The sequence below is a fragment of the Fodinicola feengrottensis genome, assembly GCF_010993775.1.
Lineage (GTDB): Bacteria > Actinomycetota > Actinomycetes > Mycobacteriales > HKI-0501 > Fodinicola > Fodinicola feengrottensis.
Genome location: NZ_WOTO01000002.1, coordinates 1 through 109,226, shown reverse-complemented (window position 1 = coordinate 109,226; position 109,226 = coordinate 1). Strand labels below are relative to the sequence as shown.

General features: G+C 66.9%; 121 protein-coding genes, 20 pseudogenes and 3 riboswitches (1 of these 144 running past the window's edge). Of the genes and pseudogenes, 72 read left to right on the top strand and 69 right to left on the bottom strand.

Annotation, left to right across the window (positions count from 1 at the left end):
• The 11 genes and pseudogenes from GNX96_RS67010 to GNX96_RS48005 form a co-directional block, all read left to right on the top strand.
• On the top strand, positions 1 to 314 hold the 3' portion of the coding sequence (locus GNX96_RS67010) for an LLM class flavin-dependent oxidoreductase (protein ID WP_452124459.1). 196 nt of this gene lie to the left of the window's left edge; 314 of the gene's 510 nt are visible here — the last part of the coding sequence; its start codon lies off the left edge, out of view; the stop codon is at positions 312 to 314.
• Positions 236 to 661, top strand: coding sequence for a hypothetical protein (locus GNX96_RS67005; protein WP_452124458.1), 426 nt, complete (start codon positions 236 to 238; stop codon positions 659 to 661). The genes GNX96_RS67010 and GNX96_RS67005 overlap by 79 nt, the downstream gene beginning before the upstream one ends.
• A 79-nt stretch (positions 662 to 740) precedes the next feature.
• A complete protein-coding gene (locus GNX96_RS02030) occupies positions 741 to 1,259 on the top strand; it encodes a class I SAM-dependent methyltransferase (RefSeq protein ID WP_313885566.1) in 519 nt (172 codons plus the stop codon).
• A 147-nt stretch (positions 1,260 to 1,406) separates the two neighbouring features.
• On the top strand, positions 1,407 to 1,667 hold the full coding sequence (locus tag GNX96_RS02025) for a hypothetical protein (RefSeq protein WP_163566793.1): 261 nt from the start codon (positions 1,407 to 1,409) through the stop codon (positions 1,665 to 1,667).
• A 108-nt stretch (positions 1,668 to 1,775) separates the two neighbouring features.
• Positions 1,776 to 2,465 carry a sensor histidine kinase gene (locus GNX96_RS02020; RefSeq protein ID WP_163566792.1) on the top strand — a complete coding sequence of 230 codons (690 nt, stop codon included), beginning with the start codon at positions 1,776 to 1,778 and terminating at the stop codon, positions 2,463 to 2,465.
• Complete coding sequence (locus GNX96_RS02015; protein ID WP_279579100.1) at positions 2,455 to 3,102, top strand: response regulator transcription factor; 648 nt, start codon at positions 2,455 to 2,457, stop codon at positions 3,100 to 3,102. Before GNX96_RS02020 ends, GNX96_RS02015 begins: the two co-directional genes overlap by 11 nt.
• Positions 3,005 to 3,496 (top strand): annotated as a pseudogene (locus GNX96_RS48020) (SDR family oxidoreductase); the annotation flags it as partial. The gene GNX96_RS02015 and the pseudogene GNX96_RS48020, both read left to right, overlap by 98 nt.
• On the top strand, positions 3,483 to 3,875 hold the full coding sequence (locus GNX96_RS48015; RefSeq protein ID WP_313885565.1) for an SDR family NAD(P)-dependent oxidoreductase: 393 nt from the start codon (positions 3,483 to 3,485) through the stop codon (positions 3,873 to 3,875). The pseudogene GNX96_RS48020 and the gene GNX96_RS48015, both read left to right, overlap by 14 nt.
• On the top strand, positions 3,872 to 4,414 hold the full coding sequence (locus GNX96_RS48010; protein WP_279579098.1) for an S-adenosylmethionine:tRNA ribosyltransferase-isomerase: 543 nt from the start codon (positions 3,872 to 3,874) through the stop codon (positions 4,412 to 4,414). Before GNX96_RS48015 ends, GNX96_RS48010 begins: the two co-directional genes overlap by 4 nt.
• Positions 4,305 to 4,634: pseudogene (locus tag GNX96_RS62175) on the top strand (S-adenosylmethionine:tRNA ribosyltransferase-isomerase); the annotation flags it as partial. The gene GNX96_RS48010 and the pseudogene GNX96_RS62175, both read left to right, overlap by 110 nt.
• Entirely contained in the window at positions 4,624 to 4,968 is a 345-nt protein-coding gene (locus tag GNX96_RS48005) for an S-adenosylmethionine:tRNA ribosyltransferase-isomerase (RefSeq protein ID WP_279579097.1), read from the top strand. The pseudogene GNX96_RS62175 and the gene GNX96_RS48005, both read left to right, overlap by 11 nt.
• On the opposite strand, the pseudogene metE reads toward GNX96_RS48005, so the two are convergent.
• A pseudogene (metE, locus tag GNX96_RS02000) lies at positions 4,965 to 7,237 on the bottom strand (5-methyltetrahydropteroyltriglutamate--homocysteine S-methyltransferase). The gene GNX96_RS48005 and the pseudogene metE overlap by 4 nt on opposite strands.
• Positions 7,238 to 7,354: 117 nt before the next feature.
• Positions 7,355 to 7,571: riboswitch (cobalamin riboswitch) on the bottom strand.
• Positions 7,572 to 7,772: 201 nt separating this feature from the next.
• Here metE and GNX96_RS01995 point away from each other — a divergent pair.
• Entirely contained in the window at positions 7,773 to 9,935 is a 2,163-nt protein-coding gene (locus GNX96_RS01995; RefSeq protein WP_279579096.1) for a PHP domain-containing protein, read from the top strand.
• A 3-nt stretch (positions 9,936 to 9,938) separates the two neighbouring features.
• Here the strand turns inward: GNX96_RS01995 and GNX96_RS01985 are convergent, their stop codons facing one another.
• Both GNX96_RS01985 and GNX96_RS01980 read right to left on the bottom strand, forming a co-directional pair.
• A complete protein-coding gene (locus tag GNX96_RS01985; RefSeq protein WP_279579095.1) occupies positions 9,939 to 12,341 on the bottom strand; it encodes a glycoside hydrolase family 2 protein in 2,403 nt (800 codons plus the stop codon).
• 42 nt (positions 12,342 to 12,383) lie between these two features.
• Positions 12,384 to 13,016 (bottom strand): LysE family translocator, encoded by a 633-nt coding sequence (locus GNX96_RS01980; RefSeq protein WP_163566789.1) that lies wholly within the window; start codon positions 13,014 to 13,016, stop codon positions 12,384 to 12,386.
• Between the two features lie 273 nt (positions 13,017 to 13,289).
• Here GNX96_RS01980 and GNX96_RS01975 point away from each other — a divergent pair, with 273 nt between their 5' ends.
• The gene (locus GNX96_RS01975; protein ID WP_163566788.1) at positions 13,290 to 13,772 is read left to right on the top strand and encodes an ATP-binding protein; all 483 of its coding nucleotides are present in this window, start codon (positions 13,290 to 13,292) and stop codon (positions 13,770 to 13,772) included.
• Positions 13,773 to 13,795: 23 nt separating this feature from the next.
• Here the strand turns inward: GNX96_RS01975 and GNX96_RS01970 are convergent, their stop codons facing one another.
• The 5 genes from GNX96_RS01970 to GNX96_RS01960 all read right to left on the bottom strand — a co-directional run bounded on the left by GNX96_RS01970 (position 13,796) and on the right by GNX96_RS01960 (position 18,637).
• A complete protein-coding gene (locus GNX96_RS01970) occupies positions 13,796 to 14,869 on the bottom strand; it encodes a ribonucleotide-diphosphate reductase subunit beta (protein ID WP_279579094.1) in 1,074 nt (357 codons plus the stop codon).
• A 15-nt stretch (positions 14,870 to 14,884) separates the two neighbouring features.
• Entirely contained in the window at positions 14,885 to 15,508 is a 624-nt protein-coding gene (locus GNX96_RS48000) for a ribonucleoside-diphosphate reductase subunit alpha (RefSeq protein WP_279579183.1), read from the bottom strand.
• A 28-nt stretch (positions 15,509 to 15,536) separates the two neighbouring features.
• Entirely contained in the window at positions 15,537 to 16,223 is a 687-nt protein-coding gene (locus tag GNX96_RS47995; RefSeq protein WP_279579093.1) for a ribonucleoside-diphosphate reductase subunit alpha, read from the bottom strand.
• Positions 16,207 to 17,685: a ribonucleotide reductase N-terminal alpha domain-containing protein gene (locus tag GNX96_RS47990; protein WP_279579092.1), complete on the bottom strand. Its 1,479-nt coding sequence runs from the start codon at positions 17,683 to 17,685 to the stop codon at positions 16,207 to 16,209. The genes GNX96_RS47995 and GNX96_RS47990 overlap by 17 nt, the downstream gene beginning before the upstream one ends.
• Before the next feature lie 231 nt (positions 17,686 to 17,916).
• A riboswitch (cobalamin riboswitch) is annotated at positions 17,917 to 18,137 on the bottom strand.
• A gap of 83 nt (positions 18,138 to 18,220) precedes the next feature.
• Positions 18,221 to 18,637 (bottom strand): winged helix-turn-helix transcriptional regulator, encoded by a 417-nt coding sequence (locus tag GNX96_RS01960; RefSeq protein WP_163566891.1) that lies wholly within the window; start codon positions 18,635 to 18,637, stop codon positions 18,221 to 18,223.
• A 115-nt stretch (positions 18,638 to 18,752) separates the two neighbouring features.
• Between GNX96_RS01960 and GNX96_RS01955 the strand changes: the two genes are divergently transcribed.
• Complete coding sequence (locus tag GNX96_RS01955) at positions 18,753 to 19,451, top strand: SDR family oxidoreductase (RefSeq protein WP_163566787.1); 699 nt, start codon at positions 18,753 to 18,755, stop codon at positions 19,449 to 19,451.
• A 148-nt stretch (positions 19,452 to 19,599) separates the two neighbouring features.
• Here the strand turns inward: GNX96_RS01955 and cobN are convergent.
• A pseudogene (gene cobN / locus GNX96_RS01950) lies at positions 19,600 to 23,210 on the bottom strand (cobaltochelatase subunit CobN).
• Between the two features lie 31 nt (positions 23,211 to 23,241).
• Positions 23,242 to 23,361, bottom strand: a riboswitch (cobalamin riboswitch).
• A gap of 85 nt (positions 23,362 to 23,446) precedes the next feature.
• Between cobN and GNX96_RS62170 the strand changes: the two are divergent.
• The 5 genes and pseudogenes from GNX96_RS62170 (at position 23,447) to GNX96_RS01935 (ending at position 26,734) form a co-directional block, all read left to right on the top strand.
• Positions 23,447 to 23,674 (top strand): hypothetical protein, encoded by a 228-nt coding sequence (locus tag GNX96_RS62170; RefSeq protein ID WP_390623885.1) that lies wholly within the window; start codon positions 23,447 to 23,449, stop codon positions 23,672 to 23,674.
• Between the two features lie 106 nt (positions 23,675 to 23,780).
• Positions 23,781 to 24,245 (top strand): hypothetical protein, encoded by a 465-nt coding sequence (locus tag GNX96_RS62165; protein WP_390623884.1) that lies wholly within the window; start codon positions 23,781 to 23,783, stop codon positions 24,243 to 24,245.
• A 110-nt stretch (positions 24,246 to 24,355) separates the two neighbouring features.
• The gene (locus tag GNX96_RS62160) at positions 24,356 to 24,610 is read left to right on the top strand and encodes a hypothetical protein (RefSeq protein ID WP_390623883.1); all 255 of its coding nucleotides are present in this window, start codon (positions 24,356 to 24,358) and stop codon (positions 24,608 to 24,610) included.
• On the top strand, positions 24,607 to 25,236 hold the full coding sequence (locus GNX96_RS01940) for a precorrin-8X methylmutase (protein WP_163566786.1): 630 nt from the start codon (positions 24,607 to 24,609) through the stop codon (positions 25,234 to 25,236). Before GNX96_RS62160 ends, GNX96_RS01940 begins: the two co-directional genes overlap by 4 nt.
• A 9-nt stretch (positions 25,237 to 25,245) precedes the next feature.
• A pseudogene (locus GNX96_RS01935) lies at positions 25,246 to 26,734 on the top strand (precorrin-2 C(20)-methyltransferase).
• Here GNX96_RS01935 and GNX96_RS01930 read toward each other — a convergent pair.
• Complete coding sequence (locus GNX96_RS01930; RefSeq protein ID WP_279579091.1) at positions 26,709 to 27,452, bottom strand: cobalt-precorrin-6A reductase; 744 nt, start codon at positions 27,450 to 27,452, stop codon at positions 26,709 to 26,711. The pseudogene GNX96_RS01935 and the gene GNX96_RS01930 overlap by 26 nt on opposite strands.
• 31 nt (positions 27,453 to 27,483) lie before the next feature.
• On the opposite strand from GNX96_RS01930, the gene GNX96_RS47985 reads away from it, so the two are divergent.
• Genes GNX96_RS47985 through GNX96_RS47975 form a run of 3 tightly spaced genes read left to right on the top strand, consistent with a single transcriptional unit; the run spans position 27,484 to position 28,554 of the window.
• Positions 27,484 to 27,921: a cobalt-precorrin-5B (C(1))-methyltransferase gene (locus GNX96_RS47985; protein ID WP_279579090.1), complete on the top strand. Its 438-nt coding sequence runs from the start codon at positions 27,484 to 27,486 to the stop codon at positions 27,919 to 27,921.
• Complete coding sequence (locus GNX96_RS47980) at positions 27,885 to 28,319, top strand: cobalt-precorrin-5B (C(1))-methyltransferase (RefSeq protein ID WP_313885569.1); 435 nt, start codon at positions 27,885 to 27,887, stop codon at positions 28,317 to 28,319. The genes GNX96_RS47985 and GNX96_RS47980 overlap by 37 nt, the downstream gene beginning before the upstream one ends.
• A complete protein-coding gene (locus GNX96_RS47975; RefSeq protein ID WP_279579089.1) occupies positions 28,309 to 28,554 on the top strand; it encodes a hypothetical protein in 246 nt (81 codons plus the stop codon). The genes GNX96_RS47980 and GNX96_RS47975 overlap by 11 nt, the downstream gene beginning before the upstream one ends.
• Before the next feature lie 188 nt (positions 28,555 to 28,742).
• Here GNX96_RS47975 and cobM read toward each other — a convergent pair.
• The 3 genes and pseudogenes from cobM to GNX96_RS01910 all read right to left on the bottom strand — a co-directional run.
• A pseudogene (gene cobM, locus GNX96_RS01920) lies at positions 28,743 to 29,474 on the bottom strand (precorrin-4 C(11)-methyltransferase); the annotation flags it as partial.
• Positions 29,471 to 30,738 (bottom strand): annotated as a pseudogene (gene cbiE / locus GNX96_RS01915) (precorrin-6y C5,15-methyltransferase (decarboxylating) subunit CbiE). The pseudogenes cobM and cbiE, both read right to left, overlap by 4 nt.
• Entirely contained in the window at positions 30,692 to 31,180 is a 489-nt protein-coding gene (locus tag GNX96_RS01910; protein ID WP_163566783.1) for a DUF427 domain-containing protein, read from the bottom strand. Before GNX96_RS01910 ends, cbiE begins: the two are co-directional and overlap by 47 nt.
• A 32-nt stretch (positions 31,181 to 31,212) precedes the next feature.
• Between GNX96_RS01910 and GNX96_RS01905 the strand changes: the two genes are divergently transcribed.
• Positions 31,213 to 31,848 (top strand): nitroreductase family protein, encoded by a 636-nt coding sequence (locus GNX96_RS01905; RefSeq protein WP_163566782.1) that lies wholly within the window; start codon positions 31,213 to 31,215, stop codon positions 31,846 to 31,848.
• On the opposite strand, the gene GNX96_RS01900 is transcribed toward GNX96_RS01905, so the two are convergent.
• From GNX96_RS01900 to GNX96_RS01890, 3 genes are read right to left on the bottom strand one after another with little or no spacing between them, the layout of a single operon-like run.
• Positions 31,835 to 32,608, bottom strand: a complete 774-nt coding sequence (locus tag GNX96_RS01900) for a sugar phosphate isomerase/epimerase family protein (RefSeq protein WP_163566781.1) — start codon at positions 32,606 to 32,608, stop codon at positions 31,835 to 31,837. The genes GNX96_RS01905 and GNX96_RS01900 overlap by 14 nt on opposite strands.
• Entirely contained in the window at positions 32,605 to 33,675 is a 1,071-nt protein-coding gene (locus GNX96_RS01895) for a Gfo/Idh/MocA family protein (protein ID WP_279579088.1), read from the bottom strand. The genes GNX96_RS01900 and GNX96_RS01895 overlap by 4 nt, the downstream gene beginning before the upstream one ends.
• Complete coding sequence (locus tag GNX96_RS01890) at positions 33,587 to 34,777, bottom strand: Gfo/Idh/MocA family protein (RefSeq protein ID WP_163566779.1); 1,191 nt, start codon at positions 34,775 to 34,777, stop codon at positions 33,587 to 33,589. Before GNX96_RS01890 ends, GNX96_RS01895 begins: the two co-directional genes overlap by 89 nt.
• 140 nt (positions 34,778 to 34,917) lie before the next feature.
• Here GNX96_RS01890 and GNX96_RS01885 point away from each other — a divergent pair, with 140 nt between their 5' ends.
• From GNX96_RS01885 to GNX96_RS01860, 5 genes and pseudogenes are all read left to right on the top strand, one after another.
• A complete protein-coding gene (locus GNX96_RS01885) occupies positions 34,918 to 35,643 on the top strand; it encodes a helix-turn-helix domain-containing protein (RefSeq protein WP_163566778.1) in 726 nt (241 codons plus the stop codon).
• A pseudogene (locus GNX96_RS01880) lies at positions 35,534 to 36,079 on the top strand (ROK family protein); the annotation flags it as partial. The gene GNX96_RS01885 and the pseudogene GNX96_RS01880, both read left to right, overlap by 110 nt.
• A gap of 81 nt (positions 36,080 to 36,160) precedes the next feature.
• Positions 36,161 to 37,078, top strand: coding sequence for an N-acetylglucosamine kinase (locus tag GNX96_RS01875; protein WP_163566777.1), 918 nt, complete (start codon positions 36,161 to 36,163; stop codon positions 37,076 to 37,078).
• A gap of 213 nt (positions 37,079 to 37,291) precedes the next feature.
• Positions 37,292 to 38,095 carry a hypothetical protein gene (locus GNX96_RS01865; RefSeq protein WP_163566775.1) on the top strand — a complete coding sequence of 268 codons (804 nt, stop codon included), beginning with the start codon at positions 37,292 to 37,294 and terminating at the stop codon, positions 38,093 to 38,095.
• 147 nt (positions 38,096 to 38,242) lie between these two features.
• On the top strand, positions 38,243 to 38,629 hold the full coding sequence (locus tag GNX96_RS01860) for a VOC family protein (protein WP_163566774.1): 387 nt from the start codon (positions 38,243 to 38,245) through the stop codon (positions 38,627 to 38,629).
• A 31-nt stretch (positions 38,630 to 38,660) separates the two neighbouring features.
• Here GNX96_RS01860 and GNX96_RS01855 read toward each other — a convergent pair whose 3' ends face one another.
• The 3 genes from GNX96_RS01855 to GNX96_RS62155 all read right to left on the bottom strand — a co-directional run bounded on the left by GNX96_RS01855 (position 38,661) and on the right by GNX96_RS62155 (position 39,764).
• Positions 38,661 to 39,137 (bottom strand): MgtC/SapB family protein, encoded by a 477-nt coding sequence (locus GNX96_RS01855; protein ID WP_163566773.1) that lies wholly within the window; start codon positions 39,135 to 39,137, stop codon positions 38,661 to 38,663.
• Between the two features lie 91 nt (positions 39,138 to 39,228).
• Positions 39,229 to 39,507 carry a CGNR zinc finger domain-containing protein gene (locus GNX96_RS47970; protein WP_279579087.1) on the bottom strand — a complete coding sequence of 93 codons (279 nt, stop codon included), beginning with the start codon at positions 39,505 to 39,507 and terminating at the stop codon, positions 39,229 to 39,231.
• Positions 39,426 to 39,764 (bottom strand): ABATE domain-containing protein, encoded by a 339-nt coding sequence (locus GNX96_RS62155; RefSeq protein WP_390623882.1) that lies wholly within the window; start codon positions 39,762 to 39,764, stop codon positions 39,426 to 39,428. The genes GNX96_RS47970 and GNX96_RS62155 overlap by 82 nt, the downstream gene beginning before the upstream one ends.
• 83 nt (positions 39,765 to 39,847) lie before the next feature.
• Here GNX96_RS62155 and GNX96_RS01845 point away from each other — a divergent pair, with 83 nt between their 5' ends.
• From GNX96_RS01845 to GNX96_RS62150, 9 genes and pseudogenes are all read left to right on the top strand, one after another.
• Positions 39,848 to 40,873, top strand: a complete 1,026-nt coding sequence (locus GNX96_RS01845; RefSeq protein WP_279579085.1) for an MFS transporter — start codon at positions 39,848 to 39,850, stop codon at positions 40,871 to 40,873.
• On the top strand, positions 40,804 to 41,031 hold the full coding sequence (locus tag GNX96_RS47960) for a hypothetical protein (RefSeq protein WP_279579084.1): 228 nt from the start codon (positions 40,804 to 40,806) through the stop codon (positions 41,029 to 41,031). Before GNX96_RS01845 ends, GNX96_RS47960 begins: the two co-directional genes overlap by 70 nt.
• 392 nt (positions 41,032 to 41,423) lie before the next feature.
• Positions 41,424 to 42,005 carry a DUF222 domain-containing protein gene (locus tag GNX96_RS01840; RefSeq protein ID WP_163566772.1) on the top strand — a complete coding sequence of 194 codons (582 nt, stop codon included), beginning with the start codon at positions 41,424 to 41,426 and terminating at the stop codon, positions 42,003 to 42,005.
• Positions 42,006 to 42,315: 310 nt separating this feature from the next.
• Entirely contained in the window at positions 42,316 to 43,050 is a 735-nt protein-coding gene (locus GNX96_RS01835) for a class I SAM-dependent methyltransferase (protein ID WP_163566771.1), read from the top strand.
• A 12-nt stretch (positions 43,051 to 43,062) separates the two neighbouring features.
• Positions 43,063 to 43,350: an arginase family protein gene (locus GNX96_RS47955; protein ID WP_279579083.1), complete on the top strand. Its 288-nt coding sequence runs from the start codon at positions 43,063 to 43,065 to the stop codon at positions 43,348 to 43,350.
• On the top strand, positions 43,328 to 44,095 hold the full coding sequence (locus tag GNX96_RS01830) for an agmatinase family protein (protein WP_279579082.1): 768 nt from the start codon (positions 43,328 to 43,330) through the stop codon (positions 44,093 to 44,095). Before GNX96_RS47955 ends, GNX96_RS01830 begins: the two co-directional genes overlap by 23 nt.
• Before the next feature lie 338 nt (positions 44,096 to 44,433).
• Positions 44,434 to 45,138: a class I SAM-dependent methyltransferase gene (locus GNX96_RS01825; protein ID WP_163566770.1), complete on the top strand. Its 705-nt coding sequence runs from the start codon at positions 44,434 to 44,436 to the stop codon at positions 45,136 to 45,138.
• A gap of 142 nt (positions 45,139 to 45,280) precedes the next feature.
• Positions 45,281 to 45,772 (top strand): annotated as a pseudogene (locus GNX96_RS47950) (LuxR C-terminal-related transcriptional regulator); the annotation flags it as partial.
• A gap of 28 nt (positions 45,773 to 45,800) precedes the next feature.
• Positions 45,801 to 45,887: a hypothetical protein gene (locus tag GNX96_RS62150; protein WP_390623889.1), complete on the top strand. Its 87-nt coding sequence runs from the start codon at positions 45,801 to 45,803 to the stop codon at positions 45,885 to 45,887.
• Here GNX96_RS62150 and GNX96_RS01815 read toward each other — a convergent pair.
• The 9 genes and pseudogenes from GNX96_RS01815 to GNX96_RS62145 all read right to left on the bottom strand — a co-directional run.
• Positions 45,884 to 46,657: pseudogene (locus tag GNX96_RS01815) on the bottom strand (SDR family oxidoreductase). The gene GNX96_RS62150 and the pseudogene GNX96_RS01815 overlap by 4 nt on opposite strands.
• A 15-nt stretch (positions 46,658 to 46,672) precedes the next feature.
• Entirely contained in the window at positions 46,673 to 47,059 is a 387-nt protein-coding gene (locus GNX96_RS01810) for a DUF4180 domain-containing protein (protein WP_163566769.1), read from the bottom strand.
• Entirely contained in the window at positions 47,056 to 47,493 is a 438-nt protein-coding gene (locus GNX96_RS01805; protein WP_163566768.1) for a helix-turn-helix domain-containing protein, read from the bottom strand. Before GNX96_RS01805 ends, GNX96_RS01810 begins: the two co-directional genes overlap by 4 nt.
• Positions 47,494 to 47,540: 47 nt before the next feature.
• Positions 47,541 to 48,405, bottom strand: a pseudogene (locus GNX96_RS01800) (aldo/keto reductase).
• Between the two features lie 74 nt (positions 48,406 to 48,479).
• Positions 48,480 to 49,199: an EamA family transporter gene (locus GNX96_RS01795; RefSeq protein ID WP_163566767.1), complete on the bottom strand. Its 720-nt coding sequence runs from the start codon at positions 49,197 to 49,199 to the stop codon at positions 48,480 to 48,482.
• Complete coding sequence (locus tag GNX96_RS01790) at positions 49,196 to 49,387, bottom strand: hypothetical protein (protein WP_163566766.1); 192 nt, start codon at positions 49,385 to 49,387, stop codon at positions 49,196 to 49,198. Before GNX96_RS01790 ends, GNX96_RS01795 begins: the two co-directional genes overlap by 4 nt.
• Before the next feature lie 72 nt (positions 49,388 to 49,459).
• Positions 49,460 to 49,597, bottom strand: coding sequence for a hypothetical protein (locus tag GNX96_RS47945; RefSeq protein ID WP_279579080.1), 138 nt, complete (start codon positions 49,595 to 49,597; stop codon positions 49,460 to 49,462).
• An 18-nt stretch (positions 49,598 to 49,615) separates the two neighbouring features.
• Positions 49,616 to 50,604 (bottom strand): annotated as a pseudogene (locus GNX96_RS47940) (NAD(P)/FAD-dependent oxidoreductase); the annotation flags it as partial.
• A gap of 139 nt (positions 50,605 to 50,743) precedes the next feature.
• Positions 50,744 to 51,235 (bottom strand): annotated as a pseudogene (locus GNX96_RS62145) (FadR/GntR family transcriptional regulator); the annotation flags it as partial.
• Positions 51,236 to 51,350: 115 nt separating this feature from the next.
• On the opposite strand from GNX96_RS62145, the gene GNX96_RS01770 reads away from it, so the two are divergent.
• From GNX96_RS01770 to GNX96_RS01750, 5 genes are all read left to right on the top strand, one after another.
• Positions 51,351 to 52,010: a DUF885 domain-containing protein gene (locus GNX96_RS01770; RefSeq protein WP_163566721.1), complete on the top strand. Its 660-nt coding sequence runs from the start codon at positions 51,351 to 51,353 to the stop codon at positions 52,008 to 52,010.
• A gap of 729 nt (positions 52,011 to 52,739) precedes the next feature.
• A complete protein-coding gene (locus GNX96_RS62140) occupies positions 52,740 to 53,012 on the top strand; it encodes a DUF885 family protein (RefSeq protein WP_163566765.1) in 273 nt (90 codons plus the stop codon).
• A complete protein-coding gene (locus GNX96_RS01760) occupies positions 53,009 to 53,302 on the top strand; it encodes a hypothetical protein (protein WP_163566764.1) in 294 nt (97 codons plus the stop codon). The genes GNX96_RS62140 and GNX96_RS01760 overlap by 4 nt, the downstream gene beginning before the upstream one ends.
• Positions 53,223 to 54,326: a DPP IV N-terminal domain-containing protein gene (locus GNX96_RS01755; protein WP_163566763.1), complete on the top strand. Its 1,104-nt coding sequence runs from the start codon at positions 53,223 to 53,225 to the stop codon at positions 54,324 to 54,326. Before GNX96_RS01760 ends, GNX96_RS01755 begins: the two co-directional genes overlap by 80 nt.
• 12 nt (positions 54,327 to 54,338) lie before the next feature.
• Positions 54,339 to 55,100: a prolyl oligopeptidase family serine peptidase gene (locus GNX96_RS01750; RefSeq protein WP_313885568.1), complete on the top strand. Its 762-nt coding sequence runs from the start codon at positions 54,339 to 54,341 to the stop codon at positions 55,098 to 55,100.
• Here the strand turns inward: GNX96_RS01750 and GNX96_RS62135 are convergent.
• A pseudogene (locus GNX96_RS62135) lies at positions 55,080 to 55,226 on the bottom strand (GNAT family N-acetyltransferase); the annotation flags it as partial. The gene GNX96_RS01750 and the pseudogene GNX96_RS62135 sit on opposite strands and share 21 nt — an antisense overlap.
• Before the next feature lie 197 nt (positions 55,227 to 55,423).
• Here GNX96_RS62135 and GNX96_RS47925 point away from each other — a divergent pair.
• The gene (locus tag GNX96_RS47925; RefSeq protein WP_279579076.1) at positions 55,424 to 55,729 is read left to right on the top strand and encodes a hypothetical protein; all 306 of its coding nucleotides are present in this window, start codon (positions 55,424 to 55,426) and stop codon (positions 55,727 to 55,729) included.
• Positions 55,730 to 55,821: 92 nt separating this feature from the next.
• Here the strand turns inward: GNX96_RS47925 and GNX96_RS01740 are convergent, their stop codons facing one another.
• Positions 55,822 to 56,223, bottom strand: a complete 402-nt coding sequence (locus tag GNX96_RS01740) for a hypothetical protein (protein ID WP_279579075.1) — start codon at positions 56,221 to 56,223, stop codon at positions 55,822 to 55,824.
• Complete coding sequence (locus GNX96_RS47920) at positions 56,174 to 56,386, bottom strand: TetR/AcrR family transcriptional regulator (RefSeq protein ID WP_279579074.1); 213 nt, start codon at positions 56,384 to 56,386, stop codon at positions 56,174 to 56,176. Before GNX96_RS47920 ends, GNX96_RS01740 begins: the two co-directional genes overlap by 50 nt.
• An 81-nt stretch (positions 56,387 to 56,467) precedes the next feature.
• On the opposite strand from GNX96_RS47920, the gene GNX96_RS01735 reads away from it, so the two are divergent.
• On the top strand, positions 56,468 to 57,301 hold the full coding sequence (locus GNX96_RS01735; protein ID WP_163566762.1) for an SDR family NAD(P)-dependent oxidoreductase: 834 nt from the start codon (positions 56,468 to 56,470) through the stop codon (positions 57,299 to 57,301).
• A 3-nt stretch (positions 57,302 to 57,304) separates the two neighbouring features.
• Here GNX96_RS01735 and GNX96_RS01730 read toward each other — a convergent pair whose 3' ends face one another.
• Positions 57,305 to 57,976 (bottom strand): nucleoside hydrolase, encoded by a 672-nt coding sequence (locus GNX96_RS01730; protein ID WP_163566761.1) that lies wholly within the window; start codon positions 57,974 to 57,976, stop codon positions 57,305 to 57,307.
• 645 nt (positions 57,977 to 58,621) lie between these two features.
• Here GNX96_RS01730 and GNX96_RS01725 point away from each other — a divergent pair.
• From GNX96_RS01725 to GNX96_RS01700, 6 genes are all read left to right on the top strand, one after another.
• Positions 58,622 to 59,107: an Asp23/Gls24 family envelope stress response protein gene (locus tag GNX96_RS01725; RefSeq protein ID WP_163566760.1), complete on the top strand. Its 486-nt coding sequence runs from the start codon at positions 58,622 to 58,624 to the stop codon at positions 59,105 to 59,107.
• A gap of 138 nt (positions 59,108 to 59,245) precedes the next feature.
• Positions 59,246 to 59,431 carry a hypothetical protein gene (locus GNX96_RS01720; protein ID WP_163566759.1) on the top strand — a complete coding sequence of 62 codons (186 nt, stop codon included), beginning with the start codon at positions 59,246 to 59,248 and terminating at the stop codon, positions 59,429 to 59,431.
• Positions 59,428 to 59,772: an Asp23/Gls24 family envelope stress response protein gene (locus tag GNX96_RS01715; protein ID WP_163566758.1), complete on the top strand. Its 345-nt coding sequence runs from the start codon at positions 59,428 to 59,430 to the stop codon at positions 59,770 to 59,772. The genes GNX96_RS01720 and GNX96_RS01715 overlap by 4 nt, the downstream gene beginning before the upstream one ends.
• A 4-nt stretch (positions 59,773 to 59,776) precedes the next feature.
• Complete coding sequence (locus tag GNX96_RS01710; RefSeq protein ID WP_163566757.1) at positions 59,777 to 60,100, top strand: hypothetical protein; 324 nt, start codon at positions 59,777 to 59,779, stop codon at positions 60,098 to 60,100.
• A 396-nt stretch (positions 60,101 to 60,496) separates the two neighbouring features.
• A complete protein-coding gene (locus tag GNX96_RS01705) occupies positions 60,497 to 60,652 on the top strand; it encodes a hypothetical protein (RefSeq protein ID WP_163566756.1) in 156 nt (51 codons plus the stop codon).
• 87 nt (positions 60,653 to 60,739) lie between these two features.
• Positions 60,740 to 60,946, top strand: coding sequence for a CsbD family protein (locus GNX96_RS01700; protein WP_279579073.1), 207 nt, complete (start codon positions 60,740 to 60,742; stop codon positions 60,944 to 60,946).
• A gap of 2 nt (positions 60,947 to 60,948) precedes the next feature.
• Here GNX96_RS01700 and GNX96_RS01695 read toward each other — a convergent pair.
• Positions 60,949 to 63,280: pseudogene (locus tag GNX96_RS01695) on the bottom strand (transketolase-like TK C-terminal-containing protein).
• Positions 63,281 to 63,421: 141 nt separating this feature from the next.
• On the opposite strand from GNX96_RS01695, the gene GNX96_RS01690 reads away from it, so the two are divergent.
• Positions 63,422 to 63,904 carry an Lrp/AsnC family transcriptional regulator gene (locus GNX96_RS01690; protein WP_163566755.1) on the top strand — a complete coding sequence of 161 codons (483 nt, stop codon included), beginning with the start codon at positions 63,422 to 63,424 and terminating at the stop codon, positions 63,902 to 63,904.
• On the opposite strand, the pseudogene GNX96_RS01685 reads toward GNX96_RS01690, so the two are convergent.
• Positions 63,867 to 64,943 (bottom strand): annotated as a pseudogene (locus tag GNX96_RS01685) (LLM class F420-dependent oxidoreductase). The gene GNX96_RS01690 and the pseudogene GNX96_RS01685 sit on opposite strands and share 38 nt — an antisense overlap.
• A complete protein-coding gene (locus tag GNX96_RS01680; protein WP_163566754.1) occupies positions 64,943 to 65,443 on the bottom strand; it encodes an SRPBCC family protein in 501 nt (166 codons plus the stop codon). The pseudogene GNX96_RS01685 and the gene GNX96_RS01680 overlap by 1 nt, the downstream one beginning before the upstream one ends.
• A 109-nt stretch (positions 65,444 to 65,552) precedes the next feature.
• On the opposite strand from GNX96_RS01680, the gene GNX96_RS01675 reads away from it, so the two are divergent.
• A complete protein-coding gene (locus GNX96_RS01675; RefSeq protein ID WP_163566753.1) occupies positions 65,553 to 66,062 on the top strand; it encodes a winged helix-turn-helix transcriptional regulator in 510 nt (169 codons plus the stop codon).
• 162 nt (positions 66,063 to 66,224) lie between these two features.
• On the opposite strand, the gene GNX96_RS01670 is transcribed toward GNX96_RS01675, so the two are convergent.
• Positions 66,225 to 67,250: an LLM class F420-dependent oxidoreductase gene (locus GNX96_RS01670; RefSeq protein WP_163566752.1), complete on the bottom strand. Its 1,026-nt coding sequence runs from the start codon at positions 67,248 to 67,250 to the stop codon at positions 66,225 to 66,227.
• Between the two features lie 174 nt (positions 67,251 to 67,424).
• Here GNX96_RS01670 and GNX96_RS01665 point away from each other — a divergent pair, with 174 nt between their 5' ends.
• The gene (locus GNX96_RS01665) at positions 67,425 to 67,781 is read left to right on the top strand and encodes a YciI family protein (RefSeq protein WP_163566751.1); all 357 of its coding nucleotides are present in this window, start codon (positions 67,425 to 67,427) and stop codon (positions 67,779 to 67,781) included.
• A 90-nt stretch (positions 67,782 to 67,871) separates the two neighbouring features.
• A complete protein-coding gene (gene recQ, locus GNX96_RS01660; RefSeq protein WP_279579072.1) occupies positions 67,872 to 69,701 on the top strand; it encodes a DNA helicase RecQ in 1,830 nt (609 codons plus the stop codon).
• Between the two features lie 107 nt (positions 69,702 to 69,808).
• Here recQ and GNX96_RS67000 read toward each other — a convergent pair.
• A pseudogene (locus GNX96_RS67000) lies at positions 69,809 to 70,270 on the bottom strand (Rv1733c family protein); the annotation flags it as partial.
• Between the two features lie 286 nt (positions 70,271 to 70,556).
• On the opposite strand from GNX96_RS67000, the gene GNX96_RS01650 reads away from it, so the two are divergent.
• On the top strand, positions 70,557 to 71,627 hold the full coding sequence (locus GNX96_RS01650; RefSeq protein WP_163566748.1) for a fatty acid desaturase family protein: 1,071 nt from the start codon (positions 70,557 to 70,559) through the stop codon (positions 71,625 to 71,627).
• Here the strand turns inward: GNX96_RS01650 and GNX96_RS01645 are convergent.
• Positions 71,624 to 72,004: a winged helix-turn-helix transcriptional regulator gene (locus tag GNX96_RS01645; protein ID WP_163566747.1), complete on the bottom strand. Its 381-nt coding sequence runs from the start codon at positions 72,002 to 72,004 to the stop codon at positions 71,624 to 71,626. The two genes, GNX96_RS01650 and GNX96_RS01645, sit on opposite strands and share 4 nt — an antisense overlap.
• 93 nt (positions 72,005 to 72,097) lie before the next feature.
• On the opposite strand from GNX96_RS01645, the gene GNX96_RS01640 reads away from it, so the two are divergent.
• Both GNX96_RS01640 and GNX96_RS01635 read left to right on the top strand, forming a co-directional pair.
• On the top strand, positions 72,098 to 72,949 hold the full coding sequence (locus tag GNX96_RS01640; protein WP_163566746.1) for an SDR family oxidoreductase: 852 nt from the start codon (positions 72,098 to 72,100) through the stop codon (positions 72,947 to 72,949).
• Positions 72,950 to 73,057: 108 nt separating this feature from the next.
• Positions 73,058 to 73,609, top strand: a complete 552-nt coding sequence (locus GNX96_RS01635; protein ID WP_163566745.1) for a DUF5134 domain-containing protein — start codon at positions 73,058 to 73,060, stop codon at positions 73,607 to 73,609.
• Here GNX96_RS01635 and GNX96_RS47915 read toward each other — a convergent pair.
• The 5 genes from GNX96_RS47915 to GNX96_RS47910 all read right to left on the bottom strand — a co-directional run bounded on the left by GNX96_RS47915 (position 73,570) and on the right by GNX96_RS47910 (position 77,216).
• On the bottom strand, positions 73,570 to 74,472 hold the full coding sequence (locus GNX96_RS47915) for a hypothetical protein (RefSeq protein WP_279579071.1): 903 nt from the start codon (positions 74,470 to 74,472) through the stop codon (positions 73,570 to 73,572). The genes GNX96_RS01635 and GNX96_RS47915 overlap by 40 nt on opposite strands.
• 146 nt (positions 74,473 to 74,618) lie before the next feature.
• The gene (locus GNX96_RS01625; protein WP_163566744.1) at positions 74,619 to 74,906 is read right to left on the bottom strand and encodes a porin family protein; all 288 of its coding nucleotides are present in this window, start codon (positions 74,904 to 74,906) and stop codon (positions 74,619 to 74,621) included.
• A 44-nt stretch (positions 74,907 to 74,950) separates the two neighbouring features.
• Positions 74,951 to 75,511 carry a LamG domain-containing protein gene (locus GNX96_RS01620; protein ID WP_163566743.1) on the bottom strand — a complete coding sequence of 187 codons (561 nt, stop codon included), beginning with the start codon at positions 75,509 to 75,511 and terminating at the stop codon, positions 74,951 to 74,953.
• Between the two features lie 144 nt (positions 75,512 to 75,655).
• A complete protein-coding gene (locus GNX96_RS01615; protein ID WP_163566742.1) occupies positions 75,656 to 76,294 on the bottom strand; it encodes a hypothetical protein in 639 nt (212 codons plus the stop codon).
• Positions 76,287 to 77,216 (bottom strand): DUF2334 domain-containing protein, encoded by a 930-nt coding sequence (locus GNX96_RS47910; RefSeq protein WP_279579070.1) that lies wholly within the window; start codon positions 77,214 to 77,216, stop codon positions 76,287 to 76,289. Before GNX96_RS47910 ends, GNX96_RS01615 begins: the two co-directional genes overlap by 8 nt.
• A 164-nt stretch (positions 77,217 to 77,380) precedes the next feature.
• Here GNX96_RS47910 and GNX96_RS47905 point away from each other — a divergent pair, with 164 nt between their 5' ends.
• On the top strand, positions 77,381 to 77,689 hold the full coding sequence (locus GNX96_RS47905; RefSeq protein WP_279579069.1) for a hypothetical protein: 309 nt from the start codon (positions 77,381 to 77,383) through the stop codon (positions 77,687 to 77,689).
• Between the two features lie 549 nt (positions 77,690 to 78,238).
• Here GNX96_RS47905 and GNX96_RS47900 read toward each other — a convergent pair.
• Positions 78,239 to 78,451 (bottom strand): hypothetical protein, encoded by a 213-nt coding sequence (locus GNX96_RS47900; protein WP_279579068.1) that lies wholly within the window; start codon positions 78,449 to 78,451, stop codon positions 78,239 to 78,241.
• A complete protein-coding gene (wecB, locus tag GNX96_RS01605) occupies positions 78,441 to 79,223 on the bottom strand; it encodes a non-hydrolyzing UDP-N-acetylglucosamine 2-epimerase (RefSeq protein WP_279579067.1) in 783 nt (260 codons plus the stop codon). The genes GNX96_RS47900 and wecB overlap by 11 nt, the downstream gene beginning before the upstream one ends.
• Before the next feature lie 144 nt (positions 79,224 to 79,367).
• On the opposite strand from wecB, the gene GNX96_RS47895 reads away from it, so the two are divergent.
• The 6 genes from GNX96_RS47895 to GNX96_RS47885 all read left to right on the top strand — a co-directional run bounded on the left by GNX96_RS47895 (position 79,368) and on the right by GNX96_RS47885 (position 83,178).
• Complete coding sequence (locus GNX96_RS47895; RefSeq protein WP_279579066.1) at positions 79,368 to 79,496, top strand: hypothetical protein; 129 nt, start codon at positions 79,368 to 79,370, stop codon at positions 79,494 to 79,496.
• Positions 79,497 to 79,869: 373 nt separating this feature from the next.
• Complete coding sequence (locus GNX96_RS01600; protein WP_163566741.1) at positions 79,870 to 80,052, top strand: hypothetical protein; 183 nt, start codon at positions 79,870 to 79,872, stop codon at positions 80,050 to 80,052.
• Positions 80,045 to 81,382, top strand: coding sequence for a glycosyltransferase family 2 protein (locus GNX96_RS01595; RefSeq protein WP_279579065.1), 1,338 nt, complete (start codon positions 80,045 to 80,047; stop codon positions 81,380 to 81,382). The genes GNX96_RS01600 and GNX96_RS01595 overlap by 8 nt, the downstream gene beginning before the upstream one ends.
• Positions 81,358 to 81,732, top strand: a complete 375-nt coding sequence (locus GNX96_RS47890) for a hypothetical protein (RefSeq protein ID WP_279579064.1) — start codon at positions 81,358 to 81,360, stop codon at positions 81,730 to 81,732. Before GNX96_RS01595 ends, GNX96_RS47890 begins: the two co-directional genes overlap by 25 nt.
• Positions 81,638 to 82,915, top strand: a complete 1,278-nt coding sequence (gene glmS, locus GNX96_RS01590; RefSeq protein ID WP_279579180.1) for a glutamine--fructose-6-phosphate transaminase (isomerizing) — start codon at positions 81,638 to 81,640, stop codon at positions 82,913 to 82,915. Before GNX96_RS47890 ends, glmS begins: the two co-directional genes overlap by 95 nt.
• A complete protein-coding gene (locus tag GNX96_RS47885) occupies positions 82,897 to 83,178 on the top strand; it encodes a hypothetical protein (protein WP_279579063.1) in 282 nt (93 codons plus the stop codon). The genes glmS and GNX96_RS47885 overlap by 19 nt, the downstream gene beginning before the upstream one ends.
• A 5-nt stretch (positions 83,179 to 83,183) precedes the next feature.
• Here GNX96_RS47885 and GNX96_RS01585 read toward each other — a convergent pair.
• From GNX96_RS01585 to GNX96_RS01560, 7 genes and pseudogenes are all read right to left on the bottom strand, one after another.
• Positions 83,184 to 83,846: pseudogene (locus GNX96_RS01585) on the bottom strand (response regulator).
• Positions 83,843 to 84,175: a sensor histidine kinase gene (locus GNX96_RS47880; RefSeq protein ID WP_279579062.1), complete on the bottom strand. Its 333-nt coding sequence runs from the start codon at positions 84,173 to 84,175 to the stop codon at positions 83,843 to 83,845. Before GNX96_RS47880 ends, GNX96_RS01585 begins: the two are co-directional and overlap by 4 nt.
• The gene (locus tag GNX96_RS01580) at positions 84,121 to 85,470 is read right to left on the bottom strand and encodes a GAF domain-containing protein (RefSeq protein WP_279579061.1); all 1,350 of its coding nucleotides are present in this window, start codon (positions 85,468 to 85,470) and stop codon (positions 84,121 to 84,123) included. Before GNX96_RS01580 ends, GNX96_RS47880 begins: the two co-directional genes overlap by 55 nt.
• A 113-nt stretch (positions 85,471 to 85,583) precedes the next feature.
• A complete protein-coding gene (locus tag GNX96_RS01575) occupies positions 85,584 to 85,763 on the bottom strand; it encodes a hypothetical protein (protein WP_163566740.1) in 180 nt (59 codons plus the stop codon).
• Positions 85,764 to 85,772: 9 nt separating this feature from the next.
• The gene (locus GNX96_RS01570; RefSeq protein WP_163566739.1) at positions 85,773 to 86,621 is read right to left on the bottom strand and encodes a universal stress protein; all 849 of its coding nucleotides are present in this window, start codon (positions 86,619 to 86,621) and stop codon (positions 85,773 to 85,775) included.
• A gap of 129 nt (positions 86,622 to 86,750) precedes the next feature.
• Positions 86,751 to 87,713 (bottom strand): MFS transporter, encoded by a 963-nt coding sequence (locus GNX96_RS01565; protein WP_163566738.1) that lies wholly within the window; start codon positions 87,711 to 87,713, stop codon positions 86,751 to 86,753.
• Positions 87,707 to 88,402 (bottom strand): MFS transporter, encoded by a 696-nt coding sequence (locus GNX96_RS01560; RefSeq protein ID WP_163566737.1) that lies wholly within the window; start codon positions 88,400 to 88,402, stop codon positions 87,707 to 87,709. The genes GNX96_RS01565 and GNX96_RS01560 overlap by 7 nt, the downstream gene beginning before the upstream one ends.
• Positions 88,403 to 88,496: 94 nt before the next feature.
• On the opposite strand from GNX96_RS01560, the gene GNX96_RS01555 reads away from it, so the two are divergent.
• Both GNX96_RS01555 and GNX96_RS01550 read left to right on the top strand, forming a co-directional pair.
• Positions 88,497 to 88,997 (top strand): Lrp/AsnC family transcriptional regulator, encoded by a 501-nt coding sequence (locus tag GNX96_RS01555; RefSeq protein WP_163566736.1) that lies wholly within the window; start codon positions 88,497 to 88,499, stop codon positions 88,995 to 88,997.
• A gap of 112 nt (positions 88,998 to 89,109) precedes the next feature.
• On the top strand, positions 89,110 to 90,063 hold the full coding sequence (locus GNX96_RS01550; RefSeq protein WP_163566735.1) for a zinc-binding dehydrogenase: 954 nt from the start codon (positions 89,110 to 89,112) through the stop codon (positions 90,061 to 90,063).
• Here the strand turns inward: GNX96_RS01550 and GNX96_RS01545 are convergent.
• On the bottom strand, positions 89,960 to 90,808 hold the full coding sequence (locus GNX96_RS01545) for a FadR/GntR family transcriptional regulator (RefSeq protein ID WP_279579060.1): 849 nt from the start codon (positions 90,806 to 90,808) through the stop codon (positions 89,960 to 89,962). The two genes, GNX96_RS01550 and GNX96_RS01545, sit on opposite strands and share 104 nt — an antisense overlap.
• Before the next feature lie 361 nt (positions 90,809 to 91,169).
• Between GNX96_RS01545 and GNX96_RS01540 the strand changes: the two genes are divergently transcribed.
• Positions 91,170 to 92,129, top strand: coding sequence for a GNAT family N-acetyltransferase (locus GNX96_RS01540; RefSeq protein WP_163566734.1), 960 nt, complete (start codon positions 91,170 to 91,172; stop codon positions 92,127 to 92,129).
• On the opposite strand, the gene GNX96_RS62130 is transcribed toward GNX96_RS01540, so the two are convergent.
• The 5 genes and pseudogenes from GNX96_RS62130 to GNX96_RS01520 form a co-directional block, all read right to left on the bottom strand.
• Positions 92,126 to 92,407, bottom strand: a complete 282-nt coding sequence (locus GNX96_RS62130; protein WP_390623881.1) for an alpha/beta hydrolase family protein — start codon at positions 92,405 to 92,407, stop codon at positions 92,126 to 92,128. The two genes, GNX96_RS01540 and GNX96_RS62130, sit on opposite strands and share 4 nt — an antisense overlap.
• Positions 92,356 to 93,003 (bottom strand): annotated as a pseudogene (locus GNX96_RS01535) (alpha/beta hydrolase); the annotation flags it as partial. The pseudogene GNX96_RS01535 and the gene GNX96_RS62130, both read right to left, overlap by 52 nt.
• Positions 93,004 to 93,047: 44 nt before the next feature.
• Positions 93,048 to 94,066 (bottom strand): annotated as a pseudogene (locus GNX96_RS01530) (glutathione S-transferase family protein).
• Positions 94,067 to 94,088: 22 nt separating this feature from the next.
• Positions 94,089 to 94,610: a LysR substrate-binding domain-containing protein gene (locus GNX96_RS01525; protein WP_279579179.1), complete on the bottom strand. Its 522-nt coding sequence runs from the start codon at positions 94,608 to 94,610 to the stop codon at positions 94,089 to 94,091.
• A gap of 1 nt (position 94,611) precedes the next feature.
• Entirely contained in the window at positions 94,612 to 95,028 is a 417-nt protein-coding gene (locus tag GNX96_RS01520) for a helix-turn-helix domain-containing protein (RefSeq protein WP_163566732.1), read from the bottom strand.
• 70 nt (positions 95,029 to 95,098) lie between these two features.
• On the opposite strand from GNX96_RS01520, the gene GNX96_RS01515 reads away from it, so the two are divergent.
• Positions 95,099 to 96,310: an MFS transporter gene (locus GNX96_RS01515; RefSeq protein ID WP_390623880.1), complete on the top strand. Its 1,212-nt coding sequence runs from the start codon at positions 95,099 to 95,101 to the stop codon at positions 96,308 to 96,310.
• Positions 96,256 to 96,504, top strand: a complete 249-nt coding sequence (locus tag GNX96_RS47875) for a hypothetical protein (RefSeq protein ID WP_279579057.1) — start codon at positions 96,256 to 96,258, stop codon at positions 96,502 to 96,504. Before GNX96_RS01515 ends, GNX96_RS47875 begins: the two co-directional genes overlap by 55 nt.
• Here the strand turns inward: GNX96_RS47875 and GNX96_RS01510 are convergent.
• The 4 genes from GNX96_RS01510 to GNX96_RS47870 all read right to left on the bottom strand — a co-directional run bounded on the left by GNX96_RS01510 (position 96,470) and on the right by GNX96_RS47870 (position 103,141).
• Positions 96,470 to 97,702 (bottom strand): MFS transporter, encoded by a 1,233-nt coding sequence (locus tag GNX96_RS01510; protein ID WP_163566731.1) that lies wholly within the window; start codon positions 97,700 to 97,702, stop codon positions 96,470 to 96,472. The two genes, GNX96_RS47875 and GNX96_RS01510, sit on opposite strands and share 35 nt — an antisense overlap.
• Positions 97,703 to 97,770: 68 nt before the next feature.
• Entirely contained in the window at positions 97,771 to 98,088 is a 318-nt protein-coding gene (locus GNX96_RS01505) for a hypothetical protein (protein ID WP_163566730.1), read from the bottom strand.
• 56 nt (positions 98,089 to 98,144) lie between these two features.
• Positions 98,145 to 100,928 carry a coiled-coil domain-containing protein gene (locus GNX96_RS01500; protein ID WP_163566729.1) on the bottom strand — a complete coding sequence of 928 codons (2,784 nt, stop codon included), beginning with the start codon at positions 100,926 to 100,928 and terminating at the stop codon, positions 98,145 to 98,147.
• A gap of 20 nt (positions 100,929 to 100,948) precedes the next feature.
• Positions 100,949 to 103,141, bottom strand: a complete 2,193-nt coding sequence (locus tag GNX96_RS47870) for a hypothetical protein (protein WP_279579056.1) — start codon at positions 103,139 to 103,141, stop codon at positions 100,949 to 100,951.
• A 259-nt stretch (positions 103,142 to 103,400) separates the two neighbouring features.
• On the opposite strand from GNX96_RS47870, the gene GNX96_RS01490 reads away from it, so the two are divergent.
• Entirely contained in the window at positions 103,401 to 104,279 is an 879-nt protein-coding gene (locus GNX96_RS01490) for a Gfo/Idh/MocA family protein (RefSeq protein ID WP_279579055.1), read from the top strand.
• Between the two features lie 36 nt (positions 104,280 to 104,315).
• Here GNX96_RS01490 and GNX96_RS47865 read toward each other — a convergent pair whose 3' ends face one another.
• Positions 104,316 to 104,519, bottom strand: a complete 204-nt coding sequence (locus GNX96_RS47865) for a hypothetical protein (protein ID WP_279579054.1) — start codon at positions 104,517 to 104,519, stop codon at positions 104,316 to 104,318.
• A gap of 195 nt (positions 104,520 to 104,714) precedes the next feature.
• A complete protein-coding gene (locus GNX96_RS01485; protein ID WP_279579053.1) occupies positions 104,715 to 105,185 on the bottom strand; it encodes a hypothetical protein in 471 nt (156 codons plus the stop codon).
• 69 nt (positions 105,186 to 105,254) lie between these two features.
• Here GNX96_RS01485 and GNX96_RS01480 point away from each other — a divergent pair, with 69 nt between their 5' ends.
• On the top strand, positions 105,255 to 105,893 hold the full coding sequence (locus GNX96_RS01480; protein WP_163566728.1) for a helix-turn-helix transcriptional regulator: 639 nt from the start codon (positions 105,255 to 105,257) through the stop codon (positions 105,891 to 105,893).
• A 51-nt stretch (positions 105,894 to 105,944) separates the two neighbouring features.
• Here GNX96_RS01480 and GNX96_RS01475 read toward each other — a convergent pair whose 3' ends face one another.
• The 5 genes from GNX96_RS01475 to GNX96_RS01455 all read right to left on the bottom strand — a co-directional run bounded on the left by GNX96_RS01475 (position 105,945) and on the right by GNX96_RS01455 (position 108,008).
• Positions 105,945 to 106,175, bottom strand: coding sequence for a hypothetical protein (locus GNX96_RS01475; protein ID WP_163566727.1), 231 nt, complete (start codon positions 106,173 to 106,175; stop codon positions 105,945 to 105,947).
• Positions 106,169 to 106,603, bottom strand: a complete 435-nt coding sequence (locus GNX96_RS01470; protein ID WP_279579052.1) for an O-antigen ligase family protein — start codon at positions 106,601 to 106,603, stop codon at positions 106,169 to 106,171. Before GNX96_RS01470 ends, GNX96_RS01475 begins: the two co-directional genes overlap by 7 nt.
• Before the next feature lie 4 nt (positions 106,604 to 106,607).
• Complete coding sequence (locus GNX96_RS01465; RefSeq protein WP_163566725.1) at positions 106,608 to 107,204, bottom strand: hypothetical protein; 597 nt, start codon at positions 107,202 to 107,204, stop codon at positions 106,608 to 106,610.
• 145 nt (positions 107,205 to 107,349) lie between these two features.
• Positions 107,350 to 107,745 (bottom strand): LppU/SCO3897 family protein, encoded by a 396-nt coding sequence (locus GNX96_RS01460; RefSeq protein WP_163566724.1) that lies wholly within the window; start codon positions 107,743 to 107,745, stop codon positions 107,350 to 107,352.
• Positions 107,715 to 108,008, bottom strand: a complete 294-nt coding sequence (locus GNX96_RS01455) for a hypothetical protein (RefSeq protein ID WP_163566723.1) — start codon at positions 108,006 to 108,008, stop codon at positions 107,715 to 107,717. Before GNX96_RS01455 ends, GNX96_RS01460 begins: the two co-directional genes overlap by 31 nt.
• Positions 108,009 to 108,329: 321 nt before the next feature.
• Here GNX96_RS01455 and GNX96_RS01450 point away from each other — a divergent pair.
• Positions 108,330 to 109,226 (top strand): glycoside hydrolase family 88 protein (locus GNX96_RS01450; protein ID WP_163566722.1); only part of this gene is annotated, 897 nt, incomplete at its 3' end.

Below are 109,226 nucleotides of genomic sequence, written 5' to 3'. Positions count from 1 at the left end.
TCCTCGCCGCGCACACCTCTCGAGTACGGCTGCTAACGCTGGTCACCGCTGCCGTCTACCGCGAGCCCGGGCTGCTGGCCAAGGCCGTGACCACGCTTGACGTGCTGTCCGGCGGCCGGGCCTGGCTGGGCATCGGGGCCGGTTGGAACGAGGAGGAGACGACCGGCCTCGGACTGCCCTTCCCGCCGGTGTCCGAGCGGTTCGAGCGGCTGGAGGCCTGCAGATCTGCCTGCAGATGTGGTCCGACTCCGAGGCCGGCTACGACGGCAAGCACTACCAGCTCGGCCGTACGCTCAACTCCCCGCAGTCCCTGAGCCGTCCACACCCGCCGATCATGATCGGTGGCGGCGGCGAGAAGAAGACGCTGCGGCTGGTGGCGAAGTACGCGCAGGCGTGCAACCTGTTCCCCGGTCCGGAGCTGGCACACAAGCTGCAGGTGCTGCGCGAGCACTGCGAACGCGAAGGCACCGACTTCGACGCGATCGAGAAGACCTCGATGTACACCTTCGACGGCGACGTGAAGGCGACCATCGAGCACCTGGAAAAGCTGCACGGACTCGGCATCCAGACCGCGATCGGCCGGGTCCCGACGAATCTGGATCTGGACAAACTGAAGATCATCGGACGGGAGATCGTCCCCGCCGCCAACGATCTGGTGTAGTGGCGGATTCTCGACATTTATTGTCGGGGCACGGCATTGCGGTCAGTACGCGCACCGCTGCGACGCTGGCCGCATGCCAATGAACCTTCGCCATCAGGAACTCTGCAGTTCGCAGGAATGGGCCGACGCGGTCGGCGAGAGACTGGACGAATGGCTGACCACCACCGGCCGTGACATCGGCAACGACATCGTCGAGATCGGTCCCGGTTTTGGTGCCACCACTCGTGTTTTGGTACGCCACTGCGAGCGGCTGACGGCCATTGAAATCGACCCGGACTTCGCCGCTGGGTTGCGGGCGGAATTCGGCGACCAGGTCACCATCATCAACGCCAGCGGCGCGGACGTGCCGCTGGCGTCGGCGAGCTATTCCGGTGTGGTTTGTTTCACCATGCTGCACCACGTACCGTCAGTCGAGCTCCAGGACCAGATTTTCGCTGAGGCGTACCGACTTCTGCGCCCCGGTGGCGTTGTCGCCGGCGCCGATGGGCAGGACAGCGAAGGCTTCCGGGCTCTGCACGAGGGCGACATCATGGTCGTCGTCGAGCCCGACAGCTCCCGGACCGGCTCCGGGCCGCCGGCTTCACGGACATCGACGTGACCGTCGACCCTGGTGTCATCCTCACCTTCCACGCCCGCAAGCCCGGACCGTAGCAAGATAGGACCGTGGGAGAGACCGAACCAGCGGTGCTGCAGCGGCTGCTCGACGTGGCGTTGGAGCTGCAGGGCGAGCGACGGCCGGGAATCGGTGCTTCGCACGGTCCTGAAGGCGGCGAAGGACCTGGCCGGCGCCCGGTACGCGGCGGTCGGGGTGCCGGACGGCGACGGCGGTTTCGCGCTGTTCCTGGTGGAAGGCGTGGACGCCCGGACCTGGGACGCGATCGGCTACCTCCCGCGTACGCACGGCGTTCTGGGCAGCCTGCTGACCGATCCGAAACCGCTGCGGCTGCACCGGTTGCGGGGGACGATCCACGGTTTCGCGGCTGGCCCCGGGCCCATCCGGCGATGACCTCGTTCCTGGGCATCCCGGTGATCGCGAGCGGCGACATCGTGGCCGCCCCTGTTCCTGGCCAACAAGATCGAGGCGGACGACTTCTCCACCGCGGACGTACGAGTGGTGGAGGCGTTGGCCGCGCATGCCGCGTTGGCGGTGGTCAGCGCCCAACGGCAGTCCCGGCTGCGGGAGCTGTCGATCGCCGCCGAGCGGGCCCGACTGGCCCGTGACCTGCACGATTCGGTGACACAAACGGTGTTCAGCCTGACCCTGTCAGCCGAAACCGCGGCCAGCCTCGCGACCGGCGCGGACCCGCGGCTGGTCGAGCAGGTGGACCGGATCCGGGCGCTGGCCGGCACCGCGACCGAGGAGCTCGGCTCACTACTGGACACCTTGCGCCTCGCCGAGGACCGCCGGGACGACCTCGCGACCCTGCTGCGCAGGCGGGTCGAACTGCTGGGTCGCGTCCACGACGTACCGATCGACCTGCGCATCAGAGGCGCCCAGCAGACCCGGTCCGCGGCCACCGAATACGAGGTCGGCCGGATCGCCACCGAAGCGTTGTCGAACGCCCTCAAACATGCGAACGCCGGTCGCATCGCGGTCACTCTCACTTACACAGAAGGAAAACTGCGGCTCACCGTTGCGGATGACGGCGACGGATTCGACCCGGCGATCACGGCCAGGCAATCACGCCGGATGGGCTTGTCATCGATGGCCGAGCGGGCCGCCGCGCTTGGCGCGGACCTGCACGTGGAGTCCAGCCCGGGGACCGGGACGACGGTGTCGCTGGAGGTCCTCGGTGACTGCTGACCCGCCCGTACGAGTGCTGCTGTGCGACGACCACGAGATGGTGAGAGCCGGGTTGCGCAGCTTTTTCGACGTACAGGAAGGGATCGAGGTGGCTGGCGAGGCCAGCACCGCCGAACAGGCACTGGCCCTGATGGGGACAACCAAACCCGATGTCGTGCTGATGGACCTGATGTTGCCGGGCATGTCCGGCGTCGAGGCGGTCCGCCGGATCAGCGCCGACCATCCGGGCGTCAAGGTGCTGGTGCTGACCAGCTATGCCGGCGATGACACGGTGATCGAAGCCGTCCGAGCCGGCGCCGCCGGCTATCTTTTGAAGGACGTCAACCCAACCGAGCTGGCCGGCGCCGTACGAACCGTGCATGCCGGCGGGGCGCCGCTGCATCCCAGCGTCGCCGCAGCCGTCATGCGGAATGTGTCAGAACCCGATCCCGAGCACCTCACCCCGCGTGAGCGTGAGGTGCTCAGCCTGATCGCCCGCGGGCTCTCGAACCGCCTGATCGCCCGCGAACTGGCCCTGTCCGAGAAGACGGTCAAGGCGCATGTCAGTGCCATCCTGGGAAAACTCGGGGCGGCGGACCGTACACAGGCCGCTTTGTGGGCGGTCCGCCACTTCCCCGACCCAAGCCCCGGGTCCTAGGACAAAGGTCTCGGGTCGCCGGGTCCGTGGCCCGATGCCGCCGGCCCGCGTGCGCGCAAAGTCTTGGCCTATGAGCCAAACAGCCCTCATCACCGGAGCGTCCCAAGGTCTCGGGTACGCGATCGCCGACCGATTGGCCGGCCACGGCACCCGCCTGGTGCTGGACGCGCGTACGCCGGCCGACCTCGACGCCGCCACCACCACCCTCCTCGACCGCACCGACACCGTGGCGATTGCCGGCGACATCACCGACCCCGGCCACCGCGCCGAACTCGCCGCGGCCACCGAAGGCAAGCTGGACCTGCTCGTTCTCAACGCGTCAGCACTCGGCGAGACACCGTTGCCCACACTCGCGACCGCGGATCTGGGAATTTTCCGCGGTGTGTTGGAAACCAACACCGTCGCCAGCCTGGCGCTCATCCAGATTCTGTTGCCGCACGTACGGGGCAGCGGCCGGCACCATCGTGCTGATCAGCAGCGACGCGGCGGTGACCGGCTACCCAGGCTGGGGACTTTATGGCGCCAGCAAGGCCGCCGCCGACCAACTGGCCCGGGTGCTGGCCGAGGAAGAACCGGCGATTCGGGTCTATGCGGTCGATCCTGGCGACATGATGAGTACCGCGATGCACGCGGCCGCGGACCCCGACGCCGACCGACCGGCCGACCTGCTGGACCCGGCCACCGCAGCGGCCCGGCTCGACCCACTTTTGCGCGGTGAGCTGCCATCCGGCCGTTACGCGGCCAGCGAGCTGTCGACAGTGGTGTCGTCATGAGCACCGTCTTCGCCGAGAGTCCGCTCCATCTGTCCACATCGGACATTCCGCTGGCGACCAGCCCGGCCGAATACCGCGGCCTGCGACGGGACGCCGTGCGGATGCTGGTCGCCGAACCCGGTCGGCCGCTGCGGCACGTACGGGCCCGTGACCTGCATCGTGAACTGTCCGCCGGCGATGTCCTGGTTCTCAACACATCGGACACCCTGCCGGCCGCGACGGCCGGCGTGACCGAAGCCGGCGAGCGGGTCGAAGTGCACCTGTCGACTCCGCTGCCGGCCGCTGGACTCGACCCGTCCGCCGCGCTGGGCCAGCCGGAATCGGAGTGGGTAGTGGAAAATCCGCACTCCGCTACCGATCGGCAGCCGACCGTCCACTGTGGACTGGGACGGCACGGTCGTACGGCTGCGCGGCGGCGGCGAGGTCGCGGTGGGTCGCCCGCATCCGACCGGGCAGCAACGCCTCCGTGCGGCCACTGTTCGTACTCCCCTGCCGTTGCTGGCCTGGCTGAACCAACACGGCGAGCCGATCCGCTATGACTACGCGTCCGCTCGCTGGCCGATTTCGGCCTACCGGACCGAACATGGCGACACTCCGGGCAGCGCCGAAATGCCGTCCGCCGGCCGCCCGATCAGCGCCCGGATGCTCCGGCACCTGCGGTCGATCGGCGCACAAATCGCCACTCTCGTCCTGCACTGCGGAGTTTCCTCGCAGGAATCCGGCGAACCTCCTTATCCGGAGTGGTTCAGTGTCTCAGCTTCCACAGTGGACACCATCGAGCAGGCGCACGCCGCCGGCCACCGCGTGCTGGCGGTCGGGGGACCACCGTCGTACGAGCGTTGGAATCGGCCGCACGGACCGGACCGGCCGGCTGACCTCCGCCAACGGTTGGACCGACCACGTCGTCACGCCAGCCACCGGAGTGTCCACTGTGGACGGGATCTTGACTGGCTGGCACGAACCGGCGGCTTCGCACCTGCAGATGTTGGCCGCCATCGCCGGACCCGAACTCCTTTCCCAGTCGTACGAGGAAGCCCTCGCCGCCGGCTATCTCTGGCACGAGTTCGGCGACCTGCACCTGCTCTGGCACTAACCCACGGAACGGGCGGTCGCGGCGGCGCGTACGAGGGCGCGCAGGGCCGGCTCGACCTCGGCATAGCCGCGAGTTTTCAAGCCACAGTCGGGATTCACCCAGAGCCGGTCTGCCGGCACCGCCTTCAGAGCGGCAGCCAGCAAATCCCGCATTTCCTCCACACCGGGACCCGTGGCGAGTGGATGTCGTAAACGCCCGGCCCGACGCCTCGACGGAACCCGATCGCGTGCAGGTCGTCCAAAATCTCCATTCGCGACCTGGCTGCCTCAATGGTGGTCACGTCCGCGTCCAGCGTATCGATCGCGGTGATCACGTCACCGAACTCCGAATAGCACAGGTGCGTGTGGATCTGGGTCGACTCGGCCACCCCCGAAGTGGCGAGCCGGAACGACATCACCGCCCAGTCCAAATAGGACTCGTGTTCTTCCTTGCGCGGCGGCAAAAGCTCACGAAGTGCCGGCTCGTCGACCTGAATGATCCGCAGACCGGCCCGCTCCAGGTCAGCGACCTCGTCCCGCAAAGCGAGCGCGACCTGGGCCGCGGTGTCGGCCAACGGCTGGTCGGCTCGTACGAACGACCACGCGAGAATCGTCACCGGGCCGTCAGCATCGCTTTCACCGGTCGCGAAGTCAGCGACTGCGCGTACTGGCTCCAGCCGACCGTGATCGGCGCGGGCCTGGACACGTCACCATGCAGGATCGGCGGGCGGACACAGCGGGATCCGTACGACTGCACCCAGCCGTAGTCGGTGGCCGGAAACCGTCCAGGTTCTCGGCGAAATACTGCACCATGTCGTTGCGCTCGGGCTCGCCATGGACGAGTACGTCGAGGCCGATTTCCTCCTGCAGGCGGATAACCCGCTCGATTTCGGCCCGCATAGCGGTTTCGTACTGGCCAGCGTCCAGTTCTGCGGTCCGCAAACCGGCCCGCGCCCGCCGGATGTCCGCGGTCTGCGGAAAAGAGCCGATCGTGGTGGTGGCCAGGCGCGGTAGGCCGAGCCGGTCCTGCTGCGCCGCCGCCCGCTGGTGGTAATCGGACCGGACCCGATCTTCGGGCCGCAGGACCTGAATCCGGGCGCGTACGCGATCATCGCGCAGCACCGGCACCACCTCGTCGCCGGCGGCCAACTCGGCGGCCACCGCCTCGGTGCCGTCCCGCAGCGCCCGGCTCAGCACCACCACCTCATCAACTTTCTGACGGGCAAAGCAAAGCCGCCGCCGTACGTCCGGCTCGAGGTTGGTTTCGGCGCGTCCAGGTCGTACGGGACGTGGAGCAGCGGGCACGAGGTCGCCACCGCGAGCGAGCCCACCGAACCCAGCAGGCGGGCAGCGGTGGTCAACGCGAGACGCAGGTCCGTCCGCCAGACGTTGCGGCCGTCGACCAGCCCGGCGACCAGGACTTTGGTGCGGAGCCGGTAGTGCGCGGCCGCCTCGGTCAGCGCCTGCGGGTGCGTGACCAGGTCGATCCCGATCGCCTCGACAGGCGTGCTGGCCAGCACTGGCAGTGCCTCGCCGAGCCGGCCGAAATAGGTGGGCACGAACAGCTTCGGCCGATTCGACTCGGCACCCAGTCGCTCGTACGCGCGACGGACCGCGTCCAGCTCCGCTGGCGTGCGGTCGCCGACCAGCGCCGGCTCGTCCAACTGCACCCATTGCACGCCCGCGTCCGCCAACTCGGCGAGCACTCTCAAGTAAACGTCAAGCAGGTCATCCAGCAGCGACAGCGCCGCGAAACCGGCCGGTGCCTGCGCGGATGCCTTCGCGAGCAACAGAAAAGTCACCGGTCCGACGAGCACGGGTCTGGTGGTGACACCGTGGCCGAGCGCCTCCTGATAGTCCGCGAGCGGCTGGTTGGCCACCAACTGGAAGCGAGTGTCGGGCGCCAGTTCCGGGACCAGATAGTGGTAGTTCGTGTCGAACCACTTGGTCATTTCCAGCGGCGGCACGCCGTCCGTGCCACGGGCCATCGCGAAATACGTGTCCAGCGGCGAAAGCCCGAGATCGCGGAACCGCGACGGCACCGCGTCAACCATGACTGCGGTGTCGAGCACCTGATCGTAGAAAGAGAAGGTGTTGCCCGGAACCGAATCCAAGCCGGCTTCCTGCAACTGGGTCCAGGTCTGCTGGCGCAGTTGTGCCGCCACCGCCCGCAAATCCGCCTCGCCGGCCTGACCGCTCCAGTAATTTTCCAGCGCCTTCTTGAGTTCCCGGTGCGGTCCGATCCGCGGATATCCGAGAACGGTGGCCCCGATCGGGGTCGTGTCTGCCATAGCTCTCTCCTCGCGAGCATGCCGAGGCCCACCACAGCGAAGACAGCAACGAGCACGCCACATTCCGGCGTACGCCCTGCCGACCATCCCACGCGGTCGCGGACCCACGCGCGCCGGTTGGCACGCGTACCGACGGCAGGTCTTCGGACTCGCGGGCACCCGCCGAGAAACCCGGCGGACCTACCGACTGTCGCTTCCCAGGCCGGAACCCAGTGCTTGATGACAGCTTTCGTTCCCACTCACCGCTGCGCGGGCAGTCCCGGATTCGCACCGGGTTCCCTGTTGCCTCGGCCGGCCCTCACGGACCGGTCGAACCATCAGCGCTACCGAGCGTATCCGATGCGGGCGGCCAGCCGTGTTGTGCGCCGCCTCACAACGGTCCGCCGCCCGAAAGATCAGCAAAAGCGCTGGTAAAGCAACATCAAAATCATTCGCGTGTACGCATGTTTCCCCAGACTTGTTCGGCCGTCTGACCGCCGTTTACCCCGCTCCCCGAGATTGGTCCGGACACCCGAGGTCCGGAACGGAGCACCAGATGGGGCACGGCCACCCGCACGACCATCATCACCACGATCACCCAGCGGATCTTCCCGCGGTGCTGGACACCGAGATCCCGGACGACGAACTGTCGCCAGACGAGGTCTCCCGGCGCGGATTCCTGCGCAGTGCGGGCCTGCTCAGCGCCGGCGCGGCGGCGGCGGCCACCGCTGCCGGCGCCTTCGGCCTTCCGGCGGCGGCCGCGGCGACCGCGGGTCGCTCGTGGTCCGGCTCGTCCCAGCGCGGCGGCCTGCACTGGCTGGCCGGCGACCACCACATTCACACGCAGTACAGCCCAGACGCCGTCTACCGGGTCATCGATCATGTGCGGCACGCGAACGCCTACGGCCTGGACTGGATGGTGATCACCGACCACGGCAGCGTCCAGCACGCGAAGATCGGCGTCGAGAAGGTCAACCCGGACATTGTCTCGGCTCGCGCCAAAATCAAGGACACCCTGGTTTTCCAAGGTTTTGAATGGAACATCCCGGCCGCCGAGCACGGCACGGTGTTCGTCCACCCCGGCCGCAACGAGGTGTCGGTGCTCAAGGAGTTTGAGAACTCCTTCGACGGTACGGTGAAAAACGCCGGTCCCTCGACACCAGCGAACGAGGCACTGGCCATCTCTGGCGTCAACTTTCTTGCCTCCGCCGTCAAAAAGCGGCACGTCCAGGACGCCCTGTTCCTCGCGAACCACCCGGCCCGCAAGGGCATCGACTCGCCGCACGAGATCCGCGGCTGGCGGGACGCGCAACCCCGGATCGCGGTGGGATTCGAAGGCGCGCCGGGCCACCAAGCCGCCGGCATTGCCAAGCCGCTCGGCCCCGGCAGTGGCCGCGGCGGCTACGACAACTCGCCGTCGGCCGACTCCTTTGCCGGCTATCCGTTGGAGAGCTACCGCACCTGGGGCGGTTTCGACTGGCTTACCGCCACGGTCGGCGGCTTCTGGGACAGCATGCTGTCCGAAGGCAAACCGTGGTGGATCACCGCGAACTCCGACTCGCACTGGATCTACAACGACAGCACCGATCGCGGCCCCGGCAGCAACTTCGAGACCAACGGCTATTACAACGATCCGGTCTACAGCGGCAAAGTGGGCAGCACCAACACCGACTTCTGGCCCGGCTACTACAGCAAGACGCACGTCGGTTCGACCGAGTTCTCGTACGCGGCGGTGATGGCGGGCCTGCGCGCCGGCCGGGTCTGGGTGGATCACGGCGGCCTGATCAGCGGCCTGGACGTACGGGTGCGGGCCGGTGGCAACTGGGTGACCCTCGGCGACACTTTGGTGGCCAGGAAGGGAAGCCAGGTTCAGCTCGAGGTCACCATCGATCTCGCGAACGGCCCGAACTGGGCCCAGTTCGTCCCGAAACTCGCCCGGGTGGACGTGGTCCGCGGCGCCATCACCGGCCCGGTCTCGGACCGGGACACCCTCAGCGCCCCACACACCGCGGTCGCGAAATCTTTCCAGATCGGCAAATCCACCGGACAGGCCACCTTCACGTACGACCTGGGCCGGCTCGACCAGGGTTTCTATCTGCGGCTTCGGGGCACCGACGGCAACCGGACGGCGCCGGGGCTATCACGGCGCGACGGTCGACCCGGCCGGACCGGCGATGGACGTGGTCGGCGCCGCGGATCCGTGGAACGACCTGTGGTTCTACACCAACCCGATCTGGGTGGTGCCGAGCCGATGACCGTGCTCCGCTGGGATCTTGGCCATCGGAGCGTCCGCGATGCCGAGCAGTGGCTGGCGAGCCTGCCGCCGGTGCCCGGCATGGTCGCTTGTACGCAGCTCGTCCGCGATGACCGGCCGCGGGTCGCCATTACCATTGCCGCACCGGTAAAAACCGAGCTGCCATCGGGTGGCACCTCGGTCGCGGACCATGGCACCGGCCGAGCGGTCATCTACCCGGGCGTCGAGCTGCTGACCGGCACCATGACGGTCGCGGACCTGCTGCTGGCCAAGAGCGCCATCGAGAAGGTGACGGTCATCGGCGGTGCCGCGGCCACCACGCAGACCATGCTGGACACCCGCGCCTTCGTCCGTCCACAGTGGATCGACGGCGTGCTGACCCTGGTGGCAACTCCAGCGCCAGACGGCCACATCGCGCCCTTCGAAGTGCCGAATCCCACTCCCTGCTGCGCCGACCACGACTGACGTCTATCCGCCCGAAACCAGCTGGTTCGCGGTGCGTACGACGGTTGGGCCGGTCAGCAGGGCCGGATCCAGGTCCACGGCCGTACGCACCTCGAACATGACAGTTTCGCCCGGCAGCAACGTGACCAGCATGTCGTCGACCTCGGCGTCGACAGCGACCCGGTCAGCCAACACGGCCACATCGCGCAGCAGCGACCGTGCGGTCACCGAGACCCGGTAGCCGCCGGCCATCGTCGAGCTGCTCACGTCGTACCGGTCGACCGGCAGCGAAAGATCCTTGTCCGGCCGGAAAAACCAGCAGGCCCGGCCCGCGCTGGACTCCACTACCAGGAGTTCCCCGCTCGGGTCGGCCGGTTCGGACAGCCGGTCCGACACTGCCAGCAATGCGGTTTTCCTTTCGCCGACGGAAAGCGTGAGGTCCTGCTCGGCCAGAACCTTGCCCTCAAAGGACATCCGGCGAACCGAGACAGTGTCTTCCCATGCTTGGGCGGTGTCGTTGACGATGACCACCGCAAGGCCGCCATCCCTCGCCTGCACAGTGACCAGCCGATCGGCGTACGCGTGTTTCAGGGCGTACCAAGCGGGTTTGCGGCCGCCGTCGCCGTCGACCACCGCCCACGAGGTGACCGGCCAACAGTCATTCAGCTGCCATACGACGGTGCCCGCGCAGCGCGGCGCCCACGACCGGAAATGCTCGATGCCCAGCGACAGCGCCCGGGCCTGGTTCAGTTGAGCGGCCCAGAACCAGTCGTCCATCGCCGCCGGCACCCCGAAATGCTCGGTCAACGATCGGTCGATCTTGGCCATCCCGTCCTGGGCTTTCTGGTGCGCGACCATCTCCGGCCCGTACGGAGTCAAGGGCCGGTCGTGGACGGCACGGGTCAGGGTCGACCAACGCGGCGGGCCCTGGAAGCCGAACTCGGACGCGAACCGCGGCACATAGTCGAGGTAGCCGGTGTAATCCCGCTGGTTCCACACATCCCAGATGTGCATGCAGCCGTGATCGGGATCGTTCGGGTAGATGTCGGTGGAAAGGGACCACGGACTGCCGGCGCAATACGGCCGGGTGGGATCCAGCTCAGCGACGATTTTCGGCAGAATGTCAAGATAATAGCCGAGGCCCCAGGTGCGGTCGCCAAGCTTTTCCCGCCATCCCCAGTCGTAGTAGCCCCAGATGTTCTCGTTGTTGCCGTTCCACAGCACCAGGCTCGGGTGCGGGCAGAGCCGGGTGACGGCCTCCCTGGCTTCCGCGATCACCTCACCGCGGATCGGCTCTTCCTCCGGATAGGCCGCGCAGGCAAAGAGAAAGTCCTGCCACACGAGAATGCCGGCCCGATCGCAGGTCTGGTAGAAATCATCGCTTTCGAAGATGCCACCGCCCCAGACCCGGACCAGGTTCACGCCAGCGTCGGTGGCCTGTCCCAGCCTTCGCTCGTACCGCTCGCGATCCACCCGGTGCGGAAAGCAGTCATCCGGGATCCAGTTGACACCGCGCGCGAACACCGGAACATCGTTGACAACAAAGGTGAAAGCGGTGCCGATGTCGTCTGGTGTGGTGTCCAGCCGGACGGTACGGAACCCGATCTCGGTCTGGTACGAGTCGTGGCCGGGGATTTCCACTCGCAGCGGGTAAAGCGGCTGCTCACCGTACCCACGCGGCCACCACAACCGCGGGTTTTCCACCACTACCTCGATAACACCTTCGGTGCGTACGGTGGCCTCGACCACCTGATCGGCGACCCGGACTACCACCGGGACGGCCTCGTCGGACTCCACCTCGACGTGCACGGCGACCAGGCCGCGATTGCCCTCGACGGTCACCAGCGGGCGTACGGACGCGAGCCGTGCGGTCGACCATGACTCCAGCGCGATGGGCCGCCAAATGCCGGCGGTGACCAGCTCCGGGCCCCAGTCCCAGCCGAAGTTGCAGGCCATCTTGCGGATGAAGTTGTACGGGAAGCGGTCGCCGCCGGGCCGGGCACCCAGCTTTTCCCGCAGCTGCTCGGCGAAACTGATCGGCGAGCCGAAGGTGATCGCCAGCCGGTTCGCGCCGGGCCGCAGCGTTTGCCTGACGTCAAAGCGATAACCGCGGTGCATGTTGCGGGTCTCCCCCACCACGACACCGTTGACCTCGACGGTCGCCACCGTGTCCAGGCCGTCACACACCAGGTCGACGCGGTCGTCGCCGGCCGGCTGCCACTGGAAAGTCGTCTCGTACCGCCAGTCCGTCCGGCCGATCCAGGCCACCGCGGCCTCGTTCTCGTCCAGATACGGATCCGGGATGAGCCCAGCCGCCAGCAAGTCGGTGTGGACGCAGCCCGGTACGGTCGCCGGCACGACGGCGTCGACCTCGTCCGTACGACTCGCGGCTCGGACAGTCCAACCGGCATGCAGCAGCGTCCTCATTGACATCCTTTCGGTGTTTACGATTGTCAACCAGCAAATACGTCAGCTGACCTGGGTAGCAACCCGGATGCCGAGCAGCACCAGCAGCGTGCCCATGACGCCGTCCATCGCCCGGCGCACCCGACCGGCGCTGAAGAACCGGCGCAGCGAACCAACGACCATCGCGAGCGTGATCCACCAGACCACGCTGGTGAAGGTGGCGATCACCGCCAGCTCGAGCGTCTGCGCCGTGGACGCGGTCGACGGCAGGAACTGCGGCAACAGGGCCAGAAAGAACACCGCGACCTTGGGGTTCAGGAGATTGCACAGCAGGCCCTGCCGGAAGGCGACGGGCAGCGACACGCCGGTGAGCTCAGTCGCTTGCAGGTCGTGATATCCCCCGCGCCGCACCGAAATCCACGCCCGTACGCCGAGGTAGACCAGATATGCCGCGCCGGCGAGTTTCACCACCGTGAACACCACCGCGGATGCGGCCAACAGGCCGGCCACTCCGAGCGCGATCGCGACCACCCACACAAAGACTCCGCAAGCGATCCCCAGCCCGCAGGCAACCCCGGCCTTGCGCCCGCCGGACAGCGAGTTCCGGGTCACCACCACGAAGTCCGGGCCGGGCGACATCGCGCCGAGCAGCACCACCACCACCAGAAACGACACCGCGGTCGCGACAGAGATCACCACCTCACCGTAAAGCGCGTAGTCGGGGCCCGTCCATGGTCCCGGTCACTACCCGAAGCTCAGGCCGGCAAGGAGCAGCGCCATCGCCGCCAAGCCTTCCCACCAGGCGGCGCCGGCGGCTGGTCCGCATCATGGGGGCAGCCTTGCGGACGCGAGCCGGTCACATGTCGTACGAGGACACCCAAGGCGTGCGGCACGCGCGGAAAGGTGATTCTCGTCAGGGGCTCGACGCGACCCGAAACTGCCAGCGGCAAGGTGTGTAAAAAGGTCGACTTGCGGGTACTGCACTCCGCGACCGTTGTCCACGCCGACGGAAGGCCTCTGACGAGTACGTCCATCGACCCACTCACCGACGCCGGGCCCGTCGGTCGGTTGACGACGGGCTGGACAGCGGCTTCCCCAGCCCGGCTCACCCGGATCCGCCGCCGCCTGTTGACCTGGGCCACCGCCACCGATCTTCGGTCCGGCCAGATCGACGCGCTGGTCCTCGCGTCGTACGAGGCGCTCGCCAACGTCGTCGACCACGCGTACGGGACCCTGCCGCCGCTGCGGCCGGACCTGCTCCTTGAGGCCGAAGTGGCCGGCGATCACGTCACCGTCGCGGTCAGCGACCACGGCCGCTGGGAGCAGCCCGCCGCCCGGCCGGGAGCGCGGGGCCACGGGCTGATCCTGATGCGCAAGCTCAGCGACGACCTGTCCATCCGTACGACCGCGACCGCGACCGGCACCGTCGTACGGATGTGCTGGCATCTTTAGTGGGTTTGCGGTGTTGATCCAGGTCAGTCCCACTCCAGTGAGCCGCCGGTTTGGTACTCGATGACCCGGGTCTCGAAGAAGTTTTTCTCCTTCTTCAGATCCATCGCCTCGGACATCCATGGGAACGGGTTCTCGGCCGGCCCGAAAACCGGTTCCAGACCCAGCTGCGCGCACCTGCGGTTGGTGATGAAATGCATGTACTGCTCGCAAAGCTCGGCGTTGATGCCGAGAATCCCGCGCGGCATGGTGTTCCGCCCGTACGCGACCTCCAGGTCACAGGCGTCCTTCAACATCGTCCGCACCTCGGCCTGAAACTCCGCGCTCCACAGGTGCGGGTTCTCGATCTTGATCTGGTTGATCGTGTCGATACCGAAGTTCAGGTGAATCGACTCGTCCCGGAGGATGTACTGATACTGCTCGGCGATGCCGACCATCTTGTTCTGCCGGCCCAATGACAGGATCTGGGCGAAGCCGGTGTAGAACCACATTCCCTCGAAAATCACGTAGAAGGCGACGAGGTCACGCAGGAACGCCTGGTCGCGTTCGGGCGTACCGGTGGAGAACTCCGGGTTCTCCAGGTGCTGGGTGTAGTCCAGTGCCCAGGCCGCCTTGTCGGTGATCGATGGCACCTCGCGGTACATGTTGAAGAGCTCACCCTCGTCGAGGCCGAGACTTTCGCAGACGTACTGGAAAGTGTGCGTGTGAACGGCCTCCTCGAAGGCCTGCCGGAGCAGGTACTGCCGGCATTCGGGGTTGGTCAGGTGCCGGTAGACCGCGAGCACGATGTTGTTCGCGACCAGCGATTCCGAGGTGGCGAAAAAGCCGAGATTGCGCTTGATCATCAGTCGCTCGTCGTCAGTCAGGCCGTTCGGGGACCGCCAGAGCGCGATGTCGGCCTGCATCGAGACCTCGGTCGGCATCCAGTGGTTGCTGCAGCCGGCCAGATACTTTTCCCACGCCCAGTGGTATTTCAGCGCGGCAGTAGCTGGTTCACGTCGGCGCGGCAGTTGATCATCGCCTTGTCGTCGACGCTGACCCGCGCGCCGCCGCGCTCGATCGCGCGCGCCGAGTCCGGTGGCGTCCGTGGTTGTCGTCATCTTGTGGTGCCTTTCTTACTGGCAGGCTTCGCAGTCGGGGTCTTCGATCGAACAGGCCAACGGCTCTTGGACGGTCGGTACGGTCGCGGCCACCGCGTTGAGTTTCCCGTCCGTACCGCGCAAAGTACTCTTCTCCACGTGCGTCGCGCTGGTGGCCCGCAAGTAGTAGGTGGTCTTCAGGCCGCGAATCCACGCGTGCTGATACATCTCGTCGAGCTTGCGGCCGTTCGCCTGCGCGATATAGAGGTTCAGTGACTGCGCCTGGTCGATCCACTTCTGCCGGCGGGCGGCCGCCTCGATCAACCAGCGGCTGTCGATTTCGAAGGCGGTGGCGTACAAGGTCTTCAGGTCAGCCGGCACTCGAGCGATCGGGCCGAGGCTGCCGTCGAAATACTTCAGGTCGCTGATCATCAACTCGTCCCATAAACCGCGCGCTTTCAGGTCGCGTACGAGTGCCGCGTTGACGACGGTGAAGTCACCGGACATGTTGGATTTCACGTACAAGTTGCGGTAAAGCGGTTCGATGGACTGGCCGACGCCACAGATGTTGGCGATGGTGGCGGTCGGCGCGATCGCCATCACGTTCGAGTTGCGCATGCCAACTTTCCGTACGCGGCTGCGCACTGCGTCCCACTGCAGCGTCTGCGCCCGGTCCAGGTCCAGGTCGTCACCGCGCGCGCGCGGCGAGCAGCTCGATCGAGTCGATCGGCAGGATTCCCTGGCTCCACAGCGATCCCTCGTACGACGGGTAGCTTCCCCGCTCCTGGGCGAGGTCGGCAGAGGCGGAAATGGCGTGGTAGCTGATCTCCTCCATGCTGCGGTCCGCGAACTCAACCGCTTCCGGCGAGCTCATCGGAATGCGCAAGGCGAACAGCGCGTCGCTGAATCCCATCAGGCCGAGGCCGATCGGCCGGTGCCGCTGGTTGGACTTGCGAGCCTCCGGGATCGTGTAGAAGTTTACGTCGATGACGTTGTCCAGCATCCGTACGGCCGTCCGCACCGTACGGGCCAGCCGCTCGTGATCCACCCCTTCCGGGCCGACCAGCCGGCCGAGGTTGATCGAGCCAAGATTGCAGACCGCCACCTCGTCCGGGCTGGTGTTGAGGGTGATTTCAGTGCACAGGTTGGAAGAGTGCACCACCCCGATGTGCTGCTGCGGGGACCGCAGGTTGCACGGGTCCTTGAAGGTGATCCACGGGTGGCCGGTCTCGAACAGCATGGTCAGCATCCGCCGCCACAGGTCTTTCGCCTTCACCCGACGGAAGACTCTGATCTCGCCACGGTCCGCAGCCGCCTCGTACTGGCGATAGCGCTCCGCGAACGCCAAACCGACCAGGTCATGCAGCTCGGGCACCTCGTTCGGGGGTGAACAACGTCCAGTCGGCGTCCGCCCGCACCCGCCGGATGAACTCGTCCGGCACCCAGTTCGCGGTGTTCATGTCGTGGGTACGACGGCGGTCGTCGCCAGTGTTTTTGCGCAGGTCGAGGAATTCCTCGATGTCGATGTGCCAGGTCTCCAAATACGCGCAGACCGCGCCCTTGCGCTTGCCGCCCTGGTTGACCGCGACCGCGGTGTCGTTCGCGATCTTGAGGAACGGCACGACACCCTGCGATTCTCCATTGGTGCCGCGAATATGCGCGCCGATGCCGCGGACCGGAGTCCAGTCGTTGCCCAGCCCACCGGCGTATTTGGAGAGCAACGCATTGTTACTGATGCCGTGGAAGATGCTGCTCAGGTCGTCCTCGACGGTGGTGAGGAAGCACGACGAAAGCTGCGGCCGGGTCGTACCAGCGTTGAACAAGGTCGGCGTGGAACACATGAAGTCAAAGGAAGAAAGCAGCCGATAGAACTCGATGGCTCGGTCCTCGCGGTGGTCCTCGCGCAGCGCCAACCCCATCGCGACTCGCATGAAAAATGCCTGCGGCAGCTCGTACCGGTGACCGTCACTGTGCAGCAAATAGCGGTCATACAGCGTCTGCAGCCCGAGGAACTGGAACTCCAGGTCCGCTGAGCCCGCCAAGGCCGCACCGATCTTTTCCAAGTCAAACTTGGCCAACTCCGGGTCCAGCTGGCCGAGGTCGACGCCACGGGCCACGAAATCGCCGAAATAGCTGGCATATCCTTCGGTCATCTGCCGATGGCTCGCGATCCGCGGCTCACCAGCCAGGAACGACAGCGCCTCGGCGCGCAGCTTGTCGAGCAACAGTCGGGCGCTGACAAAGGAATACTGCGGATCGGTCTCGACCAGCGTACGAGCCGCCATCACCGGCGCGACCGCGAGCTCACCAGCGGTGATGCCGTCATACAGGTTTCGCTTGGTCTCGGTCAAAACAGTGTCCGCCGACACCGCATCCAGGCCGGCGCACGCCTCCCGTACGACCAGTGCCAGCCGGTCGGTATCCAGCGGCTCGACGCGGCCGTCCTGATGAGTGACCCCGATGGCCGGTTCCGGTGCCGGTTTTTCCGCCTCAACGCGGGCCAGGGCGTGTTGTTCGCGATACAGCACGTACGCGCGGGCGACCTTGTGGTGCCCACCGCGCATCAGCGCCAGCTCGACCTGATCCTGAATTTGTTCGATATGCAAGGGACGATCCGGGCCGGCGTGCCGGAGCAGGGCCAGCTCGACCTGCGTGGTCAACTCGGGGACCAACTCCCGTACGCGGCTGGACCCGGTCGCGTCGGCGCCTTCCACGGCCAGGAAGGCCTTGCTCAGCGCGACCGAGATTTTGGTCGAGTCAAAGGCGGAAACCTCACCGGTCCGGCGAATCACCGAAATGGTGCCGGCCGTCGGCCGAGTTTCGGACTGAACGGACATGCGCATTCTCCACAGCAGTAAATGGGCACGCTGAAACGCACCCAAGGACGAAGGTGTGACATCAGGAATCCGGCAAGAGCTACGGATCTGGTGAAGGTGGCGCGGAACTGCTGCGGTCGTACATCATGTCGGCTCCCCCTCGTGAGCTCGGCTGCTGCCGGCGCTGTCGCGGGGAACGCAAACGACCGCCCACTGGCGGCTGCTCGCGGGCGCCCTCCACGAGGCACCGGAACGGTGTGCACACCGACGGCAGGTCTTCGGACTCGGGAGCACCCGCCGGTACGCGTACCGGCGGACCTACTGACCGTCGCTTCCCAGACGCCGAAGCGTCCAGTGCTGATGACGGCTGTCGTTCTCCCTTACCGCTGCGGGACAGTCCCGGATTCGCACCGGGTTCCCTGTTGCCTCGCCTCACCTGGATGGTGCGGCGAACCATCGACGGACGGAATACTACATGTGGGGGTAGTGAGAGTCTGGGACCGCAGCATCTCGCGCGTGTCGGCCTAGTACTAGCTGGGGTACGCGGCCGTACGGATCATCGCGTGTCGGCGGGCGCCACCTCGCGGCCGTTCTCGTCCACGAACCCGACCTGGACTGGCCGTCCGGTAGCCCGCACCCGCCGCTGGATGCTCGGCCCGGCCGGCCAGGGCAGATGTAGGTCACCCCACTGTTGCAGGGCGGCCAGCACCAGGATCAACTCCCGGCCGGAGTCGGTGAGGCGGTACGCGTCACGGGGCCGACTGCCGGGTTCCTGATAAGGCTCTCGGGCCATCACGCCGTAGTCGACCAGCGTGTTGAGCCGGGCCGTCAGCACGTCCGGCGCGACGCCCAGCGCCTCGCGGAACTGCGCGAACCTGGTCGTACCAGCCAGCGCCTCGCGCAGGATCAGGAATGTCCATCGCTCCCCGAGCACGCCGAGGGTGCGTTCGATGGAACAGGCCGAGTCCAGCATCTTCGGAGTAACCACAAGACCTACCTTACCCTGACTTGCACTTCCATATCCAGCCTGCTAGCGTCCCTCTTGGCTGAGTAGGAACTACCAACTCAGATATTCTTGGGAGCCCGCCATGGAACTCGCTGGACACACCGCGCTCGTCACCGGAGCCAACCGCGGCCTCGGCCGGCATCTCGCGCAGCAGCTCATCGAACGCGGTGTCACTGTCTATGCCGGCGCCCGCAACCCCGACTTGATCGACCTGCCGGGTGCCATCCCGGTCCGCCTCGACATCACCGACCCGGAGTCGGTCGCCGCCGCCGCGAAGACGGCCACCGGTGTCTCCATCCTGGTCAACAACGCCGGTTCGGCCACCGGATCCGGCATGCTCGACGGTTCACTCGACGACATCCGCCTGGAAATGGACACCCATTACTTCGGTACGCTCGCGATGATCCGCGCTTTCGCCCCAGAGCTGGCAAAACACGACCACAGTGCGATACTCAACGTGTTGTCCGTGCTGTCGTGGGTCAACATCCCCGAGTTCTCCGCCTACGCAGCCGCCAAGTCCGCCGAATGGTCTTTGACCAACGCTGTACGTACTGCTCTCGCGAAGCAGAACACCCAGGTCAGCGCGTTGCACGTTGGCTATATGGACACCGATATGGCCAGCGAGGTCGACGCCCCGAAGCATGATCCCGCATCGATCGCGAAGATCGCGTTGGACGGCCTCGCCTCCGGTGAGCCGGAAATCATCGCCGACGAGCTGAGCCAGCACGTACAGGCCGGTTTGGCCGGCGGGGTGGCGGCGCTCTATCCGCAGTCCGCCTGATCACTGTCCTGGCTACGAAACTGGCGTGGTGTGGGTTGGTGAGTGCGGGATAGTGTCCCGCACTCGACGTCGAGTGCGGGACATTGTCCCACGGTCAACGTGATTCACTAGTAAAGATCAACAGCGCCGAGTCTCGAGCCACCACCGATCAGCTCGACGGGCCGCCGTCCTCGAGGTTGCCTTCGGTGTCCAGGAAAATCTGTTGCAGGGCCTGCAGAGTCGCCGGATCGGGCTCGCGCCACATCTGCCGGTTTGCCGCTTCCAACAGCCGCTCGGTAATTCCGTGCAACGCCCACGGATTGGATTCGTTCAGGAATTTCTGGTTCTCCGGGTCCAGCGCGTACGTGGCCGCCAACTGCTCGTACATCCAGTCTGGCACCACGTCCGCGGTCGCGTCATAGCCGAACAAGTAGTCGACGGTCGCAGCCAGCTCAAACGCACCTTTGTAGCCATGCCGTCGCATCGCCGCGATCCAGCGCGGATTCACCACCCGGGCGCGGAAAATCCGGGCCGTTTCCTCGACCAGGGACCGGGTACGGACCGACTCCGGGCGAGTGCTGTCACCGATGTACGCGGCCGGCGCCTTGCCGGTGAGAGCCTGGACGGTGGCGATCATGCCACCGTGATACTGGAAATAGTCGTCGGAGTCAGCGATATCGTGCTCACGGGTGTCGGTGTTCTTCGCCGCCACCGCGATCCGTTTGTACGCCGTGCGCATCGCCTCGCGCGCGGGCGCGCCCATCCACGCCGCGCCCGTACGCATATCCGCCCCAAGTTTCGTAGACGTCGGCGAGATCGGTGTTATCACGCCAATTGCGGCTGTCGATCAAAGGCAGCAGGCCGGCGCCATAGGTGCCTGGCTTGGAACCGAAAACCCGCAGCGTGGCCCGCCGGGAATCGCCGTGCTCGGCCTCATCGGCGCGTACGTGCGCACGGACGAAATTGTCCTCGTCGGACTCTTGCAGGCCAGCGACCAAAGTGACGGCGTCGTCCACCATTGCCACCACGTGCGGGAACGCATCCCGAAAGAAGCCACTGATCCGCACGGTCACGTCGATTCGCGGCCGGCCAAGCTCAGCCAGGTCGAGGGGGGCCAACCCGGTGACTCGCCGGGAAGCATCGTCCCAGACCGGCCTGACGCCCAACAGAGCGAAAACCTCGGCGATGTCGTCGCCGGACGTACGCATCGCGCTGGTGCCCCACACACGACAGACCCACCGAGCGAGGCCATTCTCCAGTGTCCGCGCGATAGCGGGCCACCAGCGAGTCGGCCAGCGCTTGGCCGGTCTCCCAAGCAAGTCGGCTGGGCACCGCTTTCGGGTCCACCGAATAGAAGTTGCGTCCGGTGGGCAGCACATTGACCAGGCCACGCAACGGCGAACCACTCGGCCCGGCAGGGACATAACCGCCCTCCAGGGCGTGCAGCACAGCGTCGATTTCGTCGGTCGTACGAGCCAGCCGCGGCACGATCTCGGTGGCCGCGAAGGTGAGGATCTCGGCCACGGTCTTATCGGGCCGACCGAGAACGGCGTGGACTGTCTCCATTGCCGCGGTCGCATCCCAAGCGCGGTCTTCCATCGCCTCGACGAGCGCGCGTGCGGTGTTTTCGTGCTCATCCACGCTGACCCGCGCGGCTGACCCGTCCTCGGCGAGGCCGAGCGCCTCGCGGAGTCCGGGCAGGGTCTGCCGGCCGCCCCAGATCTGCTGCGCCCGCAGCATCGCGAGGACGAGGTTGACCCGGCCCGGCCCGCTCGGCGCAGCCCCGAGAACGTGCAGCCCGTCCCGAATCTGCGCGTCCTTGACCTCGCACAGCCAGCCGTCGACATGCAGCAGGAAGTCGTCGAACTCGGCGTCATGCGGCCGATCGTCGAGACCGAGGTCATGGTCGAGTTTGGCGGCCTGGATGAGCGTCCAGATCTGCGCCCGGATGGCCGGCAGTTTCGCCGGGTCCATCGCGGCGATATTCGCGTGCTCGTCCAGAAGTTGTTCCAGCCGGGCGAGGTCTCCGTAGCTTTCCGCGCGGGCCATCGGCGGCACCAGATGGTCGACCAGGGTGGCATGCGCCCGCCGTTTGGCCTGGGTGCCTTCGCCCGGATCGTTGACCAGGAACGGATAGATCAGCGGCAGGTTGCCCAAAGCCGCGTCCGGGCCACAGGAAGCGGACATTCCGACAGTTTTTTCCGGGCAGCCACTCGAGATTTCCGTGCTTGCCAACATGCACCATCGCATCCGCGCCGAATTCCTCGGCCAGCCAACGATACGCGGCGAGGTAGTGGTCGTTGGGGGCAGGTCGGGATCGTGGTAAATCGCGATGGGATTCGCGCCGAACCCACGCGGCGGCTGCACCATGACGACCACGTTGCCAGCGCGCAGGCCGGCCAGCACGATTTCACCGGTGGTGTCCACGTAAAGCTGGCCTGGCGGCGGACCCCAGTGCTCCTCGATCCTTTGCCTTAGCTGGGCGGGCAAAGTCGCGTACCAGGAGCCATAAACCTCAGCAGCGATCCGGATCGGGTTGCCGGACAACTGCTCTTCGGTCAGCCAGTCCGGATCCTGGCCGCCGGCCGCGATCAGCGCATGCATCAGCGCGTCGCCGTCCTGGGCCGCCAAGCCCGGAAACCCGTCTCCCAAGTCGTACCCGGCCGACCGCATCTTTTTTTCCCAGCAGCCGTACCACGCTGGCCGGTGTGTCGAGGCCGACCGCGTTGCCAATGCGCGCGTGTTTGGTGGGATAGGCCGACAACATCAGTACGACCTTGCGCGAAGCCGCCGGCAGCAGATGGCGCAGCCGGGCGTGCCCGACCGCGATGCCGGCCACCCGCGCGGCCCGCTCCGGATCGGCCACATAATGCGTCAGGCCGTCCGCATCGGTCTCCTTGAAGGAAAACGGGACGGTGATCAGCCGCCCGTCGAACTCCGGCACCGCGACCTGAGTAGCCACGTCCATGGGCGACAGGCCGCTGTCGTTCTCCGCCCAGGTGGCCCGGTCGCTGGTCAGGCAAAGGCCCTGCAGAATCGGAATGTCCAACTCGGCGAGGGCGCCGACATCCCAGGCGTCATCTTCGCCGCCGGCCGTCACCGCCGCCGGCGTACTTCCGCCAGCTGCCAGTACAGTCACCACCAGCGTGTCGACTTTACGCAGGACAGCGAGCATTTCCGGTGGCGCGGTCCGCAAAGACGCGCAGTACAGCGGCAAAGCCTGCCCACCGGCATCCTCTATCGCGCTGGACAGCGCCTCCACGAAAGCGGTGTTCCCGGCCACGTGGTGCGCGCGGTAGTAGTAGAGCACACCCACCACCGGCCGGAGCCGTTGCTCGTACGCTCCAGCTCGCCCCACAGCGGCATCGGTTCCGGAGCCACGAAACCAAAGCCAGTCAACAAAATCGTGTCTGACAAAAAGTGGTGCAGGTTCGCGAGGTTGCCGGGACCACCATGCGCCAAGTACGCATGCGCCTCGGCGGCCACGCCGATGGGGACGGTCGAGAGCTCCATCAGCTCGGCGTCCGGCGTTTGCTCGCCGCTCAACACGACCACCGGCAGCGATCCGGCCAGCAGGTGGTCCAGGCCGTCCTCCCAGGCCCGCCGGCCGCCCAGAATGCGGACGACCACCAGCCGCACGCCGGCCAGCAGCGCCGGCAGGTCGTCAACGGTCGTACGGGCCGGGTTCGCCAGCCGGTAGCCAACGGCGGCCGCGCGCGCCGACAGCAGGTCCGTATCCGACGTGGAGAGCAGCAAGATCTGGCCGCGGGCGCTGGACATCGCGGATCCTCCCTCGGGGTCCGCGCCCCGGGTCGAGAGAGCGACGGCGGCCAGTTCCTGGCTCACGGGTCAGCTGAAGCTGACCTGATGACAGTGGCGGGACCGCGCCGGATTCGCACCGGCTTCCTGCACCGTCGTCGCTGTGGTGGCGGTATGAAGTTGGGCCTGACCGCCAAACTCTAACCGGTCAGTCAGGGAGCGACGACAGGCCGGACCGGGCACGTAGTATCCGGCAGGTGTCCGCCCTTGCCTCGCGTGACGGCGCCGTCGACCGGTGTCCGGGAGCGCTCCGACTGCATGCCGCCGCGGACGGCGGCCTCGCTCGCGTACGGGTCCCGGGCGGCCGCCTGAGCGCCGCGCAGCTTGCCTTGCTCCGCGATGCGGCGGTCGAGCTGGGCGACGGCACTCTCGAGTTGACTTCGCGCGCAAACGTGCAGGTCCGGGGGCTGGCCGGCGCGGGGTGACCTCGCCGAAAGGCTGGCCGGCGCCGCCGGCCTGCTGCCGTCCGAGTCCCACGAGCGGGTACGAAACATCATCGCCAGCCCGCTCAGCGGGTGGGATGGCCAGGGTTTGCTGGACATATTTCCGCTGGTCAGCATGCTCGACACGGTGCTGTGTGACACGGCTGGCCTGGCCGAGCTGCCGGGCCGGTTCCTGCTCGTCGTGGACGACGGACGCCGCGATGTGATCGGGCTGGGCGCGGACATCGGGCTGCTCTCGGTCGCCCGCGACCAGCTCGCGCTCGTACTCGCTGGCCTGGACACCGGCCTGCGGGTACGCCCGGACCAGGCCGTCGATGTCGTACGTGGCGCGGCTGAGGCGTTCCTGGCCGAGCGAGCCGCACAGGGCTCGACAGCGTGGCGGCTGGCCGAACTGGCCGATGGTCCGGCTGCGATCGGCCGCCGGATGGGCCGCCCACCAGCCTCGATGCCGCGCCTCAGCGGCCGCCAGCCAACCCCCGTTGGCGCGTACGACGGCGTGTCGGTCGTCGGTGTGCCGCTGGGCCGCCTCGACGCCGAACAGGTGCCACGCTGATCAGTGCCGCCGACGAGTTTCGCGTCACACCTTGGCGAAGCGTCGCGTTCCGCGGCCGCATTCGGACCACGGCCGGCCTGATCACCGACCCGGATTCACCTTGGTTGGGCGTGACGGCCTGCGCCGGAAAGCCGCGGTGCGCGCAGGCGCTGGCGGACGTACGCACCGATGCCGCGAAGGCGTTGGCGCCGGGCCGGCGACCGGTGCACTGGTCGGGTTGTGCCCGACGATGTGGCCGGCCGGCGGGTTCGCTGGTGGACGTGGTGGCGACCGACTTGGGCTACCACGTGACCGTCGACGGACAGATGCGAAGCGAAGGTGTCGGTGTCGGTGTCGCAGCACAGGTAATCAGGGCGGTTCGATGATCGACTACCTCAAGGACGGGCCGGAAATCTACCGGCGGTCCTTCGCGACCATCCGCGCCGAGGCGGATCTCAGCCATCTGCCGGCTGAGCTGGAGAAGGTCGCCGTACGGATGATCCACGCTTGCGGCATGACTGACCTGGTGGCGGATTTGGCCTGGTCACCAGATGCGGGCAAGGCCGCTCGGACAGCACTGCGAGCCGGCGCGCCGATCCTTTGTGACGCGGCGATGGTGGCCAGTGGCATCACCCGCCGCCGGTTGCCGGCCAGCAACGAGGTTATCTGCACCTTGACCGATCCGCGGGTCCCAGAACTGGCCGCACACCTGGGTACGACCCGGAGTGCTGCTGCCTTGGAGCTGTGGCGAGACCGGCTGGAAGGCTCGCTGGTGGCGATCGGCAACGCGCCGACCGCGCTGTTCCGGCTGCTGGAAATGATCGAGGAGGGCGCTGGCCGGCCCGCCGCGGTGCTCGGCCTGCCGGTCGGTTTCGTCGGTGCGGCCGAGTCGAAGCGCGCACTCGCCGAACATCCGAGCGGCCTGGCACACATCGTCGTCGTCCACGGTCGCCGTGGCGGCAGCGCGATGGCGGTGGCCGCGGTCAACGCCCTCGCAACCGAACAGGAGTGATTTCCTTCCGTGGCAGAACGAAAACCGGCCGGCCGGCTCTACGGCGTGGGCCTCGGGCCGGGCGATCCGGAGCTGGTGACGGTCAAGGCAGCCCGGTTAGTCGGCGCCGCCGACGTGATCGCCTACCACTGCGCCCGGCACGGCCGGAGCATCGCGCGGCGGATAGCCGAGCCGTACGTACGCGCCGGCCAGATCGAGGAAAAAACTCGTCTATCCGGTGACCACCGAGACGACCGACCATCCAGGTGGTTATCAAGGCGCGATCGACGAGTTCTACACGGCCGCGGCGGCTCGGCTGGCCACCCACCTCGACGCCGGCCGCGATGTCGTCGTGCTCTGCGAGGGCGACCCGTTCTTCTACGGTTCTTACCTGCACATGCACAAACGGCTCGCCGATCGCTACCCCACCGAAGTTGTGCCGGGCGTGACCTCGGTCAGCGCGGCTGCCGCTGAGTTAGGGCGGCCACTGGCCGAGCGCGACGAGGTTTTGACCATTCTGCCGGGAACTTTGCCGCCGGCCGAACTCGCCCGCCGGCTCGCCGACACCGATACGGCCGCGGTTGTGAAGCTGGGCCGCACCTTCGCGGGCGTACGAGCCGCACTCGCCGCAGCAGGCCGGCTGGACGACGCCTGGTACGTCGAGAAAGCCACTACGGACCAGCAACGGACCGCGTCATTGTCCACAGTGGATCCGGCGGATGTGCCCTACTTTTCCCTTGCCCTGCTTCCCAGCGGCCGTCCCGAAGCACCAAAGAAAGCAGGGGTCGTCGTGGTCGGCCTCGGGCCGGCCGGACAGCCATGGCTGACGCCGGAAACGCGAGCCGCGCTGGCCGAGGCCGACGATTTGGTCGGATACGGACCTTATCTCGATCGAGTGCCACCGAATCCGCACCAGACAAGGCATCCATCCGACAACCGGGTAGAGGCGGAGCGCGCCGCGGTGGCTCTGAAGCTAGCCGCCAGCGGTCGCCAGGTGGCCGTGGTTTCCTCCGGCGATCCAGGCGTTTTCGCGATGGCCACAGCGGTTCTGGAAGTGGCTTGCGAGCCGCACTTCGCCGGCGTACCGGTACGCGTGCTGCCCGGAGTCACCGCCGCCCAGGCGGTCGCCAGCCGGATCGGCGCACCGCTCGGGCACGACTACTGCGTGTTGTCGCTGTCCGATCGGCTCAAACCCTGGTCGGTGGTCGAACAGCGGCTGGCCGCGGCCGCCGAGGCCGATCTGGTGGTGGCGATCTACAACCCCGGATCCCGCAGTCGTACGCACCAGGTCACCGCGGCCCGGGATGTCCTGCTCAAACACCGAAATCCGGACACGCCGGTGGTCATCGGCCGCGATGTCGGCGGCGCCGGCGAAAGCGTACGAGTCGTCCGGCTGGCCGATTTGCAATCGTCCGATGTGGACATGCGGACGCTGCTGATCGTCGGGTCGTCCCGTACGCGCGCGGTGCAGCGCGGCGGCGAAACGGTCGTCTTCACGCCCCGCCGCTATCCGGAATGACGTTTTCCAGCCAAGCAACGGCCTGCGCCTCGGTCTCGACGATCGCCACCGCGGGCAGTTTCGGCCGACGTACGATCACCACCGGCAGCCCCAGCTCGCGGGCCGCCGTCAGCTTGGCCGCAGTCTGCTGACCACCGCTGTTTTTGGTCACCAGCAAGTCGATCCGGTGTTCGCGCAGCAGCGCCAGCTCACCGTCCACTGGGTACGGTCCACGATTCAGGAGCACGGTCAGCCGGGCCGGCAGCGGGGGCTCCGGCGGGTCCACCGACCGCAGCAGGAACCATCGGTCGCTGGCCGCGAAGGCCGCCGCATCGGTCCGGCCGGTGGTCAGGAACACCCGCTCCCCCGGCACCGGCAGGTCGCCGACCCGGTCCACCCAGTGCCAGTCATCGCCGTCGCGCGGCTCCCACCCGGGCCGTTGCAGCACCACGTACGGCAGGGCGAGCCGCTCAGTCGCCGCCGCGGCCGACCGGGTCATGGTGCTGGCGAAGGGATGGGTGGCATCGATGACCGCCGCGATTTCGTTCGTACGCAGCCAATCCAACAGGCCTTCGACGCCACCGAAGCCGCCGATCCGGACCGCGCCGGCGGGCCGCGCCGGCTCCCGCACCCGACCGGCCAACGATGAGATCGCCTCGACTCTGGGATGGTGCTCCAGCGCGGCCGCGAGCCGGCGCGCCTCGCCGGTGCCACCGAGCAACAGGACCCGCGCTCTCACCGCATCACCCCTGGTCATACCGTACAAGGATATGAAAGCGACGGGCCTGCGCTATGGCTGGACGACCGGCGCGTGTGCGACCGCCGCCGCGACCGCCGCTTACACGGCGCTGCTCACCGGCGATTTCCCCGACCCGGTCCAGATCACCCTGCCGCGCGGCCAGCGGCCCACCTTCGCGCTCACCCGTGAATCGCTGCGGATCGGCGCGGCCACCGCGGCGATCGTGAAGGACGCCGGCGACGACCCCGACGTGACGCATGGCGCGGTGATCAGCGTGACCGTACGCCCCGGCGGCGCTGGCATTACCTTCGTCGCCGGCCCGGGCGTCGGCACGGTGACCAAACCGGGCCTCCCGCTGCCGGTCGGGGAACCGGCCATCAACCCGGTGCCGCGCCGAATGATCACCGAACACCTCGCCGCGGTCGCGCAGCACTGCATGGCGGCTCCGGTGACGTCGTTGTCGAGGTAGCGATCGAAAACGGCGAGGAAATCGCCCGAAAGACCTGGAATCCACGACTCGGCATCCTCGGTGGCCTGTCGATCCTGGGCACTACCGGGATCGTCGTCCCGTACTCGTGCTCGGCCTGGATCGACAGCATCCGGCGCGGCATCGACGTGGCCCGCGCCGCCGGCCACCAGCATGTCGCCGGCTGCACTGGCAGCACGTCCGAGCAGGTCGCCGCCGCTCTTTATGACCTACCCGCTGACGCTCTGCTCGACATGGGAGATTTCGCTGGCGCCGTACTGAAATACCTGCGCCGACATCCGGTGCCGCGGCTCACCCGTCGCCGGCGGAATCGGCAAACTCTCCAAACTCGCCGACGGCCACCTCGACCTGCATTCCGGCCGCTCGCAAGTGAACCCTGACCTGCTCGCCACCCTCACCGCCCTCGCCGGCGGTTCTCCCGCACTGGTCGAACAGGTGCGTACGGCCAACACCGCCCTCGCCGCCCTCCACCTCTGCCAAGCCGCCAACCTCCCCCTCGGCGACCTCATCGCAGCACGCGCGCTCACGACCGCCCTCGAGGTCCTCCGCGGAGCGCCCGTCACCGTCGACATCGTCGTGATCGACCGCGCCGGCACCATCGTCGGCCGCGCCTAGGCAGTGTCTGGTTATTCCGGGGGGATGAGAGTCGAGATCCAGAAGTTGGCTGCTGGTGCCGTGGGGAAGCCTTCATAGCAGCGCTATGGGGGCTTTCCCACGGTGCCTGCAGCCGGCTTCTGGGCTCGGCTATCGCCCGGCGGAATAACCAGACACTGCCTAGGACCTAACCCATCAGAAAGTACGACGCGAGCGGCGGAATACAGGTGGCTGTCGGGGAAAGAAGCGGCGGTGAGGGTCTGGCCGACGATGACGACAGCCGTACGTTTGATGCCGGCCTCGTGCACCTGCGCGGCGATATCCGCCAACGTTCCGCGCAAAATCACCTCGTCCGGGCGGCTCGCCATCGCGACCACGGCCACCGGGCAATCGGTGCCGTAGTTCGGGGTGAGTTCGGCGACCAGCTGATCGATCCGTTGGACCGCCAAATGCACCACCATGGTGGCCTGACTTTGGCCGAGGGTAGCCAAATCCTCGCCCGCGGGCATGGGCGTGGCCCGCGCGGACGTACGGGTCAGAATCACCGTCTGTCCCACTCCCGGCACGGTGAACTCTCGTCCTAAAGACGCGGCCGCGGCCGAAAAGGCAGCTACGCCGGGCGTGATGTCGTACGCGACGCCAGCCGCGTCCAGCCGACGGGCTTGCTCGGCGACCGCGCTGAAAATCGACGGATCACCCGAACACAGTCGCGCCACATCCGAGCCGGACGTGTCGGCGGACACCATTTCGGCGACGATCTGATCCAGCGTGAGATCGGCGGTGTCGACCAGCCGCGCCCCCGGTGGACACCATGCCAGCAACTCGGTCGGGACCAGGCTGCCGGCGTACAGGCACACCGGCGAAGCCGCGATCAGCGCCTGGCCGCGGACCGTGATGAGGTCCGCCGCGCCGGGTCCGGCACCGATGAAATGTACGGTCACGCTGTCCCTTTCGTGATGGCCCATTGCGTCACCGGCAGCTGCGGCCGCCATCCGGTGAACCCGCCGAGCGGCCCGGCTCGATTGATCGCGATCCGGACGAGCTCGCCACCCAGGCGCTGGTGCCAGCCAGCCACCACGCCTTCGGACTCGACCGTCACCGTGTTGACCACCAGCCGACCGCCAGGCAGCAGAGCCTGCCAGCAGATCTCGACCACGCCGGGCACCGTCGCCCCCGCCGCCGACGAACACCGCGTCCGGTCGTCGTTTCAAGGTGGTGAAGCGCTTCTGGAGCAGCCCCCACCACGATCGTGAGCCCGGGCACGCCGAGCGCTTCGGCGTTGCGACCGATCCGCGCGGCCCGCTCGGGATCGCTTTCGACCGCGACCGCCCGGCACGACCGGTGGTGCCGCATCCACTCGATGCCGATGCTGCCGGCGCCAGCGCCCACGTCCCAGAGCAACTGCCCCGGCACCGGCGCCAGCCGCGCCAGCGTCACCGCCCGGATCTCCCGTTTGGTCAGCTGCCCGTCATGGTCGTACGCGTCATCGGGCAGTCCGGGCGTACGCGCCAGCACCGGCCCTTCGCGATCGCATTCGACCGCCACCACATTGAGCCCGTCGACCACGGCGTTTTCCCAGCTAGCGGCCCTGCCTTCGAGCGTACGCCGAGCTGGTCCGGCAAGCTGTTCAAGCACCCACAACCGGCTGTCGCCGTAGCCGCGAGCGGTCAGCAGCGCGGCGACTTCCGCGGGCGTACGGGCATCGGCGCTCAACACCAGCACCTTGCGTCCCGGCTGCACCTCCGGATGCACAGCCGCCACCGACCGACCGACCGCGCTGACCACCGCGACCTCATCCAACGCCCACCCGAGTCCAGCGCAAGCCAGCGACAGTGACGACGGATGCGGCACCACCGTCACGTTCTCCGGCCCCAGCAGTCGTACGAGCGTCGCACCGATCCCGTAGAACATCGGGTCCCCGCTGGCCAACACACAAGCATCCGGATGGGCGGCCATAAGTGCCGGCAGCGCGGGCAGCATCGGCGACGGCCAGCGGACTCGCTCGGCGGCGGTGTCAGGCACCAAGGCCAACTGGCGCTCGCTGCCCATCAGCACCTTCGCCCGGCGGATGGCCTCCTGGGCCGACGGGGACAGGCCGTCCCAGCCGTCCGCACCCACCCCGACCACAGTCACCGTCACGGCAGTCACCTTATGCGGACTACCAGCCCCAGGTGCCCGGCGCTCCCTTGAACGGACCGACCACATCCGAGGTGATCCAGCCGCCGTAGAACTCCCCCGGCTGCGGAGTGACCTTCGCACCGTCCAGCGTGACCGAGTCGAAGCGTCCGGCATAGACGGCGACCCGGTCGAGCAGGGCCGGATAGCGCGGATCTGGGCTCGGATACCACCAACCGACCTCGGTCAACGGCAGCGCGCCTTCGACCAGCACGTCCACATACCGCGCGGCTCCCTTCCACTCGCAGAAGGTCTCCCGGTCCGCCGGCCGCAAGTGCTCCCCGAAAGCGGTCCGCGGCAGGTAGTACGTGGGCGGATGAGACGTCTCCAGCACTCGTACGAGGTCATCGGTGTCGGCGACGACTGTGCCCGCGTACGTCACCACCGCCCGCCGCCGGACCACCTCGGCCCGCGGCGGCCGCGGGTAGTCCCACACCGACTCCTGCCCGGGACCGGGCTTTTCCCTGCGCATCGCACCAGAATAGAGCGCGTTAGGCTGACACGGTGACTCCTGAGGAACTCCTGACCACCACTCGTTCCGTGCGCAAGCGGTTGGACTTCGATCGGCCAGTCGAGTTGAGTGTTGTCCGCGAATGCCTGGAAATCGCTTTGCAGGCGCCGAGCGGGTCCAATGTGCAGGGGTGGCAGTGGGTCGTGGTGACCGATCCGGACCAGCGCGCGGCCATCGGTGACTATTACCGGCAGGCCGTCGACGCCTACCTGGATTCGCCGGGAGCGGCCGGGAAACTGTTCGCTGACAACCCGAACCGCGCCTCCGTGCAGAACCGCGTCGGCGACAGCGTCGCGTACCTCGGCCAACACATGGGCCGCGCACCCGTTCTGGTGCTGCCGTGCCTGACCCTGCGCGGTGGCGAGCTGCCGGAAGGAAATCAGGCCGGACTCTGGGGTTCGGTGCTGCCGGCGGCCTGGAGTTACATGCTGGCCGCCCGTACGCGTGGGCTCGGCACCGCTTGGACTACCCTACATCTGAGCTACGAAACGGAAATCGCCGCACTGTTGGGACTTCCGGACAATGTCCGGCAGGCCGCGCTGATCCCGACCGCCCACACCATCGGGACCGATTTCAAGCCCGCCCGTCGCCAACCGCTCGACGACATCCTGCACGTCAATCGCTGGTAGCTGAACCTGCTTGTCCGGTGGAATACCCGCCACCGACCAAAAAGTCATAACTGTCCCGTAGTGCGTCGAATATGTCGCCGTCGAACCGGTCCAGTTCCACGATGTGCCATCGTACGGCCGGATTCGCGGTCAACGCGGCCGCGATATCCAGGCTGCCCTGGCCCACCGCGACCATCACGTCGTCGCGGGATTTGCCCGGACCGTCCTTGACGTGTACGAACGGGACCCGATCTCCCAAATCTCGCAACACTTCGGCCGGATCCGCGCCACCGACCGCGGCCCAGTAAAGGTCCAGTTCCACCAACACATCTGGTTCCACCAGATCCAGCAGAATCTGATGGGCGGTCAGGCCGTTGAAGGTATTCGAAAATTCGGCCTCGTGATTGTGGTACGCCAACCGGATCCCGTAGTCCCGCGCGTTGACGGCACCCTCGTTCACTCGGTCGACTCCCCGCGCGATGGCGTCCGTCGTACGGAATTCCTCCGGTTCCAGGCTCCAGGCGATCGCCGGCACCCCCAGCTCGGCTTGCTCGTCCAAAATCCTGCTGGCCTCCCGACCGGACGGGAAAGGCACGTGAGCACTGGTAAAACGCAACCCCAGGTCGCGCATCACCTTTTTGAGGTCAGCCGGGGCGATATCGAACCGACCGTAGAGTTCGACCCCGACGAATCCGAGCTCGCTGATGCTCCGCAGCACCCGGGGAAGATCCTTCGCCGCCTGCTCCCGAACGGTGTAGAGCTGCACTGCGATCGGCGTCACTCCTCACGATCCGGCAGCTCGAAGGTGGTGGTCAGTGGGACGGCTTGGCCGGTCCGGCTGGACTCCTCGGCCATCAGCATGATTTCCAGGATGTGCCGGGCATGGTCGACGTTGAGCATCGGAGTTTCGCCGGTGGCCACACAGTCCGCCAGGTGATCGGCCAGGATCGCCCTGTGCAGGCCGAAAGCGCGCTGCGTCTGCGCCTCAACCTCGCGCAGGGTCGGGGTGATCCAGCCGCCGAGTCCGGGCACCGCGTCCAGCTGGAAGATCTCCAGCGGCGGACCTTCACCGCCGTAGGGCGCGCCCGCGATGTTGATCGTGCCCTCGCGGCCGTAGATCTCCACTTTCGGGCCGCGCGCCGCGTTCACGTTGAAGGTGCCGTCCACCACCGCGAAGGTCGACGCACCGAAGTCCAGCATCATCAGCACGTTGTCATCCGCGGTCACCTCGATTTTCTTGCCCTTGAAGGGACCGCCACGTACGGTCCGGACCGGCTCGGTGATGCCCGCGAAAGCCACCACCCGCTTGGCGGGGCCGAGCAGCCCGGTGATTTCGTGAATGCCGTACACGCCCATGTCATACAGCGGGCCGGATCCCTTTTGGTAAAACCACGTAGGGTCCAGCGGCCAGTTTCCCGAAGCCGGCCCGCCGTGCGATGACCGTACCCGCGCGAACGCCACTTTTCCGATCGCGCCGTGCCGAATCAGCCGGCGGGCCTGCATCCGGTCTGGGTACAGCATGTTGTACGGCGCGCACACCACGGTCAGGCCACGTTGGGCGGCCAGATCGCAGATGTCGTTCGCGTCCGCCATGGTGGTGGCCAGCGGCTTTTCGGTGGCAAGGTGCTTTCCGGCAGACAGGATTTTGCGGCAGGTCTCGCCGTGCACCGGGATCGGCGTCAGGTTGATGACCGCGTCCAGTTCAGCACCGTCGAGCATTTCCTCCAGCGTCCCAAAAGCCTTCGGGATGCCGTACGTGTCAGCCACCGACCGTGCTCGCTCCAGCACCGGATCGGCGATCGCCACCGGCGTCACCTTGTCCGAGATCTGGGCCAGGTTCGGCAGCACGCCGACGCTGACGGTCGCGATCGTGCCGGCACCCAGAATGCCCAGCCGCAGCGGCTGCCCGGCTACCACACGGCGCCACTTCCGGCTCGATCGTACGACCGGTCCGCACCGACTCGTAGAAAGCCAGGCAGGAAGCGAGATTGTGCCACGCGTCCTCGACGGTGGCGACGGGCTCGACCTCGTCCCGAATCGACGCCGTCCAGTGATCGATATCGGCAGCCTGATCGTGGTGCCCCGGGAGGGCTGTTTGCACCCATCCCTGCAGCGGCGGAAAGTCCGCCAGAATCAGGCTGCGGTCACTGATCCCGTCCATTCGGTAGACGCCGTCACTGCCAACATAGGTTCCGCTGGACTGAAATCCGGCGCCGGGAGCTGTCCAGGTGTCTTCCAGGGTGGCCACCGCGCCGCCCGCGAACGTCACCGTCGCCACCCCGTAGTCCTCCACGGCCAGCTCTGGATAGGCCAGGTTGGCGGTTTGTCCAGTCACCGCAACGATTTCCTCACCGAGCAGCCACCGGAGCATGTCGACTTGATAGACCGCATGGTCGATCCAACCGCCGCCGGCGGTCCGGCCCGGATCGACAAACCACCCTGGATCCGGGTCGTCCGGCCAGCGCCGCGGCAACCCCGCCCAAATCGACAGCGAGGCGCTTAACAACCGGCCGAGCCGGCCCTGTTCGATCCAGCGCTTGAGAAACTGGCTGCGCGGGCCGAGCCGCATCCGCGACTCAGCCGGCAGGAACCGAACCCCGGCCCGCCGGACCGCCGCCACGACCATCGTCGCCTCGGCCACCGTACGAGCCAGTGGTTTGTTGGAGATGATGTGCTTTCCGGCCTCAGCGGCGGTTCGGCAGACCTCGGCATTGCGGTCCGGGCTGACCAGGCTGATGATCGCGTCGACGGTCGGATCTTCGACCAGTGCACGCCAATCTTTGTCCACCAGGTCAACCCCGCACCGAGTGGCGAGCTCACTCGCCCGTGCTGGTTCCGCGTCGGCGATGCCGACCAGCCGCACGCCGTCCCGGCCACCGATGCCCTCAGCCAGCGGAATCGCCGAATACCAGTGATCCAGGCCGACCAGGCCCACTCGAATATCAGTCATGTGTACGTCCACACTCATCGGCATTCATTTCTGGGCTCAATGTTTGGGAGGTTAACAAACACCTAGGACCCCCACAAGGCTCGTACGACAACTCTGCGGTTTACTACGACGTTGACCGTGATCGTTCAAAGGAGGGCGCGATGGGGATGCCACCGGCAGCCGAGCGTCTGGACCTGCCAGAGAGCGCCCGCGCGGTCCTGCGCGCGCTCGTCACCGACGGGCCGGCTACCCGGCCACAGCTCGGCCACACACTCGACCTGTCCCGGCCGACCATGTCGGTGGCGATCGCGGAGCTGGCCAAGCTGGACCTGGTGACCAGCCAGGGCACCACCAAGGGGAGCACCGGTCGCAGCGCGGTCATTTATTCGGTGGCGCCGGCCGCCGGGCACGTCCTGGGAGTGGAGGTCGCCGCGACCCGGGTTCGGGTCGCCGCGCACGCACTGGACGGCAGTCAGCTGAGCTCCCGCGAAGAGCGGATGTCGGCCCGCCGGCGCAATGTCACCGCGGCGGCCACCGCCGCGGCCATCGAGCTGGTCAGGAAGGTACGCGCCGATGTCGGCCACCGGCACGGGCCGCTGCGGGACGTCGTCATCGGCGCACCAACCGCCCCGACCGAACATTCCAGCGACCGCGTCGACAGCCTGCGGGTAGACGGCACCGAACAGCTCGTCTCCTCGCTGCCAGTGCCGGCCGAAGTGCCGGTGGTGGTGGAAAAACAACGTCAACTGCGCGGCCCTCGCCGAACACCGGCTCGGAGTCGCCCGCAACCAGCGGATGTTCGCGTACCTGCAAGTCGGGGTGAAGATCGGCGCTGGGATCGTGCTCGACGGCCAGTTGCTGCATGGCGCCCACGGCGCCACCGGTGAGGTGTCAAGGATGCCGTTTCCGTGGGGTGAGAACGAAAGTCCGCGGCGCGCTGGACTTGAACACTATCTCGGCTCCGAGGCTTTACTGGAGCGTTGCGCGGCCGCGTGGCCGGCATCGGCTGGACCGCCGCCGCGAGACGCCAAGGCACTTTTCGAGGCGGCCGCACGCGGCGACGTGCATGCGCGGCGAATGGTCGACCGGCATGCGCAGGACATCGGGCGACTCGCGGTTGGCGTGTTGAGCGTCCTCGACCCAGGCCTCATCGTGCTCGGCGGCGGCGTCGGCCAGAACCAGCTGGTGCTGCCCGAAGTCCAGCGGGTGCTGCGATCCCTGGCCTGGGACACCGAGGTCACCGTCGGCGCGTTGGGTGACCGCGCCACCGTCCTTGGCGCCGTTCATCTCGCGATCAGCCGCGCCCTGAACCGCCTCGCCTGACGGCGGACATTGCCGAGGTCGGCGAACTTTGTTAACCTCCAAAACACTCACTCCTGCGACCGAAGGCACGGTCAGCCCTCCATGGACGATGCCGTCGTCGGTATTGACATCGGCGCCACCAAAACCCACCTTGCTCTGGGTACGACGGCGATCGGGACAGCCAGCGCAATCGTGGACGAGCGCATCGTTCGTACGAAGGCGTGGCGGATTCCGGAATCCGCCGCGAATGCGGCCACCCTCGCTGGCCTGGTGTCCGATGCGTTCGGTGCCGCCGCGCTGCGGTTGCCACTCGCGGTGGGCGCCCACGGGTGCGACAACACTGACCAATGCCTGCGGTTCCAGGCCCAGCTCGGCGAGCATTTCGGCGGCCCAGTGCGGGTGGTCAACGACGCCGAACTCATGCCGCCGGCGATGGGAGTCCCCGGCGGGATCGGCGTGGTGTGCGGGACGGGCTCCATCGCCGCGGTACGCGATGAGGCCGACCAGTTGATCACCTCCGGCGGCTGGGGGTGGGTGCTCGGCGACGAGGGCAGTGCCTCCGGACTGGTCCGCGAGGCTGTCCGCGCGGTGCTCACCGAGCTGGACCTCGGCCACCCGCCAGACCAACTGGCCACTCGGCTGATGGCCAGTTTCCAAGCGCCTACTGGCCCTGAGCTGGCGATGTCGTTGAGCCGGTCGAACTCCGCCGACTACTGGGGCAGCCACGCCACCGAGGTTTTCGCCGCCATGGCGGACGGATCCGAAGTCGCGGCCGCGGTGATCCGGGACGGCGGCCGGCAGCTGGCCACCGTCGTCCAGCGGCTGCTGGCCCGCGGCATACCCATCACCAGCGTGGTCGCCGGCGGAGCGGTCATCGCCACCCAACCACTCCTGCGTGATTCGTTCCTTACCACGCTCAAAGAACTGTGTCCGCGGGTAGACGCGCGAGTGCTGGACCGGCCACCGGTGATCGGCGCGCTCGCGATCGCCAGCGGCCTGCCCGTACCAACAGCCAGCTGACCGGCGAAAGGTTCCCATGGACTACTACCAAGCGGTCGCCTCCCAGGCCGCCAACCTCGAGCGCTCCGCGAACATCGTTCGCGAGCAGCTCGGCGCCCTCGATCTTTCCCGCTGGCAGCTGGGAGTTCTCGCGGTGGCGTCGATGGGCGCGAGCTCGCACGCGGTCACGCGCTGGTCCACCGGCTGGGCCGGTACGGCCGGCGGGCGATCAACGTGGACGCCTCGGAAATCCTCGCGCTGGGCCCGAAATCTGACGTGGCCGACGGCTATGTCTTCGTGTCGGAAGGCGGCCGGAGCAGGGAAACCATCGCGGCCGCCCAACAAATCGGCGGCAACGAGCGGCTGGGGATCACCAACGACCCGACCGCGCCGCTGTCCCAGGTGGTCGATGCCACTTTCGGCATCGGGCACGGCGAGGACAGTCGGGTCTATACCGTCGGATACACCGCCACCCTGCAGGCCTTCGGGCTGCTGGCCACCGCGCTCGACGGCATTTGCGATGGCGACGACTGGCCGGCACTGCCGGCGCTGGTGGATCGTACGCTCACCGATCTCGCTGTCCAGGCCTTCGAAATCGCCGACGCGCTGACCGAAGTGACCTCGATCGACGTGGTTGGCGCGGGGGGGCGCGCGCCTCCGCCTCTGAGTCGGCGCTGCTTATCCGGGAGTCGACCCGGATCAGTACGGCCGCCTATGAGACGTACCAGTTTTTTGCACGGTCCGATGGAGGCACTCACTCGCCAGCGGGCATGCGTTCTTTTCGGCGAGGAACGGGAAGTGCGGCTGGCGCGGTACCTGGCCGCCGCCAAGGTGCCGACCGTGCTGGTCACCTCGGCCACCGTCGCGGCGGCGAAGAACCTCCATGTCGTACCGATCCCGGCGGTCAGCGGACTCTCCAGGGCAATCCTGCAAATCCTGCCCATTCAGCTGCTGGCCGGAGACCTCGCGCGGCGTTTCGGCCTGAAAGTCAACGGATTCCAGCACACTCAGGACGATACGAAGATCGACCATGTTTGATCCGCCCCGCAAAGGTGTGGCATGATCGCTGCGGCGTTGCGGCGACGAGAGGAGGTACGGAGATGACCACCACCGTTTCCGCGCCTCCCGCGAAGTCCTGATCGACGCCATTCTTCGCGGGAAGCGCGTTACAGCAAGGGATTGTTGATGACCGCGCGTATCAAACACGTCACGTTCGACGCCGTCGACCCGGCGAAACTCACTGCATTCTGGTCGCAGGTGTCCGGCTGGCAGGAGGATCCTGACGATCCGAACCTGCCCGAGCACACTGAGTGGGGGCTCGTCTCACCCAGTGGCCCAAACCTGCTTTTCGTGCTGGTGCCGGAAAGCAAGACCAGCAAGAACCGGGTGCACCTCGACCTGATCCCGGACGAACGAACCCGTGACGAGGAAGTCCAGTGGTTGCTGGGCATCGGTGCCAGCCAGGTGGCCGACCACCGCAAGCCCGACGGCAGCGGCTGGGTCATTATGGCCGACCCGGAAGGCAACGAATTCTGCGTCGAACGCAGCGACGCCGAGCGTAAACCGAAGTAATCAGACACCGGCGAAGAATAGGCTAAACGGCCTATTCTTCGTCCTCGGCGCACGGGGGCTGCTCGGCACCGCGGTGCGGTCGACGGTCCATCCCCCGCGCGACGGTCCGCAGCACGATGTTGACCAACAGCACGGCCGCCGTACCGGTGATCGCGACCTGGAAGAGGCCGGCGCCGGCCAGCGAGCCGACCGCGGCCGAGCACCAAAAGGTGGCCGCGGTGTTCAGCCCCCTCGGACGGTCAATCCCTCTCGCATAATCACGCCAGCGCCCAGAAATCCGATGCCGGACACGATTTGCGCCGCGACCCCGGGTCGGGTCCGCCGCACCACTGCCGGACAGGCCACCGAATCCGTACGAGGACATCACCACGAACAGAGTGGCACCGACCGCCACCAGTGCGTTCGTACGCAATCCCGCCATCCTGGCCCGGTATTGCCGCTCAAATCCAATCGCCGCGCCGAAACCGAGTCCGGCGGCGACTCTGATCACCATTTCCAGGGTGGTCATGTCCGTCCACCTCCCTCTCAGCCCCGACCAGTAGAGCCCACCAGAGGTCGATAGTCAAACACTTGCGCAAGTATTGTCACGTGCTTCACGTTCAGGACTTGCTGCGCAGAGTTTCCTTCTTCGCGCGATTGCCGCAGGTGTCCATCGAGCACCACCGACGCGTACCGGGCCGGGAACTGTCCAGGAACAACGCCGAACAGTCCGGGTTCGCGCAGGCGTGCACTCGTACGAGCGCCGGCGAAGTGGCGAGGTCGAGCGCGTCCCGCGCCACCAGCGCCAAGGTCGCGTTCACCACGTCTTCGGCGGCCCAGGTGAGCTGGCCGGACGGCTCCAGCCGCGGCGCCGGCACCGGCCGCGCGCGCGGCGGCATTGATCACCTGGCGGTCGGTCGCCGTCGGTTCGGTCGCGATCAGCCCGAAAAAACGCTTCTCGCAACTCCTGAGCGGCCTTGACCTGGACGAAGTCCGGTACGCCAGTGGGCTCGGCCGGGCCGCACTGGCGGACCCACTCAGCCAGCGCGGCCGCGTCCGGGAGCTCCTCGACAACGCCCGGTTTGCCGCGCAGGCGCAGCGTGCGGACGAAGTCGAGGCAGAGCCGCCCAGCGCCCTGCCGGAACACCACAGTCATGGACACACCATACCCGTGGCACCGGTTTAACTGGTACGGTTCTGGAACCGGTTAAAACAGGTTCCATTGGCGAGAGGCTTTCCGTGACCCTGACGAAGTCGTCCATCAGCACTCAGGCGCCGCCCGGCTGGCTGATCACCCTGCTCGCGGTCGCTTGCGGGCTGACCGTCGCCAACCTTTATTACGCACAGCCGCTGTTGGCAGAACTCAGCCAGTCCTTCAGCATCAGCAAGGTGGTGGCCGGCGGCCTGATCACCGCCACCCAGGTCGGCTACGCGGCCGGGATGCTGTTCCTGGTGCCGCTCGGCGACCGGGCCGAGACCCGCCGGTTGGTGTCCGTGCTACTGGTGATCACCACGATCGGCATGGCGGTGGCCGGTTTCGCGCCGAGCTTCCCGGTCCTGCTGGCGGGCGCGCTGATCAGCGGAGCGACCTCGGTGGTCGTACAGATTCTGGTGCCGTTCGCGGCCGGCCTCGCACCCGATCACCTGCGCGGCCGGATCGTGGGGCGGGTCGTAGCGGGCCTGCTCACCGGCGTCCTGCTGTCTCGTACGATCGGCAGCTGGCTCGCCGAGGCGACCAGCTGGCGGGTGGTTTTCCTGACCGCGGCCGGTTTTATGGCCGTGCTGGCCGTCGCACTGCGGTTCGCGCTTCCGCGCCGCGCGCCCAGTACCACGGTCGCCTACGGCGCGCTCCTGCGATCGACCGTACGGCTTGCCCGTACACACCCGGAACTGCGCCGTCGCGCGCTCTATCAGGCGGCGATGTTCGGCGCCTTCAGCGCTTTCTGGACGACTGTCTCGTACGTGCTGACCTCGCCTCCTTTCGGCTACTCACAGCTCGGCGTTGGCCTGTTCGCCCTGGTCGGAGCCGGTGGCGCCCTCGCAGCGCCGCTCGCCGGCCGGTGGGCCGACCGGGGCTTGTCCAAACCACTGACAGCGACCGCCTTCGGAGTCGCGGCGGTGGCCTTCGAGTCGCCGGATTTGGCCGGCACAGCATTGTGTTGCTGGCCGTCGCCGCGGTCGCCATCGACATGGCCGTGCAGAGCACTCTGGTCTTCGGGCAGCACACAATCTACCGGCTGGACGCGTCCGCGCGGGCCCGCCTGAACAGCGTCTATCTGGCCACGTTCTTTCTCGGTGGCGCGGCCGGTTCGGAGCTCGGGTCGCTGGCGTACGACCTCACCGGCTGGACCGGGCTGGTGGTTTTCGGCGCTATTCTGCCGATTCTCGCGCTACTGTTCTGGCTGACCGAAAAGCGGACGTGACGTGGCCGCCGGCTGGCGGCACAGAAAACTACAGATTGCTCGCTTTCTGGGGGGAAGCCGGTCAAAACCGGGCGCTGACCCGCAACCGTAGGCGGCTTTATGCCGCGAGTCGGAATGCCCAGAACCCGAGCGGCTCCTGAAGTAAAGCTGTCGAGGTCTACAGGGTGGAGCCCTAGCGATGCCTTCAAAAGGCGGCTTACGTGCCGGGACGGCGGCGACCGTGGCGGTCGCGGTCGTGCTCACTTTCGCGCCGCTGGACAGTCACAGGCTCATCGAACGCAGCCCAATGTCTCGCACTCGACGTTATTCACAGGGCGACCAAGGCTATGTTTGTTATCCACAGAACCGAAATTGGTGGCCCAATTGTCGGTAGTGGCCGGTAAAATCGTGTCATGAGCAGAAAGCGAAGGCGACCGGAATTCACCGACCCGAACAAGCAGTGGTGGCGCACCATGCCACCCAGCGGGGTCCCCCTGCAGATGCTGGAAGAACTCGACCGGTACGGCCGAGCCGACGCGGACACCGCGCTGGCCGCGGTCGAGGCGCTGGACAAGGTGATTTCGTATACGCAGGCGATGCAGATGCGGTTTATGGACCGCTTCACCAACGCCCGCCCCGCTGTTGGCGCAGCGTTCTCTAAATACGCGGCCGGGGAAATCGCCGCAATGCTGACCTGGAGCCTGTCAGCGGCCCAGAAACAACTGAACTTGGCGTACCAACTCGTCCACGAACTCCCCGGCACCATGGCCGGGATGTCTCACGGTCACCTTAACCTACGCAAAGCCTTCACCTTCGCGGACCAGGTCGGCCACCTCTCACCCCAAGACGCCCGCAAAGTCGAAGAAAAGGTCCACCCGGCGCCGACTCGAAAACACCTCGATCGATCCGAGACAAGGCCCGCCGGGAGGTCATCAAAATCGACCCAGCAGCCGCCGAAACCCGCCGCAAGAAACTGGTCTCCGAAAGGCGAGTAGAAAAACCGCGTACGACAGCGCCGGACCGGCATGCAAATTCCATAACGACATCAAAGAACACGGCTGGACCGTCACCCAACCCACACCAGGCCGATTCCTCTGGACCAGCCCCACCGGACGCATCTACGACGTCACACCCAACGACGACTATCCACCACCACCGTTCTAACGGGGCACCATGTGAGGCGTGACCAAGGTCTCGACTTCATCCCCACTGGGTGGTAGCCGCGAGAATCCATGACAACCGTCATGGCCGGCGGCCGCCGAAGCGAACAGGCCGAGACACGCAGGCGCCGCTACAGTTCCCGCCATGACCACAGAACCGCGGGCCGACTATGGAGTCGATGCCCCCTACGCTCCTTTTTCGATGATTCTCATGGGCGTCATCTTCGCCATACTTTTCGTGATATCGCTGCTCTTTCACTGGCCAGCCGCGCTGACGATCTGGTGGGCCGTGTGGACGGTCGGCATGCTCGCCATGGCCGCCAGCTATCTCTACACGACCCGGCGCGGCAAGGTCAGGGTGTGGGCCGCGCTGCTCGACCAGCTGGCGCTGCGCGGCGACGAAAAGGTGGTGGATCTCGGTTGCGGACGCGGCATGGTGCTCGTGCAGGCCGCCAAACGACTGCCCACCGGACAGGCGGTCGGCGTCGACCTCTGGCGGACCGTTGACCAATCCGGCAACTCCGAGGAAGTCACCGCGCAGAACGCCACGGCCGAAGGCGTACGGGACCGCATCGAGCTACGCACCGGCGACATGACCGAGCTGCCGTTTCCGGACGCGAGCTTCGATCTAGTGGTGAGCAGTCTCGCGATCCACAACATCCCCGGCAAGAGCCGGTTGACTGCGATCGACGAGGCGCTGCGGGTGGTACGCCCCGGTGGCCAGCTGGCGATCGCGGACTTCCGGCACGTGCGGGCATACGCCAACCGACTACGCGAGCTCGGCGCGAACGATGTTCGCGTACGCGGACTGGGGTGGCGTTTTTGGTACGGCGGACCGTGGACGGGCACCAGTCTGGTGACGGCGACAAGGCCGGCGTGACACGATCGCGGCATGACCCGCTATGGCGCTCAATACGGACCTGACTTCACGTTTCTCGGCGTTGACCGGTGCGATCTGACTGACCCGACGACGTACGAGGGCGCTGACGTGGTGATCCTCGGCGCCCCATTCGACGGCGGCACCTCGCACCGGCCGGGCACCCGGTTCGGGCCGCAGGCGATCCGGGCCACCGACTACCTGCCGCACGACGGGTCGCGACCGAGCCTCGCGTTGCGCACCGACGGGCTCAAGGACCTACGGGTGCTCGACGCCGGCGATGTGGAGATGTTTTTTCGGTGACGCGGCGAAATCTCTCGCGGACCTGGAAGCGGCGGTGGAGCAGGTGTCCGGTTCCGGAGCGATTCCAGTGATCCTCGGCGGCGACCACGCGATCGCTTTCCCGGACGCGAAAGGTGTGGCCAACGTGCTCGGCCATGGCCGAGTCTCGATGATCCACTTCGACGCGCACGCGGACACCGGGGACATCGAGTTCGGCTCACTGTGGGGCCATGGCGCGCCGATGCGCCGGCTGATCGAGTCCGGCGCGCTGCGGGCCGACCGGTTCCTGCAGATCGGCCTGCGCGGTTACTGGCCGGAGCCGGCGACGCTAAACTGGATGGCCGAGCAGAACATGCGCTCGTACGAGATGACCGAGGTGGTCCAGCGCGGCCTGGACGAGTGCCTCACCGATGCCTTCGCGATCGCGATGGACGACTGCGACGGCGTCTTTCTGTCCGTGGACATCGATGTCTGCGATCCGGGACACGCGCCCGGCACCGGCACCCCCGAGCCCGGCGGACTGTCCGCCCGCGAACTACTGGACTCGGTCCGGCGGATCTGCCTGGAGTTGCCGGTGGTCGGCGTCGACGTGGTGGAGGTCAGCCCGCCGTACGACCACGCCGACATCACCGCCGCGCTGGCCAACCGGGTCGTGTTGGAGTCGCTCAGCGCGATCGCCCGCCGTCGCCGGGATGCCCGCGACGGCACCACCTGGAATCAGCTGCTGCCACTGCTCGCCGACCGGCCCGATCCCGGCCAGCGGTAGGGCAAACCTGCCAGAAAACTCGTGCGAAAGGACTGCGACCGTAGGTCATCTGGGTCCCAGTCCCGCATCCGCGGATTGGCGGCTGACGACTGTCCGTACGAGCACTGAATCCGGCTGCCCTCATGACAGGCCGGGCGCGGTCGACCGCGCCGGCCTCGGTAGCCTCGGTGGCGTCACATTGAGGCCGCCACCTGGTCTTTCACACCATCGTACGAGAGCGCGTCGGCTTTCCCGGCCGTCCGGGGACGATTACGCTCCGTGTCATGAACGAAGACTTCATGGCGGTCTGAGACCGCACCGCGCAAACGTACGAAACGATCACCCCGTTCTTCCAGCCCATGGGCCGGCGGCTGGCCGAGCGGGCCGAGCTGAAGCCGGGCGACCACGTGCTCGATGTTGCCTGCGGGACCGGGACCTCGCTGGTACCAGCCGCGTTGGCGGTCAGCCCGACCGGGCGGGCGGTAGGCGTCGACTACGCGCCGAGCATGGTCGCGGCCGCCCGGAGCGCGTTGCGTACGGCAGGCGCCGACCACGCCGAGGTCATCGAGATGGACGCCTCCCGGCTGGAGTTCCCGGACAACTCCTTCGACGTGGTGCTCTGCGGGATGGCGTTGATCTTCGTCGGTCTGGACGGCGGGCTGGCCGAGATCGCTCGGGTGGTGCGCCCCGGCGGCCGGCTGCTGGTCACCGCCCCCGGGGCGGTGACCGAACCTTTCCAGATCTTCGAGGAACTGTGCCGAAAGTACGACCTGAAACCGCTGCCGATCGGAGAAGTGCCAGACCTCGCCGACATTCCCGCCAAGCTACCGAAGGCCGGTTTGGTCGACATGCAGGTGATGCCCGACCAGTTCACGTTGGCGTTCGCGAACGCGGACGACGTGTGGCAGTGGCACTGGTCGCATGGCCACCGGTGGTTCCTCGAACAGCTCGACGACGAGCGGCTGGCGAGCTTCAAACAGGACCTGTTCGACCGCCTCGCCCAGTTGCCGAGCCTGTCGGTCATCCAGCCGTTCGCTGTCGTCCAGGCGAACAAGCGGTCCTAGTGCTCGGCTGCTGGCCGAGCTGCGCCGGGCCAGCGGTCTGGGTGGCCGAAGCCGCGCACTGGCGGTTCTGACCGTACGGATTGTTCGTCGCCGGGTTTACGCCTCCTGAGTGAGAGCACACCGGCGGCGAGCGAGGCGATCCATGACGAGCAGCGTGGCCGAGCGGGGATTCCTCGCACTCGCCGGTGAAGACGAGGTCGTACGCATGGCGACCCACCTGCGTACGACCGGCCGGACCGGCGACTTCCTGGCCGCGCTCGGCGCCCGGATCGACGGGTTGTCGGCCGGCGCTTATGGCGAGGTGGAGCGGGGCGTAGGCCGGCTCGACGCGGCCGCCGACGGATTGGCCGCGGTCGGTGCGCACCTGCTCGCCGCGCAGGCCCGGCTGGAGTGGGCCGAGCTGCGTACCGACCGGGCCGACGACACCCGGGCCGCGATCGTGGCCTGCCTGGACACGTTCGAACGCGCCGAGATGCATTCCTGGGCTCGGCGATGCCGGCGGCTCGCTGCCGCGCGCGGCATGCACCTGCCGGCCTCCGAGCGGCTCGAACCGCTCAGCCGGCGGGAATCTGAGATCGCCACGCTGGTCGCCGACGGCCTCTCCAACGCGCACATCGCGCAGAGACTGACGATCAGCGAGCGAACGTACGGTCGAATCACACTTGCGGAACAGCTACCACCGGCTGCGGCTGGAGTCGCGGGTCGCCCTCGCCCAATGGGTGCGGACGTCCCAAGCCGCAGGAAACTAGCCGAGTGAGCTGATGCCGCCGTCGACGGGGATCACCGCACCCGTGACGAAAGTGCTGGCGCGGCTGGCCAGATAGATCGCGACGCCGGCCATGTCCTCGGGGCGGCCCATCCGGCGAAGCGGAGCCATCTTGCCGAACTCGTCGCCGTACTGGGCCAGCAGGCCGGCCGTCATTTTCGACTCGAAAGGACCGGGTGCGATCGCGTTGACCAGGATGTCCGGCGCGAGGTCCCGGGCGAGGTGACGGGTGAGCATGTGGACAGCGGCTTTGCTGGCGCTGTACGAATAGTTGTCGAAGCCGCGCGCCGGCACCCGGATCCCGTCAATACTCCCGATGTTGACGACCCGAGATGGGTCGTCCGGGGTGGAAGCGGCCCGCAGCTGCGGAAGCAATAGGCGGGTCAGATGGAAAACGCCCCGGACGTTCAGGTCGAGCACCTTGCTCCACCCGGAGTCCGGGAATTCCTCCAGCGGCGCACCCCAGGCGGCCCCGGCATTGTTGAAAAGCGCATGGACCAGCGGCTCCTGGTCGGCGATCTGGGCGGTCAGCGCGAAGCAGCCGGCCTCGGTGGACAGGTCGGACCGGAATGCGGTCACGTCACCGTCGGCCCGCAACCGTTCGGCGGCGTCGGTCAGCTCAGCTTCCTTGCGGCTGCTGATAATCACCCGCGCCCCCGGCTCGCAGCAGGCCCTGGGCGATCATGAAACCGATCCCCCCCGGCTGCCGCCGGTCACCACCGCCACCTTGCCGCTCAGATCAAACAGGTCCACTGACGCTCCTTGGGTTTAGGTCAACCTAGCGCGGGTGTTCTGCGTCAGCCGTTCGGCCAGCTCGTCCAGATCGGAGACAAACCACACATCGGTGCCGCGGTTCGACTCGCGGACCCAGTCCCGGAACGGCTCGCTGGCCGCCGCGTACGAGGAAATGTCACCGACGATCGCCACTCTGACCTGGTATCCGACCAGTTTCCCGACCATCGCGCCGGCAATCCCCGTACTCAGCTGGAAAAAGTCGCCAGCCAGCCGGCCGACCGGGATGGCCGCCCAGCGGGTACCGAGGCCGTACATGCTGCCCAGCACGTCGACCGCGTCCGCGTCGCCGACCATCGCCGGACCGTCCTCCGCGCAGACAAACACGTTCACGCCGGACAGCTCCAGCACGGTGCCGATCATGGCGTGTCCTCCAGAATCACGTGGATCATTTTCAGCATTTCACCAGTGGTTTCCAAACCACCCAACAAAACAATCTTCAGACTTGCCCGCTCCTGGTCGTACACAGTGTCGATGCGCAGCCGGCCGTCGTCGTACGGGCGACCGTTCGCCGAGCTCATCACCGCCGTCGCCAGCCGGCTCACCAGAGCTGGGCTGGCCGCGTCGACCTGCACGATGCTCGACACCTCGGCGTGCCGCTGACGGGACACCGTCTCGCGTACCGGCGCCGGCAGCGCGCCACCGGTGAACGTCTCGACTTCCTCGCTGGAGATCCGGTATTGCTTGCCGATCCGGACCGCCTTCAGCCGGCCGTCCCGCACATACCCCCGGACCGTCTTCACATGCAGGTGGAGCAGGTCCGCGACCTGCTCCACCGAATACAACTGGGGCCCCATGTTCCCTAACCTACCCTATGCAAGGAGCGATAGGGAATGATAGGGAGTTAGGATCGTACGGTCGACAGGGCCTCGACGTCGTCGGCGGACAGCTTCACGCCGGCCGCGGCGATGTTGTCCTCCAGGTGGTCGACGCTGGACGTGCCCGGGATCGGCAGCATGACCGGCGACCGCTGCAGCAGCCAGGCAAGAGCAAGTTGCGAGCCGCTGACGCCGAGCCGCTTCACGATCGACCCCAGCGGGCCGCCCGGCTCGGCGAGCTTGCCGGTGGCCAACGGGAACCACGGAACAAAGGCAATGTCGTTCGCCTCGACGAAGTCCAGCAGCGCCTCGGACTTTCGGTTCGTCAGGTTGTAAAGGTTCTGTACGGACGCGATAGTCGCCGTTTTCTGTGCTTCCTTCAGCTCATCGACGTCCACTTCGGACAGTCCGATCAGACCGATCTTTCCCTCGTCCTGCAGCAGTTTCAGCTCGCCGACCTGATCCGCGAGCGGCACCTTCGGGTCGATCCGGTGCAGCTGCAGCAGCGGGATCCGGTCCAGGCCGAGGTGCCGGAGGCTGAGCTCGACCTGCTGGCGCAGGTATTCCGGGCGGCCGACCGCCCGCCAGTCGTTTGGCCCGGAGCGGGTGAAACCGGCCTTGGTCGCGATGATCACGTCATCCGCGTACGGGTGCAGAGCTTTCTTGATCAGTTGCTCAGCGACAAATGGGCCGTACGAGTCCGCCGTGTCGATGAAGTTTCACGCCCAGCTCAACGGAGCGCCGCAACACTCGTACGGCCTCGGCTGGGTCCTCCGGATCGCCCCAGACGCCCGGACCGGTGAGCTGCATGCTGCCGAAACCGAGCCGGTTGATCGGGTATTTGCCGCCCAGCACGTACGTCCCGGACTGCGCGGCCGAAATCGTTGCCATCGAAAGCTCCTTACGAGGTGTCCTTTCGGCGCAAACCTGTCGACGCCGGCCCTCATTCCCGGCAGACTGATCTGTCACACCGGCACCGGCGGCTCGACCGCGGGTTGTCCTGACCGCCGGCCGCTCACCAGACCGAACGCGAGGCCACCGGCCACCGCGAGGCCACCGACAAGCTGGGACAGGCCCAAGGTGCCAGCGCCGACCAGCGGCGCGACGAGGGCGGCCGTCAGCGGCAGGATGCCGGCGAACAGCCCCGCGTGTTCCGCGCCGACCCGTTGCAGCCCGGTGTACCAGCTGATGAACGCGACCACGGTGACCAGCAGCGCGATCCACAACAGCGCCAACGCCTCCACCGGGGTCGGCCACCGCAAAGCCGCCGGCCCGTCCAGGACCAGGGCAAGAACGAGCGCTTGTACGGTCGCCAGCGCGGTCGTATAGCCGGAGACACCGAGCGCCCCGAGGCGGCCCAGCAGCGGGATCGCCAACAGCGAGAAGGCCGCCTCGCCAGCGAGCGCCAGCAGCGAAAACGCCAGCCCCGCTGGGTCGCTGCGGCCGAAACCCTGCACGATCGCGGCGCCGGCGACCACCAGGCCCGCGGCCACCAGAATGCGTCCGGACGGACGTTTTCGGGCCGCCAGCGGCACCACGGTGGCCAGCACGACCGGCACGCAGCCGACGATGACGCCTGGTACGGCCGGTTCAGCGGTTCTGAGCGCGAACAGGATCGCCAGGTTGAAGCCGACCAGCCCGGTCGCCGCGAGCAGCGCCAGCAAACCCCACTCGCGGGCCGTCACCCGATGTGGTGGCGGCGCACCGCGCCGGAAGGCCAGCGCAGCAGTATCAGCGCACCCAGCGCGTACCGGATCGCCTGCCCGCCCGCGTACGGGTAATGCAGCAGCAAGCTGGAAGCCGGAAAGGAGCTCCCCACCAGCATCATCGCCAGCGCACAACACAGCCCACCACGGATCTTGTCCACACCCATGGTGCCAACGTACGAGCCGCTTGGCCCTGGAGTTAAGGGCCATTCTCGCCTCGATGGACTGGTCCATAGACGTCAGCGGATGCCGCGTTCCGGGTACGGCCGTCCGTCGGCTATTCGCCGGTAGCCGAAACGGCTGAGGTCGATCGTGCGGAATTCACCATGCAGGATCAGCTCGGCCAGGGCCCGCCCGACACCCGGCGCGTGCATCATGCCGTGGCCGGAAAACCCGCTGGCCAAGGAGAAATTCCGCAGCACAGCCGGCCAGGTCCCGATGATCGCGTTCCCGTCGAGGCGGTTCTGGTCGTAGTGGCCGACCGTTGTCGAGTGCAACCGGGCGCGATCCAGCGCGGCAGCCGGTGCGCCAAAGCCGGCCAAACAGCGGTGTCGAAATAGCTCGAGTCGATGCTGTCATCGAAGCCGCCCGGGTGGGTGAAGTCGACCAGCCCGACCGACAGTCCGTCGCCGGCCGGACGTACGGCCAGGCCGGCCGGGTCTTTGATGAACGGGAGCAAGGAAAAGTCGCCGTCCGCGCGGACGAAATGCTCGTAGCGACGCATCGGTTCGACGGGAATCGGTAGGCCGACCCTGGCCGCCAGCTCGGCTGACCAGCAGCCGGCCGCGTTGACCACATGGCCGGCCGGCAGGACATCGCCCGACGCCAAGTCCACGGCGGTGATTTTCCTGTCCCGTACGATAAAATTCACCACCCGATCGCGGACGAATCGAGCCCCGAGCCGCTGGGCCGCCCGCCGGAATCCCATCAGGAAGGCGTACGGGTCGAGCCAGCCGTCGTCCGGCGACAGCACCGCGCCGCCCAGATCCTCGGTCGCCAGCAACGGATACCGGTCGGCAACCTCAGCCGCAGCCAGCCAGAACGCCGGTACGCCTGCTTCCTGCTGCACCAGCAGATTCTCTCGCAAGGCGCCGGCTTGGTCGCTGCTGGCAACGAAAAGGTAGCCGTTCGGTCGCCACCCGAGGTCGGTGTCGGCGAAATCCGGCCACGAGTCGATGAAGTCCAACGTATATCGGGAAAGCTGAATGTTCTCCTGGCAACTGAAGAGCTGCCTGATGCCGCCGGAGGCACGCGGGCTGGCGGCGACCGCATAGGTGGGATCCGGTTCCACCACCGTCACTTCCAGCCCAGGATCGCCCCGAAGCAGAAAGACCGCGGTCGCGCAGCCAATAACCCCGCCACCCACAACGACCACATCCGACATCAGGCCCCCTGCTCGACATTGGCACGGGTGTGCGCGAAATGCGCCCGGAGAGCGGCCTCGGCGGCGTCCTGATCGCCGCCACTGATCGCGGTCGCGATGGCGCGGTGCTCTGCCAGCCCGGCGCGGGCCTCCGAGTCGAGTAGTGGTCGCGCTGGCGTACGTCCCGAAGCAGATCCAGTTGCAGACGGACCAGCCGCTCCACCATGAAGTTGCCGGTGGCGGCGGCGATCGCGGTATGAAAGCGGGCGTTGTCCTCCCAGCTGCCGCTGGAGACCCGCGCGGCCTCCAGCAGCGGCTGACCATCGGCACCCTCCGCCACCTTTCGGGCCGCCAGCCGGGCCACCTGGACCTCCAGCATTTCCCTTGATTCCAGCACATCCAGGATCGCGGCCCGTTCCAGCCGGAGAATCACCCCGACCGGTGACAGCCGTGCCGAGATGTTGGCGTCTCGCACGTACCTGCCGCCGCCCGGCCGCGAGCGCACGATGCCGCGCACCTCCAACACCCGGATCGCCTCCCGCAGCACGTTCCGGCTGACTCCGAAACGCTCCGCCAGGTCGCGCTCAACCGGCAGCCGAGCGCCCGGCGGGATCTCCCCGGTCGCGATCAACCGCAGAATCTGCTCCACCACCAGCTCGTACAGCCGCGACCCGGTCACCGGCTCGAAAACGTCCTCTGACACCACTGGCTCCCGAGGTATAGTGGGTCACTGGGTGACCCAATTGTACGCCATGAGAGAGGTGCCGATGACCACCGAGCTGCGGCGCCTTGCCGCGGACTTCTGGGACTGGCGGGCCGCCACCGCGCCGGCCAGCACCGACGACCTGACCAGGATGGACCGCCCGACGGGCTGGTTACCCGACTGGTCGGCGAGCGCGGTGGACGCCCGCCGGCAGGCCGCCGCGGGCTTTCGCGTACGGCTCGCCGCGCTGGCACTGGATGCCGAGCCGGTGGCCGTACGGGTGGACGGCCGGCTGATCCAGTCGGCGATTGACCGGGTGTACTGGGAGCTGGACCTGCAGCGCGGCTGGCGGCGCCATCCGGGCTTCTATGTCGAGCAGGCGGTGGTGCCGATCTTCGAGGCGATGCTCCCGCCAGGGCCGTTCAACGACCAGCGAGCCGCTGGGATCGCGGCTCTGCTGGCACATCTGCCGGAGATTTTGGCCCAGGCGCGTACGAACCTGGGCCCGGACGCCGTCGGGCCGTTCGCCACCCTCGCGCTGCGAGAGCTCGACCAGATGCCTACCAGCTTGGCCGCCTCGATGGCCGCACTGGCCCCGCATTTATCCGCAGAACAAAGGAAAACGGTCGCCATCCACGCCGAGGCCGCGGTCGCCGCGCGCCGACCGGCTACCGGCAGTGGCTGGCCGCGACGCTGCCGAGCTTTCGCGGCGAAGTCGCGGTAGGCCCGGCCGCCTTCGGCTTCTTCCTGCACAAGGTCGCGCTTTATCCGCATCCGGCGGACGAAATCGTGCTGCTGGCAAGGCACGAATGGCAACGCGCGGCGGCCGCGGAGGCGATTCTGTCTCAGCGGCACCGAAACGCTCCCCCGCAGCTCATCGCGTCCAGTACGGACGCGCAGGTCCGCAGGGAGGATGACGACGAGCGGCGCCTTCGGCGGTTCTACGCCGACACCGACCTGCTCAGCCAACCGGACACCCTCCGGCGCTATCTTTTCGCCCCTATGCCGGACTATCTCGCGCCACTGGCTTGGTACGGGCTGGCGGACGACCTGACCAGCGCGGCACGCGTCGACCAGAACGCTCTCCGTTACGTGGCGCCGCCAAGCGACACACTGCCGTACTTCGAGCGTGCCAAGGCGTACGACCCGCTGTGCGGCGGCCTGATCCACGAAGGCGTCCACGCCCAGCAGCAGGCACTTTCCTGGCGCCACCCCAATCCCATCCGGCGACACCATTACGACTCGCTGCCCACCGAGGGCATCGCCTTTTACCACGAGGAAATGACGCTGCTCGGTGGCCTTTTCGACGACCGGCCGCACAGCGCGACTCGGATCGCCAACTTCCTGCGCCTACGGGCCCTTCGCGCCGAGTTGGACGTGTTGCTCGCACTCGGAGAAATCACCCTCGCGCAAGCCTCTGATCGGCTGGTTCGTACGGTCCGGTCGATCGCGGATGGCCGAGCACGACGCCGCCGGGCTCGCCGCCACGCCGGGGGGGCAGCGGTTGAGTTACCAGGCTGGAAAACAGCAGATTCTCGACCTCCTGGCGGCCGCGCAGCTGCACTTGGGCACGGCTTTCGACCTCGGCCGATTCCACGATCGGCTGTGGCTGGAAGGCAACGTGCCGCTCGCCTTACAACGCTGGGAATTGCTGGCGGAATCCGACCATATTGAGGCGGCCGACCGCCTTGCGACCGCGCTGTCGCGGAAAGGCGATGACAGATGACTGAGGAGTTCCTGGCCCAGTGGGGCCGCACCCGACAGTTGTCCCTTGGGGTGCCCCGAAAGTTCACCGTGAGCCCGGACGGACAACAAGTCCTGTTCGTACGCACCAAGTCGGGCACCGATCCGGCCAGCTGCCTGTGGCGGCTCGATGTCCCCACCGGCACCGAAACCCTGCTCGCCGACCCGTCCACGCTGCTGGGCGACCGCGCGGATGACCTCACACCCCGAGGAGCGGGTACGACGGGAGCGCGCTCGGGAACGGTCGACCGGCATCACCGCGTACGCGACTGATTCCGACGTCGAGCACGCGGTTTTCGCGCTGGCCGGTCGACTGTGGACAGTCGAGGTCGGCACCGCCGCGGTACGAGAATGGCCAACCGCCGGCCCGATTGCCGACCCGCGCCCCAACCCGGCCTTCACTGCTGTCGCTTACGTTTCGGCCGGGTCATTGCACGTCATCGACCTCGCGGACGGCACCGACCGGGTGCTGGCGCGGTCCGAGGCGGCCGACCTCACGTACGGACTGCCCGAGCACGTCGCCTCCGAGTCCATGCACCGGTTCCGCGGCTACTGGTGGGCGCCGGACGGCCGCCGGCTGCTGGTCGCTCGCGTCGACACCAGCCCGGTGGAGCGGCTTTATCTCAGCGACCCAACCCATCCCGCCATTGCGCCCACGATGCTGCGCTATCCGCTGGCCGGCACCGCGAATGCCGAGGTGACGCTGTCCGTACGCGACCTCGACGGCACCTCGGTCGCGGTCGAATGGGACCGTGACGCGTACGAATATGTCGTCGACGTCCACTGGTCAGCCCACGGATTGCTGCTGGCCGTGCAAAAAACGCCCGCAGACGACCCTGCGGCTGCTGTCCGTGAACCCAGACACCGGCATGTCCACTGTCGTCCAGGACGACCACGATCCACAGTGGACAACGATAGTCGCCGGGGTACCGGCCCGTACCGACGCCGGCGACATCATCACCGCCGCGGGACAGCGAGAACACCCGAAGGCTGGTCGTCAACGGCCGGCCGGTCAGCCCGGTCGGGCTGCAGGTGCGGGAAGTTCTCGGTGTCGACGGTGAAAACGTGCTGTTCACCGCGTCATACGAACAGACCGAGGACCACCTGTGGAAATATGCGGCTTCCTCCGGCGTCGTCGCGCTCACCGACACTCCCGGTGTCCACAGTGGAGCGTTCGGCGGCGGTACGACGGTCATCGCCAGCCGTACGGGCGAACGCCATGGCGTCGAGATTTCCGTTCAGCGTGACGGAAGACCGGTCGCCGCGATCGCCTCGTTGGCTGAATTGCCGGCGCTGACAGCTCAGCCGCATTTCCTTCGGGCCGGCAAACAGGAATTCCGCACCGCGGTGCTCTTCCCTGCCGGTCACGTGCCAGGCAGCGGGAAAACTGCCGGTGCTGATGGACCCGTACGGCGGGCCGGCCGGACGCCGAGTGCTGGCGGCCCTGGACGGCTATGTGAGTTCGCAGTGGTGGGCGAACCAGGGCTATGCGGTGGTCATCGCGGACGGTCGCGGCACGCCTGGCCGCGACCCTGCCTGGGATCACAGCATTCACCTCGACAAGGGAGACGCGGCGCTGGCCGACCAAATCGTCGCCCTGCACGCGGCCGCCGAGGCGTTTCCCGACCTGGATCTGCGCCGGGTCGGCATCCGCGGCTGGTCGTACGGCGGCTATCTGTCCGCTCTCGCGGTGCTGCGACGCCCGGATGTCTTCCACGTGGCGGTGGCCGGCGCGCCCGTCACCGATGTTTACCTTTACGACACGCACTATCAGGAACGCTTTCTCGGGCATCCAGCCGAACACGCTGACGTTTACGACCGTGGTTCGCTGATCGCCGACGCGCCCAACCTGTCGCGGCCGCTGATGCTGATCCACGGGCTCGCCGACGACAATGTGCTGCCGGCGCACACCCTGCGACTGTCCGCGGCGCTGGTGGCCGCCGGCCGACCGCACACTGTGCTGCCGTTGCCGGCCGCCTCGCACATGCCCACCGACACCAACGTCGTGGCGAATCTTTTCGCTCTGCAGGCCGAATTCCTGGCTCGCGCTCTATGCCCACCAGGTGGATGAGGCGATTTCGGTGAACCCGAGGGAATCGTACAGCGGTTTGCCGGCCCGTGACGCGCTGAGTGTCACGGGCTGGTCCTTCAGATAAGCCAAAACCGCGTACATGAGCTCCCGGCCAACCCCGCGCGAACGATGATGCGGGCAAGGTGGTCACCCAATAAACACCACCAACGCTGCCGTCAGCCACCGTCATGCATGCTCCCGCCAGCGTTCCGTCCCGCGATATCAGGAAAAGGTCGATCCCGTCGCGGGCCAGCAGGCTTGCCGGGAACACCTGACCCAGCTGGTACGGCTGGAAGTTCTCCAATGCGAAGCCGTGCACCACGGTGCGCTCGGCCTGCTCCAACTGCTCCGGGAGCTCGACCCGAGTAACCTCCAAAGACGACGGCGGAAGAGCCGCGCCGGGCTGCCGGATCATCACCGGCAGCTGTCGCGAGGTCAGCCCCAACGCGGACAGGTCGACCACGCCGAAAGCGTCCTCGACTGTGACTTTCCCGTCCGCGCGGCCCTTTATCAGCGCGGTCAGCTCGGCGAGGTCATCACTGGACGGTTCGGCCGAGAGCACCATCATGCGCATCCCGCCACGCTCGCTGCCGTGCACGCAAAGGAATCCGGGCCGGCGTACGATCTGATTCCCGCGGGTTTCGCCCAATGCGCACCAGAAAGTCGCCGCATTGTGGACAGCCAGCTGAAGCGAGGTCGCCTGATCGGTCATGATCGGATCTTAACCGTCACTTGGCGGGTTCAAAGCCCGGAGGGCGGCGGCGAGGATCTCGGCGCGATCGGCCGGTCGCAGCGAGTCATGGGCGGACCCCATCGCGCCGACGGTGGCCTCCTTCACCACCGCGAAAGCCGCCTGTGCCCGAATTTTCCCGGCTCGACTGGGTCGCGGGCCGGCGAGGCCCGCCAGCAGCGCGGCGAAGATCTCGTCCGGCCGGCGCGGCAGCTGCGGATCGATGATCGCTCGTACGGACGGATCACTGCCGACGATCGGCAGTAAGGTCCTGGTTTCCACAGTGAAGTCCAGGAATGCCTGCAGTAACTCCGCCGGCGCAGTCTTGCCGGCGACGGTTCGGTCAGCGAGTCTTACGTACGCTGCCAGGGGTTCGGCGACCAGCGCGTTCAAGATGTCTGCCTTGGAACGGAAATGGTAGTACAGCGCGGCCGGGGTGTGTGCCCAGCTCGGTGGCGATGTCCGCGATCGACGTGCCGGTGTAGCCGCGACTGCCGAACAGCTCCCGCGCGATGGACAGGATGCGCTCGCTCGTATCGCCGGACCGTTTGCTCATGCCTGCAGCCTACTTGCTAAATAATCAGTAAGTAAGCTAGCGTCCAACTTACTGAACATTTAGTAAGATGGAGGCCGTCAGATGAGTCGTTCACCCGCCGCCCTGGTCACCGGATGCTCCAGCGGCATCGGCCGTGCCACCGCGATTGCGCTGGTCAAGGCCGGAATTCCGACCTGGGCGTCAGCCCGTCGGCTGGACACGATCCAGGACCTGGCGGCTGCCGGTTGCCGACTGGTCCAGCTCGATGTGACCGACGAGGAGTCGCGCGTACGTGCCGTCAAGGCGGTCGAAGCGGAACACGGCGCCATCGGCACGCTGGTCAACAACGCTGGCTATGCGCAGGCCGGCCCGATCGAGGAAGTGCCGTTGGACCTGGTCCGCCGGCAGTTCGAGACCAACGTTTACGGGTTGATCCGGATGTGTCAGCTGGCTTTGCCGAACATGCGAACAAAAGGAGGTGGCACGATCGTCAACATCGGGTCCGCGGCCGGTCTGATGGGAGTGCCGGCCACTGGCACGTACGCGATGAGTAAGTGGTCGGTCGAGGCGCTGTCGGACGCGCTCCGCTACGAGGTGCGTGATTTCGGGGTCCGGGTGGTGGTTCTGGAACCCGGTGGCGTGATCACCACCGGATTCGCCGCCACCGAGCACGAAACCTGGCCGGCCGGCAGCGGCCCGTACGAGAAGTTCCGGCAGAACCACCGTGCCCGGATGGCCGGATGGACCAACGACAACGCCCGCGGAATGTCCACTCCCGACCAGGTCGCGCGAGTAGTCGTACGGGCCGCGACCGCCACCCGGCCGCGGGCCCGCTACAAGGTCGGCGTGGCGCCCAGACTGATGCCGGTGATGTACCGGCTGCTTCCCACCTCGATGTGGGACGGCTTCTGGGCCCGCCAGTTCCCCGTCACCTGACGATCAGTTTCCGTTCAACTGGTCAAGGAAAGACTGCTCGAATTCCGCCTGATCGGCCGTGCTGCCGACATTCTGCGGTGCACCAGCGGGGGACACGGTGGTACGTCCGGCGGACGCGCCGGTTGGGGGGGTCACCGATATGTTTTGCGGCTGGAAAGTAACCGGGTCGTCACCTGTTTTGTCAACGTACGACAGCATGGAAACAGCGGTCAGCGGATCCCACCAGAAGAGTCCGCCCAGGGTGATCAGCGAGGCCACGTCCGGCTGGGTGACGATCGAATGGACCAGTCGCGCCTGGTCGGTCCGCGCCGCACCGCCAAGCCGGTCGACGTACGCAGGCGTGATCGGCACGTGGGAGGTGGCGTCCAGCGGCACGAGACGCACGGAACCTCGGCGCATTACACCAAAAACGCTGGCCGGCGCGGCCGGATCCACCCACATGTTGGCTTCCTGGGTGTTGTCGAAGCCACCCACCGTGGAACCGAAGAGGTTTCCTGGCACAGTGAAGGCGCCGCCCATCGCGTACAAACGGCTGATTTTGGCGGCCACTCCCGCTATCCGCAGTGCCGCCGCCACGTTGCTCAGCGGGCCGGTGGCCAGCACGGTCACCGGTGTCGACGAGGAAAGCGCGGCGGCCGCGATCAGCTGTGGCGCCGAACCCGTGGCCGGCGGCACCGACGCGCGAGCCGTCCGCCAGCGCGCCCGTCAACACCCGCTCGATCATCTCGCGCGCCTCCGGTGGCGGCGGGTTGACGCCGGTGTCCGAGCCGTCCGCGATGGGTACGTTCGACAGCCCGCACTGGTCGAGAATCGCGCGTGCGTGGGTGAGTGATCGCCCCCGAGTGCCGAATCCGTCGTTGACGACAGTGACGGCGCGGAGCTTGATGTGGTGTTGTTTGTCTTCCTGACATAACAAGGCCAGCGTCGACGCGTCGTCAAAAATCCATGTCACTGTCATAGACGACGGACGGCACAGCGGTGGCGACTGCCGCGCCGGCCGGTGTCGCGGTGGCCCACCGTCGGAGTGGCCAAAATAGCCGCGGCGACGACTCCGGCGGCCGCGAGGTGTTTCCAGAGCACGATGTATGGGTCCTTCTGCCGATTTTGATTTCCGGCAGCCTATTTTGGCTCTACAGAAGGAAACAATTGCCCGATGTCACCGGATCCTGATGCCAAAGGTCACCCGTACGCTCCGAACGGGAATCCGCTGTGACAGCAGTCACAAGTCGGTGCCCGTGACGAATCGCGCCGAGCGGCCTCTTTCCCAGTGAAGCCGCACGGCGAGGACGCCGGCGGCACCGCGAGAAAGGGACCGTCACCATGGCCGACAACGCCACAGTTGCCAAGGAAGCACCGAAAACCACCGCCGCGCCGGCGGTCCGGACGCAGCCGCACGGCACCGCCGCCATCGAAAGCCTGACTGGACCGGACGGCCGTACCTCGATCGCCGACGGTGTCGTCCAGAAAATCGCCGGCATCGCGACCCGCGAAATCTCCGGTGTCCATGATCTCGGCGGTTCTTTTGGCCGCGCCTTGGGCGCGCTCCGAGACCGGATTCCCGGCGGTGCCACCAACATCACTCAGGGCGTCGCGGTCGAGGTCGGCGAGCGGCAGACCGCGGTGGACCTGAACATCGTGGTGGAATACGGCGTTTCCATCGCCGACCTCGCGGTAGCTATCCGGCGCAACGTCATCCAGTCGGTCGAGCGAATGACCGGCCTGGAGGTCACCGAGGTCAACGTGGCCGTCAACGACATCCACATTCCGGGCGAGGAGTCCGAACCGGAGCAGACCCGCGTGCAATAGGACCGCGGTGGCCCGGCGGTGAAGCGCCGGTAGGCATCGCGAGGGGGGTTGCCTGCCGGCAAGCCGGTTGGCGGTGCCGGGCAGCACGCTCCGGCGCCGCCAACTGGTCCCGGACTATGGCTCTAGAGGGAGAAAATCATGTCTCGAAGCACGATAGGCCTGTTCGCAGGGCTACTGATCGCCGTTGCGACGACCACCGGCGGATTCTTCGGATTCCTGGCCGCCGTTGTCTTCGGGATCGTCGGCCTTGGTGTCGGCAAGGTTCTCGCCGGCGAACTGGATATCGCCAGTTATCTTGGCGGCCAAGACCGGCAGCGGCGATGACCGCCATTGTTGAGGCCACTGCTCAGTCCACTGTGGACACTCGTGGCCGGCTGGACATCGACAACCGGGTGGTGGAGCGGATCGCGGCCACCGCGGCCGCCCAGGTCGAGGCGGTTTCGACAAGTCCACCGCGCGCGAGAATACGAATGGCGGACGATCGGGCCACCATCGAGTTGCAAGTCGTCGTACGCTGGCCGGCCCCGCTCCGCGCGACGGCCCGGCGGGTACGCGAAAAAGTCGCCGAACAGGTGCCACTGCTCACCGGCTTCGCGGTCGCGGCTGTCCACGTGACCGTCACCGCAATGCCGACTACTGGCGCTGCGAAACGAAGGGTGGTGTGAGTTCATGCGCGTTTTCGACCGACTGCTTGCTCTCGTCCTCGGCCTGGCCGCCATCGCACTGGCCGTGGTCATTATCACCGAAGTGGTGCGCACGGCGCTCGGCATGCAACCCTGGCTTGTCCACCTGGACACCGTCACCGCCTATCTGACCATGAGAACCTGGCAGGACCTGCCCGTACGACTAGCCCTGGGCGGCCTCACCGCGGCCGGCTTTCTGTTACTGGGCAGTCAACTCTGGCCTCGCCGCCGGCGGTTCACCCGACTGGCCCCGGTCACCAACGGCATCGACTCGGTCGCGGTCCGCACATCCCTGCGGAATGCCCGGTGAACCCGCGCACAGATCGCGCGAACCGCGTTCTCCTCACCCTGTTCAGCCTGCTCATTCTGGCCGCTGGGATCGCCGGTCTGATGGTGAGCTTTGGCTCGATCCAAGCCATTCGCGCGAGCGCCAAAGTAAAGTTTCCAGCAGTGCCGCCGTGGCTTCTTCCAGCGGTAGTTGCCGGGAGCATTGTGTTGGCATCACTCGGACTCTGGTGGGTGGTGGCCCAGACCCGGCTGGACCGAGTGGCCCGGCTGGAACTCGAGAAAGACCCCAGTCTTGGCGGCACCACACTTATGTGCCGAGCGCTGCTCGACGCGGTCGGAGCCGAGGTCGCCGATATTTCCGGGGTACGAAGGGCGAGCGCTCGGATGATCGGCCGCACCCGCCGACCGCAAACTTCTGTTGAAGATCCAAGCCGAACCGACCGCCGACCTCGGTGCGCTCCGCGATCGGATCGAAACAGCGGCGATCGCGCACGTACGCGAGGCCCTGGAAACAGACCTGCCGGCAAGGGTGGAATTCACCGTCGGCGCCAGCTCCCGCCAGCGAGTGGCCTGATTCACTCGCGAACGGGTGATTAGAAACCCCGCATCGCGGGCACTCAAGGGTGGCACCACCCACCCACGTCAGAAGGAGAGATCCATCATGGGAATGCACGATCACGTCGAAAACAAGGCCGACGAGTTTGCTGGCAAGGCCAAGGAAACCGTCGGCAAGGTGACCGGTGACCGTGGCACCGAGGCTGAGGGGCAGGGCCAGCAGGCCAAGGCGAAAGCCAAGGATGCCCTGGACACCGCGAAGGACAAGGTCTCCGGCTTCGTCGACGGCATCACCGGCAACAAGGACAAGTAGATCTAGAGAATGTCCAGCGCGGCGCGGACAATGCTGTCCGCGTCGACGCCGTGATAGCGGTAGACGTCCTCCGGAGATCCGGACTGGCCAAACCGGGTGACACCCAACGAGGTGCTCGCCACCCGGTTGATAGTGGCCAGGAATGCCAAAGTGTGCGGATGTCCATCAAGGACAGTGACCAGCGGGGTGGCCCGGGAGCCCGGGAAGGCTTGGTCGAGAATCCAGCTCGGCCCGTCCTCCCGGCCCTGCTTTGCCCGCAGAGCGTGGAAAAGCAAACCTGGACTCGTCACGCAGACCACGTCCACGCCGACGCCGGCCTGCTCCAACCGATCGGCCGCTGCCAGCGCTTCCGGGATCATGGCGCCCATCGCGGCGATCGTGACTCCCGGGTTCTCGGCTTTACGCAACAGGTACGCGCCCGCGACGACCTGTCGCCGGCGGCGCTCGCGAGCGGCTGGATCGGTGGGGACTTCGGCCAGCGTCTGGTCGACGGCTCGAGTGGACAGCCGCAGATATGCTGAGGTGCCGTCCGGCTTTCCGAGCTGGGCAAGGCTCGCCAGCAACGTCCATTCCACGTCGATCGCGAAAGCCGGCTCGTACGCGACACAGCCCGGCTGTTCAATGCCAATCGATGGAGTGGTGATCGACTGGTGCGCGCCACCCTCGGGCGCCAGTGAGATTCCCGATGGCGTGCCAACCAGAATCGACTGCCCGCCGGCATAAATCCCGAATGACCACGGCTCCAGAGCCCGTTCCACGAACGGGTCGTACATCACGCCAATCGGCAGCAGCGGCTGCCCCCACCGGCTCCAGGTCGCGCCCAGTTCGCCCAGCAAACCCACCAGGTTGGTCTCCGCGATCCCCAGCTCGATGTGCTGGCCGGTGGGTTTTTTTCCCCGCCAGTGCAGGATTGTCTCGCTGTCGTCGGCGAACCAGTCGACCCGTTCCCTGGACGACCAGACACCGACCTTATTCACCCAGCCGCCGAGGTTCGTCGACGAACTCACATCCGGGCTGACGGTGACCACCCGAGCGGCCGCCTCCGGCGCTTGCCGGGTGAGATCGAGCAGAACCCGGCCGAGGGCGGCCTGGGTGGTCGCGGGTCCCGGCGGGCGTACGCCCGATATCGACGGGCAGGGTTGGCGGCGGCTGCGGGATTTCGGCCGCACGACGAAGTTTCGCCGCGGTGGCAGCGCAGAGCCGGCCAGCCGCGCTGTCCGTTTCCAAGCCCTGCCAGGGATGGTCGGGATCGGTGCCCAACTCCCCCGCCAGCTCTCGCATCTGGTCGGTGGTCAGCAACGACGAGTGATTTTGTGGGTGGCCCTGGACCGGCAGCCGATATCCCTTGACCGTGTACGCGAAAATGGCGGTCGGCCGAGTGTCCTCAATGGACGCGTAGGCAGCGTCGAGCGCGGCCAGGTCGTGTCCGCCGAGATTGCGGATCGCGGCGACCAGCGACGGGTCGTCGATTTCCGCGATCAGCCTCGCGATCGCCGCGCCGCCAGGTCCATCGCCGGGAAGCCGCTCGCGCAGTTGCTCGGCCGTACACCGCAACAACCGCTGGTATTCCGGGTTGGACATCTCGTCGATCCGGGCCCGCAACGCGTCCCCACCGGGCCGCGCGAAGAGTTCTTCCAGCAGCTGCCCGTATTTCAGTGCGATGACCTGCCAGCCGGCGGCGGCGAACATGCCCTCCAGCCGCTCGGCGGCGATGTTCGGCACCACCCGGTCCAGCGACTGCCGGTTGAGGTCGATGATCCACACCAGCTCGCCCAGCTCGCCCAGCTCGGCGACGGCCGGATCCAGGATCGCTTCCCAGACCGCGCCCTCATCCAGTTCCGCGTCCCCGACCAGCGAGTACTGCCGCCCGGTGGCACCGGCACCGATCTTCTCCCGTACGTACCGGCGGGCCAGCGCGCCCCAAATCGGGGCGGTGGCGCCGATCCCGACCGATCCGGTCGAGTAGTCCACCGGGTCGGGATCCTTGGAGCGGCTCGGATAGCTTTGCAAACCACCAAAATCTCGCAGCGTGCTCAGATAGGACTCGTCCAGCTCGCCGAGCAGATAGTTCACGGCGTGCAGCACCGGCGAGGCGTGTGGCTTCATCGACACCCGGTCCTGCGGGCGCAGGTGCCTGAACCAGAGCGCGGTCATGATCGACACCATCGACGCGCATGACGCCTGGTGGCCGCCCACCTTCAGGCCGGACGGGTTCGGCCGGACCCGGTTCGCATGGTGCACGATCGCGCTCGCGAGCCACAGCACCCGGCTCTCGATCTCGGCCAGCACCCTCGGGGCCGTCGGACTGCGGCAAAGCGCCGGCGGGAGCGGCACTGGTCATCATCTTCACCCTGTTTCGGCAGTGCATATGGTGAGTAGGAGCAGACCACGTCCGGGTGAAGTGCACAATGTGATGAGCACCGGCTGGTCAGGTTGCACTGCCCAGCATCGACGCGCCCATACGGAGTGAGCATCGTGCCCAACCGCGACCGGGTCGACCAGACCGACGCGCGGCTCCTGCTGGCCCTCACCGACCAGCCGCGAGCCACCGCGATCGCGCTCGCCGACCGGCTCGGCATGTCCCGCAACACCGTCCAGGCCCGGCTCGCCAAGCTCGAACAGGATGGCCTGCTGGACTCGTTCGAGCGGCGGATCGCGCCGCGTACGCTCGGCTACCCGCTGACGGCGTACGTGACGACCCAGGTCACCCAGCGCCGCCTCGACGAGGTGGGCGCAGCACTGGCGGACATCCCAGAGGTTCTGCAGGTGCAGGGCATCAGCGGGCAGACCGACCTGATGGTGCGGGTGGTGGCCACCGACGGCGACGACCTCTACCGGGTCGCTGGCGAGATCCTCGCCATCGGTGGGGTGGAACGCACGAGTACGGCGCTGGTGATGCGGGAGATGGTCGGCTACCGGATCACTCCGCTGCTGCGGCGGCTGTCCGAGACCGACTAACCTCCCGGACGAGCTCGATCGCGCGGCCCAGGGTGTCCAGCCGCGCCGCCAGCGTCGCGCCCGCGGGGTAGAGCCGTACGGTGTCCACACCAGCCTTCTGCCACACCTGGAGCCGCTCGCGGACCATCGGCTCGGTGCCGATCAGGGTCGTCGCGAGCACCATCTCGTCGGTCACCAGAGCGGCCGCGTCGTCCCGCCGGCCGGCCAGCCAACGCGCCCGTACCCGCGCCGCCACCTCCGACCAGCCCCCTGCCGGCTGTACGCCGCGTTGTAGAAGTTCGTGGTGGCCGAACCCATTCCGCCCAGGCTGAAGGCCAGCTCCTTCTTGCGGCTGCCGACCATCGTCCGCAGTTCCTCTTCATCGGCCGCGAAACACACCTCGGCGCCCTGACAGATGTCCAGGTCTTCGAGCTTGCGGCCAGAAATCCGCGCGCCCTCGGCGAGATGGCTGAAATACGCGTCGGCCGCGCCTTCGGGCACGAAGCTGGTGCCCAGCCAACCGTCCGCGACTTCCCCGGTCAGTCGGAGCATTTTCGGGGAAAGCGTGGCCAGGTAGATCGGAATGTCCTCGTTCGGCGACATACTGAGCCGCATCGGCCGGGCATCTCCGCCAGGCAACGGAATCTGGAAATGCTCGCCCTGGAAATCCACCTTCTCGCCGGCGAAAAATCCGCCGGATGATCTGCACGGTTTCCCGCATCCGGCCCAGCGGCCGGGCAAAGGGCACGCCATGCAACCCCTCGATGACCTGCGGTCCGGAGCCGCCGAGACCGAGAATGAAACGCCCTTCGGACAACTCCGCCAACGTCATGGCGCTCATCGCGATGGCCGCCGGCGTACGAGTGCCGAGCTGGACGATGCCGGAGCCGAGCCGCATCCGGTGCGTGACCGCCGCCAGATACCCGAGCGCGGACACCGCGTCCGAGCCCCAGGCCTCGGCCACAAAGCACACGTCGAGCCCGAGTTTCTCCGCTTCCACCGCGAAATCCATTGTCTCGCGGAAGTGTCCTGCGGGTTCCACGGTGGTCGCGGTACGCATCAGCCGGCCGCCTCTTCGCTCAGCTTTTTGAACGTACGCAGGTTGTTTTCCATCGCGGTGCGGAACTCTCCCAGCCGGCGGGCCACGATCCGCTCCTCCTTGTCCGGCATCCGGTCAATCGCGAAACTCAGCCCGGACCGCGCCGGCCCCATCTGCATCCACTGGCTGAGCACTGTCCCGCCGCCTTCCGGGCGCAGCCGGAACCGCCAGATCGAAGACGGGAAGTCCACATCGGACACCGCCCACGCGAACTCCCGCGGCGGGTCGTACGCGATCACCGTCGACGTGGTCTGCCACTCGCCGAAGTCCTTGTGGAAGTTCTTCCCCACGTACGATCGGCCGACCGCCGGCCCGTCGCCCTCGCCTTCCCACTCGAACCCTCGCAGCTCAGGGCTCATGCTCACCATCAGGTCGAAATCGATGACGTGATCCCACACCAGGTCCGGTGCCGCTTGGATGTACGTGTCGACCTCGACCGTCGGCGTGTCCGCGTACCGCATGGGTTCCCTCCACCTTCCCGGCTCTGAACTCTAGAGTTGCGTAAATAGACGCAGGAGTCAACGGCGAAATACCGCCAGTCCTGTCGAACAACTGAGTACCATTTCGGCCATGAGAAGGACGTCGTTCGCCAACTGGCCCTGTCAGATCGCCCAGACCGTGGACCTGCTCGGCGACTGGTGGACACCGCTCGTCCTGCGGGAGGCGTTCTACGGCATCAAGCGCTTCGACGAGTTCCAGTCAGCACTCGGGATCGCCCGCAACACCCTCACCGAGCGGCTGAACCGGCTGGTCACCGAGGGTCTGCTGGAAAAGGTGCCTTATCACCAGGAGCCGGTGCGGTACGAGTATGTGCTGACCGGCAAGGGCAAGGACTTCTTCCCGGTGCTCGCCGCCATCGCCGCGTGGGGCGATAGGTGGCTGTACGAGGAGAGCTCAGCGCCGATCACGATGCACCACACGACATGCGACCACGACGCGCACGCCGAGGTGGTCTGCTCGCACTGCCACACCCCGCTGGCATCGGACGAGGTGCGGTTCGCGATGGGACCCGGCTATCCGCCCAAGCTCGCCACCCGCCCGGACGTGGTCGCCCGCTTCGCCCGGCAGGCCGCCGGTTGAGCATTCCCCGGGCAGCCTGCCGGGCCAGGCTCAGACCTCGATCGTGAAGCAGGGCAGGCCGAGGCTCTCGTAACCGGAGCCGGTGTAACGCCAGCCCCAGCACACCCCGGTCCGCAGGACGCGCTTCAGAGCTTTCTGCATTTTCCCGCACTTTGTCCTGAATTATTCCATTAGCTCCGCCATCGTACGCAGTGTCGGGATGTCGCCGCGCTGGAGGATCAGGCTGGTCGCGATGGTGTTCCGCCAGCCGGCCAGGTCGTCGGCGATCTTGGCCTTCGGGCCGATCAGCGCCACCTCTTCCACCATCTTCGTGGACACCGCGGCGATCGCCTCGTCTTTGCGGCCCGCGAGGTAAAGCTCGGTGATCTTCTCGCACTCCTGCTCGTATCCCATCCGGACGAACTGGTTACGGTGGAAATTCACCTCCGCGGCACCCATCCCGCCGATGTAGAGCGCGAGACCCGGCCGTACTTTGTCCGCCGCGGCCTCAATATCGTCGTCGACAACCACGTCGACGCTGACCGCCACCTCGAAACCGTCCTTGTCCCGACGGGCGCCTGGACGAGCGAAACCCTCGGCGAGGATTTTCCGGTAGTGATCGTTGAGTTTCGGCCCGAAGAACAACGTGAGCCACCCATCGGCGATCTCGGCCGCCAGTGCGACGTTCTTCGGTCCTTGCGCACCAAGGAAAATCGGGATGTCGTCACGAAGCGGCCGGATCGTGGACCGCAGCGGCTTGCCGAGGCCGGTGCCACCCTCGATCGGCATCCGGTAGTCAGCACCTTGGTACGTGAGCCGCTCCCGGGCGACGACTTTCCTTACGATGTCGACATACTGGCGCGTACGGGCCAATGGTTTGCCGTATTCCTGGCCGTACCAGCCCTCGACCACCTGCGGTCCGGAGGTGCCGAGCCCGAGGATCAACCGACCGCCGGACAGGTGGTCCAGCGTCATCGCGGCCATTCCCACGGCGGTCGGCGTACGAGCGCTCATCTGCACGATGCCGGTGCCCAGCCGCGGCCGGGTCGTACGAGCGCCGTACCAGGCCAGCGGGGTCAGCGCGTCCGAGCCGTACGACTCGGCCGTCCAGATCGAGTCGAGGCCGAGCCGGTCGGCCTCGGCCACGACCTGCTCGATACCCGGCCGCGGCCCGGCTCCCCAGTAGCCCATGCTCCACCCGAGCTTCATCGCACAGCCTCCTCGTCATGGTCCTCCACCAAGGCCCAAAACTAGTTCGTACGACGGCCCTGACTCGCGGATGAGGTGCCGAGTCGGGAAATGTAGAGACCGGCAAGGCGGTTCCGACGTATCCGCGAGAGGCACCCGGCAAGCGGGGCCGCACCAGCTGGCAGGAGCGTGACGATGAAGTACATGCTGATGATCTTCCAGAACCCCGCCGTTTTCGAGGCGCTGTCCAAGGACGAGCAGACCGCGGTCATGAACGAGGCCGGCGCGCTCTGGCAGGAACTCGCGGACAGTGGCGAGTGGGTGAGCGGCGAGGCGCTTTTCGCGGCTTCCACGGCCAAGGCGGTGCGTACTCGCGGCGGTGTCCCGGCGGTCACCGACGGGCCGTACATCGAGGCGAAGGAGCAGCTCGCGGGCCTGCTCATCGTCGATGTGGCCTCCGAAGAACGGGCCGTGGAGATCGCCGGCCGCTGGCCGGACGCGCGCTACTGGGGCATGGAAGTCCGGCAGCTGATCGAGCAGCCGGAAGGCTGATGGCCGCTCCGGCGCCCGCGAGTCGGGCGCTGGAGCGTCCGGCCCGGACCGTACGATCGGTGGGTGGCCTCTCCCGTCGTCCCCTCGGAAGTGAGCAACGCCCTCGAGGTTCTCACCCGGGTCTTCGGCTATGACTCGTTCCGGGGCAGCCAGCAGGAGATCATCGACCACCTGATCGGCGGCGGGGACGCGCTGGTCCTGATGCCGACCGGCGGCGGCAAGTCGCTCTGCTACCAGATCCCGGCGCTGGTACGGGACGGCGTCGGCGTGGTGATCTCGCCGCTGATCGCGCTGATGCAGGACCAGGTCGACGCGCTGCAGGCGGTCGGCGTAAGGGCCGGATTCCTCAACTCCACCCAGGATTCGTACCAGCGTCGCGAGGTGGAGACCGCCTTCGTCGAGGGCAAGCTCGACCTGCTCTACCTGGCGCCGGAGCGGCTCAAACTCGACGCGACCATGCGGCTGCTGGACCGCGGCGAAGTCTCGCTGTTCGCCATCGACGAGGCGCACTGTGTCGCCCAGTGGGGCCACGACTTCCGGCCGGACTACCTGGAGCTGTCGGCGCTGCACGAACGCTGGCCGGACGTGCCGCGGATCGCGCTGACCGCGACCGCCACCGACGCCACCCGCCAGGAGATCGCGACCCGGCTGCAGCTGGTCGAGGCCCGGCATTTCGTGTCCAGCTTCGACCGGCCCAACATCCAGTACCGGATCGCTTCGAAGAAGGAGCCCAAGCGGCAACTGCTCGAGCTACTGCGGTCCGAGCACGCCGGCGACGCCGGCATTGTCTACTGCCTGTCCCGCGCATCGGTGGAGAAGACCGCCGATTTCCTGGTGGAGAACGGGATTCCGGCCCTGCCCTATCACGCTGGCCTGGATTCGCGTACGCGGGCCCGAAACCAGTCCCGGTTCCTGCGCGAGGACGGCCTGATCATGGTCGCCACCATCGCTTTCGGGATGGGCATCGACAAACCGGACGTACGCTTCGTCGTCCATCTCGACCTGCCCAAGTCGGTCGAGGGCTACTACCAGGAAACCGGCCGCGCCGGCCGCGATGGGCTGCCGTCGACCGCATGGCTGGCGTACGGACTGCAGGATGTCGTCCAGCAGCGCCGGATGATCGACACCTCGGAGGGCGACGACGCCTACCGCAGGCGGCTCGGTATCCATCTGGACGCGATGCTCGCGCTCTGCGAGACGGTCGAATGCCGGCGCGGTCAACTCCTCGCGTATTTCGGGCAGCCAGTGGACGCCGGCCAGGCCTGCGGGAACTGTGACACCTGCCTGACGCCGCCGGAGTCCTGGGACGGCACGGTCGCCGCGCAGAAACTGCTGTCCGCCGTCTACCGGCTCCGCCGCGAGCGCGGCCAGAAGTTCGGTGCCGGCCAGATTGTGGATATCCTGCTGGGAAAAACCACCGACAAGGTGCGCCAGCACGGTCACGACTCGCTGACTGTCTTCGGCAAGGGCACCGAGCTCAAAGACCTCGAATGGCGCGGTGTGGTGCGGCAGCTGTTGGCTCAGCAGCTGCTCGGGGTCGAAGGCGACTACGGCACCCTCGTGCTCACCGACGCCAGCTCGCAGGTCCTTTTTGAGAGCCGGCAAGTGCGGCTGCGCCGGGAGCCAGAGCGCCCGGCCCGCGCGGCCCGGACCAGCAAGCCGAGCAAGAGCAAGGCAACGATCGACCTGACGCCCGAGGCGACGCCGGTGTTCGAGGAGCTGCGGTCCTGGCGCGGCAACGCGGCCCGCGAGCTGGGCCTCCCGGCGTACGTCATCTTCCACGACGCGACGCTGCGGCAAATCGCCGTCGAGCGGCCCTCGTCCCTCACCGAGCTGGGCACGATCAGCGGCGTCGGCGAGAGCAAGCTGGCCAAATACGGCGAACAAATCCTGGAAGTGCTGGCGGGACTCTCAGACTGAGGTGTCGTCGGCCGGCGGGCGGTGCGTGCGGCGGGCGCCCAGTCGGACGCGGTGCGCCGCCACTCGCGCTCCCAGCTGGCCATCCGGAGCCGGTCCAGCGGCCAGCGGACCAGCCAGTAGAGAGCCACGAACACCAGGATCGTGAAGGCGACTACCCCACCGGCGGCCACCACCGCACCGATCATCGCGCTGGACTCGGTTTCCGGCGCCGGCACCTGCTGGCCGGTCTGGTCCACCCAGATCGGCACCCGCGCGCCGGCGAGGGTGCCACTGTCCACCTCGATGGACCCCCGGTGCGTACGGCCGTCCGCGGTACGCCAGGAGCCCGGGACTCGTACCGGCGGCGGCGCGATCCCGCTGGGCTCCGCGCCGCTGGGCGGTTGGGTGGCGGCATTTCCCAGCGCCACCGCGAAAATCTGGTGCCGGCTGGCGGTCTGGGTGGCCACTTGGCGCATCTCGCGCGTGTACGTGTCGGTGCCGATCGACGGGGCGAGCGCGATCACGACGACCGTGGCGACCAGACCGACACGCAGCACAACACTCTCGATCCAGTCCGAGTGCCGCCGCATCGGACTCCGCCCAAAGCCCAGATTTCGCAGGCTCAACAACAGAAAACGACGCCCACCGCGCAGAAACGACACCGTTTTCCTCCGTCCGGCCGCTTTGCCTTCCGATGGTAACGAGAATTCGCCATTGCCTCAGTGACCCTGTGCACTCTGTGACCGATTTCTCGGTACCCCCTACTTGAGTAGGGGGTCTTGAAGGGACTCTCCTGGGTGACGCGCCGGGCATCGCGCGATTCATACGCTCATCGTGCATCCGCTGGATTGATTCCGCCGACCTGGAGAATTCTCTATGCCCGCAGCCACCCTTGCCGAGCGCCCGATCCGGCGAAACCAGATCAGCGACTACACCGAACTCGCGAAGATCGTACGGGAAAAAGGCCTGCTGAACAGACGGGTAGGCTGGTATTTCGCCCGGATCGCTTTACTCGCCGGACTTTTCGCCGTCCCGACGGTGTTGCTGGTCACTCTCGGCCACTCGTGGTGGCAACTGGCCGTGGCCGCGGTTTTCGGCATCCTGGTCACCCAGGTCGCGTTCCTCTCGCACGATGCGGCGCATCGGCAGGTTTTCGCCGCAGGCAAGCACAACGAGTGGTTTTCCCGGATCGTCGGGTGCCTGGTCGTGGGCCTGAGTTATCGCTGGTGGATGAACAAACACTCGCGCCACCACGCCAATCCCAACCAGGTCGGCAAAGACGGTGACATCGAGGCTGGCGCGTTGGTCTTCACCGCCGACGAGGCCCGCGAACGTACCGGACTGGCCGGCTGGCTGGTCCGCCGGCAGGGCTGGTTTTTCTTTCCGTTACTGACACTTGCCGGCATCGACCTGCACATCACCGCGGTTCGTACGCTACTGTCCCCCGACCGTGGAAAGCATCGAAATCTGGAACTCGCTCTGCTCGCCATTCGTTTGCTTGCTTTTCCGTTGCTGGTGCTGTGGATTCTCGGCATTCCGCTCGGGCTGGCGTTTATCGCCGTCCAACTGGTGACCTTCGGCGTTTACATGGGAGCCAGTTTCGCCCCGAACCACAAGGGAATGCCGATCGTCCCGCCGACCGCCGATATCGATTTCCTGCGCCGCCAGGTGCTGATGTCACGCAACATCCGCGGCCGCGGCATGGGTGTCGCGATGGGCGGCCTGAACTACCAGATCGAACACCACCTCTTCCCCAGCATGCCCAGCGGCAACCTCCGACTGGCTCGCCCGATCGTCCAGCGCTACTGCGCCGAGCGCGGAATCTCCTACACCGAGACGACCCTGGTGCACTCGTACGCCATCGTGGTCCGCTACCTCAACCGGGTCGGCCTCGGACACAGCGACCCCTTCGAGTGCCCGATCACCGCCCAGTTCCGCTCCCGCTAGACGGCCTTCGCGCCGTCGTACTCATCGCGCGCCGCCAGCACCGCCGGCATTCGGGACTCGACCAGATCCATCAGCGCGAACAACTTCTCCGCGACCTCGGATCCCAGTGGCGTCAGACTGTAATCGACCCGAGGTGGGATCACCGGCTGCGCGACCCGGTCGACGAAGCCGTCCCGCTCGAGCGCGTGCAGGGTCTGCGACAGCATCTTCTCGCTCACCCCGTCGACCCGGCGGCGCAGCGCGTTGAAGCGCAGCGAGCCGTCCCGCAGGGCAACCATCGCGAGCACCCCCCAGCGGCCGGTGACGTGCTCGAGCGCGTCGCGCGACGGGCAGCCGCGGGCGAACACGTCGAACAGGATGCGATCGAACTCTTCCATGCACCGAAGGTACCTCGAGCTAACCCTGAGCTAGCACTTTCGAATAGTTAGTGCATACTCGTGGTTAGTACTCGGGACCCAGAGGAGAGTCACATGATCGTCGTTACCGGCGCCACCGGCCAGCTCGGCCGGCTCGTCATCGAAGGCCTGCGCGCCAAGGTGCCCGCGGACCAGATCGTGGCCGCCGTCCGCACCCCAGAAAAGGCCGCTGACCTGGGCGTACAGGTGAGAGAAGCGGACTACGGCAAGCCTGCCACGCTGGCCGCCGCGTTCGCCGGCGCCGACCAGGTGCTGCTGATCTCCAGCAGCGAGGTGGGACAGCGGATCCCGCAGCACACCGCCGTCGTCGAAGCCGCGCAGCAGGCCGGTGTGAAGCACCTCATCTACACCAGCGCCCCGAAAGCGGACGACACCGCGCTGGTCCTCGCGCCCGACCACGCCGCGACCGAGCGGATCATCCGGGCGTCCGGGCTACCGTTCACGTTTCTGCGCAACGGTTGGTACACCGAGAACTACGCGCAGAAAGTCCAGGACGGGGTCGCGCGGGGCTCTTTCGCCGGCAGCGCTGGCCAAGGAGCCGTCGCGACTGCCACCCGCGCCGACTACGCTGCCGCAGCGGTCGCGGTGCTGACCAGCGATGGCCACGACGGCCGGGTGTACGAGCTGTCCGGCGACCATGCGTGGACGTACGCGGACCTCGCCGAGACCATCGCCCAGGCCGCTGGGAAGGCGGTCACGTACGAAGACCTGACACCGGACGCCCATCGCACCGCGTTGGCCGCGGCCGGCCTGCCGGAGCCAGTCGTCGAACTGGTCGTCGGGCTCGACCGCAACACCGCCGACGGCCTGCTCGGCCAGACCTCCGGTGAGCTGCGAGCACTCATCGGCCGACCGACCACGCCGTACCAGGACACCGTCGCCCAGATGGTGAAATCTCTCGGCTGAGCGATGAGTTTTGGTCCCGGCGGCGGTCTGTCTTGGTGACGGATGACCAAGTTTGGCGGATGATGTCCTCATCACCCCCCCAACAGACCGCGAAGGGCCGCGCTCTTGATGTGGTTGTGGACGATCGTGTTGCTGGGCGTCGCGGGGCACTGCGTCGCCCGGCTGGTGGTCGCCCAACGGGCTCATTGCGCCGTTGACCGTACGCACAACGCCATCGAAGCTGCGATGAGTGCCGGCATGGCGGCGATGGTGTCGCCGATCGGCGGCCCGATCCCGCGGGCCGGTTGGGAAGCCGCTTTCGCGGTGGCAGTCGGATGGGCCGCCTTTTCCGCCGGCCGGTCGCACTCCCGGCGGGCGTGGATGTGGCTGCGGCAGGCAGTCGCCGGTGGCGGGATGCTCTACATGCTCACGACGACCGAGATGCCGATGTCCGGCACGGACATGATGCAGATGTCCTCCGCGATGGTTCCGGCGGTTACCTGGACGCTGGTGGCATATTTCGGCGCCGTCGCGCTGTGGTCGCGCTGCTGCCGGCCACCGGCGTACGAGTCGGCATCGGCGGCCTCGCCGTCGCCGACGGGCCGCCGATCCGAACCGCACCGCTCGGCCCGCGGGCCGTCTCACTCTGCGAGGCCGCGATGGCCGCCGCCATGGTCGTGATGCTTCTTTCCATGCACTAGCGTCCTGCGTCTGAGGTTCGCCGCACTAGCAGTTCGGCGCGACCTGGCCGTCGGATCCGGTGTAGATGTACGTGTCGGAGACGTAGCCGACCGGGGGGACGTGATCTTGTCCCACAGGGTGCTGGTGCCGTACGTACCAGTCACCGAGGTGCCACTGGTCTGGCAGGTGATCGTCACGGTGGAGCCGTTGGCGACGCTGCCGACGACCGAGTCCGTGGTGTGTGGGCCGGAGCGTACGTTCAGCGCGGAGCCGCCGGTGCTGACCGTGCCGGTGGTGCCGCCGCTGCCGCCGCCGCTGGTCCACAGGTACGTGACGGTGACGTAGCCGTTGTCATTCATGCCGACGTTATAGAAGGTGCCGTCCGCGAGATCGATGCCGGCGGGATTGCTGACGTGCCGGCCGAATTCATCTTTTCCACCGTTGTAGCCGTTGAGGTAGGCGGCCTGCGCCTCAGGCGTGCCTTGGGCGACATCCTTGAATTCCTGCCGGGTGCTGCCCGGATTCCAGTAGTCGTCCTTGGTGTTCCACGGGCCGATGTCCCACACCGGCGCGGTTTCGCACCGCGTCGGTCCACAAACCTGCACCGAATACTGGGTGCTGCCCTTCGGCGAAAGATTGCGTCCGGATGGCAACGCCACAAAATGGTCGCTGGACACAATCACGTGACCATTGGCGGTCGTGCCACCGACAAGGCCTTCGCGAGTCGCGTAAACCCGATAGCTGAGAGCGGCGGCCGGCGCGGCAACCTTGCGGACGCCGATCGACTTCGCCGTCACGTCCAGGCCGGAAACCGCAGGGCTGGCGCCAGAATCGTTGCCCCACAAGGTGATCCGCAGCTGCACCTGGGTGGCTGGCCGGTCCCAGCGTCGCCGCGGTGCCGGACGCCTGCTGCCAGGAGGACCACTGCTGGCCTTGTGTTGTCGTACGGACGTCCACCGTGGCCGCCCCGCCGGCCGGCACTTTTCCGGTCACCTGCACGGCAATCTGGTCAACCGGAGCGGCCAGCGTGCGGGGCGCGAGAATCTCCATGCCGTACGGCCGCTGGCCTCCGGTCGCCGCTGGGCGTACTGCCCGATTGGCGATCGTCAGCCCGTCCCGTCCGGCTGGTCAGGTTCACCTGCCCAGCCACCGTGGCGGACAGGTTTTCGTGCCAGGCTCCCGCGCTGGGACCTGGCACCGGCGCGGCCTGCGCCGGCATCGCGACAGCGAGTGCGACCGCGACCGTGCTCGCGCTGAGCAGGAAGATTCGCCTCTTCCGGGGCCTTGGTTTGTCCATGCGACGGAGTATGGGACCGACACATACAAACCAAATATATTGCGCTAATGCACTGTCACCTCGTCGAACTGGACGACCGCGTCCTCGGTGTAGAACCCGATCCGCCCACTGCGGTAGAAACCGCCCTTGGCGCCGTCATCCACCGCGGTGCCCAGCAACCGCGTTCCATCGTAGGCAGACAACTGGTCGCCGGAGATCTTGATCCGCGCCGTGTACCACTGGCCCAGCGGAAAGGTCCCGGCGCCAGTGGCCAGAAACTGTTGCCGGAAACCACATTGGCCGTCCGAATACGTCTTGCCCAGTTCCCAGCCACTGACCTGCTTCAAGAGCAGGTAGTAGAAAACCTTGTTTCCACAGTGGTCCAGGTGGTAGTCGACCAGCAGCCACCCCACCTCCCAGGGATTGGGTTGGCTTTTCACCTGCCGGAGCGTACGCACCTGCACCGCCGAGTCGGAATGTCCGAAAACCCCGTCCGACAGCGCCAACGCCGAATGCGTGGCGGAATTGCTGGTGAACGGCGGCGCGAGCTGCAACACCCGGCCGTGCCCGGGTGCGGTGCGGTGGCGATCTGGCCGGTGCCACCGCCGTTCCAGGCGTCCACCCACACGGGCCGATCCGGCCGCCGTCCACATAGGACGACAGCGGCAACTGGTCCCAGCTTTCCTGGAAGGGCAGCTGCGCTCCAGCCGCCGGCACCACAGCCAGCAGCAGTAACCAGGCCAGGCCTGCTGCCCACCGGCCCCAGCAGGTCATTTGCCGGCGCCGGTGCGTACGTCCGCATCCACCAGCGTCGTGTAGATCGGCGCGGAGGTGAAGTCGGGTCCGGTTTCCTCGCCGAGATAGAGGTCGACATGACGTTTGCCGCCCAGGCCCGGCGTGAAAGCGTCCAAGATCTTCCAGCGCGCCAAGGAAAGCCGCCGGCAGATGGTTGCCGGCACGGTCGTACCATCCTCCTGCCGACCGCAGCCAGCCAGCCTTATCGGGGTGCCATCCGGAAAACCATCCGCGGCCGCGGTGACGAACGGCCGCAACGGCCGGCCGTGGGTGTCCCGTGCGGCGGTGTCCAGCCAGTATCCGGATCCGGACGACCAGTTGAGATAGCGGCCGGCGTGCGGACCGGTGGTAATCCGGCCGGCTCCTTCGTCCTGGACCGCCTGCACGAAATCGGCCGGATAAGAGCCAAGATCATCGTGCCCGTTGTCGCATTCCAGCTTCGGGCAGCCGGTCACCTGCCGTGGATCGTCCTGGTGCAACGACTCCACGGCCGTGTAGTAGGTGGTGACTTTCCAGCCACCGGAGGACTCCTGGCCGTCCCGCTGGCATCCATGCACGGCGGCCGCCGTCATCGCGACGACGGCACACCCGGCGATCCACCGGCGATCAAGCATTCCCAGCCCCCGTCATCGACGAACGGTCGCCGGACGTGGCCCCCTCGGCCACGCCCGGCGACACGTGTGGGTCACCCGGCAAGAACAGTAGCCGGTGAGACGAACTGGTAGCCCATGCCCTTGATACCGGGCACGATTTGCTGCAGGTAACTGGTGCCCAAATACGGGTGGTAGAAGAAAAACTCTGCACACCGTCAGTGACCACGCTCATGCCCGCCGCGCTGGCCAGGATGTCGGCCGGCAGCCGCGCCGGGTGATTGTTCAACGGCACCGGCTCGATGTTGCCCAGGTCCTCGGGAATGACCGTCGAGCCGTAGATGTCCTTCACCAGGTACGGGAAATACTGCCCATAGATCTTGGTGTAGTCGGGCGTACCGGTGCCGCAGGCGCCGTTCGGACAGTAGCCGCCGAAATAGAGTCCGCGGTCGTAGCGCTTTCCGAATGTCTGCTGGAAAGCCTGGTAGTCCGCCGCCGAGGCGGCGTAGTGCGGCGGTTCGAAGATCGTCGGCTGGCTCAGCCCGGCGAGCAGGAAGTTCAGCTTCGCGGACGTGATCCGGCCCTGCGCCCAGGAAGCCGAGTCACCAGCGACCGGACCGTCATAGACGACGTTGTTGGACGCGTCGATGTGCGAGCGGTAGAACTCGAAGTCGTCCGCGCTCACCGCGTCGTACGGATTGGCCACGTTCGAATACTGATGGGTATAGCCGTGCATGATGATCGTGCCGCCCTTGGACTGCATGTACCGCAGCGCCGAAATCAGCGCCGGCACCTGCAGGAGCGACTTGTTCACGGCTTTTCCGTTGTTGTAGTAACCGTTCGGGTCCTTGTACTGCGGAATGACCGCGACGCTGAAAGGCACACCTTGCGCGAACAGGTAGTCCGCGACCTGCCGCAGCTGGGCGGGATCGTCGTCCGCGCTCACGTCCTCGATCCCGTACCAACGCGCGTTTGCGGCTGACCTGCGCCGGGTTCGCGATCTGGCCCACCAGGTCGGCGGCGGCGAAATACCGGTCCGTCGAACCGACGTAGCTGAACGGTATCTCCCCGATATAGGTCAGATTCCCGCCCCGGATCGCCCACGGCAAGGTGCTGCCGTCGGTCCGGGTCGCGGTCGCGAGGACAGTCGCCTTGGTGGGGTCCAGCACCGTGGTGGCCAGCAGCCCCGACGGCGCGGCGAGGGGATCCCGTTGCAGGGCAACGCCTTTGTACGTGACGATGGGTGTGGTGGCGAAGTCGAACTGCTGCCAGTTCCAGCCGTACTGCGTGCCGAAGTCGGCGGCCCGCGCGGTCAACTGCCAGATGTTGTCGTTCATCCACAACACCGGCCGGCTACCGCTGAGCACGTCGTCCAGGAATGCCAACGGCACCGGCTCGTCGTACGTCGAGCCGATGTAGATGACACCGGTGTAGGCGGCCATCTGGCCGGCCGTGTATTTGCTGACCGGCTGCATCACGTACGGGCTGCCATGGGAAACCAGGTTCGCGGCGTTGACCGCGTACGCCTCCCCCAGCCAGCCCCACTGTCCGGTGCTGTCATAAAGAATCAGTGTCTTCTGCGTCGTACTGGCGCCAGGGGCCGCGCCGCCGGACGTGGTGGCCGCGGTCGCCGCCGCAGTGGCCACCTGAGCCTTCCCAGCGCCGAAAGCGGCCGGATGAACGGCCAGCCGCGGCTGGTTCGACCGCTTGGGGATGGGATTTGCAGTGGCCGGCTTTACCGCAGCTGGGCGGGGTGGGGCCGGCAGTGACTGGGTGGTCTCCTGGCCGGACGGCGCCGCCGGCGTTGTTTTCCGGTCGGCGGTCGCCGACGCGTTGGCTCCGGTCAGCGTGGTCACCATCAGCGCGACCGCGCTCATCGCGACGATGCCGATCGCTACCCTACCCGGTGTTTCCGGACGATGCCTTTCATCTCTGCTTCTCTCCGTGAGTTGCGTCGGCCCGATGGATTCAGGCCACTGCCTGCGCGTCCATCGCGACGCCACCATCGAGGCCCTGTCCGGCCGCCGTGTCTTTTCCTGTGAGGGACGTGAAATCCGCCGGCCGTTCGGCCTGTAGGCCAATCAGCCAGCCGAGCGCCTGTTCGGTACGTTCGGCGGCGAGCCCGTCGCCGAACGGGTTCCCGACCGCGGCCATCGACTGCCGGGCCGTTTCATCGGTCAACAGCCGATGCGCCTGCGCGACGATCAGCGGCCGGTCCGTACCCACCAACCGCGCACACCCCCGCGTCGACCGCTTCCATGCGCTCGGTCACGTCCCGTAGAACCAGCACCGGCACCCCGAAACTCGGAGCCTCCTCCTGAATTCCGCCGGAGTCCGACAAAACCAGGGTGGCCACCGACAGCACCCGGGCAAGATCTGAATAACTCAATGGCTCGGTCACGGTGATCCGGTCGAGCTGGCCGAGAATCTCCTGAACCTGCCCGAAAACCGCCGGATTCGGATGCGCCGGCAACACCACCTCGATATCGGGATGGGTCAGCACGATCTCCGCCACCGCACGCAGCACCCGTTCCATCGGCTCGCCCCACGACTCGCGCCGGTGCACGGTGACGAGCACCAGCCGGCGACGGCCGGCACGCACTTCCGCATCGACCGCGGCCAACCGGCTGTCCTGATAGGGGCGGCATTTACCGGCGACCTCCAGGACCGCATCGACAACCGTGTTTCCGACGGTCAACACGCGTTCGCTGGCAATTCCCTCCGCAGCCAGGTTCGCGGCCGCCACCGCTGTCGGCGTTAAATGCAGCGCCGCCACCTGACCGACCAGCTTGCGATTTGCCTCTTCGGGAAAGGGCGAGGTGAGATCGTACGAACGCAGGCCCGCTTCCAGGTGAACGACCGGAATTCGCCGCCAGAACGCCCCCAATGCACCGGCCAAGGTAGTGGTGGTGTCCCCTTGAACCACCACCGCGGCCGGCTGTCGGGTTTCCACAAACCGTCCAGCTCCGACATCAACTGGCCGCACAACTCGGCCTGGGTCCCCGATTGGCGGTTGACCGAAAGGGTGTGGTCCGGAATGAGATCGAATGCCTCAAGTGCTTGGGGCACCATGGTCGGATGTTGCCCGGAAGCGACCATGACTGGTCGCATTCGTCCGGTTCGGCGGATCGCCGCGGCGACCGGCGCCAGCTTGATCGACTCGGGCCTGGTGCCGGCCACCAGGAAAATCTCCGGCAGCCCAGCGGTGTTGCCCCCAACACTGTGAATCTGCACTTTCGCTTGCACGAATAAACTCCATTCCGGGCAGCATTCGGCGAACGGCCGCTGTCGACCTGATGTCTTTGTCGCCTTCGCTCTGCCTGGAGAGGAAATCTCCTCCGTGCAAGCGCTACCAGCCCCCGGCGCACAGCCTCACAGTCGGGAGCTCATTCGAACAGTGGCCGATCCGGCGAGCCCGGTAGGACCAACGGCTCTATTTGACTAGTCCTGTTTCCAAGACGTGACATCGAAGCTATGGTTCCCCGCGGGGGGCTACTCGCCGCTGCCCTGAAAACGGCCGGATATCCGCCTTTCGGTCAGCCGCTCAGGAAAAAGTGCCGCACAGCCAAACAAAAGTACGAGACCAACGGAGATTCGTCATGTCTTTCTGCCGCACTGGGAATGTCTCGGTGGCCGCCGGCATCATCGGCATCTCGTACTTCGGCGAAAGCGCACTGGGCGTGCTCGGAGAACTGCTTCTGGTGTTGGCGATGTTGCTGTTCGCGCGCCGGGTTTGGTTCCAGCTGGTGGCAATACGCCGAGAGGGGGCACATCGTGCGTGACAGCACGAACTGGGCGAGCTTGATGCTCGTCCTACTGCTGTTGTGGCCGTGTTACAACCTCGTCCTCGCGATATTTACCTGGTGGCGGCCGCGGCCGGCGGCGATTTCCGACCACAACGGCAATTCCGTCCCTTTCTGGATCGTCGTTCCGGCCCTGAACGAAGAGCGTGTGGTGGCCGCCACAGTACGAGCCGCGCTCGCTCTCGAGGAACCGAGAACACCAGTCCGGGTGCTCGTCGTGGACGACGGTTCAGACGACCGGACACCGGAAGTTCTTGCCACCATTGACGATCCACGCCTTTATGTCCTTCGGCGTGAACCACCAAATGCCCGTAAGGGCAAAGGTGAAGCGCTGAATGCGGCCTACACATTTATCCGCGACACCGCGCGCCGCGAGGGCATCTTCGACCGTCTCATTGTCGGAGTTATCGACGGCGACGGTCGCGGGGTGTCCGGCATGCTCGGCGAGGTGGCCAGCTATTTCGCGGATCCCGCGGTCGGCGGTGTTCAGTCCCGCGTACGCATTCACAACCGAGATCGACTGCTGGCATTCCTGCAAGATCTCGAATTCAGCTGTATAGCGAACGCTTCGCAAATTCTCCGGGACAGCGTGGGCAGCGCGGAATTGGGCGGCAACGGCCAGTTCGTCCGGTTACGCAGTCTCGCCACCCTCGGCGACGCGCCCTGGTCCTCGTGCCTGGTCGAGGATCTGGAGTTGGGTTTGCGCATGCATTTGGCCGGCCACCGGATTCGGTACGCCAGCAAGGCGACCATCACCCAACAGGGCCTGGTCGACGTCAGCCGAATGGTCCGCCAGCGGGCCCGTTGGGCCCAGGGGAACCTGCAGTGTTTGCGTTACGTACCAAAACTAATCGGCACTCCCACAGTGTCGTCGCTGGCACTGCTGGAATTTCTTTACTATCTGTTGGCGCCGTGGCTGATCGCGCCGGTGTCGCTGTTGGTGCTCGGCCTTGCCGCACTGACCGCCGCGGGCCTGGCCACCGGCTATGACTTCGACGGTTTCGTGGCGACTGGCCCTTCCGGGCCGCTGTCGATCGCGATCTGGTTGGCCGCGCTGATTTTCCCAGGCGTGGTCTGGGGTCTGGTACATCGGATCCAGAACGCCGACGAGCCGCTCGGTCGGACCCTGCTGGTGGGCCTCGCCTATGGTTTCCTGGTGATCGGGATCGCGGCCACCTGGCGGGCTCTGGGCCGGCACCTCACCGGACGCAACTCGTGGGCCAAGACCGAGCGGCTGGTCGAAGAAGACGACAAAGACGTTGGCAACGAAGGGAACGCGGTCTCATGTGCGGAATCGTCGGTTACGTAGGTTATCGCGCGGCCGCCCCCGTCCTGCTGGACGGGCTGCAGCGGCTGGAATACCGCGGATATGACTCGGCCGGAGTCGCGCTGGTGGAAAATCAGCGCCTCGAAGTGCACCGCACGGCCGGCCGCGTCGTGCAATTACGCCGACTGATGCCCACCGATCCACCGGCCACCGTCGGCATCGCGCACACCCGCTGGGGGCACCCACGGCGCGCCCACCGACGCGAACGCCCATCCGCACACCGACAACAGCGGCCGGATCGCGGTTGTCCACAATGGAGTGTTGGACAACGCCACCGACCTGCGGGCCCGGCTGGTACGCGCCGGCGTACGGCTGATGTCCGAGACCGATAGCGAGGTGCTGGCGCACCTTGTCGCCCTCAGCTCGGCTGACACCCTCGAAAGTGCCGTCCGGGAGGCTCTGCGGCAGGTCCAGGGCACTTTTGGGTTGCTGGTGCTCGATGCCCAGCGGCCCGGCGAGATCGTCGCCGCCCGGCGCGGCAGTCCGGTGGTGCTGGGCATCGGTGACCGGGAAATGATCGTCGCGTCCGACACCGCCGCACTGGTGCGCTACACCCAGCGGGTGGTCTATCTCGACGACGACGAAATCGCGGTCGTACGAGCCGACGAGTTTCGCACCGGCACCCTGGACGACCGGCGTACCACCAAAATGCCGACCGTCATCGAAGCGCCCGAAGAGGATTACGAACTCGGCGAGCACTCCGACTTCATGCACAAGGAAATGCACGAACAGGTCGAAGCGGTGGACCGGTGCACCCGAGGTCGGCTGGACGACGCGGCGGCGACCGCCCGGTTGGACGGCCTGCGGCTGGAACCACGGGACTGTCGCAAGATCCAGCGCGTCACCTTCGTCGGCTGCGGTTCCGCTTACTATGCCGGCCAAATCGGCGCGAACCTGGTGGAGGAGCTGGCCCGCATTCCGGCCGACGCCGAGCCAGCCTCGGAATTTCGTTACCGGAACCCGATTGTCGACCCCGACACGCTTTACGTAGCGGTCAGCCAATCCGGCGAAACGCATGACACGCTCGCCGCTGTCCGCGAGCTACAGCGCAAAGGCGCCACCGTGGTCGGTGCGGTCAACAATGCCAGCAGCAGCATCGCCCGGGCCTGCGGCGCCGGGGTTTTCCTGCACGCGGGGCCGGAGGTCTCGGTAGCGGCCACCAAGTCCTTCACCACGATGGTGGTCGCCTTCGCTTTGATGGGCTTGAAGCTGGGCCGGGTCCGGGACCTGCCGGCGGCCCGCGCGGAACGCCTGATCGGCGCGTTGCGCCAACTCCCGGGTCAGATCGAGACAGTTTTGAAGCAGGAGGACCACATCACCGCGATCGTCCGGCGCTATCGGGACGCCCGCCACCTATTCTATGTCGGCCGAGTACGCGGCTGGCCAGTGGCCCGGGAGGGCGCCCAGAAACTCAAGGAAATCTCGTACCTGCATGCCGAGGCCTATCAGGCCGGCGAGCTCAAGCACGGCCCGCTCGCACTGATTACCCCCCGCAAATGCCCACCGTCGCGGTGATTCCGGATGACGACCTGCTCCCCCGCAACATCTCCACTGTCGAGGAGATCAAGGCCCGCGGCGGCCCGGTCATCGCGGTGACCTCAGCCGACCTACCAGCCGGGCTTTGCGACGAGGTCATCCGGGTGCCATCCGGCGAACCACAGCTCGACCCGCTGCTGTCCTCGGTGGCCCTGCAGGTGTTCGCGTGGGCGTGGGCCAAAGAACTCGGCCGGGAAGTCGACCGGCCGCGCAACCTCGCCAAGAGCGTGACCGTCGAATAGCAGATTTACCCCCAGGCGTCGCCGTTTTTTCGGGTGGTGACGCCGGCCGCGTAGACGGCCGCCTCCGTACGCCTCGCGAAACCCAGTTTGTGCAACAGCGAGGAAACGTAGTTTTTCACGGTCTTCTCGGCAAGATGCAGGCTCGCGCCGATCTGCCGGTTGCTCAGTCCGTCCGCGATCAGGTCCAGCACCCGGCGCTCCTGCGGGCTCAGCAGGTCATAGCGCGGATCCGCCGGGCCATCCTCGCCGCGCAGCATCCGCAGCACCGACGTGGTCAGGTGCGAGTCCAGCAGCGAGCCGCCGGCCCGCGACCGTACGCACCGCGGAAACCAGGTCGTTTCCGGAAACCTTCTTCAGGATGTAGCCAGCCGCTCCCGCCATGATCGCGCCGAAAAGCGCGTCATCGTCGGAAAAGGACGTAAGCATCAAACAGGCTGGCGGTGGCGTGACACTGCTGCGGATCTCCCGGCAGACGCTGATGCCCTCGCCGTCCGGCAGCCGTACGTCCAAAATCGCGACATCTGGTCTCACCGCCGGCACCCGGGCAGTGCCTCGGCCGCGGTGCCCGCCTCGCCGGTCACCCGCAAATCCGGCTCGGCTTCCAACACCATCCGCAGGCCGGTGCGTACGACGTCGTGATCGTCCAGCAGGAACACCGAAATCGTCATGAATTCCGCCCTCGGGTGGCCAGTGCCGGTGTGGTGCTGGGAATCGCCGCGGTCCAGACCACCCGGGTGCCGCCGGCCGGCACCTGGGTCGCGGAGAAGTCCCCGCCGTGCCTCGCGGCGCGATCAGCCAGGTTGGCGAGGCCGCTGCTGCGGTGCCGCTGCTCGGGAATTCCCACCCCGTTGTCGTCGACGACCATAGTCAGGTGCTGCCCGGCGCGGTCCACCGACACCTCCACCAGCACGGCGGTGGCGCCGGCGTGCCGCGCGATGTTGGTCAGCGCCTCCCGCAGCGCGGCGATGAGGTCGGCACGTACGTCCGCGAGCACCACCGAGTCGACCGGGCCGTCGAAATCCAGTCGCGGCTCGAAGCCGAGCACGCGGCGGCCGCCTCCAGAGCCAGCCGCAGCAGCTCGGACCGCAGGCTGTCCGGCCGGCGTACCGATTCCTGCAACGAGAAGATACTGGCCCGCAGGTCGTCCATGGTCCGATCGATGTCGCGGACGAAACCGGTCATCCGGGCGGCCACCTCCGGGCGCATGATGAGTTTGCTGATCCCTTCCAGCCCGAGCCCGATCGCGAACAGCCGCTGGATCACCAAGTCGTGCAGGTCGCGGGCGATCCGGTCACGGTCCTCCAGCACGGCGAGCCGGCGCCGGTCGTCCTCGGCGCGGGCGAACTCAACCGCGAGCGCGGCGTCGTTGGCGAACATCTCGGCGAGGTCCGCTTCCCGCTCGGTGAACGGCTGCTGACCGCTGAACCGGGCGACGGTGAGGACACCGATCGGCTCGTCGCCGGCCACCAGCGGAATGCAGACGGCCGAGTCAAGGTCGGTGACCGCCGTAGGCAGGCGCGCACGGGCCGCCGCTTCCTTGGCGACGACGTGGCCGCCATAACCACGTACGAGAACCCGCCGGCCGGTGGTGAACGCCAGCCCCGTCGAGCTGCCCTCGATCGGCACGGTGATGCCCAGCACCGGCACGCCCAGATCGACACCCAGATCGACGATCTCGAAGATCAGCTCGGTGCGGGCGGCATTCGGCCGGGTGATCGCCGCGGCCGGTGCACCGGCCACCTTCCGGGCCCGCTCGGCGATCAACCGCATCGCCATCGACGGGCCCTTGCCGGCCAACATGGCCGTGGTCACCAGATGGGACGCCTCCAGCCACTGCTCACGACGATCGAGGTCGGCGCGCCGGAGCGCGCACTGGATGGCCGAGCCGGCCGCCGTCGCGAACATCCCCATCATGGCCTGATCAGCCGAGGTGAACGCGGTGCCGTCGGTTTTCGCGGCCAGGTAAAGATTTCCGAAGACACTGTCGCCGGTGGTGACCGGCACGACCAGCGGGGATTCCAACAGCGGATGGGCCGGCGGGAACCCTGCAATGGTGGGATGGTCCAACGTGTTTCCGAGCTCGGCCTCGAAGGTGCCCATCCGGTAGTCCGCACCGGAATGAATGAACTCGGCGAGACTCCCGTCCGGGGCCAGCACGCCCAAGCCGCCAAACCGCGCGGACACCAGCGCCCGCGCGCTGTCGACCACTTTCCTTAACAGGTCTGGAAGGTCATCCTCGCCCACCACGCCCGCGACGGCGTCCACCAGATGGTGCACGCTGGGCTCGCTCATGAGACACCGCCCCTGATCACCGGTCCCGCGAAGATGTCAGTCTGGCAGGCGGAACGAACCTGTGCAGCAGGTAGTGGCGACTTGGTGACCGTGGGACGTGAATGTCCAGCTAATCAGGCACCTCGGCGGTGCCGGCGAGATGCCGCCGAGGCCGACGTTTTCCCAACATTCTCCTGGCGATCCGGGGTTTGCGCGATCGTACGGTCAAATCTGCGGGCGCCGTCCAGATATGTCCAGACCAATGCCAGCACGGCGAAGAGGCCGGCGGCCACCATGAGAGCGATCCAGAACATCCTATCTCCTCAACGCATATCCTTCTGAAGAGCGCCATTTTTGGTACGACTCCTGACCAGAACGGTCGGGCAGCGCGCGAAGTCGACGGACGTACGAGTCGCCGCTCCTGGTGTCAGCAGGCCGAGATCGTCCTCCCGGTGACACCCCAGCACGAGCAGCCGGGCACTGCGTGTCCAGTCGATCAAGGCCCGGCTGGTGTGATCCCCGACAATATGGCGGCACACCCGGATATCCGGATATTGGCGCCAGCAAGCCCGCAGTCTCGCGGTGGTTTCGTGGTTCTCACCGGCTTCGACCGCCACCAGCGGCGCTTTTGTTCGCAGCGCGGACTGAAAGCCGAACTCCAGCACGTCTTCGGTGACACCGGGCGGAAAGTCGTCGTCCAGCCCGATCACCACCGGCGCGTCCGACGGGCGCCGCCAGTCCGCCTTGGTCCGCACCACCACCGCTGGGCACGTCGTACAACCCATCAGCGCGAGCCCGGTGGACGCAAACTGTGAACCGCCCAGCCGATCTCTGTCCGGCTGGCCGACAACCACCAGGGACGGCGTCCCGATCGCGGCCTCGAGGTGGCGGATCGCCGACCCCTCCGGCAGCACCGTCGAGACTCGTACACTCGGCGCCACGGCCAGCGCGTACGCCTGCGCGTTCGCCAGCAAATGCCGCGCGGCCCGGGCGATATGCCGGTCGCTATGCGGATTCGTCGACAATGCCGCGCTGGCCAGCTCCGGCGGCGCGTTGCGGACCAGCCGCAGCTCCGCCCCGCGGCTGACCGCCTCGGTCGCACCCCAGCCGACCGCCGCCAACTGATGGGCGGCCGAGTCCACCCCGACCACCACCGGGTTACGGTCCGCCACCACATCCCCCTCCCACCGATCCTTTGACCGTACGGAAGAGAAATCCCTGGCAGCAGGGTGCAAACGCCTGTTCCAGGAGGGCCTTTGGGCACTGCGTACACGGCACTTTCGGTCGCGTACGATCAGCCGTTATTTGCGGAAGGAGTCCACCTCGGCGAGCCGCCAGCCATGCGGGGCGGGGCAGGCATCGAGCAGGTAACGCAGCCGCTCCCGGGCCTCATCCTCGTCGCGGGACACCCAGAGAGGCCCAGGTCGTCGTGATCCACACTGTCGTCCTGGTCCGCCTGGTGTGTCGCGCTGAGCAACACGCCCCAGCGACCGGAGTCCTCGACCAGCCGCAGCCATCGGGAATCCGGTTCTTCCAGAGCGTTCCACCACACCTCTACGACACGCACAGCATCCATCATCACCGGGCGCAAGTCCCTGTCGCTTCACCGGAACAGCCGGAGACCTGCGCCGTTCGGGCGCCCGGATAGCACCAGACATCCAGGCCCCCGACCATTCGGTCACCGCGTTACAGCCTATTCGGTTTTTTGTTTGCTGGCCGCGATCTTGAGAGGTCTTGATGGTACGGACCATTTGCGGTTGAAACAACAGCAGAAATGCCGCCGGAACAATCAACAACGCGGCGGCCAGTGGCGAAAGCAACACATATCCGCCGGCCGCGAGCACTCCGGTGGAGCCCAGGGTGGCGATCGCCGCGGCGCCCCACGAAATGGCCTCGACCAGGCCTTCCACCCGGGCCTGGTCCGCTTGGACCCGGCCTCGGACCAGCAGGCCGCTGCCGCCGACAAATGCCAGATTCCACCCGTATCCCAGCAGGAACAACGAAATCGGCAGCCCAGGCCAGCCCTCGACGGTGCTGGTGACCACCAAGAGCGCGGACGCGGCAAGGGTCACCAGGCTGGCCGCGATCACCCGTGCGCCACCAAAACGGTCCGTCAGCCACCCCGAAAGCGGTGCCAGCGCGAACATCCCGAAGGTGTGCACGCTCAAAACCATGCCCACCAAACCCAAACCATCGCCATGCATGTGCATGTCCAGCGGCGCCGCGGTCATGATCGCCACCATCACCACCTGGGCCGTCAGCATGCTCGCTCGCCATCGCGACCTTCACGTGCGGCTGGCCCAGCAACCGATGGATGGGCGTACCAGTGCCGAAAAGTGTCACCGTCGGCACCGGTGGCGGCCGGTACGCCACTACCAGCGCGGCCGCTACCGCGCCGGCGGTCGCGAGCACCGCCAGCACGAAGGCGCCGGCCAGCGGCGGCCACCCGGCACCGCCCACCAGCCGCGCCAACGGTGCCAGCAACAGCGGGCCGCCGACCGCCCCCGATCGCACCGGCCCACACGATCGCGCCCAACACGAACCCGCGACGCTCTGGTGCGTACCACTCGGCGGCCGCATACCGCGACAGCAGCGCGCCGGCGTTCGCCATCCCGAGCAGGAACATCCCGACCAGCAAGGCGATCGGTGCCGGCCAGCACACGCCGACCAGGGCCAACACCGCTCCGAGCACGCCAGCCGCGTACCCGGCGAGCAAGCTGGTACGCCGGCCGCGCCGCGCGGTCACCGCCGTCAGCGCGATCGCGCCCACCGCCGTACAGCGACCGCGGCGGCGCTCGGCGCGCCACCCCAGCCGGCGCCGGCCACCGTCGCGAAAGACCAGGGTGCCGGCCGCGCTGGTGGTCGACATCGCGGCATTTATCAGCACGACACCGGCGAACAACGCGGCGAAGGTCCGTCGCCGCGGCCCAGCCGTACGTCCGGGAATTTTCATGTTCTCAGACTAAAAAGGCACAGGCTTTCTCAAGAAGGGCTAGCGAAAGGCGTTAGCGCTATTCTGGTTATCGATCGGAAGGAGTTTGGCCCGGATGACCTTGCAGCCGAACCGACCGCTGGACGACGTGGACTGGCACATCCTGCGTGAGCTGCAGGAGGACGGCCGACTGTCGTACAACCAGCTCGCCCGCCGGGTGAACTTGTCCTCGCCCGCGGTCGCCGAACGGGTCCGCCGACTGGAGGAAACCGGCGTGATCACCGGATACCAGGCCCGGCTCGATCCGGCCAGGGCCGGCGTCCCGCTGGCCGCTTTCATCCAGATCCGCTGCACACACGGCCGGTGTCTGCTCAAAACCGGTAAGGCCGCAGATTTCCCGGAAATCGTGGAAATCCACAAGCTCAGTGGCGACGCCTGCGCGATGCTGAAAGTGCGCGCCGCGTCATTGCGACATTTCGAGGGATTTCAAGAACAACTCGGCGAGCACGGCGAACTGCGTACGTACATCGTGCTGTCCACTCAATACGAGCGCCACACCCTCGACCAGCCGGCCGCCGACGCTCGCCCGGTGACCGAGCCGGAGGGATGGGGGTGAGGGATGCCGCAGCTGGCCACCTCGGCTGCGCCGTAGGACGTCGAGCGTTGGGCATGACCTCAGACTTGCTTGAGGTTGAAGACTGAAGCCTCAACGAGCGAAGAGAGATGCCATGCGCGCCATCCAGGTGACGGAGTTCGGCGGCCCGGAGGTGCTGGTCAGCACCGATGTGCCGGAGCCGGTTCCAGGTCCCGGCGAAGCGGTTGTTCAGGTGTCGTACGCGGACATCATTTTTCTCGACACCACGCTGCGAGGCGGTGCCGGCCAAGAGTATTTCCCGCTGCGTCCGCCGTACGTTCCCGGCGGTGCGATCGCCGGCACGGTGGCCGCGGTCGGTGCCGGGGTCGACCCCGGTCTGATCGGCCGGTCGGTCGCCAGCCGGACCAAGAACTGGGGCGGGTACGCCGAAAAGGCGCTGGTAGACGCGGCGATACTGGTCGAGGTCCCGGTTGGGCTGGATGAGCGTGACGCGGCGTCGCTGCTGCACGACGGCCTCACCGCGTACGCGCTGCGGGAGAAGGTCGGCATTCACGAGGGCGAGACCGTGCTGGTGGTCGCGGCCGCCGGCGGGCTGGGCATCCTGCTCGTCCAACTCGCCAGGAATGCCGGCGCCCACGTCATCGGCGCGGCCCGCGGGGCGGCGAAGCTGGAAATGGTGACGAAGTGGGGCGCGGGTGCCGCCGTCGACTACTCCGAGCCGGGCTGGACCGACCACCTTGACCAGCCAGCCGTGGTCTTCGACGGCGCTGGCGGACCGCTCGGACAGGCGGCCTTCGAAATCGTCGCGGCCGGCGGCCGGTTCTCCGCGCACGGTACGCCGGCCGGCAGTTTCACCGCCGCTGATCCCGAACGCGCTCGGGAGCGGAACATCACGCTCACTGGCATCGCGGAAGCGCAGGTCACGGCCGCGGAGGCCGTACGTTTCACCAAGCGCGCGCTCGCGGACGCGGCGGCTGGTCTGATCACGCCAGTGGTCGGGCAGGTGTACGCGCTGGATGATGTCGCCCAGGCGCATCGGGCGCTGCAGGAACGTACGAACGTCGGCAAGGTCCTGCTGCGCATCTGAAGTCCCGCGTCACCCTTGTTGCCGCAACCGGGCCAGCCGGGTCCGGATGCTGTCGAAATGTGCCCGCATCGCGACCGCCGCGGCCGGTCCGTCGGCGGCGACCACCGCGAGATAGATGTCGCGGTGCCGCCGAACGACCCCGGCCGGCGTCTCGTCGTGCGGGGGCGCCGAGATGGTCCCGTAACTGGTAGTAAACGTCCCAAAAGGCGCCGAGCAGCTGGCCGACCAACGGGTTACCGAGGGGCCGGTAGAGCACCTCGTGGAAGAGCCGGTCGGTCTGCGCCGACACCGCTCCGGCCAGCGCTTCGGCCGCCATCCGGTCGATGACCTCGGTGACCGGCGCCAGATCCGCGTCCGGATGCCGCTCGATAAGCCGCCGTACGAGTCCGACCTCGAGCACCTCGCGGATCTCCATCAGGTGCCCGAGCTGGGCGGCCCCCTCCGGCAGCGTCATCCTGCTGTGAAAGGTGAGTTCGTCCACCAGGCCGCTGAGTGTCATCTCGCCGACGAACATGCCGAAACCGTGCCGGATTTCCACGATGCCGACGGCCTGCAGGGCCTTCAGCGCCTCCCGGACCGAGTTCCGGCCGGCACCGAGCGACTCCATCAGCTCGAACTCGGTGGGCAGCGGATCACCGGCGCCCAGTCGACGGTCCAGAATGATCTGTTTGACCGCTTCCTGCACCTCAACCGCCCGGCCGACCCGGTGCCGCCGCGCCGCGCCGGGTCCCGTCCGTACGCGCATCGGGAAACCTCGCCGTCATCTGACCGCACCCCCTCTTGACCCCGGCAACGAGCCGTCCTAGCCTCCACCCTAACCGTTGGACATGGGATGTGGGACATCTGATGCCAGAAATGATCCCGTAGGAGAGACACCCGTGCCTGTCCCGAACCCGTCAGCCGCCGCGACTCCCTGCGCTACAGCGGCACGTTGGGCGCGGATGCCACCTGCGCCAACGAAATGCCGGCTCCCCAGCAGGACACTTCCGACGGCGACGCGGAGCATCTCTTTCGATGTTTCCACCCGATTCCCCAGGACGAGGAGGTCGCTGCCGGCGGCCAAAATTGAGCGGCGGCCGGCACCGGAATTCAGCAGAATCGAGGTCATGGACAAGTACACCGTCAGCCGGCCCACGCCCGACAACGCCCACGAGATTTATGACCTCATCGCCGCGTACGACACCGCCGTGCTCGGCGCACCGGATGTGGCCCTTGCGGACGTGGTCGACGACCTGGCCTCGGCCGAGTTCGACCTGACCAAGGACGGCTGGCTGGTACGTGACGCGGCTGGTCAGCTGGTCGGCCACGCGATGGTCCACAGCAAGGGCGGCAGTGACATTTTCCTGGCCGAGGTGAATGCCCGGATGGGCGACGCCGAGGTCGCCGACCTCCTCTGGACGGCCGTGCAGGACAGGGCCGGCGAAATTGCCACCGAGCTGGGGCACCCAGGCGGCCTGGTCGACGTGGGCATTCACCGCGCGGACGACACCAAACGCGCGTTCGCGCAGCGGCACGGCTTCAGCCCCTCCACCAGCTATCACCGGCAGCGGATCGACTTCGAGGGCACAGCTTTCAACGACACCGGCGCGGCGCCCGAACCGCCGCCCGGCTGCACCCTGCACGACGGCACCACGGACCGGGCCCGCCGCGAGGCGTACCTGATCCACCAGGAGTCCTTCGCCGACCACCACGACTTCGTCCCGATCCCGTACGAGCGCTGGTACGCCCACCACGAGTCCTCCAGCACCCATGACTGGACGCAGCTGCAAGTGGCCCGGCTCGACGACGAGCCCGCCGCGGTCGTCATCGGCAGCGACCTGTTCGTCGAGGACGAGGACTGCGGTTATGTCGCGACTTTGGGCGTACGGCCGAAATACCGCGGCCTCGGACTCGGCCGGCTGCTGCTGGTGACCGCCTTCGCGGCAGATGCCGCACGCGGCCGAAAGGGCACGATTTTGCACGTCGACGCCAACAACGTGACTCCGGCGCTCGGCCTCTACACCAGCGTCGGCATGCGTACGGTCCTGGTCATCGACGCCTGGCAGCGCCGCTTCACGCTCGCCTAAATCAGCCGGCCCAACTGTTCGACACACCGCTGCCAGGCCGGTGTTTTGGGGTTAATCATGGCGAAATGGTCTGCGTCTGACACCTTCACGAAAGTGACTTTGTCGCCGGCTGCCTGGGCCTTGGCGGCATAGCGCTCGCTTTGCTCGATCGGCACGATGCTGTCAATGTCCCCGTGCACCAACGAAATCGGCACCCCGACCGGGATTCGTTCGGACGGGGACGCCAGCGTGTACCGCTCGGGGACCGCCTCCGGAGAGCCGCCGAGCAACGCCTGCACCGCTCCCCCGCCGAGCTGCTGGTGGGGGCGCCGGTGATCAGATCGACCACGCCGGCCTGGCTGATCGCCGCCCGCAGCCGCACCTTCGGGCCAGAACCTGGTGCGGACGAAGGAAAACCCGGTCGGGCGGCGGCCCACACGGCCAGCTGGCCGCCGGCCGAGTGGCCGAGCGCGACCACCCGGGTCAGGTCGAGGCGGTCGTGGGCGGCCGGTCGTACGACGGTGTCCAGGCTGTCGATGGCGGCAGCCACGTCCGTGAGGGTCGCCGGCCACCCACCGCCGCTGCCTAGCCGGCGGTATTCGATGTTCACCGCCGCATAGCCGCGATTGGCCAGGTCGACCGCGAGCGGGTCGCCGAGGTCCTTGCCGTACGCGTCGCTCCAGTAGCCACCGTGGATGACCACCACGACCGGCAGTGATCGGCTCGTACCAGCCGGAAGGTGCAGGTCAAGGACCTGCGACGGATCGGGTCCATAGCGCAGCGGTACGGCCGTGGGCACCCCCGGCGAGCGGGTGGCCGACGCGACCGTGCAGCCGGCCGTGGGAGCTAACAGGGCGGCGCTGAGAAAAGACCGCAGCGCCGATCGACGTGTCATCCGCACACCCAGACGTTCGTCATCGGCCCCCGTCCGGATGGGTTTCAGCCCACTCGCTCAGGTTCGGGCGGCGGTCTCGGTGGCGTGCCGTCGCCGAACGGGCGGCCGCAGAGGCGTTCGCGGTGGTGCGGAGTCGCCCAGGTCGACACGTCCGGCCCGACCGGGACGATCCCGGTCGGATTGATGGTCAGATGGACCTCGTAATAGTGCTGTTTGATCTGCTCGAAATCAATGGTGTCACCGAAGCCCGGAGTCTGGAACAAATCTCGCGCGTACGCCCACAGAACCGGCATCTCGGCGAGTTTCTGCCGGTTACACTTGAAATGGCCGTGATACACGGCGTCGAACCTTGCCAACGTGGTGAAAAGCCGCACATCGGCCTCGGTAATGGTGTCCCCGACGAGATAGCGCTGGTCGGTGAGGCGCTCGGACAACCAGTCCAAACGTGCGAAGAGTTTGTCATACGCCTCCTCGTATGCCTTTTGTGTGCTGGCAAAACCGCACTGATAAACGCCGTTGTTGACGTCGGTGAACACCTTCCCGGCGACTTCGTCGATCTCTTCGCGGAGCGGCTCCGGATAGAGAGCCGGCGCGCCCGGTCGCTGAAAAGCGGTCCATTCGCTGGAAAGATCCAGTGTTATCTGGGCGAAGTCGTTGGTCACCCACCTGGCCGGTCGGCACGTCCACGATCGCCGGCACGGTGATTCCCTTGCGGTAGTGCGGATCCCTGGCGAAGAACGCCTCCTGCAGCCGCTCGATGCCCAGGGCGTGTCTCCTCATTCCAGGTGGATGAGGAGACGCGCCCTAGCACCGGATCGCGGCCGCCCGGGTCGAGGTCGAAACTCCAGCTCCGTTCGTCGTGCGTCGGCCCGGCCATCGCCAGCGACAGCGCGTCTTCCAGGCCGAGCAGCCGGCGGACGATCGCGGCCCTGTTCGCCTACGGGCAAGCGCGCGCGACGACCAACCGATAACGCCCAGGCTCCACCGGAAAACCGTCCCGCCCGTCGGCGGTGATGCGCGTTCGGAGATAGGTCTGGTCCCGCTCGTACTCACCGTCGGCCATGGCCCAATCGTACGCAGAGACGTCAGCCGGACACCGAGGTCGCTTGGTCTGGGGCACTGTTCGGGGCACTCTGCCGAACGATCCTCGCGACCGTCTCCCGCAACCATCGATGCGCGGGATCGGCGTCCAACCGCAGGTGCCAGGCCTGGCTGAGCCGTACGGTCGGCAGGTCGAGCGGGATGTCCATCACGACCAACGGCATGGCGGCCGCCGCCCGTACGGCGAATTCCGACGACACCAGCGCCAGCACGTCCGATTCCAGCGCGAAGAAACAGGCCGCACTCGCTGTCGGAACGGTGGCCAGCACCCGGCGGCTGAGGTTTTGAGCAGCCAGCACCTCGTCGACAACACTGTGCATGCGGCCGCGGCGAGACACCGTGACGTGCGGAATCTCAGCGAACCGGGCCACTGTCAAAGGATCCTTCGCGTACGACGTGCCAGCCCGCGCGACGGCCACGATGTGGTGCTCGCCAAGGTCGCTGCTGCGTACGTCGTGCGGCAGGTCCGGCAGCGCCCCAATGTCCAGGTCGATCCGATCCCGCAGGTCAACCGGATTCTCGTCGCCCTCCGGCAGGATCCGCAGCCGAACGCCCGGAGCCTCCCGCGCCGCATACCCGCTGAGCGCCGCCCCGACGCCAATCGCGACCGCGTCGTTCGTTCGTCCGGATCGCGAAATCCCGCCGTACGTCCGCCATGGCGACCTCCCAGCGCGGCTGCAGCGCGGCCATCGCACCGGCCAGCGCGGCCTCCACCCGCGGCCGCAGCTCGCAGGCCCGCGGGGTCAGCGTCAGACCACGCCCGGACGGCACGAGCAGGGGATCGCCGACCACCCGGCGGAGCCGGCTCAGGGTGCGACTCATCGCGGACGCGGACACGCTGAGCTGGGCGGCCGCGCCGGTGACGCTCGCCTCCCGAAGCAACGCGTCCAGCGCCGGAAGCAGGTTCATGTCTGGCAGTTGCATCGGGCGCAATCCTGACTGTACATATCGGAACTAGTGCGCAGTAGTGGTGTCAGCGAGTCTAGATCCATGATTGATTCACGCCACCGCGCGACCGCTCTCCTGGTCGCCGGCTGCTTCTTTATGGAGAACCTGGACGGCACCATCGTGTCGACCGCGGCGCCGCGGATCGGCACCGCGCTGGGAGTGCCGCCGACGACCCCGTCGGTCTCGTCATCACACCGCGTACCTGCTGACCCTCGCGGTGCTGATCCCGCTCAGTGGCTGGCTGACCGCGCGCTTTGGTGCGCGCCCGGTGTTCCTGTCCGCTATCGCGATCTTCACCCTCGCGTCGGTCGCCTGCGCCGCCAGTACGAGTCTCGGTGTCCTGGTGGCCATGCGCGTCCTGCAAGGAGCCGGCGGCGCGATGATGGTGCCGGTCGGACGCCTGGTCGTACTGTCCAAGACCCGGAAACCGGACATCCCGCGGATCATGTCCTACATCGTCTGGCCCGGCCTGGTGGCGCCGGTCGCCGCGCCCCTGCTGGGCGGGATCATCACCACGTACGCGACCTGGCAGTGGATGTTCCTGCTCAACATCCCGCTCGGCATCGGAGCGTTTTTCGTCGCCTGGCGACTGATCACCACCACCGCCGGCCCGCGGCCCGGCCGGCTGGACACCGGTGGCGTCGTCCTCACCGGGGTGGCGCTGGGCGGCCTCACGTACGCGGCGCATCTGCTGTCCGAGCCGCATGCCGCGGTGCCGCTGGTGGTGGCGATCATCGCGGTTTCCGCGGTGGCCGGCGCGATCGCGGTGCGGCACCTGCTGAAAACCGCCGCTCCGCTGATCAATCTGGGTACGCTCCAGGTCAGGACTTTCCGAGCGTCCGTCACCGGCGGGGCGCTGTTCTGGCTGACCGCCGGCGCGGTGCCTTTCCTGCTTCCGTTGCTTTTCCAGGAAATCTTCCACTGGAGCCCGGTCAAGTCCGGCGCGATCGTGCTTTTCGTTTTCGTCGGCAACATTGGCATCAAACCTGCGACGACTTACCTGCTCAACCGTTTCGGCTTTCGTACGCTGCTGCTGGCCTCGACAGTTGGCCTAACCGCCACTGTGATCGCGTGTTGTTTCCTGACCGCGGACACGCCCGTCGCGCTGATCGCCTTGGTGGCGCTCCTTAGCGGTGTCGCTCGCTCGGTCGGACTGACCGGCTATTCCACCATGGCCTTCAGCGACACCCCCCGCCGGACCACTTGCGCGACGCGAACACGCTGCTCGCGACCACCCAGCAAACGGCAGCCGGCCTGAGTGTCGCGGTCGCGACCGTCGCGCTGAGCCTGGGCAACACGTTGGTCGGTCCGGCGGCCGCCTACACCGTCGCTTTTGGTGTCCTCGCGGTCATCCCGCTCCTGGCTACGATCGGCGCCGCTCGCCTGCACCGCACCGCCGGCGACGCCGTACGGCAGCCTAGGCTGGCACTTTCCGGCGAGAGAAGAAGGTGAGAGCGGCACCCGCGAGCAGAATCACCGCAGTGGCCACGAAAACCGTCCGCATCCCCAGGTGGCCGCCGACCAGGCCGCCCAGGATCGGGCCGAGGACCTGGCCCGCATACTGGGCGGAAACGCTGTAGCCGAGCACCTGACCGACCGCCGAGTTCGGCACCCGATGCCGAATAGCGGCGGCAATACAGGGCAGCAGACCACCAAGGCAGAAGAAGCCCATCAGGAGCCGCAGAACTCCGAGCTCATAGATGTTTGTGGCGGCGGCTTGGGCGAACAGCAGGACGCCGGCGGCCAGCAGGCAGCCGATGATGACGGTAATATGCCCGACACGATCCGCCAGCCGTCCCAACCGCGGGGCCGAGAGAATGCTGCCGGCGGCGCCGACCGCCATGATTATTCCGGAAATGGTGGCCAGATTGGCCGTACTGCCGGTCAGTTGCTGTACGAAAACCGTGATAATCGGCTCGATGGACATGGTCGCGAACATCAGCAGGCTCGCGGTGCCCAGCAGCACGATCACCTGGCCTGGACGGGTGATCTCCGACCACAGTTTTACTCGTACGCCCGGATTTTTCGCCGCGCGGACGACGCGCTTTTCCTTCAGCAGAAAGCAGGTCGCCAGAAACGTAAGGAAGATCAGTCCGCCGGCCGCGAAGAACCCCTGCCGAATACCGATAGTGGCCGCTGCCACCCCACCGATCAATGGACCGGCGATGTTGCCGGCCATCACGCCACCGGACAGCACCCCCAGGGCCCAGGCCGTCCGGGATTTCGGGGTCTGCGCGGCGACCATGATCGTCGATCCGGAGGCATAACCGCCGACCAGACCGACCAGCAGTCGGAGCCCGACCAACTGCCAGATATTCTGCGACAGCCCAATCAGCGAGATCACGATCGCCATGCCGAGGCTGGCCCTGATCAGCATGGATTTGCGCCCGTACCGATCCGCGAGCATGCCCCAAATCGGCGCGGTCAGCGCGGCCGTCAGAAAAGTGGCACTGTACGCGATGCCCGACCACTGCACGATCGCCGCGTGCCCGCGAACGCCGAGTTGTTCAACATAGAGCGGCAAAGACGGCAGCAACAAAGTCATCGCGACAATCGTGGTGAAGGAACCGACAAGACACACGACAAGATTGCGCTTCCAGTGGTCGTTCACCGTCGTCGCCGTGTCGTTCGCCTGGTCCACCTGTGCCATGAACCCTGTCTATCACCAGAACCAGGAAAACCCCCGCGGATTATCCCGGTGCATGGGATTAACCGACATTATCCCGCAGCGTGGGATTCCTCGTCGCGATCCACGTAGCCATTGCCGGTGAGCCACCCGCGCAGCAGTTCCAGCCGCGCCGCCCGCGGTTCGTAACCAATGATGACGGGCTGCTCGTTGTACGGCATGGAGTCCGAACTGCGGCGCAGTTTGATGTATTGCCCGCAGGCGTCGATGGCATAGCGCTCCATGTCGTCCTGCAGCGCGCCGATCACGGTGATCCCGCTGTCCGCCCCAATCTGGCCGAGCAGCGACACCGCCTCCCGCCGGTGCTGCTTGCCCAGGTTCCGGCCCAGCTCGTCCAGAATCAGCGTCAAGGGCCGGTCTTGCGCACCCGCCATCGCCGCCGCACAGACACCACTTGACGGCTTTTTCATCCATCTGGGCGGTGTTGCCGCGCCGGTTGTACGCGATCAGCCGCTTTCCCTCCGCGCGCGCGCCGCCATTGCGGAGTGACCTCCCAGGTCCAGGGCTGCGTCGGGTCGCTCGGCGCTTCTGGCACCGGATAATGCAAAGAAGCGCCGTACCCGCCGTATTTGCGGTCGATCCGGTCAAACTCGTCGGACACTGACTTCAGCCGGTTCTTGATCGCGTCGGCGAGCGACGATCGATAGGCGCCGGCCGCCTGCGTTGCCTGGCCGTGGCCGAGCCGGGCGCCTTCCAGGTCCTTGTGCCGGTCGGTACGCTCGGTACCGATCTGCCGGCGCTGGTGCCCGTCGAAAGTTTCCTGCTGGCGCAGGTAACCGGCGACCGCCGTGCGCAGCGCCGGAAACGCCTGCCGAGCCTGCGCGGCCCGGCCGGCGCCATGTCCGTGGTATTGCTGGAACAGATTCCGCAGCTCACTGGGCACCACATTGTCTGGTGATGCAGCGTCGCCGCGGTCCGGGAAGCATTTCGCGATCGCGGTGGACATCTGCCGGTCGGCTTCCAACCACCAGTCGTCGTTCTCGCTCCACGTCTGGTGCGATTCTTCCAGCGACAGCACATACGTGTGCGCCTCATCGAGGGTGTGGCCCCATTCGGTGAGCAACTCCCCCAGCTGTGTTTGCGCGCGCTGCGCTTCCAACTCACCGCGCTGGTCCTGCATTGTGGTGACGTCCCGGGAAAACCGGTCCCGCTCCTTGAGCAGGTTGTCGACGATCCCGTTCCGGGTAGCCGCGTCGCCGACCATCTTGTCCCGCTCTCGGGCGGCCACGTCGAGCTTGCTCTGCACTTCCGCCAGCTCGGTGGAGATCTTCTCCCGCTCCACCCGGTTGGTTTCGATCGCCTCTCGGATAGTGGCGACTTCCTCAGCAGCACGGGAGCCAAGCACCCGACGTTCGGCGTCACGTACGACCACGTCGGCGGCGGATTTTCGTTGCTCGGAAACGACCAACAGGTCCCGGAGATTCTCCAGCTCGAACTCGGCGCGGGAGATACGCTGCACCCGGCCGGTGGTCGGCTCCGCGAAACCACCCACGATCACCGCGCCGCTGCCGATGTCGGTGACCCGCTCCGGATCGTCGCCCAGCTCGTACTGTCCGGCCAGCGCCACCAAAAACCCGGACAGGTCGAACCGGCGGTCGGTACTTTCCGGCACATCCTTGGGTTTGCGGCCCTTCGCGGGCTTGGCCGGGACAACCACGGACCCCGGCTCGCCGACCAACGCTCGTACGGCCGCATCCAGGTTTTCCGTCGACACTACGACAGCCTGCCGGTAGGGCGCGAGGATCGGCTCCCAGCGGGCCCGCTGGGCGTCACTCACGCCGACGGCGTCAGCGACCGCGATCGCCTCAATGCCGGCGGTCGCGAGCAGGTGCAGCTCCTGCTGCGCCAGGTCCTCGCCAGCCTCCGCCGAGCGCAGTCGTACAGCGGCAGCGGCGACCCGACTTTCGGCCACTCCGCAGGCTTTCACCGCGTCTTGCTGGGCGGCGACCGCGGTTTCCAGCTCGACGAGGGCGGCCTCTCCTCGCGACCGTCCGCGTCCCCCGGCGACTTCCTGGAGCGTGTCCGCCTTCTTCAGGTCCTGCTCGATCCGGTCGTCCCGGCGGGCCAGTTCGCTTTCCAGATACCGCTCCCGGCCGGTCAGACCGCGGTGGGTTTCCATCACCAGCCGTTGCTTCTGCTGGAACTCGTCGTCGTTGGAAACCTCGTTGATCTGGGCCGAGATCTCCCGGATCTTGTCCTTCTTCTCGGTGATTTCGTCGGCGAGCCGGTCGATGGTGAAGTCGAGGCTCTGTTTTTCTTCGTACGCCTTGGTAACAGCGACCGCGACCCGGGACCGCCAGGCCCGCTCGGCCTCGACGACGGCGGCCCGGGCCTCGTCGCGATCGTCAATGCTCGCCTCGATAGCCCGCGCGTGCTCTTCCCACTCGCCCAGCAGTTCCTCCGCCCGGGCGACTTTGCGCTGCTCTTCGTGCTCGCGGATCCGGCCGACCCGCTCCTGCTCGATTTCCCGGTCCAGCCCGGTCAACGCGGCGATCGCGGAGAAAATCCGGTGCGCGGGCAAGTCGTTCAACGGCTGCGCCAACAAGTTGGCGGTGGCACTGGCTCGTACGGACGTGGAAAGGAACGAAACGCACCGGACATGGTCACCGAACAACACCCGAGGCATTTCGCGAGCCGACAGGTCACCGCGCCGGCGGCCACGTTTTGGCAGTGTCGCCCAGGTTTCGTCGGCGGACTTCTCCCGATCGGCCTCACTGCGGCCGATCGGCAACTTCAACCCGTCGGCCCACCGGAACACCACGTGCGGGCTGTGTTCCCGGTCGATCCGGATCCACACCGTCAGCGCGCTGTCCTGCAAGGTCGGCAGGGTGTCTGCCGCTGGATCGGCGAAAACACCGATGATGTAGCCATGCTTGGCGTCCGACCACCGGCCTTCCTGGCCGGCGTCTTCGGCGGTGAACAACAGATCCAGCGCGGAGGTGGCGCCGGAGTTGAACCGCCACTGGTCGTCGGCGTGGATGAAACTCGCCGAACCGATCAGCGAGGATTTGCCGGCACCGTTGGAATCCTTCGGCCCCTGACCGGCGACCGCGATCAGGCTGGCAGCGCTGATCGGGATCGGATGCATGGACAGCCTGGAGATGTGTACGGTCTGCAGGCCGACCAGGACCCGGCCACCGACCACGTCATCGTCGTATCCGTCATCCGTACGCGCCACTGCTGCGGGCAAGATTTTCCTTCCGTTAAAGACTAACGAGTGCCACGGCGGGCGCGGATGGCGGCGGCGAGCGGGGTCGCCGGCCCGGCCGCGAGAATCAGCTCGTCCTGCAGCCGGCGGGAGGCCGCCGGGGTGAGCCGGTGCAGCTGCGGACCGGGTTGGTACGAGGCACCCTCGGTGGTCGGGTCGGCGCCGCGGACCATCTGGATCAACCCGGCGCCGCGCAACCTGGCCAGCGCGTCGGTCATCGGCCGACCACCGGCCAGCTGCGAGATTCGCCGCAAATGCGTGGGAGTAGTGGGAAAATTCGACACCCAGGTGCCGGGTGGCAGTTTCCCCTCCGATCGCGGAATCGCCACCGAGTGCACCAGGATGATCGTCAGGATCGCCCGGTCCAGCTCCGGCAGCACACCCCAGCCACGGTCGACCAGTTGCTCGGCGATGTCGTCGCGATAACCGGAAGTCCACAGACCGGGGCCAAGCGAGACGAGCGTACGACCGGATTTCGCCAGCAGTGCGTCCACCCGCTGGCGCAGGGTGGCATCGCGCAACGCACCGAGCTGCAGCTCGGGCACCGGCTCACTGCTGTATTCCAGGGCCGACCAGGCGGCCACCACCTGATCCCGCTCCCGGTCGCTCAGGGCGTCCAGCAGCGGCGCGTACAGATCCGTCACTCGGGCCTCCGCGGCCCCGGCGTGTCCCGGCACAGATCCCGCAGGCTGGCGAGGTCGGACTCCGGCCACAGCGCGACCGCGGGACCGAGCCGGACCGAACTCGCCGGCTCGTCTCGTCAGCAGCAGCCAGCGGTGCGTCGCCAAACGCCGCAGCGCACCGACGGTCAGGATCCGGGTCGACTCCGCCGAGCGGCCCGGCGCGAGCTGGCCGGCGACATCCAGGATGTCGTCGAAAGAAGCCGGAATCCCTGGCCAGGGCCGGTCCGACTGCTCACCCCAACAGCACCGCAGGCAACACAGCAGCACCCGGTTGGTCTCGTTCGGCTGGTCGACGGTGAGCAGGCTCAGGCCCAGCTCGCTGACCACCGACGGCGTCACGTCGTCGGGCGTACCAGCGATCAGCCACGCCTTCTGGGAGCCGGGCTCCGGGAGCCGCCGCAGGCCCGGCGGAGTCGGCTCCTCGGCGTCCACCAGCAGCGGTCCGGTGGCCCTGGCGCGGGCCAGCCAGAGCGCGGAGTCCAGCGTCACCGGGCCGCCCCAGCCCGCCGGAACCAGCCGTGCGTCATCCAGTGCGCCGCACCCACGCCGCTCAGCTCCACGGTGTCCTCCCAGTCGATCCGGTACGCCAGCTCCGGGCTGTTGCTCGCGGCGGTCAGATCCGCGAACACCCCGCCGAGCCGTCGTCCAGTCCCCCACCTCGCGCAACACTTCCGGAATGCTGACGGCATCACGGCCGCCAAGCAAATCCTCGGCCAGTACGCGCAGCCGCTCGAGGTCCGCGTCGACGCGTACGGCACCCTCGGCGGCCTGCCGGTCGGGCAGCGCCGGACGCGGTGGCGGGGGGATGCGCGTCGGCACCGGCTTGGCAGTGGTGGCCAACGCCTCGTCCAGCGCCACCGCGTCATGCCACGCCGCCGGCGCGTCAAAGACGTGGTTGGCCAGCACGTCCGCCAACTCTCGTACAGTGGCTCGCTTCGCGAACGAGTTCCACATCTCCACCGGCAGCAGGTCGAGTGCGCGGGTGGCACCCGCGTCGTCCGCGAGTCGCGCGGAAGCCGACTGGGAAGCATCCCGGTACGCGTCGACGCCGGCCCGCATCTCCATGCAGGCCCGCCCCATCGACGGCCACCGCTCCAGGATCTGCCCGTGTACGCCGGTCGCGCGGGTGATCAGCTCGTCCGCGCTCCACAGCAACGGCGCCCGCTCCCGCAACGACTCGATCGTGCCGCCGACCGCCAGCCCGACCAGCTCGTTCGCCAGCAGCCGGAAAGCCCGGGTGATCTCCGCCGCGACCCGCCGCGCGTCCCCCTCGGTCGCGTCCCGCGACTCCAGATTGATCCGCTCGATCGCGAGCAGCTGATGCAGCTCCGCCTGCCCGCCGGTACGCAGCATCCGCTGGACGAACAGCAGCGACACGTACGCGGTGAAGGACGCCTGGAACTCCCGCGCGTTCGGCTTCTCGAAGGCCGGTCGGATGGCCTTGAGCTCGCGCAACACCCGTACCCGCTCCTCGGCCACGGCCCGCGGGTAGTGCCGGCAGGCCGCATGCATCTGCTCGACTGTGAGGGCCCCGCTCGCCGGCCTCCGCGAAGGCCGCGAAGAGGGTCTCCGCCACGTCGAACATCGCCGGATCGGTGATTACCGACCGCGCGCCACGCCCCAACACCGACACGATCTGCCGGTAGACATCGACGACGGCGACCTCGGCGGCCCAGCCGTCCAGATTCGGTTCATCGGACTCCACAACTGCCCAACTCTAGGGACTCCCCCACGATCGGACTACTCAGGGCGCTCTTGATAGAAAGAAGGCGTGACCCGGTACGCGATCATTGGCCTGGGATCCCGGGCTCAGATGTACGTTGACGCGTGCACCACCGTCCACCGCGACGTCGCGGACCTCGTCGCCATCTCCGACAGCAACCGAGGGCGCCTCGACTACTACGGACGACATCTCAGCGCGGCAACTTACGGACCGGACTCCGTCGCGGAAATAGTCAGGAACGAGCGGGTCGACCGAGTCATCGTCACCAGCCCTGACCACACCCACGCGCAGACAGTGGTGGCCGCACTCGAAGCCGGTGCGGATGTCATCGTCGAGAAGCCATTGACGATCGACACCGAAGGCTGTCGAAGCATCGGCGCCGCAAGGGAGAAGTCCGGCCGGTCGATCATCGTCACCTTCAACTACCGCTACTCACCGAGAAACTCCGCGCTTCGCGAGGTCATCGCGAGCGGGGCCATCGGGAAAATCACCTCGGTTCATTTCGAGTGGGTCCTGGACACCGCGCACGGCGCCGACTACTTTCGCCGTTGGCATCGCGAGAAGAAGAATTCCGGCGGTTTGCTCGTACACAAAGCATCGCACCACTTCGACCTGGTGAACTGGTGGATCCAGGACACCCCGGTCCGCGTCTTCGCCAGTGGCGGTCTTCGGTTCTACGGTAGCGAAAACGCGATGGGGCGCGGCCTGGCCGCGAGGCCGGCGAGGGGAAGCGTGGACGTACCCAGCCGCGACCCGTTCATGCTGGACATGCGCGCCGATCCGAAGCTGCGCTCGCTCTACCTGGAAAACGAGAAATACGACGGCTATCTCCGCGACCAGGACGTTTTCAGCGAGGCATCACTATCGAGGACAATCTGTGCGTCATCGTCGACTACGCGAGCGGCGCGACCATGTCGTACGCACTGAATGCACACAGCCCCTGGGAAGGCTACACAGTCGCCGTCAACGGAACCCGAGGCCGAGCCGAGCTGACAGTCGTGGAACGCGGGGGTGGTGGTGAGCGATGGCCGCGTCATCGTGGATCCGAGCGCTACCCCGGACCGCGTCGTCGGCACCGACACCCGTCCACAGGGCGAAAAACTGGTCGTACAACAACACTGGGAATCGGCTCGGCACATCGATATTCCGGCTGACGGCAGCGCCCACGGTGGCGGCGACGCCAAACTGCTGAAGGACATTTTCGTGGGACCTGGAGACGACCCACTCCACCGACCGCCGCCGACTATCGCGACGGGGTGCGCTCGGTTGCTGTTGGCATCGCGGCCAACGACAGCATCGCGAGCGGCACGCCCATCACGATCGCCGGTCTCGATCTGGGTACGGACATTTCCTGGTAGGTGGTCAGAACGCCCGGGTGGGGTCGTCAATCGTGGTCATGGCGCCTTCCCGGTGCGCCCGGAGCGCGTCCGCCACGAATTCGCGGGAGAAGAGCGCCGACAGGATGGCGATCCCGCCGCGGTTGACGCGGATCTCCCCGCCGCGGATCCGGCCGGTGATCACCACCCGGCGGCCACCTCCAGCGCCGCCGCCTTCGAGATCCTTGATCCGGCCGCGGCCAGTCCACTCGATGCCCCACTGATCGACGGTCGCGTCGCTGGGCAGCAACAGTTTCACCATGCTGTGGTCGATATCGACGGCGAGCTCGATGTCCCCCTCGGCGATGGCCGGCGAGCGCAGGTCGATGACCACCGCGCCGCGACGCGCTCGAACCTCGAAGCTGCGCGCGGTCGTCCAGTTTCCCAGGTGCTTGCTCATGTTGTGGTCTGCGGCGATGCGGACAACGTCTGCGGTGATGCTCTCTGTGTTTGTCATGGCTAGATAGTGACACAGAAACTAGTTGCATTGCAACTAGCAGTTCGGTGACTAGTGTAACTTTGTCCTATGACCACTAGCTTCAAGCGCTCACCCCTGGCGCTGGCGATCCTCGGCCTTCTGGAGGCCGGCCCCCTGCACCCGTACGGCATGCAGCAGCTGATCAAGGAATGGGGGAAGGACCAGGTGATCAACGTCGGGCAGCGCGCCACCCTCTACAAGATGATCGCCAGGCTGACCGAGGCGCGGCTGATCAAGGTCTGCGAGACCACCCGGGACAACCTCTACCCGGAGCGGACGTCGTACGAGCTGACCGACGCCGGCCGAGCCGCCGCCCGGCAGTGGATGGACGAAATCCTGTCCACGCCCAGAAACGAGTTCCCGGAGTTCCCCGCCGCACTGTCGTTCCTGCCGCTGCTGACTCCAGAGGCCGCAGCGGACCTTTTCGAACGAAGGCGCGAGCTTTTGATCCAGGAGCTGACCGAACGGGACGCCGAGCTCACCACTGCCCTGGAAGGCTTTTTTCAGCTCCCCCGGGTCACCCTGTTGGAGTCGGAGTATCTGCGGGCGCTGACCCAGGCGGAACTGCGGTGGATAGACGAAGTTCTGGCGGGGCTCCGCGACAAATCCATTACCTGGAGCGAGGAAGAGCTGCGGGCAGCGGCGACCCGGCTCCAGGTGCCGCCCACGCCCACCCCAGGACGGTGAAAAGCAACACCGGATAGAGCTGATCTTCCAGGGCGGGCGACAACACCGCGATCACCACGGAGGCCGCGATGAGTGCCGGAGCCCACGATCGCAGCAACGAGTCGCGCTGCCGTGCCCGTACGATCGGGGAAAAATCAGGAAATAGAGCCAAAGCAGATAGAAGGCGAGACCCAGCAAGCCGGTTTCCACGGTGAGATGCAGCCAGAACGAGTCGACCTGGTCGGGATGCGCACCGGCCAGCGGGAAATCCGGGTGGGCTGGGTCCAGCTTGTTGTCTACCAAGGTGTCGTACCAGTACGGGTCGTGCTGGTACGCGACGCGACGGTGCCACCGAACTGGCCGACGCCGTAACCGAGCAGCGGCCGTCTCACCAACAGCCCGGCGCCCTGCTTGAAAAAGACGATCCGGGTTTCCTGCCGGCTCGCGGCCGGATCGTCCTTTCCGCTGGGTTTTGGCTTACCCCCGCCGATCGCGTTGAAAACGCCGGCGAGCCGGTCGGCGACGGTCGCCTGGTTCTTCGGGATAGCCACCTGCAGGCCAGCGAATCCGAGAACCAGGACCGCGGCGATGACGACGGGTTTCACCGATCCGCGACGGAACCACCACATGACCGCTGCGCCCAGGACGAATCCGATCGTGGACTCACGGGACTGGGTCGCGGACAAGCCGAAAGCCAGGAAGCCGAACAACAGCCACCATTTGCGGGACACCCGCTCAAGTGTCATGAACCAACAGAGCAATCCAAGGTCCACGACCATCAAGAAATGGCCGAGATGGTTGGGATGATTGAAGAACCCGTCGGCCCTCGCGAGCCGGGCCGGGCCCAGTCAGCTCGGTCCAGCCCAACGCCCGGAAAACCGGCAAACCGAAGGCGAACTCCGCCATCGCGACCGACGCGTTGAGGACCGCGATCACCCCGACGGCGATCACTATCGGCTTGAGCTGGCGGCACGTCGGCCGCAGCGCCCGCCAAGCGAAAAACACGATTACGCCACGAAAATAGACGAACAGCGACTGTCCTATCAGGACCGGACCACAACCACCGAACAGACCAGCGGCCACCATCACCATAGCCAGCGCGACCAACGCGGCCTCGGTTTTGGTGGCGAAGTCACGCCAACTCCGGTCCAGTGCCACCTTGGCCAGCGTGACGGCGAGTACGGCCAGGAAGAGCGCGCTCTTCACAGTCTTGGGCCAGCCGGCCAGCACCCAGGTCAGCTGCCCCTTGGCGTCCCTTGGTCCGGCATGGCCGAAAATCTGTTGGACCCAGCCTTCGAACAGGACATCGAGGACAAGGGCGGCGAGCAGCACCAGCAGTGTCGTCGTACCCCGCCGCCCGCGTCAGTTCCACCCGCCGAGCCCGCAACCCCACCTGACCATCCCCTTTGATGCGCCTTTAAAGGAGACGCACCAGGTGGGCAATCAGGTTATGGGCCCTCCGAAACTATGCCGTGGATCAATTCGATTTCAGGCAGAGCACGTACGGTGGCGTGCCCTCGTTCGTATACGTGTAGTCCGTGTCGTCGTCGCACAGGCTCTTGGCCGTGGTGCCGTCATAGCGGGAGACCAGCTTGTACGTGCCACTGCCGCAGCCCGGCGCCAGGTCGAGATACGAGTCCGAACCCTCGTCCCGGGTGGTGACGCATTGGCCGACCTTCAGGTGGTCCTCGTCGCCGTCCCCGGTCCGGTTGTTGCGCGGCGAGTTGGCGGCGGCCGGCCGGCTGTTCGAACTGGCGGCTGAGGTGGCCTTGTTCGCCAACGTGTAGAGGTAGTACGCCCCGTAGCTGGCGCCGCCGAGGCAGCCCAACACCAGGACGCCGATCACCACGACGACGGATGATGCCGCCGCCACCGCGCTTCTGTTTCGGCGGCGGTCCCATTGGCGGCATGCCGTACGGCTGCCCACCCGCGGCGCGTCCCGTACGGCGCGCCAGTGCCGGGCGCGGCAGGAGCGCCGTAAGGGTCGCCGGGCGCCGGCGCGCCATAAGGAGCGCCAGTGCTGGGCGGCGGGGAGCCGTACGGGACACCCGAATTCGGGGTAGGAGCACCGTACGGCTGGCCGCCGGGGTTCTGCGGGTAGGGGTTGTAACCACCCTGGGGGTCGTACTGGCTCACTCCGGGCTCCTGGCTCCGTCACGTCTGTCCGCACCAACTGGGCGGGCGATTCAGTGTGGCGTGGCCGGCGAAGATGCCGAACGCCCCAGCGGCCAGCCGATCGGGCAACACCTTGCGCCGTACGGTCCCTCATGGTTTCGCGGGAATGCCCGTTCGGCGGTCTGGCAGATCCATCCAAACCCTTTCACAGATGTGAACTTTCATCAGTATGAACAAGAAACGCGGTCCTTGACACAGTCTCGCGAGGTGCGCATAGTGACCCGGCACACCCTTTTTTCGAGCCGTGAAACCAGGCCGCTCGGCTTTCGAGGAGTTCCGCGCATGCGCGTTCGACGAATCCGCACCGCCGCCCTGCTGGCCGTCACGGCGACCCTGGCCAGCGGGTTGTTAGCCTCCCCGGCGAGCGCCACCCCGCTGCCCTGTCCCGTCACCGACGCGATGATCTCGGCGGCCAACTACTGGGTCGTCAACGGCACCGAACTCGCCGCGAACACCTGGCAGAACGGCAGTTTCTACACCGGCAACCTGGCCGTCGTGCTGGCCACCGGGCAGTCCAACCACCGCACGCTGCCGTGGGCCGATGCCAACGGCTACGCAATCCTCAGCGATCCGTCCCACCCCTTCGCCCCGGACACCCAGGCAGTAGGCGAGGCGTACCTCGACCTGCACGTCTATTTCCACCCGGAACCGGAAAACCTGGTCCCGCTCAGAAACAACGTGCTCGCCGAGATCGGCACGGGCAAGACGACCTACTGGGGGCAGGCGGAGGCGATCAACCGGTCGATGCCGTCCTTCGCCCGGCTCGGCGTGCTGGACAGCGACAACACCATCCTCGCATCCATGCAGAAACTGTTCCACTACACCGAAAAGGTCGACGGTGGCGGGCTCTTCAACGAGACCGTCGGGCTGTGGAGACACGACTCTGGGTCGTTCACGTTCTCTTCCCAAGCGAACGGCGAAGCCTTCGCCGGGCTCGCGAAGGTCCTCGCCGCGCTGCCGTCCACAGATCCACGCCGGGTCGAATATCTCCGTGTTTTCAGGAAAATGGCCGGCACCATCCGGCTGACCCAGCGCCCTGACGGATTCTGGAACACCGATCTGCTCAACCCGCTGGACTCCCCCGGCCCGGAGAGCGCCGGCACGTCACTGCCTCACGTACGGCCTAGCCTGGGGGGTCTCGGCCGGCGTCCGGACGCGCGCAAGTACGAACCAGCCGCC

Excerpts from the sequence above, each read along its gene's own strand:
- GNX96_RS67005 (WP_452124458.1), top strand. The coding sequence starts at position 236 with ATGTGGTCCGACTCCGAGGCCGGCTACGACGGCAAGCACTACCAGCTC.
- GNX96_RS02030 (WP_313885566.1), top strand. The coding sequence starts at position 741 with ATGAACCTTCGCCATCAGGAACTCTGCAGTTCGCAGGAATGGGCCGAC.
- GNX96_RS48010 (WP_279579098.1), top strand. The coding sequence starts at position 3,872 with ATGAGCACCGTCTTCGCCGAGAGTCCGCTCCATCTGTCCACATCGGAC.
- GNX96_RS01995 (WP_279579096.1), top strand. The coding sequence starts at position 7,773 with ATGGGGCACGGCCACCCGCACGACCATCATCACCACGATCACCCAGCG.
- GNX96_RS01985 (WP_279579095.1), bottom strand. The coding sequence starts at position 12,341 with ATGAGGACGCTGCTGCATGCCGGTTGGACTGTCCGAGCCGCGAGTCGT.
- GNX96_RS01970 (WP_279579094.1), bottom strand. The coding sequence starts at position 14,869 with ATGACGACAACCACGGACGCCACCGGACTCGGCGCGCGCGATCGAGCG.
- GNX96_RS47990 (WP_279579092.1), bottom strand. The coding sequence starts at position 17,685 with ATGTCCGTTCAGTCCGAAACTCGGCCGACGGCCGGCACCATTTCGGTG.
- GNX96_RS01960 (WP_163566891.1), bottom strand. The coding sequence starts at position 18,637 with ATGCTGGACTCGGCCTGTTCCATCGAACGCACCCTCGGCGTGCTCGGG.
- GNX96_RS01955 (WP_163566787.1), top strand. The coding sequence starts at position 18,753 with ATGGAACTCGCTGGACACACCGCGCTCGTCACCGGAGCCAACCGCGGC.
- GNX96_RS01940 (WP_163566786.1), top strand. The coding sequence starts at position 24,607 with ATGATCGACTACCTCAAGGACGGGCCGGAAATCTACCGGCGGTCCTTC.
- GNX96_RS47985 (WP_279579090.1), top strand. The coding sequence starts at position 27,484 with ATGAAAGCGACGGGCCTGCGCTATGGCTGGACGACCGGCGCGTGTGCG.
- GNX96_RS01910 (WP_163566783.1), bottom strand. The coding sequence starts at position 31,180 with ATGCGCAGGGAAAAGCCCGGTCCCGGGCAGGAGTCGGTGTGGGACTAC.
- GNX96_RS01890 (WP_163566779.1), bottom strand. The coding sequence starts at position 34,777 with ATGACTGATATTCGAGTGGGCCTGGTCGGCCTGGATCACTGGTATTCG.
- GNX96_RS01885 (WP_163566778.1), top strand. The coding sequence starts at position 34,918 with ATGGGGATGCCACCGGCAGCCGAGCGTCTGGACCTGCCAGAGAGCGCC.
- GNX96_RS01875 (WP_163566777.1), top strand. The coding sequence starts at position 36,161 with ATGGACGATGCCGTCGTCGGTATTGACATCGGCGCCACCAAAACCCAC.
- GNX96_RS01860 (WP_163566774.1), top strand. The coding sequence starts at position 38,243 with ATGACCGCGCGTATCAAACACGTCACGTTCGACGCCGTCGACCCGGCG.
- GNX96_RS01855 (WP_163566773.1), bottom strand. The coding sequence starts at position 39,137 with ATGACCACCCTGGAAATGGTGATCAGAGTCGCCGCCGGACTCGGTTTC.
- GNX96_RS47970 (WP_279579087.1), bottom strand. The coding sequence starts at position 39,507 with ATGCCGCCGCGCGCGCGGCCGGTGCCGGCGCCGCGGCTGGAGCCGTCC.
- GNX96_RS62155 (WP_390623882.1), bottom strand. The coding sequence starts at position 39,764 with ATGACTGTGGTGTTCCGGCAGGGCGCTGGGCGGCTCTGCCTCGACTTC.
- GNX96_RS01840 (WP_163566772.1), top strand. The coding sequence starts at position 41,424 with ATGAGCAGAAAGCGAAGGCGACCGGAATTCACCGACCCGAACAAGCAG.
- GNX96_RS01835 (WP_163566771.1), top strand. The coding sequence starts at position 42,316 with ATGACCACAGAACCGCGGGCCGACTATGGAGTCGATGCCCCCTACGCT.
- GNX96_RS47955 (WP_279579083.1), top strand. The coding sequence starts at position 43,063 with ATGACCCGCTATGGCGCTCAATACGGACCTGACTTCACGTTTCTCGGC.
- GNX96_RS01830 (WP_279579082.1), top strand. The coding sequence starts at position 43,328 with ATGTGGAGATGTTTTTTCGGTGACGCGGCGAAATCTCTCGCGGACCTG.
- GNX96_RS01825 (WP_163566770.1), top strand. The coding sequence starts at position 44,434 with ATGGGCCGGCGGCTGGCCGAGCGGGCCGAGCTGAAGCCGGGCGACCAC.
- GNX96_RS01810 (WP_163566769.1), bottom strand. The coding sequence starts at position 47,059 with ATGATCGGCACCGTGCTGGAGCTGTCCGGCGTGAACGTGTTTGTCTGC.
- GNX96_RS01805 (WP_163566768.1), bottom strand. The coding sequence starts at position 47,493 with ATGGGGCCCCAGTTGTATTCGGTGGAGCAGGTCGCGGACCTGCTCCAC.
- GNX96_RS01790 (WP_163566766.1), bottom strand. The coding sequence starts at position 49,387 with ATGGGTGTGGACAAGATCCGTGGTGGGCTGTGTTGTGCGCTGGCGATG.
- GNX96_RS47945 (WP_279579080.1), bottom strand. The coding sequence starts at position 49,597 with ATGATGCACGCGCCGGGTGTCGGGCGGGCCCTGGCCGAGCTGATCCTG.
- GNX96_RS01770 (WP_163566721.1), top strand. The coding sequence starts at position 51,351 with ATGACCACCGAGCTGCGGCGCCTTGCCGCGGACTTCTGGGACTGGCGG.
- GNX96_RS62140 (WP_163566765.1), top strand. The coding sequence starts at position 52,740 with ATGGCCGAGCACGACGCCGCCGGGCTCGCCGCCACGCCGGGGGGGCAG.
- GNX96_RS01760 (WP_163566764.1), top strand. The coding sequence starts at position 53,009 with ATGACTGAGGAGTTCCTGGCCCAGTGGGGCCGCACCCGACAGTTGTCC.
- GNX96_RS01755 (WP_163566763.1), top strand. The coding sequence starts at position 53,223 with ATGACCTCACACCCCGAGGAGCGGGTACGACGGGAGCGCGCTCGGGAA.
- GNX96_RS47920 (WP_279579074.1), bottom strand. The coding sequence starts at position 56,386 with ATGAGCAAACGGTCCGGCGATACGAGCGAGCGCATCCTGTCCATCGCG.
- GNX96_RS01735 (WP_163566762.1), top strand. The coding sequence starts at position 56,468 with ATGAGTCGTTCACCCGCCGCCCTGGTCACCGGATGCTCCAGCGGCATC.
- GNX96_RS01725 (WP_163566760.1), top strand. The coding sequence starts at position 58,622 with ATGGCCGACAACGCCACAGTTGCCAAGGAAGCACCGAAAACCACCGCC.
- GNX96_RS01720 (WP_163566759.1), top strand. The coding sequence starts at position 59,246 with ATGTCTCGAAGCACGATAGGCCTGTTCGCAGGGCTACTGATCGCCGTT.
- GNX96_RS01715 (WP_163566758.1), top strand. The coding sequence starts at position 59,428 with ATGACCGCCATTGTTGAGGCCACTGCTCAGTCCACTGTGGACACTCGT.
- GNX96_RS01710 (WP_163566757.1), top strand. The coding sequence starts at position 59,777 with ATGCGCGTTTTCGACCGACTGCTTGCTCTCGTCCTCGGCCTGGCCGCC.
- GNX96_RS01700 (WP_279579073.1), top strand. The coding sequence starts at position 60,740 with ATGGGAATGCACGATCACGTCGAAAACAAGGCCGACGAGTTTGCTGGC.
- GNX96_RS01680 (WP_163566754.1), bottom strand. The coding sequence starts at position 65,443 with ATGCGGTACGCGGACACGCCGACGGTCGAGGTCGACACGTACATCCAA.
- GNX96_RS01675 (WP_163566753.1), top strand. The coding sequence starts at position 65,553 with ATGAGAAGGACGTCGTTCGCCAACTGGCCCTGTCAGATCGCCCAGACC.
- GNX96_RS01670 (WP_163566752.1), bottom strand. The coding sequence starts at position 67,250 with ATGAAGCTCGGGTGGAGCATGGGCTACTGGGGAGCCGGGCCGCGGCCG.
- GNX96_RS01665 (WP_163566751.1), top strand. The coding sequence starts at position 67,425 with ATGAAGTACATGCTGATGATCTTCCAGAACCCCGCCGTTTTCGAGGCG.
- GNX96_RS01650 (WP_163566748.1), top strand. The coding sequence starts at position 70,557 with ATGCCCGCAGCCACCCTTGCCGAGCGCCCGATCCGGCGAAACCAGATC.
- GNX96_RS01645 (WP_163566747.1), bottom strand. The coding sequence starts at position 72,004 with ATGGAAGAGTTCGATCGCATCCTGTTCGACGTGTTCGCCCGCGGCTGC.
- GNX96_RS01640 (WP_163566746.1), top strand. The coding sequence starts at position 72,098 with ATGATCGTCGTTACCGGCGCCACCGGCCAGCTCGGCCGGCTCGTCATC.
- GNX96_RS01635 (WP_163566745.1), top strand. The coding sequence starts at position 73,058 with ATGTGGTTGTGGACGATCGTGTTGCTGGGCGTCGCGGGGCACTGCGTC.
- GNX96_RS01625 (WP_163566744.1), bottom strand. The coding sequence starts at position 74,906 with ATGGACAAACCAAGGCCCCGGAAGAGGCGAATCTTCCTGCTCAGCGCG.
- GNX96_RS01615 (WP_163566742.1), bottom strand. The coding sequence starts at position 76,294 with ATGCTTGATCGCCGGTGGATCGCCGGGTGTGCCGTCGTCGCGATGACG.
- GNX96_RS47895 (WP_279579066.1), top strand. The coding sequence starts at position 79,368 with ATGACTGGTCGCATTCGTCCGGTTCGGCGGATCGCCGCGGCGACCGGC.
- GNX96_RS01600 (WP_163566741.1), top strand. The coding sequence starts at position 79,870 with ATGTCTTTCTGCCGCACTGGGAATGTCTCGGTGGCCGCCGGCATCATC.
- GNX96_RS47890 (WP_279579064.1), top strand. The coding sequence starts at position 81,358 with ATGTGCGGAATCGTCGGTTACGTAGGTTATCGCGCGGCCGCCCCCGTC.
- GNX96_RS47885 (WP_279579063.1), top strand. The coding sequence starts at position 82,897 with ATGCCCACCGTCGCGGTGATTCCGGATGACGACCTGCTCCCCCGCAAC.
- GNX96_RS01580 (WP_279579061.1), bottom strand. The coding sequence starts at position 85,470 with ATGAGCGAGCCCAGCGTGCACCATCTGGTGGACGCCGTCGCGGGCGTG.
- GNX96_RS01575 (WP_163566740.1), bottom strand. The coding sequence starts at position 85,763 with ATGTTCTGGATCGCTCTCATGGTGGCCGCCGGCCTCTTCGCCGTGCTG.
- GNX96_RS01565 (WP_163566738.1), bottom strand. The coding sequence starts at position 87,713 with ATGCTGACGGCCCAGGTGGTGATGGTGGCGATCATGACCGCGGCGCCG.
- GNX96_RS01560 (WP_163566737.1), bottom strand. The coding sequence starts at position 88,402 with ATGAAAATTCCCGGACGTACGGCTGGGCCGCGGCGACGGACCTTCGCC.
- GNX96_RS01555 (WP_163566736.1), top strand. The coding sequence starts at position 88,497 with ATGACCTTGCAGCCGAACCGACCGCTGGACGACGTGGACTGGCACATC.
- GNX96_RS01550 (WP_163566735.1), top strand. The coding sequence starts at position 89,110 with ATGCGCGCCATCCAGGTGACGGAGTTCGGCGGCCCGGAGGTGCTGGTC.
- GNX96_RS01545 (WP_279579060.1), bottom strand. The coding sequence starts at position 90,808 with ATGCGCGTACGGACGGGACCCGGCGCGGCGCGGCGGCACCGGGTCGGC.
- GNX96_RS01540 (WP_163566734.1), top strand. The coding sequence starts at position 91,170 with ATGGACAAGTACACCGTCAGCCGGCCCACGCCCGACAACGCCCACGAG.
- GNX96_RS01520 (WP_163566732.1), bottom strand. The coding sequence starts at position 95,028 with ATGCAACTGCCAGACATGAACCTGCTTCCGGCGCTGGACGCGTTGCTT.
- GNX96_RS01510 (WP_163566731.1), bottom strand. The coding sequence starts at position 97,702 with ATGGCACAGGTGGACCAGGCGAACGACACGGCGACGACGGTGAACGAC.
- GNX96_RS47870 (WP_279579056.1), bottom strand. The coding sequence starts at position 103,141 with ATGCATGCGGCCTGCCGGCACTACCCGCGGGCCGTGGCCGAGGAGCGG.
- GNX96_RS01485 (WP_279579053.1), bottom strand. The coding sequence starts at position 105,185 with ATGACAAACACAGAGAGCATCACCGCAGACGTTGTCCGCATCGCCGCA.
- GNX96_RS01480 (WP_163566728.1), top strand. The coding sequence starts at position 105,255 with ATGACCACTAGCTTCAAGCGCTCACCCCTGGCGCTGGCGATCCTCGGC.